The following is a 113,827-nucleotide window of genomic DNA, read 5'->3' as shown; positions in this document are numbered from 1 at the left end:
TTCTCCTGCAGTACGGCCGCCATCGACATGATCTTGGCGGTGGAGCCGGGCTCGTAGGCGTCCTCGACGGCCCAGTTGTGCAGGGCGTTCGGGTTCGCCTTGGAGAGGTCGTTGGGGTCGAAGCCGGGCGCGTTGGCCATGGCCAGGATCTCGCCGGTGCGGGTGTCCTGCACTATCACGTACCCGCGGTCCGCCCCGGACTTCCTCACCTGCTGGCTGATCGCGTTCTGCGCGGCCCACTGGATGTCGCGGTCGAGGGTGAGCTCGACGTCGCTGCCGGGCACGGCGGGCGTCTCCGTGGAGCCCGCGGTGGGCACCAGACGGCCGCCGGACTGGGCGTAGCGGATCTTGCCGTCCTTGCCGGCCAGCTCCTTGTTGAGCTCCTGCTCGACGCCTCCGCCGCCCTTGCCCTGGTCGTTGACCCAGCCCAGTATCCCGGCGGCGAGATCACCGTTGGGATAGATCCGCTTGCTGCTGGGGTCGGCGAAGATGCCGGCGAGGACGTTGACGGTGGACTTGTCCTTCTCCCCCTTCGCGACGAGCGCGGTCTTCAGGTCCTTGATCTGCTTCCAGACCTGGGGGGTCTGGCGGCGGGCGAGCAGGACGTAGCGCAGCTTCTTGTTCTTGGGGCGGAGCTTGTGGACGAGCTCTTCCTGCTCCATGCCGAGGATCGGCGCGAGGAGCGCGGCCGCCTGCTCTGGGCCGTTGCCGACCTTCAGCTGTTCGCGGGTGAACATCGTGGGGTCGGCCGTGAGGTCGTAGGCGTCCACGCTGGTCGCGAGGGCCACGCCGTTGCGGTCGAGGATGCCGCCGCGCTCGGCGGTCAGGACATGGCCCACGTAGCGGTTCTGGTCGGCCTTGGCGGCGTATGCGCTCGCGTCGACGGCCTGCACCTGCAGCAGCCGTACGACGAAGGCGATCAGCACCAGGGTGAGCGCCAGGCTGACCATGCGCAGCCGGGGGCGGGGGCTGCCCAGCCGCAGGGCGCCCGGGGCCGCAGGGCGGCCCGGTGCCGGGCGGCGGGCGGGGCGGGCGCCGGGACCCGGGCGCCGGGCGCCGGCGGCGGGGCGGTCGGGGCGCGCGGGGCCGGGCACCCGGCGGCGCGGCGGTTCCCTGTCGGACACTTCCGTCACCTGCCGGGGGTCGTGGTCGTCTGGGCGGGATCGGCTTCCGGGGTGGGGGGCGTGCCGGGGGCCGCGGCGGGCTCCGGCGGGAGCAGGACGAGCGGCATCTGCACCGCGGACTGCTCGACGGCCCGGCTGACGGCCTGCTCGCCGGCGACCGAGGGGACGCCCTTGACGGTCCCGTCGGGATTCAGGAACGCGGGGTCTCCGCCGGGCATCATGCCGAGCTCGCGAGCGCGCTCCTGGAGGGCCTCCGGGGCGGAGTAGGAGTCGATGTCCCGCTGGAGCCCCTGTTCCTCGTCGGTGAGGCTCTTGGTGTCCTTCTGGAGGTCGTCGAGCTTGAACGAGCCTTCACTGAGCGCGGAGTTCAGCACCAGGAGCGCGATCAGGCCGCCGCCCAGAAGGAGCACGACGAGAAGGACGAACGGAGTACGGGCCGCCTGTGCACGGCTTCCCGCTCCGGGGATGAGGCGTGCGAGACGGGCGGCCCGCCCCCTCAGTTCGGGTTTCCTGCTCACGCGGCCTCCAGTGAGTCCGGTTCCCCAACCCACTCGCTCGCCAACTCGTTCACGCCCCTCATTCGATGGACTCCCTGATGCGCTGGGCCCCGCGCAGTCGCGCCGGTGCCGCCCGCCGGTTCTCGGCGACCTCTTCCTCGGTGGGAAGTTCGGCACCGCGGGTGAGCAGCTTGAGCCGGGGCTGGTACTGCTCGGGCACGACCGGCAGCCCGGGGGGCGCGGTGGTGGCCGCTCCGGCCGCGAACACCTGCTTGACCAGGCGGTCCTCGAGCGAGTGGTACGACAGGACGGCGATGCGTCCGCCCACGTCGAGCGCCTGCACGGCGGCCGGGATGGCCCGCTCCAGGACGGAGAGCTCGCCGTTGACCTCGATGCGCAGGGCCTGGAAGGTGCGCTTGGCCGGGTTGCCGCCGGTGCGCTTGGCGGCCTGCGGCAGCGCGTCCCGGATCAGCTCGACGAGCCGCGCGCTGTTGCTGAACGGCTCCTTCTCGCGCTCGCGCACGACGGCGGCCACGATCCGCTTGGCCTGCTTCTCCTCGCCGTACGCGCGCAGGATCCGCACGAGTTCGCCCGCCGGGTAGGTGTTGAGGACCTCGGCGGCGCTCATGCCGGTCGTCTGGTCCATGCGCATGTCGAGGGGGGCGTCCTGGGCGTAGGCGAAGCCACGGTCGGCCTCGTCGAGCTGCATGGAGGAGACCCCGAGATCGAACAGGACGCCCTGTACGCGCGCGATGCCGAGCCGCTCCAGTACGTCCGGGAGCTCGTCGTAGACGGCGTGCACCAGGGTGGCCCGCTCGCCGAAGGGCGCGAGCCGCTCGCCGGACAGGCGCAGCGCCTCCTTGTCGCGGTCCAGGGCGACCAGCCGGGCCTCGGGGAACTGCGTCAGCAGGGCCTCGCTGTGGCCGCCGAGGCCGAGGGTGCAGTCGACGACCACCGCTCCCGGCCGCTGCAGGGCGGGGGCCAACAGGTCCAGGCACCGCTGGAGCATCACCGGGACGTGTCGACTCTGGCTCAAGGGGCCCTCTCAGATCCGGCGTGGGCCTACGCACCGCCGGGTCCCCGCCCGCTCGTGAAGGGGAGGTCGGCCGGCGCCAGGAGCGTCAGCCGACCGGGAGCGGGAGGAGGCCGAGCCGTACGTACGCGCCGCGCACGTGGGGAGACCGTCCGTGCGTGAGCCGGGGTCTCCTGGGATTTCAGTCCAGCAGGGAGGGCCTCGCCTCCCGCTTCGCGTCACTTTAGTCCACGGTGTCTCGCGGTCAATCAACTGGCCTGCGCGTCGCGCCCCGGCGTGAGTGTGTAGCGGCAAATCCGGGAAAATCACCCGTACGGCTTCACCTCCGCCACCCATGTGGGTTACCTCACAAGAGGACTGTGATGACGCTCTTCTCCCGCTCTCACACCGCGACCGGATCGCCTGTGACCAGTACCGTCATAGGTATGACGACTTCTGCATCTGTTCCCACCGAGCCCGAAGGCGCCATACGCGGCGGCACCGTCACCGACCGCCTGGTCGAGGCGAACGGACGCTATGCCGAGGCATTCACCGACCCCGGGATGGACGCCCGCCCCGTCCTGCACGTGGCGGTCGTGGCCTGCATGGACGCCCGCCTCGACCTGCACGCGGCACTCGGCCTGGAGCTCGGCGACTGCCACACCATCCGCAACGCGGGCGGCGTCGTCACCGACGACGTGATCCGCTCGCTCACCATCAGCCAGCGCAAGCTCGGCACCCGCAGCATCGTCCTCATCCACCACACGGGCTGCGGCCTGGAGGCCATCACCGAGGACTTCCGCACCGAGCTGGAGGACGAGGTCGGCCAGCGTCCCGCCTGGGCGGTGGAGTCGTTCCGGGACGTCGACCAGGACGTACGGCAGTCCATGCAGCGGGTGCGCACCTCGCCGTTCCTGCTGCACGCCGACGACGTGCGGGGCTTCGTCTTCGATGTGAAGACGGGTCTGCTGCGCGAGATCGACCCCGCGTGACGGCGCTCGGCCCTTCTCGTTTTTCGCAAATCCCGCGCATGCTGGAGCCCAAGCGTCATAAAACCTGACATACCGCAGCCAGTTGTCCACAGTCGAGTGACACGAATCGGTAACGGCAGCAAGAATGCGGGGTGTGGCGTCACGCGGAACTATTCACGCGTGGTGTCCGTGTTTCGGGGTGGGCCGGTCCGCATCGCAGAGCGGCCCGGAGAAAGAACGGGCCGAGGAGGGCCGGGTGACGACCTATGACGATCGAGCGAGCCTTACAGATCTGACTGCCACTGTGGAGCGGGTCCGCAGTTCGGTGGAAGGAGTGATCGAGGGCAAGCCCGAGGTCGTACGGCTTTCGCTGACCGTACTGCTCGCCGAGGGACATCTTCTGATCGAAGATGTCCCGGGCGTGGGCAAGACCATGCTGGCCAAGGCGCTGGCCAAGTCCATCGACTGTTCGGTGCGACGCATTCAGTTCACCCCCGACCTGCTGCCCTCGGACATCACGGGTGTGTCCATCTGGGACCAGCAGCGCCGGGACTTCGAGTTCAAGCCGGGCGCGATCTTCGCGCAGATCGTGATCGGCGACGAGATCAACCGCGCCTCGCCGAAGACGCAGTCCGCGCTCCTGGAGTCGATGGAGGAGCGCCAGGTCACCATCGACGGGCAGACCTACGAGCTGCCGAGCCCCTTCATGGTGGTGGCCACGCAGAACCCGGTCGAGATGGAGGGCACCTACCCGCTGCCGGAGGCCCAGCGCGACCGCTTCATGGCCCGGGTCTCCATCGGCTACCCCAGCGCGGACGCCGAGCTGCAGATGCTCGACATCCACGGCGGGGTGAACCCGCTGGACGACCTCCAGCCGGTGGCACACGCGCACGACGTCGTGAAGCTGGTCGAGGCCGTCCGCGGCGTCCACGTCGCCGAAACGGTACGGCGGTACGCGGTGGACCTGGTCTCCGCCACCCGCAACCACCCCGACCTCAGACTCGGCGCCTCCCCGCGCGCGACGCTGCACCTGCTGCGCGCGGCGAAGGCCTCCGCCGCCCTGAGCGGCCGGGAGTACGCGCTGCCGGACGACGTGCAGGCGCTCGCCGTGGCCGTCCTGGCCCACCGGCTGCTGCCCACCGCCCAGGCCCAGCTCAACCGCCGTACCTCGGAGCAGGTCGTGCAGGAGATCCTGCAGCGCACCGCGGTGCCCGCGGCGCCCCAGCAGCAGCCCGGCTTCGACGGCCTCGGCCGCGGTACGCCCGCGTACCCCCAGCAGCCGCCGCGGAGGCTGTGATGACCGCCGGGGGGACGGGCCACCCGGACACCGGCCACAGCGAGAAGGGCGGCGTCCGTACCGCCCTGGCGGGCCTGACCACCCGCGGACGCTCCTTCCTGGCCGCCGGAATCGCGGCTGCCATCTGCGCCTACGTCCTGGGACAGAGCGATCTGCTGCGAGTCGGCCTGCTGCTCGCCGCGCTGCCCCTGATCTGCGCACTGTTCCTCTACCGCACGCGCTATAGGGTGGCCGGCAGTCGCCGCCTCTCCCCCGCGCGCGTGCCCGCCGGCAGCGAGGCCCGCGTCCATCTTCGGATGGACAACGTCTCGCGGCTGCCCACAGGGCTGCTGATGCTCCAGGACCGGGTGCCGTACGTGCTCGGCCCGCGCCCCCGCTTCGTCCTGGACCGGGTGGAGCCGGGCGGCCGCCGCGAGGTGTCCTACCGGGTCCGCTCCGACCTGCGCGGCCGCTATCCGCTGGGCCCGCTGCAGCTGCGCCTGACCGACCCGTTCGGGATGTGCGAGCTGACCCGGTCCTTCTCGACGTACGACACCCTGACGGTGATCCCGCGCGTGGAGGCGCTGCCGCCGGTGCGGCTGAGCGGGGAGTCGAAGGGGTACGGCGACGGGCGGCAGCGCTCGCTCGCGCTGGCCGGCGAGGACGACGTGATCCCGCGCGGCTACCGCTACGGCGACGACCTGCGCCGCGTGCACTGGCGTCTCACCGCCCGGTACGGCGAGTTGATGGTGCGCCGCGAGGAGCAGCCCCAGCGTGCCCGCTGCACGGTGCTGCTCGACACCCGGGGCCTCGCATTCCGGGGCGCGGGCCCCGACTCGGCGTTCGAGTGGGCGGTCTCGGGCGCGGCGTCCGTCCTGGTGCACATGCTCGAACGGGGCTTCTCCGTCCGGCTGTTGACCGACACCGGCAACTCGGTGCCCGGCGAGGGCGCCGACGGGTTCGCCGGCGCCAGCCAGGAGACGGCGGACGCGGCCGGGCTGATGATGGACACCCTCGCGGTGGTCGACCACTCCGACGGCGCGGGCCTGTCGCGGGCGTACGACGTGCTGCGCGGGGGGAACGAGGGACTGCTGGTGGCCTTCCTCGGCGACCTCGACGAGGAGCAGGCGGCGGTGGCCGCCAAGATGCGGCAGCGCAGCGGAGGCGCGGTCGCCTTCCTGCTGGACAGCAACGCCTGGGGGCGGGAACCGAGCGATGTGCCCGGTCCGTTGGACAGGAGCGAGGAACGGCTGCGGATGCTGCGGGAGGCGGGCTGGACGGCCCTGAAGGTGCCGCGGGCCGCGTCGCTCGCCGAGTTGTGGCGTCTGGCGGACCGTGAGCGCACGGGTCTCGCCGCGACGAGCGGGACGAACGGTGGGGGGGCGGGCTCATGAGCGGGCGGGCACGACTGGCGCTGTGCGCCTGGGCGGCCACGCTGATGGCGTCCTGCGCCCTGCTGCCGCTGGTCTCGCCGGCCACCTGGATCCTGCAGGTGGCGGTCATGCTCGCCGTGCAGACGGGGGTGGGCGCGGCGACCCGGCGGGTGCCGCTGGCGCGGCCGCTGACGGTGGCGGCGCAGGCGCTGGTCACGCTGATGATGCTGACCCTGGTCTTCGCCCGGCAGCAGGCCCTCATAGGCATCGTCCCCGGCCCCGACGCGTTCCGTCACTTCGCGGACCTGCTGCAGCAGGGCAGCGACGACATCGCGCGGTATGCGATCCCCGCGCCCCTGGAGTCCCACGGCATCCGGCTGATGATCCTCGGCGGGGTCCTGGTGATCGGCCTCGCGGTGGACACCCTCGCGGTGACCTTCCGCAGCGCGGCCCCGGCCGGACTGCCGCTGCTGGCGCTGTACTCCGTGGCCGCGGGGCTGTCCGACGGCGGCACCGACTGGGTGTGGTTCCTGGTCGCGGCGGGCGGCTATCTGATGCTGCTCCTGGCCGAGGGGCGCGAGCGGCTCTCGCAGTGGGGCCGGGTCTTCGGCGGGGCGGCGCGCAGCCCGGGCGGGGAGCCCGGCGCGGTGGCACCGGTGCGCACCGGGCGCCGTATCGGCGTGGTCGCACTGGGTGTCGCCCTGGTGGTGCCGATCGCCCTGCCCGCGATGAACGGCGGCCTGCTGGACGCGGCCGGGACGGGCGTGGGCGGCGGCAACGGCAGCGGCGGCACGATCTCCGCGGTGAACCCGCTGGTGTCCCTGCGCGACAGTCTGAACGTGGACCAGGACCGCCAGGTCATGTCCCTCAAGACGAACAGCAACGACATCTCGAACCTGTACCTGCGGATCGTGTCCCTGGACGACTTCGACGGCAGCACCTGGAAACCGTCCAAGCGGCACGTCACCGGAGTACCGGACAGCTTCCCGACCCCGTCCGGCCTCGGTGGGGACGTCAAGCGGGCGGAGATACAGACCCGGATCTCGGCCGCAGACTGGTACGCCCAGGACTGGCTGCCGATGCCGTACCCACCCAGCGGCGTGGACGTCGGCGGGAAATGGCGTTACGAACCGGTGGGCATGACGCTGGTCGGCGACCACGGCGAGACCACCCGCGGGAAGACCTATCTGGTCAAGAGCCTCGATGTGCAGCCGACCGCGGAGCAGCTCGCCGACGCTCCGGAGCCGCCCGCGTCCCTGAAGCGCGACTACACCAAACTGCCGGACTCGCTGCCCGCGGTGGTGGCCAGGACTGCCCGCAAGGTCACCGACGGCGCGACCAGCCACTATGAGCAGGCGGTCAAGCTCCAGGACTACTTCGCCCTGACCGGCGGCTTCCAGTACAGCACCCAGGTGCAGGTCGGCAGCGGCTCGCAGGCGATCGCCAAGTTCCTGAAGGACAAGGAGGGCTTCTGCGTCCACTTCTCCTTCGCGATGGCGGCGATGGCCCGCAGCCTGGGCATACCCGCCCGGGTCGCGGTGGGCTTCGCCCCGGGCACGCCACAGGCGGACGGCTCGGTGTCGGTGGGGCTGAAGGACGCACACGCCTGGCCAGAGCTGTACTTCGAGGGCGTGGGCTGGACCCGCTTCGAGCCGACCCCGAACCGGGGCGTGACCCCCTCGTACACGCAGTCGGACACGCCGGACAACAATCTCCCGCCGGTGCCGCGGTCCTCGCAGTCGGCGGGTGCGTCCGCGTCGGCGGCTCCGTCGGCGAGCACGAGCTGCTCGGCGCAGCAGAAGAAGCTGGAGGCCTGCGCCGCCGCGCTCCCGCTGGAGACGGCCAAGCCAGGCGACGACGGTCTCCCCTGGTACAAGATCGCCGGATGGTCCCTGCTGGGGCTCCTTGCGGTCGCCGTGCCGCTGCTGCCGATGCTGTGGCGGCTGCGGCGGCGCTCGGTGCGGCTGGCCTCGGCCCAGCACACCGTCTCCGGCCCGACGCTGACCCGGGAGGGCCGCAAGGCACGCGGCACGGACGCGGGGAGCACGGACGACGTCGACGTGACGGCCCTGCCGGTGGAGGCGGATGCGCGGTACGCCGCGGAGGTGGCCGCGGGCCATGTCCTGGCCGTCTGGCGCGAACTCACCGACACGGCCTGGGACTACGGCATCGTGCCGGACGATGCGCTGACCCCGCGCAAGGCGGCCGCACGCATCGTGCGGCTGGGGCAGCTGGACGCGGCGACCGCCGAGTCGGTGCACCGGGTGGCGAGTGCGGTGGAGCAGGTGCTGTTCGCACCTCAGCCGCGGGACGTGCCGGGACTGGCCGACCATGTGCGCAGGCTGCGGGCGGCGCTGCGGTCCAAGGTCAGCTGGACCACCCGGGTACGGGCGGTCGTGGCACCCCGGTCGGCCGTCCGCGCGGTGTGGGACCTCACGGACCGCTGGACCGCCTTCAAGGCCCGCTGTGCCGACCGCTGGTCGACGCCGGCGCGGCGCCCGTCGGGGCAGCAGAGCGGCTGAGAGCGCCGTTGCGGCCGGGCCGCACCGCGCCGTTGGATGGTCTCTGCTGGGGCTCCTTGCGGTCGCCGTGCCGCTGCTGCCGATGCTGCGGCGGCGCTCGGTGCGGCCGGCCGCGGCCCAGTACACCGTCTCCGGTCGGCGCGGCGCGGTGCGGCCGGCCGCACCGCGCCAGTCATCCGGGCATACGTGAGGGGGTGACCACCCGCCGGGTGGTCACCCCCTCACCTGTGTCTGCGAGGACCGTCCGGGACGGACGGTGGAAGAGGAGCTAGTGGCCCTGCTCGTCGCGGCGGCGCTGCCAGCGCTGCTCGATGCGGTCCATCATGGAGCGCTTCTGCCGTCCCTGACGGCGCGCGTGCGGGGCAGCACCGGCCGCGGGCTGTTCGCCCGGCTTGGGGGCCTTGCGCCAGCCGGTGACGGCGAGCACGGCACACCCCAGCATGACCAGGAAGCCCACCACGCTGAGCCAGACCTGCTTGGCGACCATTCCAGCCATGAGGAGCGCGATACCCACGAGGAAGCCCGCGACCGCCTGGTAGACCCGCCGCCGGGTGTACGTACGCAGCCCGCTTCCCTCAAGCGCCGACGCGAACTTGGGATCTTCGGCGTACAGCGCTCGCTCCATCTGCTCGAGCATGCGCTGCTCGTGCTCCGAGAGCGGCACGGAGTCCTCCTCATCGTGCAGTCGCCGGGGCGACCCGGGGGGTCCCTTCAGGATAGGCAGGGAATCGCCCCCGTGAAACCCGCCCCTCTGCGCCAATTGGCCAACCGGAATCCGCCATGGACGTCCCGGCTCACTGAAGCTTGCATTCCCCAGCGGCCGACCCGTCATGCCGGGCGGTCTCCCTCGATCATACGGCGCTGAACGCCCGATCGGGGGGCCTGTGGCGTACTCCATGTGCGGCCAAGTCCCTGATCAGCGGCGCACCACAGGAGCCCGCTCAGACCTCGGTGGCCCCCTGCGTCTCGCCGAGCACATGGAGCTGGGTGGCCACGGAGTGGAAGGCGGGGAGTTCGGCCGCCGCCTCCTCCAGCTTGAGCAGCGCCTCCAGGGCGCCGGGCTCGGTGTCCACCAGGACCCCCGGGACGAGGTCGGCGAAGACCCGTACGCCGTGCACGGCGCCGACCCTGAGGCCCGCGCCCTCGACCAGCCCGGTGAGCTGTTCGGCGGTGAAGCGGCGCGGCACCGGGTCGCCCGCGCCCCAGCGGCCGTTCGGGTCGGCGAGGGCCTGCCTCGCCTCCTTGAAGTGGCCGGCGAGGGCGCGCGCGAGCACGGCGCCGCCCAGACCCGCGGCGAGCAGGCTCAGCACGCCCTCGGAGCGCAGGGCGGCCACGGCGTTGCGCACGCCCTCGGCCGGGTCGTCGACGTACTCCAGGACGCCGTGGCACAACACCACGTCGTAGCCGCCGCGCTCGACCACGTCGAAAAGGCCGTGGGCGTCGCCCTGGACGCCCTGCACACGGTCGGCGACGCCGGCCTCGGCGGTGCGGCGCTCCAGCGCGAACAGCGCGTTGGGGCTGGGGTCGACGACGGTGACCTTGTGGCCGAGGCTGGCGACGGGCACCGCGAACTTGCCGCTGCCGCCCCCGGTGTCGAGAACGTCCAGCGACTCCCGCCCGGTGGCCTTCACCCGGCGTTCGAGGGCGTCCTGGAGGACCTCCCAGACCACGGCGGTACGGAGGGAGGCGCGGGGGCGGCTCGGGTCCGACACGGCAGTTGACTCCTCGGCGCGGCACCGCCCATTGCACGGCGGAGCGAACGGGGTGCCTCCCCGGCCGGGGTACGGAGGGAAGGCTTCAGGCGCCTTCCACCCTATTGCCTCCACCGCCCCACCTGGTCACCGCGCAGGCGTGCCCGCCGATCGTCTCGTACGGCGGACTCGCTCACCCCGTGTCCGGGAAGCTCCGGTCGCTCTCCGCGTCGGCCTGTGGATGGTCGGCGTCCTGGCGTGGTTGCGGCAGGACCGGCTGGAGTACGAGCATCCGCTCGACGAGGCGCAGGAACATCGCCACGTCACGTATCAGGTCGTCGGCGTCCCGGCGGCTGGCCGCGCCCTGTATGCCCGCCTCGGCCAGGGCACGGCGGCGGGCCCCGGAGGCGAACAGCGCGCTCCACTCGGTCAGTTCGGGCGCGATTTCGGGGAGCACTTCCCAGGCGCTCCTGATGCGGGCGCGGCGTCGGGAGGTGGGTTCGGGGCGGCCCCGCGCGGCGAGCACTGCGGCGGCAGTGCGCAGCGCGGCGAGGTGGGCGGTGGCATAGCGCTCGTTGGGCGTTTCGAGGACGGCTGCCTCGTCCAGTCCGGCGCGGGCCTGGGCGAGCAGGTCGAGGGCGGCGGGCGGGGCCGTGGTCCGGCGGAGCACCGGGTGGACGTCGCTCGCCGGGCCGGTCAGTGAGGGGGCAGGGCCGGTGGCGCGGCGCCGACGGGCGGCTGCTGCGTGATAGCTGGCCATGACGAACCTCCTGTCGTCTGCGTGACGGCATGCCCTGATACGGGGCGCCGTATGTGCCCATCGTGCGGTATGCCACTGACAATCCGTTCTGACCTGCGCTTTTGCTTCGATCGAAGGTTCGGAGTAGTTTTTGCACTGACCAGTCAGTTCAATTTCAGGGGATGGGGGGAACCGTGCCCGGAATCGGTGTCACGGCCCGCGGCCTCGGAGTCAGGGGCCCTCGCGGCTGGGCCTTCCGCGACGTCACGTTCGACGCGGAGCCCGGCTCGCTGATCGCGATTGAGGGACCGTCCGGGTCCGGCCGTACCTGCCTGCTGCTCGCGCTGTCGGGACGGATGAAACCCACCGCGGGAGCGGCCGAGGTGGGCGAGTGGAAGCTGCCCAAGCAGATGGCGGCCGTGCGCCGGGTCAGCGGGCTCGCGCATGTGGCCGGGGTCACCGACCTCGAGCCGGCCCTGACCGTGGGCGAGCATCTGCTCGAACGGGCGCTGCTGCAGCGGCGGTTCGGCGACTCGCTGCGCGCGCTGCTGCGGCCGCGCAAGGAGCGCACGGCCGAGGCCAGGCTGCGCATCGACACCGCTCTGGCCGCCGCCGGGCTGGACCGCGAGGCCCTGCCCAAGGGCTCCCGGACGGCCGTACGCGATCTGGAGCGGCTGGAGGCGCTGCGGCTGTCCATCGCGCTCGCGCTGCTCGGACGGCCCCGGCTGCTCGCCGTCGACGACACCGACCTGAAGCTCTCGGATGCCGAACGGGCCGAGGTCTGGGCGCTGTTGAGGTCGATCGCCGCGGCCGGGACGACCGTCGTGGCGGTGTGCAGCGGGGCACCGGAGGACACCGTCGTCGTAGCCACCACGGAGAAGGCCACCACGGAGAAGGAGAAGGCCGATGCGCTCGCCGAAACTGGCCGCTCTTGAGCTCAGGCGGTTCCGCCGGGGCAGGCTGCCACGCGCCGCCCTGGTGGCGCTGCTGGTGCTGCCGCTGCTGTACGGCGCCCTGTACCTGTGGTCGTTCTGGGACCCGTACGGCCGTCTGGACCGCATCCCCGTGGCGCTCGTCAACGACGACAAGGGGGCGACGGCCGACGGGAAGAAGATCGCTGCGGGCGAGGCCATCACCGAAGGGCTGCGCGACAGCGACACCTTCGAATGGCACGAGGTGAGTGCCGAGGACGCACGCGCGGGTGTCGAGGACGGCAGGTACTACCTGTCGCTGACCATGCCGTCGGACTTCAGCAGGCGGATCGCGTCCAGCGCGGGCGCCTCGCCGGAGACGGGCGCGCTCCAGGTGCGTACGAACGACGCGAACAACTACATCGTCGGGCAGATCTCCCGGACGGTGTTCAGCGAGGTGCGCCAAGCCGCGTCCGCGAAGGCGTCGCGGTCGTTCCTGGACAAGATCTTCATCTCGTTCTCCGACATCCACGGGGCGACGGTGAAGGCCGCGAACGGCGCCGACCAGCTCAACGGCGGCATCGGGAAGGCGGAGAAGGGCTCCAAGGATCTCGCCGACGGCCTGAGCGACGCCAAGGACGGCAGCGGCAGGCTGTCCACGGGCCTGACGAAGCTCGACACGGGCGCGGGCGACCTGGCGGACGGCTCGAAGCAGGTCGCGGCGGGCACGCAGACCCTTGCAGACAAGGTCAACGGGATCGACAAGAAGGTGGGCCCGTTTCTCAAGGGGAACGAGAAGACCATCGGGGACACCGCCCGGCTCGTCGCCGACTCCTCCAAGGCGATCCGCGACAACCTCGACACCCTGGTGAAGACGGCTCCGGCCGCCGCCAAGGGCGCCCACGCGGCCTCCGACGCGCTGAACGACGTCTACCGGGCGCGCTGCCAGGACGCCGTACTGCCGGATCCGGCCTGCTCCGACCTGAAGAAGGCGAAGGACGCGGCCGCCGACGTGGCGACGATCGCCGACGACCTCAACACGCTGATCGGCGACCAGCACGGAGACCTGAAGAAGCTCGACGGCAACCTGGCCACTCTCCAGAGGCAGGCCCAGGCGCTCGCCGACCGGGCACCGCACCTGTCCGAGGATCTCGACGACGCCGTATCCAAGATCAACAAGCTGAATGAAGGCGCTGGGAAGGTCGCTGCCGGCGCGCAGAAACTGCACCAGGGGCTCGGTACGGCCAAGAGCGGCGCCGGAGACCTGGACGAGGGCGTAGGCAAGCTGAAGACCGGCGCCGAGGACCTCAACGGCGGCATGTTCAGGCTCGTCGACGGCTCCGGGAAGCTCGCGGGCGGACTGCACGACGGCGCCGGGAAGATCCCCGACTACGACAAGCAGGATCGCAACCAGCGCACCGAGGTGATGGCCGACCCCGTCAAGCTCGTCTCCAAGGACCTCCACAAGGCGCCCAACTACGGCACCGGGTTCGCCCCGTACTTCATTCCGCTGTCCCTGTGGGTGGGCGCGATGGTGGCGTACATGCTGATCCCCCCGATGAACCGGCGCGCACTCTCCACGGGCGCCCCCGCGTGGCGGATCGCGCTGGCCGGCTGGCTGCCGGTGGTGGCGATCGGCGTTTTGCAGACGGTGTCCTTGATGGCGGTCCTGCACTGGGCGATCGGCCTCCAGATGACCCGGGCGGCCGGAACGATCGGCTTCCTGTTCCTGGTGACGGCGTGCTTCGGGGCGATCGTGCAGTGGCTGAACGCGCGCTTCGGAGCGGCGGGCCGGATCCTCGTTCTCGCCCTGCTGATGCTCCAGCTGACCTCCGCGGGCGGCACGTACCCGGTGCAGACCAGCCCCGGCTTCTTCAACGCGATCCACCCCTTCCTCCCGATGAGTTACATCGTGGAGGCCCTCAGGAGGCTCATCACGGGCGGCGGCCTGGGACCGGTGTGGCACGCGTGCGTGGTGCTCGTCGCGTTCACCGCGGGGGCGCTCGCGCTGACCGCCGTGTCGGCCCGCCGCCGGCAGGTGTGGACGCTGGACCGGCTGCACCCGGAGCTGAGCCTGTGAGCGCGGAGGTGACATCCCGGGGCGCGGCTCCTGTGACAATCAGGCCCATGGAAAGCAGCAGCGCCACGTCGGGCGGCAGTACCCGCCGCGAGGCCACCCGGCAGAAGCTCTACGAGGCCGCCGTCACGCTCATCGCCGAGCAGGGATTCTCCGCCACCACCGTGGACGAGATCGCCGAGCGGGCCGGGGTCGCGAAGGGCACGGTCTACTACAACTTCGCGAGCAAGTCGGTCCTCTTCGAGGAGCTGCTGCGGCACGGGGTCGGCCTCCTCACCGCCTCCCTCCGGGAGGCGGCCGAGCGCACGGCCAGGGACGGCGGCACCAAGGTGGACGCCCTGGACGCGATGATCCGGGCCGGTCTCGTCTTCATCGAACGCTATCCGGCCTTCACGCAGCTGTACGTGGCCGAGCTGTGGCGCACCAACCGGGCCTGGCAGTCCACCCTGATGGTGGTCAGGCAGCAGGCTGTCGCGGTCGTCGAGGACGTCCTGCGCGCGGGCGTGGCGGCCGGCGAGTTCAGCGCCGAGATCGATGTGCCGCTGACCGCGTCCGCACTGGTCGGGATGGTCCTGGTGGCCGCACTGGACTGGCAGTCCTTCCAGCCGGAGCGCTCCCTGGACGACGTCCATGCGGCGCTGTCCCGGCTGCTCCAGGGACGTGTCAGCGGTCGCAGCGGGAGCTGATCGCATACGAAAGCGCCGGTCCGGTGTGGCCGCGTCCCCCGCGGGCCACCTCGAACCGGCGCTTTCTCGTGCTCCCCCGTTGTGCTCCCCCGTTGTGCTTCCCCCGGGTTTTCCCCCGTTGGGCCCCCGTTTCGGTCGTTCCCCCGGGTTCCCCCCGTGCCTCGCTCCCGCCGGCCTCGGCCGACGGAAGGAGCGGATCCGGGGCGGCTCCGTTCCGGCGCCCCGTGTCGCCGGTGCCGGAGCCGTGCCCCTTTCCGTGTCTCCACTCTCTCGTTCGCGCAGGTCGGGCCCCATCCGCGCGCGTACTCATCTCACCCCCTAGGTACGGATACTCAGACCTGCGCACTCATGCGCAGAACGCTCCGTTGCCGACTGGTGACGTTCGCGTCCGCATCCGTACTCCCCTCGGGCCGGGGGTCAGGGGCTTTGCCCGGCGGACCACCCCTGCCGTGACTGTCAGTGGCGGTCGATAAAGTCGCAGGCATGGGACGGATTGCGGTGATCGGCGCCGGGATGGGCGCGATGGCGGCCGCCGCCCGGCTGGCCGTCGCGGGCCACCGGGTGGCGGTGTACGAGCGTGGGGAGACGTACGGCGGAGCGGTGCGCCGATTCGAGCGGGACGGCTTCGGCTTCGACACCGGTCCTGGGCTGCTGACCCTGCCCGCGGTCTGGCGCGATCTGTTCATCAAGACCGGCAAGCAGCCGCTGGAGGAGTGCGTCGAGCTGGTCCAGGTCGACCCGTCCTCGCGGCACGTCTTCGCGGACGGCACCGCCGTCGCGCTGCCGAACGCCTCGCGCGCAGGAGTGGTCGCCGCTCTGGACGAGGCGCTCGGGGCGGGCGCGGGCGGCCGCTGGGGCGACTTCCTGGTGCGGGCCCGCGAGGCCTGGGACCGCACCCGCCGGCCGCTGCTGGAGGAGCCCCTGTGGCCCAACTGGGCGGTGCTGGCCGACCGCGAGCCGTACCCGGCGGTCCCGCACAAACGGCTGCTGCGCACCCGGCGCGCCGCCACCCTCGCCGAGGTCGGCGCCTGGGAGTTGCGCGATCCCCGGCTCACGGCGCTCCTGGAGAATTACGCCCTCGCGTACGGCCTCGACCCGCGCGTCACCCCGGCGAGCGCGGCCGTGCTGCCGTACATGGAGCACGCCTTCGGCAGCTGGTATGTCCGCGGCGGCGTAAGGGAGTTGGCGCGCGCGGTGTACGAGCGGTGTGTGGCCCGCAGGGTCGAGTTCCACTTCGGCGCCGAGGTGACGGGGGTGCTGGAGAAGGACGGCCGGGCGGCCGGGGTGGAGCTGGCTGACGGGACGGTTGCGGAGGCGGACCATGTGGTCGCCGGTGTGCATCCCGTACGTCTGCAGGGGCTGACGGAGCGCCGGCTCGACGACGAGGGTGATGTGCGCCCCGACACGGCAGCCCGCCCCGGGCGGTTCACCGTGCTGCTGGCGCTGCGCGGCCCGCGGGAGACCGGTGCGCTTCATCACACGGTCGTGCACGCACCCGACCGCACGGCCGAGTTGGAGTCTCTGCGCTCCGGTACGGATGAGCCCGTGCGGCCCACCGTGACCGTGCTGCGGCCGGACGACCCGGCGCTGCGACCGGACGAGGAGCACGAGTCCGTGGTCCTGTCCGCAGCGGTCCCGGCGGAGGGCGACTGGCACCGGTCGGAGCGGGGCGAACGTTTCGCGGACCTGCTCCTCGCCGCGGCCGAGGTCGCGATACCCGGACTGCGCGAGCGGCTGCTGTGGCGCGAGGTCCGGTCGCCGGGTCTCGGCGAGGACGAGACGGGCGCCGCCTTCGGGGGCGTGTCCGCTCCCTCGCTGGCCGCCGGGGAAGGACGCTTCCTGCACCCGGCCAACACCACCAGGTTCCCTGGGCTGTACCGGGTCGGCGGCTGGTCGCACCCGGGCGGGGGGCTGCCGCACGCGGGCATGTCGGGCGCGCTGGTGGCCGGTCTGATCGTGGAGGGGCCGGAGTTCCGGGGTTCTCAGTGAGCACCCCGGCCTGACGGGCCCTCAGAAGCAGCCCTGGCCCTCAGAAACGGTACTGCGCATTTCAGAAGCGGTACTGCTCGTCGTATCCGTTCCCCTGAGCCTGCCCCTGCCCCTGCCCCTGGCCGTTGTCCTGGTAGGGGTAGGGCTGCTCCTGCGGGAGCTCGCCGCCGTAGGCCTCGTCGGTGCGCTGCTGCGGGACCCACACCCCGCCGGACGGGGTCTGGCCGTCGTAGGTGCCGGTGGCGTACTGGTCCTGGCCGTAGCCCTGCTGACCGTACTGGCCGTAGGCGTCGTAGCCGCCGCCGTAGGTCTGGGTGCCGATGTACGGGTCGGAGTAGGCGGCGTACTGCTGCTGCCCGGTGGTGTCGTAGCCGTACTGCTGCTGGTTGTAGCCGGAGTAGTCGTACCCGTAGGACTGGTCGGCTCCCTGGGCGGCCGTCGCGTACTGGTCCTGGGACTGCCCCGTGTTCGCGTAGGACGTGTCGGCGGCGGCGTACGCGGGGTCGCTGTATATGCCGTAAGAGCCGGTGTCCTCGGGCAGGGGCTGCGGCTCGTAGACCGCGGTGGACTCGGCGGGGGTGGGCTGGGAGGAGCGGGCGGGCGTGAAGACGTCGTCGCGGTCGTAGTCGTCCTCGTTGCCGTAGGACACGCTCTCGCGGTTGTAGACGCCCTGGTCGTCGTGGCCGCCGTCGTCCGGCTCGAGGTCGGAGACCTCCAGGGTCGGGTCCTGGTGGTCCGGTTCGCCGCGGCGGCGCTTGCTGACGCCCCCGATGCCCGTCCGGCTGACCGCCCAGCCGGACGCGAAGCCGCGGCGGAACGACAGCGTGACGTAGGTCTGGCCGACCGCGAACGCGGCAGCGCCGAGACCGATGACGACCACCGAGGGGATCAGCACCCCGAGTACGACGCCGAGGAAGCCGGCGAAGGCGAGCAGCCGCCAGCGCAGGCGCGCCTTGTACTGCAGCAGCACCTCGCCCAGCAGCCACAGCGCCACAATTCCGAACGCGATGTAGAGGACCGTCCAGCCCATGTACGCCCCTCTCCGAGTCGCCGCTACGCAGTGTGTCGTATACCCGTGCGGCCGGTCTAGGCCTGCGGGGGGTGGTGCAGGCCCAGGTTTTCGTAGATTTCCAGCGTCGCCGTGGAGTTGTTGAGCGTGATGAAGTGCAGTCCGGGCACTCCCTCGGCCAGCAGCCGCGCGCAGAACTCCGTGGCGAATTCGATGCCAATGGAGCGTACAGCGGTCGGATCGTCTTTTGCTGTGAGGATCCGCTCTTTCACGGCGGAGGGGATGACGGCGTTGCTGAGCTGCGGCAGCCGCTCCAGCATCTTCACGCTGGTCACCGGCATCACCTCGGGGATGACGGGGGTGTCGCAGCCGGCCGCGACGACTCGGTCACGCAGCCGCAGATAGGACTCCGGCTGGAAGAACATCTGGGTGATGGCGTAGTCGGCGCCGGCCCGGCACTTGTCCACGAAGTGGGCGACGTCCGTGTCCCAGTCCTCGGAACGCGGATGCATCTCCGGGAAGGCCGCGACGCCGACACAGAAGTCGCCCGACTCCTTGATGAGCTGGACGAGCTCGGCGGCGTAGGTCAGTCCCGTCGGGTGCGGCACCCAGTCGCCCATGGGGTCGCCGGGCGGGTCACCGCGCACGGCGAGCATGTTGCGGATCCCGGCGTCGGCGTACTGGCCGATGATGTTGCGCAGCTCGGCGATGGAGTGGTTGACCGCGGTGAGGTGGGCGACCGGGGTGAGCGTGGTGTCGGCGGCGATCTGCTCGGTCGCCTTCACCGTGCCCGCGCGGGTGGAGCCACCCGCCCCGTACGTCACGGAGACGAAGCTCGGGGCCACGGCCTCGACCCTGCGGAGCGCGTTCCAGAGGTTGCGTTCGCCCTTCTCCGTCTTCGGAGCCCAGAACTCGAACGAGAACGTCGTCTTGCCGGTCGCGAGCATGTCACGCACCGTGCGCGCGTGGTCAGTCCTGGTGGATGCGGTTCCGAGGGCCATACCCGCAGGTTAGTCAGGGGGCGACGGCTCCCCAACCGGATGCGGGATATTTGCCCGATTTGTCTATTTGTTGTCCACCTATCGGACAACCCGGCGGACATTCTTCGGACAAGCAGCCGGGCATTCCGTGCGACAAGCTGCCACGCATTCCGTCGGACAATCCGTCTGGCGCCCATCGGACAAATACGCCGGACGACAGACCCCGATCGGGCCTGCGCTACGCGCTCCGCAGCCGCTTCGCGAACTCCTGCGCCGCCGCGCCCGGATCGTCGGCCTCCGTGATCGCACGGACGACCACGACGCGGCGGGCACCGGCCTCGAGCACCTCGTCCAGGTTGCCGAGGTCGATGCCGCCGATGGCGAACCAGGGGCGCTCGGTGCCCAGAGAGGAGGTGTACCTGACCAGGTCGAGGCCGGGGGCGTGGCGGCCGGGCTTGGTGGGGGTCGGCCAGCAGGGGCCGGTGCAGAAGTAGTCGACGCCCTCCTGGACGGCGGCCGCGGCGGCCTCGGACTCGGCATGGGTGGAGCGGCCCACGAGGACGTCCTCGCCGAGGATCGCGCGGGCCGCGGGGACCGGGATGTCGCCCTGGCCGAGGTGGAGCACGTCGGCCCCGGCGGCGTGCGCGACATCCGCGCGGTCGTTGACGGCGAGGAGCCTGCCGTGCCGGGCGCAGGCGTCGGCGAAGACCTTCAGGTGCTCCAGCTCCTCGGCCGCCTCCATGCCCTTGTCGCGCAACTGCACGATGTCGACCCCGCCCGCCAGGACGGAGTCCAGGAACTCCGGCAGGTCGCCCTGGCGCCTGCGGGCGTCCGTGCAGAGGTAGACGCGGGCGTCGGCGAGCTCGGCGCGTGCGGTGGTGGCGGTGTCGGGCATACGAGGGTCCCCCGTGGTGTCGTTCCTGTTCGGCGGTATACGGGCCGCGGGCCGGCCGTGGCCGTGGGTTTCTGCGGGCCGCAGTGAGCCACGGCCGCGGCCCTGCCTGCGCGGACCTCGGCCCTTACGCCGGACGGTGTTCGGTTCAGCCTGTTCGGATCAGACGGCGAGCGCCTGGGCCCGGCGCTTCACCTCCGTACCGCGATTCTCGCTCAGAGCCTGCGCGGGGGTGCCGGGCAGGCTGTCGTCGGGGGTGAAGAGCCACTCGATCATCTCTTCGTCGGTGAAGCCGTCGTCCCTCAGGAGCGTCAGGGTCCCGGTCAGGCCCTTGACGACCTTCTGCTCGGCCTCGTCGATGAATGCGGCGGGGACGTGCAGCGCGCGGTTCTCACCTCGGCGTACGGCGATGAGCTGGCCCTCCTTGACCAGCTGCCGCACACGCGTCACCTCGACATCGAGCATCTCTGCGATGTCGGGGAGGGTGAGCCAGGCGGGGACGAGAGCTTCGATCTTTGCGTCAATCTCGGTCACGGAATCAAGCCTGCCATCCCGCACTGACAGTCGGAAGCCAGAATCGTCCGACCTGGGGTTTCGCCGCCCGTCGTGGCCGCCGTCCTGCGTACTACGCCGTGGCCGTCTTCATGGGCCGCGCCGGGTCCGCCAGCAGCTGCGGGTCCATCGGGGTGCCCGCCTCGATCAGCCGTCTGCCCTGTGCGAGGTCCCTCGGCCTGCCCACCGCCAGCAGGGCGACCAGGCGGCTCTCGCGCAGCCAGCAGACGGACCAGGCGGGGCCCGCGGGGTCGCCGCGCCACAGGGTCGTGTCGGCGGCGGTGTGGTGGCCGGCGTACTGGACGAAGCGGCCGAACTGCTCGGACCAGAAGTACGGGACCGGGTCGTAGGCCGCGGGGGGCTCGCCGGTGGTCTCGCCGATGATGTTCGCGGCGACTGTGCGCGGGCCCTGGAGGGCGTTGTCCCAGTGGTGGACCAGCAGGCGCTCGCCGTACCGTCCGGAAGGGAAAGAGGCGCAGTCGCCGACCGCGTAGACATCCGGTGCCGAGGTGCGCAGGTAGGCGTCGGCGACGACTTCGTGGTGCGCGCCGAGCTCGATGCCGGCACCGGCCAGCCAGGCCGTGGCGGGGCGTGCACCGATGCCGACCACGACCGCACCGGCGGACAGCCGGGAGCCGTCGTCGAGGACGACCGCGCCCGGCTCAATGTGCTCCACGCGCGCGTGCGTACGCAGCTCGGTGCCTGCGTCGGCGTACCAGGCGGCCATCGGCGCCGCCACCTCGGCGGGCAGCGCGCCCGCGAGCGGCCGGTCCGCGGCCTCGACGACGGTCACCGCACAGCCCGCCTCGCGCGCGGCCGTGGCGAACTCCGCGCCGATCCAGCCCGCGCCGACCACCACGATGTCGTGCTGCCGCGCCAGCACGGGCCGCAGCCGTTCGGCGTCGTCCAGGGTGCGCAGCAGATGCACGCCGGGCACGCCCTCGGTGCCCGGCAGCGTGATCGGTTCGGCGCCGGTCGCGAGGACCAGGACGTCGTACGGCACGAGCCCGGTCTCGGTGTCCAGCTCGTGCTCGCCGGGGCGCACGCCGAGCACCTCGCACCCCAGTCGCAGTTCGATGCCGAGCGCCTCGAAGTCGACGTCGAAGGCGGAGCCCTCGGACTTGCCGAGCAGGACGGCCTTGGACAGCGGCGGCCGGTCGTACGGCTGGTGGGGCTCGGCGCCGATCACCGTCACGGTGCCGGTGAAGCCCTGTTCGCGCAGGGCGACCGCGGTCTGTACACCGGCCATGCCCGCGCCGACGACGACCACGCGCCGCCCCGGTGACGTGCTCACTTCCCGCGTCTGCTCGCTCACCTGATCACCATAGACAACTGACTGTTTGTCAGTCAGGAGTCGGGCTCAGTGACCTGCTCCACAACACTGGTGCCGCTGCCCGGCTGCGACTCCCATTCCCAGGTCTCCTCAAGCCGCACGCGCCCGTCCGGCAGCTCCACGACAGTCGAGACGCAGTGCCCCGAGGACGTCGTCCCGTCGTGCCCCAGCTGGACGTACCGGAAGTCCAATCGGTCACCTGACCGAGTACCCACCAGATGCCCGCGCACGACCTCGCCGCCCGCGTACTCGGCCCAGATCTCGCCGCCCTGCTCGTGATAAGTGAACCGGGTCCGCGTACCCACCTGACCTGGGGCCTGGTCGGCGACGGGGGCGAGGACGAGGCCGTCCAGCGAGCGGGGCATGACGGAAGGCTCCCTTACAGAGGCGAGGAGTGTCGGGCTAGGGTGGCCAACGTACAAGCACTCGCGGGAGCCCGGACGCACCGGGCTGAGAGGGAGGCTGGCGGCCTCCGACCGTACGAACCTGATCCGGGTCATGCCGGCGAAGGGAGGGGCTGGACGCCCATGTCGTCACGTACGTCAGACGTCCTCGTCATCGGGGGCGGAATCATCGGCCTGGTCACGGCCTGGCGGGCTGCGCAGCGCGGCTTCGCCACGGCCGTCGTGGACCCCGAACCGGGCGGCGGGGCCGCCCAGGTGGCCGCCGGGATGCTGGCCGCGGTCACGGAGCTGCACTACGGCGAGCAGACCCTGCTCGGCCTCAACCTGGCCTCGGCCCGCCGCTACCCGGACTTCGCGGCCGAGCTCACCGACCTCACCGGCCACGACCTCGGCTACCGCCAGTGCGGCACGCTCGCCGTCGCCCTGGACTCCGACGACCGTGCCCATCTGCGCGAACTGCACGCCCTGCAGCGGGAGTCGGGCCTGGAGTCGGAGTGGCTCTCGGGGCGCGACTGCCGGCGTCTGGAGCCGATGCTCGCACCGGGTGTGCGCGGGGGGCTGAGGGTCGACGGCGACCACCAGATCGACCCGCGGCGGCTGGCACGCGCGCTGGTGGCCGCGTGCGAGCGGGCCGGAGTCGTGTTCCACCGGACGTGGGCCGAGCGGTTGCATGTCGTACGGGACCGGGCCTGCGGCGTCACCACGACCGACGGCGCCGAGCTGGGCGCGGGTCAGCTGGTCCTGGCCGCCGGCAGCCTCAGCGGACGGCTGCCGGGCGTCCCGGACGAGGTGCTGCCGCCCGTACGCCCCGTGAAGGGGCAGGTGCTGCGGCTGACCGTGCCGAAGCGGTACGCGCCGTTCCTGAGCCGCACGGTGCGCGCCGTCGTGCGCGGCAGCCATGTCTACCTGGTGCCGCGCGAGAGCGGCGAGCTGGTGATCGGCGCGACCAGCGAGGAGCTGGGCTGGGACACGACGGTCACCGCGGGCGGTGTGTACGAGCTGCTGCGCGACGCGCACGAGCTCGTCCCCGGGATCACCGAGCTGCCGCTGACGGAGACACGGGCCGGTCTGCGCCCCGGCTCCCCGGACAACGCGCCGCTGCTCGGCCCGACGGAACTGCCCGGTCTGCTGCTGGCCACCGGCCACTACCGCAACGGCGTGCTGCTCACCCCGGTCACCGGCGACGTCATGGCGCACGCCCTGGCCACCGGTGAACTCCCGGACGAGGCCCGCCCGTTCACCCCGAAGCGTTTCGCGCTCCTGGAGCAGCCCGCATGAACATCTCCGTCAACGGAGAGCCCCGCCAGTTCGCTTCCGGCACGGCTCTCGACACCGTCGTACGCGCGCTGACCCCGGCCCCCTCCGGAGTGGCAGCCGCCCTGAACGAAACCGTCGTCCCGCGCGCGCAGTGGCCGTCGACCTCCCTCTGTGAGGGGGACCGCGTCGAGGTCCTCACCGCCGTCCAAGGAGGCTGACCCATGGCCGACGACCCCTTTGTCCTCGGCGGTACGTCCTTCGCGTCCCGCCTGATCATGGGCACCGGCGGTGCCCCCAGCCTTGATGTCCTGGAGCGGGCGCTGGTGGCGTCCGGCACGGAGCTGACGACGGTCGCGATGCGGCGCGTGGACCCCTCGGTGCACGGCTCGGTGCTTTCCGTCCTGGAGAAGCTCGGCATCCAGGTGCTGCCGAACACGGCGGGCTGCTTCACCGCCGGGGAGGCAGTGCTGACCGCCCGCCTCGCGCGCGAGGCGCTCGGCACCGAACTGATCAAACTTGAAGTGATCGCCGACGAGCGCACCCTGCTGCCCGACCCGATCGAGCTGCTGGACGCCGCCGAGACCCTGGTCGACGACGGTTTCACCGTGCTGCCGTACACCAACGACGACCCGGTCCTCGCCCGGAAGCTGGAGGAGGTCGGCTGTGCGGCGATCATGCCGCTCGGGTCGCCCATCGGCTCGGGGCTCGGCATCCGCAACCCGCACAACTTCCAGCTGATCACCGAGCACGCGCGCGTGCCGGTGATCCTGGACGCGGGCGCCGGCACGGCCTCGGACGCGGCGCTCGCGATGGAGCTGGGGTGTGCGGGTGTGATGCTCGCCTCAGCGGTGACGCGGGCACAGGAGCCGCAGCTGATGGCCGAGGCCATGAAGCACGCGGTGGAGGCGGGCAGGCTGGCGTACCGGGCCGGCCGCATCCCGCGCCGCCACTTCGCGGAGGCGTCCTCGCCGCACGAGGGGCGCGCGCACCTGGATCCCGAACGCCCCGCATTCTGAACGCACGTTCGACAAGATCCGGAAGTCGGTGCGACGTCCGTCACAGCTCGGCTGCAGTCCCGCTCCGATCTCACCCGAACCGGCAGCCCTGTCAGTCGCGGCTCGTACACTCACCTGCGTGGATACGACCCTTCAGGACCCTCTGGTCGGGCAGGTGCTCGACGGGCGCTATCGCGTGGACGCGCGGATCGCGGTCGGCGGGATGGCCACGGTCTACAGGGCCCTGGACACCCGCCTCGACCGCGTGCTCGCGCTCAAGGTGATGCACCCGACGCTCGCGGCCGACGGCACCTTCGTCGACCGGTTCATCCGCGAGGCGAAGTCGGTCGCGCGGCTGGCCCATCCGAACGTGGTGCAGGTCTTCGACCAGGGCACCGACGGGTCGTACGTCTACCTCGCCATGGAGTACGTCGCCGGGTGCACCCTGCGTGACGTGCTGCGCGAGCGCGGGGCGCTGCAGCCGCGCGCCGCCCTGGACATCCTGGAGCCGGTGCTCGCCGCGCTCGGCGCCGCGCACCGCGCCGGGTTCGTACACCGGGACATGAAGCCGGAGAACGTGCTGATAGGGGACGACGGCCGGGTCAAGGTCGCCGACTTCGGGCTGGTGCGGTCCGTGGACACGGTCACCCACACCACCGGCACCGTCCTCGGCACCGTCTCCTACCTCGCTCCCGAGCAGATAGAACACGGCACGGCCGACCCCCGGGTCGACGTGTACGCGTGCGGTGTCGTCCTGTACGAGATGCTGACCGGCGACCGTCCGCACGGCGGGGACTCCCCGGCCACGGTCCTCTACAAGCACATCCACGAGGACGTCCCGCCGCCGTCGGCCGCCGTGCCGGGGCTGGCGTACCGGCTGGACGAGCTGGTCGCGTCGGCGACCGCGCGCACCCCCGGCCTCCGCCCGCAGGACGCGGTGGCGCTGCTCGCGCAGGCCCGCGAGGTGCGCGCCGCGCTCAGCGCGGACCAGCTGGACGCGGTGCCGCCGCAGGCCTTCGCCGCGGACCACCGGAGCATCTCCGAGGACCGTACGAGTGTGATCCCGCGCGCGCTGACTGTGCAGCGCCCGCTGCCGGTGAACGAGGACGAGGGCCGGTTCCTCCGCACCAGCCGGCTGGAGACACCCCCGCCGCTGCCGCCGCGGCGCCGTGGCGCGCGCTCCCGGCGCGGTCCGCTCGCAGTTCTCGTCGCCGTGCTCCTGATACTCGGGGTCGGCACGGGCGTGTGGTACATCAACTCCGGCCAGTTCACCAAGGTCCCGCCGGTGCTGGCGAAGACCCAGACGCAGGCCACCCAGCAGCTGCAGAAGGCAGGCCTCGACCTCGGCGCGGTCAGGCACGCGTACAGCGACACGGTGCAGCGGGGCACGGTCATCAGCTCGGACCCCGCGCCCGGCACCCGCATCCGCGACAACAGGTCCGTGGCGCTGACCATCTCCGACGGCCCGGAGACCGTGCAGGTGCCCGACGTGTCGGCGCGGCCGCTGGCCGAGGCGAGGGCCCGGCTGAAGAAGAGCGGGCTCGAACCGGGCATGATCACCCGGGAGTTCAGCGACGACGTCCCGAAGGGCTCCGTGATCTCCACGACCCCCGAGGCGGGCACCAAGCGGCACGCGGGTTCGGCGATCACCCTGGTCGTCAGCAAGGGCAGCCCGGTGGACGTGCCGGACGTCACGGGTGAGGACCTGGCGGACGCGAAGGCCGACCTGGAGGACGCCGGCCTGACGGTGAAGGTCGCCTCCGCGCAGATCAACTCCGAGTACGACAAGGGCCAGGTCGCGGCGCAGACGCCCGCGGGCGACAGCCAGGCAGCCGACGGCGACACGGTGACTCTGACGCTGTCCAAGGGCCCGGAGATGGTCGAGGTCCCGGACGTCACCGGCGACAGCGTGGACGACGCGCACAAGGCCCTGGAGGGCGCCGGCTTCAAGGTCGACGAGGACCGCGGTCTGCTCGGCCTGTTCGGCGACACCGTCAAGAACCAGTCCGTGAAGGGCGGGGAGACGGCCCCCAAGGGGTCGACGATCACCATCAAGATCCGGTGACGGAGCAGGTCGCAGCGCATGACACCCTGAACGGGTGAAGAGTCAGCAGTCCCGCAACCCCGTCGGCGGCCACGTCCCCGTGGCCGGTGGTCTCCACTCCGTCGGTCTGTCCTACGCCCACGACCTGAAGGCCGAGACCGTGCAGGTCTTCGTCGCCAACCCGCGCGGCTGGGCCACGCCCGCCGGCAATCCGCGGCAGGACGAGGAGTTCCGCGAGGTGTGCGCGGCCGAGTCGATCCCGGCGTACGTCCACGCCCCCTACCTGATCAACTTCGGCTCGCACACCGAGGCGACCGTGGAGAAGTCGGTGGAGTCGCTGCGGCACTCGCTGCGGCGCGGGCGGGAGATCGGGGCGCTCGGCGTGGTGGTGCACACGGGCAGCGCGACGGGCGGCCGGGACCGGTCCGTGGCGCTGAAGCAGGTACGGGAGCACCTGCTGCCGCTGCTGGACGAGCTCACCCACGACGACGACCCGTTCCTACTGCTGGAGTCGACGGCCGGACAGGGTGCCTCGCTCTGCTCGCGGACCTGGGACTTCGGGCCGTACTTCGAGGCGCTGGACGCCCATCCGAAGCTGGGCGTCTGCCTGGACACCTGCCACATCTTCGCGGCCGGCCACGACCTGACCGGGCCCAGCGGCATGCACCAGACCCTGGACCTGCTGGTGGACACGGTCGGCGAGGGCCGGCTGAAGCTGATCCACGCCAACGACTCCAAGGACGTGGTCGGCGCGCACAAGGACCGCCACGAGAACATCGGCGCAGGTCACATCGGCGAGGACCCGTTCCGGGCGCTGATGACCCACCCCGCCACCGAGGGCGTACCGCTGATCATCGAGACGCCCGGCGGCAAGGAGGGGCATGCGGCCGATGTGGAGCGGCTGAAGAAACTGCGCGATTCCTGACCCGTTCCGGAATACCCCTGGGGGGTATACGGTTCCTGCTCGGTACAGGAGCCGTTACCTGACATTGGGGGCAGTCATGCAGCACGAGGCACACGCGCATACGGACGCAGATGCGCACGCACACGCACACACGGGCGCGGACGCACACCATCACCCGGGGGCCGCCACCTGGAGCATGGCCGCGCAGGCCACCCTCCACTGCCTCACCGGCTGCGCCATCGGCGAGGTGCTGGGCATGGTGATCGGCACGGCCCTCGGCTGGGGCAACGTCCCGACGACGATCCTCGCCATCGTCCTGGCGTTCTTCTTCGGCTACTCGCTCACGCTGCGCGGGGTGCTGCGCGCCGGCGTCGACTTCCGTACGGCCTTCCGGGTGGCGCTGGCCGCGGACACCCTGTCCATCGCCGTGATGGAGCTGATCGACAACGGCGTGATCGTGCTGTGGCCGGACGCGATGGACGCGGAACTTTCCGACCTGCTGTTCTGGGGGTCGCTCGCGATCTCGCTGGCGCTCGCCTTCTTCGTGACGACACCCGTCAACAAGTGGATGATCGGCCGCGGCAAGGGCCATGCGGTGGTGCACGGATACCACCACTGACCAGCGAAGACCGGGATCAGAGCTCGGGGCCCTCCCCGGGCTCCTCCTGGTAGGAGTAGCGCTGTTCCTTCCAGGGGTCGCCGATGTTGTGGTAGCCGCGCTCCTCCCAGAAGCCACGGCGGTCGGCGGTCATGTACTCCACACCGCGCACCCACTTGGGGCCCTTCCAGGCATACAGATGGGGTACGACGAGACGCAGCGGGAAGCCGTGTTCCGCGGTCAGCAGTTCGCCGTCCTTGTGGGTGGCGAAGATGGTCCGCTCGGAGGCGAAATCCGCCAGGCGCAGGTTCGAACTGAATCCGTATTCGGCCCACACCATCACATGGGTGACCGTGGGCGCGGGCGGTGCGAACTCAAGGATCGTACGAGCCGGAATGCCGCCCCATTCGGCGCCGAGCATGCTGAACTTCGTGACGCAGTGCAGGTCGGCCACGACGGTGGTGTACGGCAGAGCCGTGAACTCCTCGTGGGTCCAGCAGCGCTTCTCGCCGTCCGCCGTGGCACCGAAGACCCTGAACTCCCAGCGCTCCGGGCGGAACTTGGGAACGGGCCCGTAATGCGTGACCGGCCAGCCGCGCTGCAGACGCTGCCCCGGGGGAAGCTCGGACTGTGCTGCTCCTCCTGAATCGCGTTCTCCCGATTCACGCTCCACCGGCTGACCCATGACTCCATCCTGACAGACCTCGGGCGGTGCCCTTGACCGCCCCCGCCAAACCGGGGCAATTAGCACTAAGCATGCACTTACTTACTAAGCGAAGACTTACTGGACGATCTTCGTCGCCGGTGCAATCATGCGGCGCAACCCGCCAGTTCCCCCGCCTGGAAGGAGCCTCTGCGATGCAGGGCGACCCCGAGGTCATCGAATTCCTCAATGAACAGCTCACCGGCGAGCTGACCGCGATCAACCAGTACTTTCTGCACGCGAAGATGCAGGAGAACTTCGGCTGGACGAAACTCGCCAAGTACACGCGGCACGAGTCGTTCGACGAGATGAAGCACGCGGAGGTGCTCACCGACCGGATCCTCTTCCTGGAGGGGCTGCCGAACTACCAGCGGCTCTTCCATGTGCGGGTGGGACAGACCGTCAAGGAGATGTTCGAGGCGGACCGGCAGATCGAGGTCGAGGCGATCGACCGGCTCAAGCGCGGCATCGAGGTCATGCGCGCAAAGGGCGACATCACGTCCGCGAACATCTTCGAGTCGATCCTCGAGGACGAGGAGCACCACATCGACTACCTCGACACGCAGCTGGAACTGGTCGAGAAGCTCGGCGAGGCGCTCTACATCGCGCAGCTGATCGAGCAGCCGGAGAGCTGAGCCCGGCAGCCGGCGGAGGGCTAGGCCGCTTCCTCGAGGTCAGCGATCTCGGACAGCACCGGCTTGCCCCGGTCGGCGAGGTCCCGCCGCGGGCATGCGTCCCTTCCCAGCAGCGCCTGGATACGGCGTACGCACGAACCGCAGTCCGTGCCCGCCTTGCAGGCCGACGCTATCTGGCGGGGGGTGCAGGCACCGTCCTCCGCGTGCTTCTTGACCTGCTGCTCTGTGATGCCGAAGCAACTGCAGACGAACACGCGGTTCACCTCCCGGCGGGATCGAAGTGCCATCCCCGTTGATCGGTGAGGCTAACCTAACCTTACCCGGCACGCTGGAGCCGCAAAAGTGGAGTGGGGCGCGGATCGTATGTGATCCGCGCCCCATTCACGCCCCTGTAACAGGCACCCCTGTCACTGGTCCCTGTACATCTCCGCGACCAGGAACGCCAGGTCAAGCGACTGGCTGCGGTTCAGGCGCGGGTCGCAGGCCGTCTCGTAGCGCTGGTGCAGGTCGTCGACGAAGATCTCGTCGCCGCCGCCCACGCACTCGGTGACGTCGTCACCGGTGAGCTCCACATGGATGCCACCCGGGTGGGTGCCCAGGCCCTTGTGGACCTCGAAGAACCCCTTGACCTCGTCCAGCACATCGTCGAAACGGCGGGTCTTGTGACCGGAGGCCGCCTCGAAGGTGTTGCCGTGCATCGGGTCGGTCACCCACGCCACGGTCGCGCCGGAAGCGGTGACCTTCTCGACCAGCTCGGGCAGCTTGTCGCGGACCTTGTCCGCGCCCATACGGACGATGAAGGTCAGCCGGCCCGGCTCGCGGTCCGGGTCGAGGCGCTCGATGTACTGCAGCGCGTCCTCGGCCGTCGTGGTCGGGCCGAGCTTGATGCCGATCGGGTTGCGGATCTTCGAGGCGAACTCGATGTGCGCGCCGTCCAGCTGCCGGGTGCGCTCACCGATCCACACCATGTGCGCGGAGACGTCGTACAGCTGACCCGTGCGCGAGTCCACGCGGGTGAGCGCCGACTCGTAGTCCAGCAGCAGCGCCTCGTGCGAGGAGTAGAACTCGACGGTCTTGAACTCCTCCGGGTCGGTGCCGCAGGCGCGCATGAAGTTCAGCGCGTTGTCGATCTCCCGGGCGAGCTGCTCGTAGCGCTGGCCGGAGGGGGACGACTTCACGAAGTCCTGGTTCCAGGCGTGCACCTGACGCAGGTCGGCGTAGCCGCCGGTGGTGAAGGCGCGCACCAGGTTCAGCGTCGAGGCCGACGCGTGGTACATCCGCTTCAGCCGCTCCGGGTCCGGGATCCGGGCGGCCTCGGTGAAGTCGAAGCCGTTGACCGAGTCACCGCGGTAGGTCGGCAGGGTCACGCCGTCGCGGGTCTCGGTGGGCTTGGAGCGCGGCTTGGAGTACTGGCCGGCGATACGGCCGACCTTCACGACCGGCACCGAGGCGGCGTACGTCAGCACGGCGCCCATCTGCAGCAGCGTCTTGAGCTTGTTGCGGATGTGGTCGGCGGACACCGCGTCGAAGGCCTCGGCGCAGTCGCCGCCCTGGAGGAGGAACGCCTCTCCCTTGGCGACGGCCGCCATCCGGGCGCGCAGCTGATCGCACTCGCCCGCAAAGACGAGCGGCGGATACGACTCGAGGTCCGCAACAACTGCGCGCAGAGCCTCGGTGTCGGGGTACTCGGGCTGCTGCGCCGCGGGCAGATCTCGCCAGGTGTTGCCAGCGCTCGCGCTGGTCTTAGCGTTCACGGTCACCCCGTAAACATTACGGGGTCGTGTCGACTGCTTTTCCCTCCGCTCGACTGGTGAGACGGAGGGATCACGCTCCGGACGGCGCGGTGGTGCGGTAGGGTGCACCGCATGTTCGCGCTTTCGACCCAGAACTGGTGGTGGACCGCTCATCCGGCGGCCCACTGACTGCGCGTACGCAAGACTTCGCGAAGGCCGCCCGAGGGGCGGCCTTCGGCGTTTCCGGGGTCGTTCCTCACCGACATCGCATCGACTCGACATCGCTCGACATCGACGGAAGAGGAACCATGGATCTCGTACGGCTCCTGCACGACCCCCGCCCCTTCGCCCTGCTCCGCCGCCGCACCCCCGGCCACGACGAGCAGACGGTCGAGCTGCTCCTCGGCCCGGTCACCACGTACGACCGCCTGGCCGACCTCCCCGACGAGGGCCTCGCGCTGATCCCCTTCCGCCAGATCCGCGAACGCGGCTTCGACGTCCGCGACGACGGGACGCCACTGACCTTCCTCACCCCCGAGGAGTCGTACGAGATCCCGCTCACCGATGCCCTCGCCCAGCTCCCGGCGCACGACGTGCGCGTGGCGGGCGGTGGCTTCGACGTCGACGACGAGGAGTACGGCGAGATCGTCGGGCGGGTGCTGCGGGAGGAGATCGGGCAGGGCGAGGGCGCCAACTTCGTCATCCGGCGGACGTACGAGGGTGAGATCCCCGGCTTCTCCCGCACGGACGCGCTCGCGCTCTTCCGGCGGCTGCTGGAGGGCGAGCGGGGCGCGTACTGGACGTTCGTCGTGCACACCGGGGAGCGGACGCTGGTCGGGGCCAGTCCCGAGGTGCATGTGCGGATGTCCGGCGGCACGGTCGTGATGAACCCGATCAGCGGGACCTACCGCTATCCCGCCGAGGGCCCGACGCCGGAGCACCTGCTCGACTTCCTCGCCGACGGCAAGGAGATCGAGGAGCTCTCGATGGTCGTCGACGAGGAGCTCAAGATGATGTGCACCGTCGGCGACATGGGCGGGGTCGTCGTGGGCCCGCGGCTGAAGGAGATGGCCCATCTCGCGCACACCGAGTACGAGTTGCGCGGGAAGTCCTCGCTGGACGTGCGCGAGGTGCTGAAGGAGACCATGTTCGCAGCCACCGTGACCGGCTCGCCGGTGCAGAACGCCTGCCGGGTCATCGAGCGGCACGAGGTCGGCGGGCGCGGCTACTACGCCGGTGCCCTCGCGCTGCTCGGCCGGGACTCCGGGGGCGCCCAGACCCTCGACTCCCCCATCCTCATCCGCACCGCCGACGTCGACGCGGACGGGCGGCTGCGGGTGCCGGTCGGCGCCACCCTCGTCCGCGGTTCGGACCCGGCGAGCGAGGTCGCCGAGACGCATGCGAAGGCGGCGGGTGTGCTGGCGGCCCTGGGCGTACGTCCGTCGCGGCCGCGGGAGGAGCACGCGCGCGTGCATCTCGCCGACGACCCACGCGTGCGTGCCGCGCTCGACGGGCGCCGGGCCTCGCTGGCGCCGTTCTGGCTGCGGATGCAGGAGCGGTCCGCGGAGCTCACCGGACACGCCCTGGTCGTCGACGGGGAGGACACCTTCACCGCGATGCTCGCGCACGTCCTGCGGTCGAGCGGCCTGGAGGTGACCGTCCGGCGCTACGACGAACCCGGGCTGCGGGAGGCGGTGCTCGCGCACGAGGGGCCGCTCGTCCTGGGCCCCGGCCCCGGCGACCCGTCCGACCTGGACGACCCCAAGATGCGGTTCCTGCGCGACCTCACAGCGCGGGTCGTCCGTGGGCACGGGCACGGCGTGCTGGGCGTCTGCCTCGGGCATGAGCTGATCGCGGCCGAGTTGGGCCTGGAGATCGTACGGAAGGAAGTGCCGTACCAGGGTGCGCAGACGACGATCGAGCTGTTCGGGCGGACGGAGACCGTCGGCTTCTACAACAGCTTCGTGGCGCGCTGCGACGACGAGGTGGCGGAGGAGTTGGCCGCGCACGGGGTCGAGGTGAGCCGGGCGGACAACGGGGAAGTGCACGCCGTACGGGGCCCTGGGTTCGCCGGCGTGCAGTTCCACCCGGAGTCGATTCTGACGCTGAACGGTGCCGCTGTCGTACGGGAGTTGGTGGGTCAGCTGCGCAACACGACCGTGTAGCCGTCTGGGGGCTCGCAGCCCCCAGACTTCCGTTCCCTCGTCGGCCGAAGGATCAGCCGAAGAAGACCCCGACTTCCTCGTACAGCTTCGGGTCCACCGTCTTGAGCTTCGCCGTCGCCTCCGCGATCGGGACGCGGACGATGTCGGTGCCGCGCAGGGCGACCATCTTGCCGAAGTCGCCGTCGTGGACGGCGTCGATGGCGTGCAGGCCGAAGCGGGTGGCGAGCCAGCGGTCGAAGGCGCTCGGGGTGCCGCCGCGCTGGATGTGACCGAGGACGGTCGTGCGGGCTTCCTTGCCGGTGCGCTTCTCGATCTCCTTGGCGAGCCATTCGCCGACCCCGGAGAGGCGGACGTGCCCGAAGGAGTCCAGCGACTCGTCCTTGAGGACCACGTCGCCGTCCTTGGGCATGGCGCCCTCGGCGACGACCACGATGGGGGCGTACGAGGCCTTGAAGCGGGAGGTGATCCAGGCGCAGACCTGTTCGAGGTCGAAGCGCTGCTCGGGGATGAGGATGACGTTGGCGCCGCCCGCGAGGCCGGAGTGGAGGGCGATCCAGCCGGCGTGCCGGCCCATCACCTCGCAGACCAGGACGCGCATGTGGGACTCGGCGGTGGTGTGCAGACGGTCGATGGCCTCGGTGGCGATGCCGACCGCGGTGTCGAAGCCGAAGGTGTAGTCGGTCGCGGACAGGTCGTTGTCGATCGTCTTCGGTACACCGACGACGGGCACGCCGTACTCGTCGGTGAGGCGCGCCGCCACGCCCAGGGTGTCCTCGCCGCCGATCGCGATGAGCGCCTCGACCTCCTGCTTGGCGAGGTTCTCCTTGATCCGGCGGATGCCGTTCTCCTGCTTCAGGGGATTGGTGCGCGAGGAGCCGAGGATGGTGCCGCCGCGGGGCAGGATGCCGCGCACTGCGGGGATGTCGAGGCGGACGGTGTCGCCTTCGAGTGGTCCGCGCCAGCCGTCCCGGTAGCCGACGAAGTCGTAGCCGTACTCCTGCACGCCCTTGCGGACGATGCCCCGGATGACGGCGTTGAGTCCGGGGCAGTCGCCGCCTCCGGTCAGTACTCCGACCCGCATGGAAATGTCCCTTCGCCGCAGTTGCCTGGTGACAGCCACGCTAATGGTGATCCAGGTCACAGAGGGATGGGCGGGAAGGGCAATTCCGGTGAATCAGCGGGCGGTTGGTTTACCCGCCGTCAAGCCTTCGCGGCGGTTAGCTCTTACCGGTCCAGCTCTTACTCGTCGTCGAGTCCGCGCTCTATGGCGTACCGGACGAGCTCCACCCTGTTGTGCAGCTGGAGCTTGCCGAGGGTGTTCTGGACGTGGTTCTGGACCGTGCGGTGGGAGATGACCAGGCGTTCGGCGATCTGCTTGTAGCTCAGGCCCTTGGCGACCAGGCGCAGCACCTCGGTCTCGCGGTCGGTGAGCTGCGGGGCGCCCGGCTGGTCGGTGTCCGGGGCGGGCGCGGGCTCGGAGGCGAGGCGGCGGTACTCGCCGAGGACCAGTCCGGCCAGACCCGGTGTGAACACCGGGTCGCCGACGGCCGTGCGGCGCACCGCGTCCAGCAGTTCGTCCGTGGACGCCGACTTCAGCAGATAGCCGGTCGCACCCGACTTCACCGCCTCCAGGACGTCGGCGTGCTCTCCGCTCGCCGACAGCACCAGGACGCGCAGCGCAGGGTTGTGGCCGACGAGCTCCTTGCAGACCTGGACGCCGGGCTTGGCGGGCAGGTTCAGGTCGAGCACGAGCACATCGGGGCCGGCGGCCTTGGCGCGGCGCACGGCCTGGTCGCCGTCGCCCGCGGTGGCGACCACGTCGAAGCCGGACTCGGTCAGGTCACGGGCGACGGCGTCGCGCCACATGGGGTGGTCGTCGACCACCATGACCTTGATCGCGCCCTGCTGCTCACTCATCGATGCCCCGCCTTCGCGTCCTTCGGTACTTTCAGTTCGACCTCCGTGCCCTGGCCGGGCACCGAGATCAGTTCGGCGCTGCCGCCGAGGTCGCGCAGCCGGCCGCGGATCGACAGGGCGACCCCGAGCCGCCCCTCCCCCTCGGCCTGCGCGAGCCGGCCCTCGGGGATGCCGGGGCCGTCGTCCCGTACGGTCACCACGACCTCGTCGGGCTCGTCCTCGACAAGGATCCACGCGCGCGCGTCCTCGCCGGCGTGCCTGCGCACGTTGTCCAGGGCGGCGCCGACGGCCGCGGCCAGCTCCCTCGCGGCGGGTCTGGGCAGCAGAACGGCCGCTCCCGGTTCGGCGAAGCTGACCTTCGCGGCGGCGTACGGGGCGAGCAGCACCCGCAGGTCCACCGGACCGTCCTCGTCGTACGACGGCTCCTCCACGGCCCGTACGACCGCGCCCTCGGCGGCGTCCTCCGACACCCGGGAGATGGGGACCAGCCCGCCGGAGACCAGGGTGCGCAGCGCGACCTCCTGCTCGCCGGCCATCCGGCCCAGCTCTGCCGCCTCGCCGCCGATCACCGCGCCCCGGCGCTGCACCATGGCCAGCACCTGGAGCACGCCGTCGTGGATGTCGCGGGCGAGCCGCTCCCGCTCCCGGGTTGCGGCCTCGATCTCCAGGGCGCGGGCGAGGGTGCGCTCGGAGGCACGGGCGACCTCGACGACGTAGCCGATGGCGATCGAGGCGACCCAGACCAGGATCACGTTGTGGACGGTGTCGCGGGCGGGGGCGCCGCGCTCGATCAGGTTGGCGGCGGCGACCGGCGTCGACGCGAACGCGGCCCAGCGCCAGCCGCCCTTGATGGCGTACGCGAGGACCGAGCCGGCGGTCCATATCGACGGCAGGGTGGGGCCGCCGTTGTGGATGTGCTGGTCGTTGGCGGCCAGCGGGGTCAGCAGGATGCCGGTGAGCGCGATGGCGAGGTCGACCGCGAGGAAGCGCTTGGTGCAGGCGGCCGCGCTCTGGACGCGGGGCAGGGTGGCGAGCGTCCACACGAACAGGACGACGTAGTAGACGATGGCGACGCCCGCGTGGTCGTACTCGTCGTAGGCGGTGGCGAACAGGCCGACCGCGTACAGCATCGTGAGCAACCGGTACGCGGTCAGCGCACGCCACAGCGGCTGCTCGACCGACATCCTCATGACACGCTCGCGCTTGGGCATGTCCCCCCACCCCCCTCGACCGAGAGCCTAGGCCCCGGGCTTCTCCTTCTTGGCCTGTTCCTTCTCGGCCTTCGCCGCGTCCGCGATCTGCCGCTTGGCCGCGGTCGCGTACATGTCGACGTACTCCTGGCCGGAGAGCTTCATGATCTCGTACATGACCTCGTCGGTGACCGCGCGCAGCACGAAGCGGTCGTGCTCCATGCCCTGGTAGCGGCTGAAGTCGAGGGGCTTGCCGATGCGGATGCCGGGGCGCATCAGCTTGGGCATGACCTTCCCCGGCGGCTGGATCTTCTCGGTGTCGATCATCGCGACCGGGATGACCGGCGCGCCGGTGGCCAGCGCCACGCGCGCGAGACCACCGGGCTTGCCGCGGTAGAGGCGCCCGTCCGGCGAGCGCGTGCCCTCCGGGTAGATGCCGAAGAGCTCACCTCGCTCCAGGACCTCCATACCGCTCTTGATCGCGGCCTCGCCCGCGCCGCGTGCGCCGGAGCGGTCCACCGGGAGCTGGCCGACGCCCTTGAAGAAGGCGGCCGTCAGACGGCCCTTCACGCCGGGCGTCGTGAAGTACTCGGCCTTGGCGATGAAAGTGACCTTGCGGTCGAGGACCGCGGGCAGGAAGAACGAGTCGGAAAAGGAGAGGTGATTGCTCGCCAGGATGGCGGCGCCCTCCGCCGGAATGTTCTCCAGGCCTTCCACCCAGGGCCTGAAGGCGACCTTCAGCGGCCCCCCGATGGCAACCTTCATCGTGCCGTACAACACCCGTGTGCCTCCCGTTTCCGTCGGTCAGACCTTAACCCGGAGCACTGTCGAAGGAGCCGACGACCCTGGTCGGTGTCAGTGCGGTCGCGTACGGTGAAGCACCTGGACTTCACGTCACTCTCAACTCTCATGAACAGGAGACCGAAGGTGCCGGTCCTTCCTGGAGCCGAGCCGTACCGCCACGAGGGCGGGGAGGTCGGCGTCCTGCTCTGCCACGGCTTCACCGGTTCCCCCCAGTCGCTGCGCCCCTGGGCCGAGTATCTCGCCGAGCGCGGCCTCACGGTCTCACTGCCGCTGCTGCCCGGGCACGGCACCCGCTGGGAGGACATGCAGCTCACCGGCTGGCAGGACTGGTACGCCGAGGTGGACCGTGAGCTGCGGTCCCTGCGCGAGCGCTGCAGCGACGTGTTCGTGGCCGGCCTGTCCATGGGCGCCACCCTGGCTCTGCGCCTGGCGGCGAAGCACGGGGAGGCGGTCCGCGGCGTGGTGGTCGTCAACCCGGCGAACCGCATGCACGGCTTTTCCCCGTACGCGCTTCCCGTGGCCCGCCATCTCGTGCGTACGTCGAAGGGGATCGCCAGCGACATCGCGAAGGAGGGCAGCGCCGAGCTGGGCTACGACCGGGTGCCGCTGCACGCGGCGCACTCCCTGCGGAACTTCTTCCGGCTGGTCGACGGCGAGCTGCCGCAGGTCACGCAGCCGCTGCTGGTGCTGCGCAGCCCGCAGGACCACGTCGTGCCGCCGGCCGACTCGGCGCGGATCCTCGGCCGGGTCTCGTCGAGGGATGTGACGGAGATACTGCTGGAACAGAGCTACCACGTGGCGACGTTGGACCACGATGCGGACCGGATTTTCGAAGAGAGCCTCGCGTTCATCGGCCGGCTCGCACCCAGTGTCGGCAAGGAAGGGACGGCCGCAGGTGGCTGAGCACGACTCGGACCGCGAGGACCGCGAGCCGGAGGAGCAGGGCGTCCCCTTCGACGAGGACGCCGCGTGGGCCGCGATCGTCGCCGGTTACGGCGAGGAGCCGAAGGACCCGCCGGGCAGCAAGCCGTTCAAGTCGGTCGAGGACCTGGCGCTGCTCGAGCCGGAGACCAACGACGACTCCGAGGGTGAGGCACCGAAGCAGGAGAAGCCGAAGAAGCCCCTGGGCGGCTCCGTCTCCTTCGCGCCCGGCGTCGGCCCGCGTGACTACACGGCCGCCGCGCCGTCCGAGGACGACTTCGACGAGGACGACGAGGGCCACTTCGTACCGCCGGAACCGCCGCCGCTGCCCACCGCCGACACGACCGCGAAGTTCGCCTGGCTGGGGGTGATCGGCGGTCCGATCCTGCTCCTGCTGGCGGTGCTGCTCAGCTGGGACATGACCTGGTGGCTGGCCACGCTCGGCATCGGCGGCTTCCTGGGCGGTTTCGCCACGCTGGTGATGCGGATGAAGACGGACGACGAGGACGACGACGACCCGGGGCGCGGAGCCGTCGTCTAGGCAGCTGGGATTCTGAGGGCGGCCAGCACCGGAAGATGGTCCGTGGCCGCCCTCAGGTCTTCCTCCGTGACTCCGGGGAGGCCGAGGGGGACCCCGCAGCCGAGTACCTCGATGCCCTTGGTGGCGAAGATCGCGTCGATGCGCTGGAAGGGCGCGACCGGCGTGAAGGTGAACTCGCTGCCCCAGGGGGCGATCACCCGGCAGTCCTGGAGGTCCTCGGCGAGCCGGCGGAAGGTACGGCCGGTGGGGCGGTCGTTGAGATCGCCGCCGGCGATCGCGTGATCGACGCCCAGGCCGGCGAGGCGGTCCAGGAGCATGCCGCCCTGGTCGTACCGCTCGTCCGCCTGCAGGGAGAGGTGGTAGCTGACCACGCCCAGACGGGTGCCGCCGAAGCGGATCACTGCCGTGGCGAAGCCGCGGCGGTGCAGGCCGGGGGTGAGCGGGAGGAGGACGTCTTCCGTGCGCTCGACCGTGGCCCTCAGACTGCACAGGATCGCCGGTCCGGAGGCTGTCGCACCGCCCGTGAGGATCACCTGGCCGGAGGCCGCGGCCAGGCGGGCGAGTTTCTTGCGCCAGCGGAAGAAGCGGGGGGCTTCCTGGATGAGGACCAGGTCGGGGGCGCAGGTGGTGATCACCCTGGCCAGGGCGTCCGTGTCATCGCGCATGGAGCGGATGTTGTAGCTGAGGACTCGGATGACGGCTGAACCGTCCGGTTCCGTGTGGGAGTTGGGCAGCAGCTCCATGTGGATCAATGTACGCCCAAAGGCTCGGGGCGCGAGGTTTGTGGGCGACTGCCGGTTCGTCGTGGCTTGTCGCGCCGTTCCCCGCGCCCCTTACGGAAGCGCAGTGGCCGTCTCGCAGGAAATCGGCGTCACATGATGGGGTCGGGCTCCCGAGCCAGGTCCGCTGCTCCGACCAGGCCCGCCTTGTTGCCCAGTTGGGCGGCGATGACCTCGGCCACCGGCCGCCAGTTGCCGCCGACCAGCCAGCGCTTGTAGGACTTGCGGATCGGGTCGAGGACCAGTTCGCCCTCGTCCGAGAGGCCTCCGCCGACGATGAAGGCGGAGGGGTCGAAGAGGGAGGCCAGGTCGGCGAGGCCCGCGCCGGCCCAGCGGGCGAGCTCGCGGTAGGAGTCGACGGCGACGGGGTCGCCCTGGCGGGCGGCCATGGAGATGTGCTTGCCCTCGATGCCGTCGGGGCTGCCGTCACCGAGGCCGAGCAGGATCTCGGCGTTCTCGGGGGTGGCGTTGGCGCGCTGCTTGGCGTATCTGACGAGGGCGCGCCCGGAGGCGTACTGCTCCCAGCAGCCCTGGCTGCCGCAGCCGCACAGCAGGCCGTCCGGCACCATGCGGATGTGGCCGAACTCGGCGGCCACGCCGTAGTGCCCGCGGCGCAGCTTGTTGCCGATGATGATGCCGCCGCCGAGGCCGGTGCCGAGGGTGATGCAGATGACGTTGCGGTGGCCCTTGCCCGCGCCGAACTTGTACTCGCCCCATGCGGCCGCGTTGGCGTCGTTCTCCACGACGACCGGCAGGCCCACGCGGGCCTCGACCTTGGCCTTCAGCGGCTCGTTGCGCCAGTCGATGTTGGGCGCGAAGTAGACCTCCGAGCGCTGGCGGTTGACGTACCCGGCCGCACCGATGCCCACGCCCACGATCTCGTGCCCGGCGCGTGCGCCCTCCACGGCGGAGGCGATGGCGTCCACGATCGCCTCGGGCGTGCCCGGGGTCGGCACCTTGTACGTCGAGAGGATGTTGCCTTCCTCATCGACCACGCCGGCCGCGATCTTGGTGCCGCCGATGTCGACGCCGATGGTGAGTCCCATGAATCCCTCAGTTTCGGTCGAGCCCCGCTACGGCCAACCGTACCCGAGGCCCTGCCGCCAAGGCCTCGACGTCCAATCGCTGGGCAGGCGGGAACAGGGCGGCGAGGCCTGAGGGAGGGGTGTGGGGAGGTGTCAGTCCAGGTCGATGCGTTGCCCGGGACCGGTGCCGCCCTCGTCGCCGTCCCGGCGCTCGTCCAGATCCTTGTGCAGGTCCGTCGTACGGCTCGTCCAGCGCTGTTCCTGGGCCTGGACCGCGGAACGGTAGGCGGCGAGCAGTTCGTTGCCCGCGGCGGCGAGGTGGTCGAAGACGTCCGGATTGCGTTCGATGACGGGCTCGACCGCGGCCTTCGCCTGCTGGACGACCTGCTTCACCACCTGCTGGGCGGCCGGTCCGGCGACGGAGCCGAGCAGCGGCGACTGGATCGACGACAGCTTCTCCGATACGGCGTCGACGAGCTTGCGCAGTTCCTCGCCGGCCGAGATCGGCGGCTGGCCGTGCTCGGCACGGCGGCGGGCCTTCTCCGCCGCGAGGTCCTCGGCACACGCCTTCTCCCAGGCGTCGGCGTCGGTCGCCCGCACCTCGTCGATCACCTCGTGATTGCCGGCGTCGGACGGCGGGCGCTCTTCGCTCATGACGACCTCCTGACTACGGTTCGTCTCTACGACGTTACCCGAATGGGCGTACGTGGTTCACGGCCTCTGAGGCCACAGATCCGGGTCGGGTACGAACCGGATGCGCAGTTCTCCCTCGCGCAGCGCGGCCCCCTCGACGGTGCAGCGGCGCAGGACGGACGGCAGCGGCACGATACGGCGGAACTGGCTTGCCGCGACGACGAGTTCGTCGCCCCGCCGGATGAGGTCGAGGTCGTCGCGTATGGCGCCGGGCAGCGGGATGTGCCAGACGAGCACGCCGTCGTCGGCGAGCCGGTCGGCGACTGGCCACTCGACGGTGGAGGTCGTGTCGTTGACGTCCAGGGCGCCGGGGACGGCGAGTGCGGCGAGGTCGTCCATGCCCCGGGGGTCGCGGCCGAGGTGGGCGACCGTCCGGACGTCGTACGGCTCCTGCCACTCCTCCAGGGCCTTGCGCTGCTGGGCGACGAGCCCGGCGAGCCAGCCGCTCGCGCCCTCCGGCAGCACCCGGTTGGCCACCACGCTGTCGGGGCGCAGGCCGTGCAGGGCCAGGGCGAGCCCGGCGGAGTGCACGGCGTCGGCACCGGCCGGTCCTGGTTCGGCGACCAGCCGTACGACGGTGTCCCGGTCGGCGAGGACCGCCTCGACGGCGCCGAGTTCGCTGTCCCAGCGGGCGGCCGTCTCGTACAGCCATTCCGAGGGCATGGGGATCCCGGCCAGCCGCCCGAGAACGGGCCGCAGGGCCCGGGCCGCCTGCCGCTCGGGCGGCAGCAGCCGGCGCAGATAGCGGCGCAGCTCTTCGGGCAGGGCCAGCAGGGCGAGCGCCTGCGGGGTCGGCGGCAGATCGACGACCAGCAGGTCGTGAGCCTCCGCGAGGGCCGCGTCCCGCAGGGCACGCAGGAGCGTCAGCTCCTCGGCACCGGGCAGGGGGGTGACCTCCTCGGCATCCAGCCGGGAGGCCCCGAGGAGATCGAGGACGTTGGCAGCGCGTTCCTGGAAGGCGGCAAGGTCGTCCCGGAACCCGGCGACGGCATCGGGACGCCAGGCGGTGAGGTTGGGGGCGACGCGGGCGGGCGCCGGGCCGGTCGTCACGCCGAGGACAGCACCGAGGGTGTCGGTGCGGTCAGCGCTCAGGACGAGGGTGCGGGTTCCCTCGCGAGCGGCAGCCAAGGCAGTGGCGGCCGCGACTGTCGTACGACCGCTACCGCCGGGCCCGGTGATCAGGATGGTGCGCATGAGGCTGAACGGTAACTCAGACGCCCCTAGGGGCGCGGAGCTGTGTCAATGTGCGGCTCCGCCGCGTGGGCGCGACCAGCCACAACGAACCCGCGCCCGGACTCCCACAAGCACCCCCATGGCAAGACCCGTTACTTCTCCCCCGACTCCACCCGCTTCTTCAACCCCGCCAAAGCCCGGTCAATAATGACCTTCTCAGCCTTCCGCTTGATCATCCCGAGCATCGGGATCTTGACGTCCACGGTCAGCTGATAGGTGACCTCGGTCGCCCCCGCCCCCGCCGGCTTCAAGATGTACGAGCCGTCCAGCGCCCGCAGCATCTGCGACTTGACCAAGGTCCAGGAGACCGAGTTCTCACCGGTCCAGGTGTACGCCAGCACCTGGTCGTCCTTGATCGCGCCCGCGTCCATGACGAGGCGGACCTGCTCGGCGCGGCCCTGGGCGTCCGTCTCGAGGACCTCCGCCTCCTTCACCTCACCGGTCCAGTCCGGGTAGCGCGCGAAGTCTGCGATCACCCCCATGACGTCGGCCGGTGCCGCCTCGATCGTGATGCTCGAGCTGGTGTGTTCCGCCATCGCCGTGGCTCCTCCAGATGCGGGCCGGTAAAGAAGTCGTCGTGCGCATCGTGCGCGCAGCGTGAAGGCTACCGCGCACGTCGGCACCCGCCTTCACCCCCACCTGCGTTCATTCACCATTCAAGCGCCCAGGGCTTCCCGGTCCCCGCGAAGTGCCCCACGTTCACGCACTCCGTGGCCCCGATCCGCATGCGCCGTACCAGGGGCTGGTGGACGTGACCGAACAGCGCGTACCGGGGGCGGGTGCGGCGGATCGCGTCCAGCAGCGCCCGGCTGCCCCGCTCGAAGCGGCGTGCCACCGTGTCGTAGACCAGTTCGGGCACCTCCGGCGGGATGTGGGTGCACAGCACGTCCACCTCGCCGACGGCCTCGATCTTCGCCGCGTACTCCTCGTCGCTGATCTCGTACGGGGTGCGCATGGGGGACTTGAGGCCGCCGCCGACGAAGCCGAAGGTGCGGCCGTCGATCTCCACGCGCTCGCCGTCGAGCACGGTCGTACCCGGGCCCGCGTACTCCGGCCACAGGGGTGGCATGTCGACATTGCCGTAGGTGGCGTACGTCGGTGTCGGGAACGCCGCGAACATCTCGGCGTACTGCTTGCGCACCGCCTGCTCGATCGCGGCGGCCCGGTCCGTGCCGATGCCGCCCCACAGCCGGGCCCCGAACTCCCGCGCCTCCTGGAAGCGGCGGGCGGTGCGCAGCTCGACGATGCGGTCGGCGTTCTCCTCGCCGAACAGGTCGGGGAAGATCCCGCGCGAGTGGTCGGCGTAGTCGAGGAAGAGGACCAGGTCGCCCAGACAGATCAGGGCATCGGCACCCTCGCCGGCCCTGGCCAGGTCACGGGCGTTGCCGTGCACGTCGCTGACCACATGGACCCGTGTCCTGCGGTTGCCGGGTGGTGTGGATGCCATGGCGATCAAGGGTAAGCGTGTGGGGTGTACGTGAACAGTGGCGGCCGGTCCTGCCGTTACTGGCCAGTCAGTTAGCGGGTGGACTACCGTACGCAAAGGAACACCAACCTGTGTGACGCAGCGAACATCTCGCCGGGACCCCCTGTCGAAGAAGCCATACCGGCGGGTAACGTCCGGGCAGTCCAGTCGTGCTCGGGATTTCAACCACTGAATCTCTGAGCACCTGCCCGAGCCTTGGACCCACCGTCGCATCACACAACGTCGTGGCGCCGGCGCCTTATTAGGAGCAGCAGTCTTGCGCGAGTTCAGCCTTCCGGCTTTGTACGAGGTCCCTGCGGACGGCAACCTCACCGACATCGTCCGCAGAAACGCCGCGCAGCATCCCGATGTGGCCGTGATCGCCCGCAAGGTGGGCGGCCAGTGGCAGGACGTGACGGCTACGACCTTCCTGGCCGAGGTGCACGCGGCCGCCAAGGGGCTCATCGCCTCCGGCGTCCAGCCCGGCGACCGGGTCGGCCTGATGTCCCGCACCCGCTACGAGTGGACGCTGCTGGACTTCGCGATCTGGAGCGCCGGCGCGGTCACCGTGCCGGTGTACGAGACCAGCTCGCCGGAGCAGGTGCAGTGGATCCTGTCCGACTCGGGCGCCACCGCCATGATCGTCGAGCTGGACAACCATGCGGCCGCCGTCGAGTCGGTGCGCGAGTCGCTGCCCGCCCTCAAGCACGTCTGGCAGATCGAGGCCGGTGCGCTGGAGGAGCTGGGCAACACCGGCAAGGACGTCACCGACGCAATGGTCGAGGACCGCAGCTCGCTGGCGCGGGCCGACGACCCGGCGACGATCGTCTACACCTCCGGCACCACCGGCCGCCCCAAGGGCTGTGTGCTCACCCACCGCAGCTTCTTCGCCGAGTGCGGCAACATCGTGGAGCGGCTGCGCCCGCTGTTCCGCACGGGCGACTGCTCGGTGCTGCTGTTCCTGCCGCTCGCGCACGTCTTCGGCCGGCTGGTGCAGATCGCGCCGATGATGGCGCCGATCAAGCTGGGCCTGGTCCCGGACATCAAGAACCTCACCGACGAGCTGGCCTCGTTCCGGCCGACGCTGATCCTCGGCGTCCCGCGCGTCTTCGAGAAGGTCTACAACTCGGCGCGCGCCAAGGCGCAGGCGGACGGCAAGGGCAAGATCTTCGACAAGGCGGCGGACACCGCGATCGCGTACAGCCGCGCGCTGGACACCCCGTCCGGCCCGTCGCTCAGCCTGAAGATCAAGTACAAGACGTTCGACAAGCTCGTCTACAGCAAGCTGCGCGCGGTGCTCGGCGGCCGCGGCGAGTACGCCATCTCCGGCGGCGCCCCCCTGGGCGAGCGCCTCGGGCACTTCTTCCGCGGCATCGGCTTCTCGGTCCTGGAGGGCTACGGCCTGACCGAGTCCTGTGCCGCCACCGCCTTCAACCCCTGGGACCGCCAGAAGATCGGCACGGTCGGCCAGCCGCTGCCCGGCTCGGTGATCCGTATCGCGGACGACGGCGAGGTGCTGCTGCACGGCGAGCACCTGTTCAAGGGGTACTGGAACAACGAGGCGGCGACCGCGGAGGCGCTGGCCGACGGCTGGTTCCACACCGGTGACATCGGCACCCTCGACGAGGACGGCTATCTCAGGATCACCGGCCGCAAGAAGGAGATCATCGTCACCGCGGGCGGCAAGAACGTCGCCCCGGCCGTGATCGAGGACCGCATCCGGGCGCACGCCCTGGTCGCGGAGTGCATGGTGGTGGGCGACGGGCGGCCGTTCGTGGGCGCGCTGGTCACCATCGACGACGAGTTCCTGGGCCGCTGGGCCGCCGAGCACGGCAAGCCGGCGGGTTCCACCGCGGCGTCGCTGCGCGAGGACGCGGACCTGCAGGCCGCGATCCAGTCGGCAATCGACGACGGCAACGCCGCGGTGTCGAAGGCGGAATCGGTGCGGAAGTTCCGCATTCTGTCCTCCCAGTTCACCGAGGAGTCCGGCCACCTGACGCCGTCCCTGAAGCTCAAGCGCAATGTGGTGGCGAAGGACTACGCGGACGAGATCGAGGCGATCTACGCGAAGTAGCACGCCCCGGTCCTACGACGGCTCATGGCGCGGTGTCCTCCACGAGGACCCGCGCCATCGTCCGTTCTGCGAGCGCGGTGATCGTCACGAACGGGTTCACGCCGATCGAGCCCGGCACGAGCGAGCCGTCGGTGACGTACAGCTTCGAATACCCCTTCACCCGGCCGTAGTTGTCGGTCGCCTTGCCGAGGACGCAGCCGCCCAGCGGGTGGTAGCAGAAGTCGTCGGCGAAGACCTTGCTCGACGAGCCGAACAGGTCGTAGCGGTAGATCGTGGCGTTGGCCGAGTTGATCCGGTCGAACAGTTTCTTGGCCATGGCGACCGAGACGGCGCTCTGTGCGGCACTCCAGCCGAGCTTGACCCCACCGGTCGAGGAGTCGTAAGTGAAGCTCGCCCGCTCCGGGTTCTTGGTGATCGCCAGATAGAGGCTGACCCAGGTCTCGAACCCGATGGGCAGCGGGGCGATCTCCGCGAAGACCGGGTTGTCGGTGTTGGCCCAGTCGTCGATGCCCATGACCGGCATGGTCGACTGGTTGGCGCCGGTGGTGTCCCAGATGTGGTTGGCGCGGCCGAGCATGGTGTTGCCGTTGGTGCCCCAGCCGGCGCCGACGCTGGAGTTCAGCGCGGGCAGGGCGCCCGTGTCCCGTGCCCGGACGAGGAGTTCGGTGGTGCCGAGGCTGCCGCCGCCGAGGAAGAGGTACGTGCAGCTGTACTGCTTGGTCTCGACGACCGCGCCGGTGTTGTCGATCCGGTCCGCGGTCAGGGTCCAGCTCCCGTCGCTCGCCCGGCCGATGGCCTTCACCTTCTCCAGGGTGTTGATGGTGACCTTCCCGGTGCCGAGCGCCGAGGCCAGATACGTCTTGTCGAGGCTCCGCTTGCCGTAGTTGTTGCCGTAGATGACCTCCTGCCCGAGCGCGGACCTGGTCGCCGTTCCGGCTGCCTCGCGCTGCATGTAGCCGAAGTCGTAGACGTTCGGCACGAAGGTGGTCTTCAGGCCGGTGTTCGCCGCGGCCTTACGGGAGGTCCGGGTGAACTGGTACCACTCGGTGGACTCGAACCATGTGGGGTCGACGGTGTTGACGCCGAGCATGGAACGGGCGCGCGGGAAGTACGTGTTGTACATCTCGCTCGCGTCCACGGTCGGGAACTGCTCGGTGAAGTACGACTGGAGCGGGGTCACCGCCATGCCGCCGTTGACCAGGGAACCGCCACCGACGCCCCGCCCGACGTACACGGACATGTTGTCGTAGTGCACGCGGTCCAGGGCGCCGGGATACGGGGTGATGTCCTTGTTGACGACGTCCAGCCACAGGAAGGTGGCCAGGGGGGCCTCGGTGCGGTTGCGGAACCACATGGAGCGCTGGTCCGGGTTGGCGGTGTTGCAGAAGACCTTGCCGTCGGAGCCGGGGGCGTTCCAGAGGCGGCCCATCTCGAGGACGAGGGTGCGGATGCCGGCCTGGCCGAGGCGGAGGGCGGCGACCGCGCCGCCGTAGCCGGAGCCGATCACGATCGCCGGGGCGGAGTCGACTGCGTCGGGCTCGGCTGCGTGGGCGGACTGGAGGCCTATGCGGGTGAGGCCCGCTGCGGCGGCCGTCTGCAGGGCTACCATGCCGATGATTTGACGTCTCGTCAGCTGACGTTGCATCAGGTTTGCTGTCATGCGCGCAGCATGTGCGGATTTTCCTGTTCCGCCTAGGGGTTGTGCGGGTTTTGGGACGCCATCCGGGGTGCCTCGTGCTCAGTCTGGCGACTGCGGGCTGTGTGTGGTTGATCGCGCAGTTCCCCGCGCCCCTAAAAAAGCCGCTTCAGCTGCTCGGCGAGCAAATCCCACCGCCACCTTTCCTCGACCCACTCCCTGCCCCGCTCCCCCATCCGGCGGCGGAGTTCCGCATCGCCGAGGAGCACCGTGATGCGGTCGGCGGTCTCCTCGGCGGAGCCGCCTCGTACGACCCAGCCGGTCTCGCCGTCGAGTACGGCGTCGGGGGCGCCGCCCGAGTCCCCCGCCACGACCGGCAGGCCGGTGGCCGACGCCTCCAGGTACACGATCCCCAGCCCCTCCACATCCAGCCCGCCCCGCCGTGTCCGGCACGGCATCGCGAAGACGTCCCCGGCGCCGTAGTGGGCGGGCAGCTCGGACCAGGGCACGGCGCCCGTGAAGCGCACGGAGTCGGCGACGCCGGTCTCGTCGGCCAGTCGCCGCAGGTCCTTCTCGTAAGGGCCGCCGCCGACGATCAGCAGCACCGTCTCCGGCTCGGCGGCCAGGATGCGGGGCATGGCGAGGATGAGGGTGTCCTGGCCCTTGCGCGGCACCAGCCGGGACACGCACACGACCACCGGCCGGTCGGTGAGGCCGAGCCGCGCCCGGACCGCGTCGCCGCCCGACTCCGGGTGGAAGGTCTTCTCGTCGACGCCCGGCGGCAGCTGCACCATCCGTCCGGCCGCCTCAGGGGTCAGGGCAGTGGCGATCCGCGAGCGCGTGTACTCGCCGAGGTAGGTGATCGTGTCCGTCGACTCCCCGATCCTGCGCAGCAGCTGCCGCGCGGCCGGCAGCTGCGCCCACCCGGCCTCGTGGCCGTGGGTCGTGGCCACCAGCCGCTCGGCGCCCGCCTTGCGCAGGGCCGGTGCCATCAGGCCGAGCGGTGCCGCCGCCCCGAACCACACCGACGTACAGCCGTGCTCGCGCAGCAGCCCGACCGCCCGCCGGGTCGCGCCCGGCGTGGGCAGCAGCATCGTCGTGGCGTCGCGTACGACGGTGAAGGGCTGCTCGGCGTCGAAGGCGGCCGTGGCCGCGATCCCCTCCCGGCTGCGCTTCCAGGTGGAGGCGTAGACGACGAGGCGGTCGGGGTCGAGCCGCAGTGCCATGTTGTGCAGAAACGCCTGGATACCGCCCGGGCGGGGCGGGAAGTCGTTCGTCACGATCAGGGTCTTGTGCATCGCCGCCGACCTTATCCAACGGGTCGCAGACAGCTCGGCACGGCCACGTTTATGGCAAGCACACAGCTGCACAGGACATCATGTTCCCCTCAAGACCGGAACGGGAAGCGGACTGAAACGGGGCTCCGGTGGACATTGCGGGCGGAAGGCGGCCCCTTGCGGGACTGCTGGTGACCTGGGGCCTGACCAGGCTGGTGCTGCTGCTGTTCGTCCTCAAGGTGTTCGTCTTTCCCGGCCCGGACGTCACGAGCGACGTGTCCGTGATCTACCAGGGCTGGTACGAGACCCTGCGCCACGGCACCTTCCCGCTGGACGACGTCACCTGGCAGTACCCGCCCGCCGCCGCCCTCCCGATCCTCTCCCCCGCGCTGCTGGGCTTCCTCGACTATGCGACGGCCTTCTTCGTCCTCGCCTTCCTGGCGGACCTGGTCGTCCTGTCCCTGCTGCTGTACGCGGGCCTGCGCCCCGGCAAGACCGTGCGCGGCGCCTGGGTGTGGGTGCTGGGCGTACCGCTGCTCGGTCCGACCGTGTACGCACGCTACGACGTGATGGTCACCGCGGTGGCCGTGGCCGGGCTGCTCGCGGGCGCCCGGCATCCGCGCGTGATGGGCGTCCTGGTGGGCTTCGGGGCGATGCTGAAGGTGTGGCCGGCGCTGCTGCTGGTCGGCGTCCGCAAGCGCGCCACCTGGGCCTGGGCGGTGGCGACGGTGGCCGCGCTGGCCGCGCTGTTCTCGGTGACCATGCCCGGCGCGTTCGCCTTTCTGACCTTCCAGCGCAACCGGGGCACCGAGGTGGAGTCGCTGGGCTCCCTCGTCTTCCACATCGCCCGGCAGTTCGGCTGGAACGGCCAGGTGCTGCTGAACTACGGCTCGATCGAATTCCTCGGCCCGTATGTCGGTCTGGTCAGCTCCGCCGCCCTGTTCCTGACCGGCGTCGTCTTCGGCTGGCTGCTGCTGTGGCGGCTGATGGCCACGCGGTTCCTGCCGAACACGCTCGCGGATGCGGCCTTCGTGGGGGTGCTGATGTTCACGGTCACCAGCCGGGTGATCAGTCCGCAGTACATGGTGTGGCTGGTCGGTCTGGCGGCCGTCTGCCTGTGCTTCCGGAGCAGCCGGATGGGGGTGCCCGTGGCGCTGGTCCTCGCGGCCGCCTTCGTGACGGTGCTGGAGTTCCCCCTCTGGTTCCAGCACGTCGTCGCGAGCGACACCCTCGGCGTCACCCTCCTCGTCGCCCGCAACGGCCTGCTGGTCGTCGCCTCCGTGCTCGGGGCCGTGGAACTGTGGCAGTCGACGGTCTCCCGCGAGCCCGTACCGCCCCTGCCCACGCAGGCCACCCGCACCAGGGAGACCTCGACCTCCCCCTGACGCCGCCCGCTCCCGTCCGGCTCGGGGAGGCCATCGCCCGGCCGGATCAGCCGAGTTGAGCCCGGAGGTAGTCCCGCCACTGCCCGGTGAACTTCTCCGGCGTCGTCCCCAGCACCTTCCTCATCGCATCCTCCACCGAGCCCGCCCGCCGCTGGTGGTCGCCGACTGAGCGGTAGAACTGCCCGAGCCGCTCGAGACCCCACTGCTGGGCGATCAGCCGGCAGGCCATCCAACCGCCCTCGTAGGCCTGCGCCAGCTTGGTCGCGTCGCCGCTGAAGCCGAAGTCCTTGTCGGTGGGCAGGTGTTCCGGCACCCGCCCCTCGCTCACCGCGCGCGACAGTTCGGGCGCGGCCTCGGCCGCGGTGCGGCCGGTGCCGAGGTAGCCGATCCAGTCCGCGTACCCCTCGGACAGCCACAGCGGGGTGGCCGCGTTGGTGTGGGCACGGGTCGCGACATGAGTGGTCTCGTGGGTGAGCACGACCTGCTTGCCCAGCGGGCCGAGGAGGGCGTACGCGTCCGGGTTGACGATGATGCGGTCCGCGGGCGCGGTCGGCGGGCCGCCCACCTCACCCGTGGTGACCGCCGCGATCCCGCGGTACTGGGAGGCGGGCGAGCCGAGCAGCCCCGCCATGCCCTCCACCGACCCCGGCACGAGCACCACCACATGCCCCGCCCAGTCGCTGCCCCAGGCCCCGGACACGGCAGGCACCGCGCGGTCCGCGAGGTCCGCGTACGAGTGCAGCGCCTCGCTGGACTGCCCGGTGCCGAGAACGATGCTGTGGCTGCCGCGTACGACGGTCACCGCGCCCTGGTCCCACAATTGCTGGGAGGACTTCCTGGCGGGCCTGTCCGCGTCCACGTACCACTGCCCCTCTCCCTTCCGGGAGAGGCTCAGGGTGCGGCCGACGGTGACGGGGGCGTTGTCGTATCCCTCGATGCGGTAGCGCAGTTCGGCGTCGGCGGTCGCCTCGTCGCCGGAACGGTGCAGGGCGGTCACACGGTACGACCAGGCCGCCAGCGGCACCCCGCGCAGGTTCTCGAACCAGCTCGGTGTGCCCGTCTTCAGGAAGGCCGCCCGGTCGCGGTCGAGGACGGCGGTGGACCGCCGGTCGAGGAGCCGCTGCAGATCGGCCTCGGCGCTGCCGCCGGCGGGCCGCCCGCCGCATGCCACCAGTGAGACGAGCAGCAGCACGAGCGCCACCACTGAGAACCTCGACGCCCGCCCACGACCAGCCACTTTCCGATCGTAAGGCCGACAGGGGCGGTTGGTCAGACCCTCGTGACCGAGGACACCGGCAGCATGTCCACCGGGTCGTAGCGCACGGGCGCGCCCGGGTAGGGCGCGTGGATCACCTGGCCGTTGCCCATGTACATCCCGACATGGCTGGCGTCGGACCGGTAGACGACCAGGTCGCCGGGGCGCGCCTCGGAGAGCGGGATCTGCCGGCCCGCGTACGCCTGCTCCTGCGAGGTGCGCGGCAGCTGGACCCCGGCCTGCGCGTACGACCACTGCATCAGCCCCGAACAGTCGAAGCCGTAGGGGCCGGTGGCGCCCCAGACATACGGCATGCCGAGCGCGGAGCGGGCGGCGGCCATCGCGGCGGCCGCCCGGGCCGAGGCCGGGAGGGCGCTGCCGAAGTCGGGGAAGAGCTCGCCGCGGCCGTCCCGGGAGGCGCGGCCGTAGGCGGCACGTTCCCCGTACGGCAGGGAGTTGAGCAGCCGGCGGGCCTCGGCGAGTTTCCGCTCGACGATCTTCTTGTGGGTGGCGACGGCCTTGCGGCTCCTGTCCAGCTCGGCGAGCTTGCCGACCGCCTCGGCGCGCTCCTGGGCGACGCCCCGCATCGCGGACTGCAGGTCCCTGAGTTCGCCGGTCTGCTCGGCGGTGATCCGGTCGAGCACGGAGGCCTTGTCGAGGTAGTCGGCCGGGTTGTCGGAGAAGAGCAGGGCGAGGGTCGGATCGAGGCCGCCGGAGCGGTACTGGGCGCCGGCCAGCGAACCGAGCGACTCCCGCATGGTGTTGATGCGGTCCTGCTGCCGGGCGATCAGGTCCTGCGCGTCGCTCACCTGCCTGCGCAGTGCGTCGGCGTGCTCGTCGGCCTTGTTGTAGGCCTCGGTCGCCTTCTCGGCCTCCGCGTAGAGACGGTCCACCTCGGCCCGGGTGTGGTCGTACGGAGCGGCGTCGGCCGGGACGGCGCCGAGGGCGGAAGCCGCGGCGGACAGCACACACAAGGCGGTGCCGGCGCCCCGGTTGAACCCGGACGTCGGTGCAAGGCGACGATGAGACCCCACGGGAAGCCGCGCTCCTTCCGCTGGCGACAAGGACTGCCTCCCCGCCGCAGCAGGGAAACGCGGCAGACAGTAGCCCCGCGGTGGGGCAGCGGCCAAAGACCTCCGTGGCAACACAACGTGACGCCCCGCCTCTGACGCAGGTCATGGGCGGGGCGTGGGGTCAGTGCGGGTTCACGTAATTCGCCCGTTCGGGCGGACCCGTGTCCTGATCTTGAAACGGATCCTCAGGGGCGCGTGTCAGATCCGGACGCCGAACTGGAACGGCATGTTGCCGATCGACTCGTAGCGCACGGTCGTTCCGGTGCGCGGGGCGTGCAGCACCATGCCGTTGCCCGCGTAGAGGGCGACGTGGTGCAGGTCGCCGTAGAAGAGCACGAGGTCGCCGACCTGGAGCTGGCTCTCGGAGTAGATCCGCGTGCCGGCGTTGGCCTGCGCCTGCGAGGTGCGCGGTATCGAGACGCCGGCCTGGGCGTAGGCCCAGGAGGTCAGGCCCGAGCAGTCGTAGGAGGCGGTGCCGGTGGCGCCGTAGACGTACGGCTTGCCGATCTGGGTCTTGGCGGCGTCGAAGGCCGCCTGCGCCCGGCCGGAGGCGGCGGTCGCGCCGCCGAGGTCCACCCGCTCGCTGGCCGAGCGGCTGGCGCGGGCGTCGGCGGCGGCGAGCGCCGCCCGCTCCGCGGCCGTCAGCGAGTTGAGCAGCTTCTGCGCCTCGGCGAGCTTGCCCTGGATGTCCTTCTTCTTCTTGCCCAGTTCGGTGCGGGTGGAGGCGAGGTCCTTGAGCTTGTCGGAGGCCTCGGCCCGCTCCTGGGCGAGTTCGCGCTGCTTCTCCTGGATCTTCTTCAGCGCCTCGACCTGCTGGGCGCTGAGCTGGTCGGCGGTGGACGCCTTGTCCAGGTAGTCGTTCGGGTTCGACGACAGGAAGAGCTGGAGGGACGAGTCGATGCTGCCGGTGCGGTACTGCGCGGCAGCCGCCAGGCCGATGGAGTCACGCAGCTGGTTCAGATCCTCCTGGCCCCGGGCGACGTTGTCCTGGATGGTGGAGATCTCCTTCTGGAGCTTCTCCTGCTTCTCCTTGGCGCCGTTGAACTTCTCGGTGGCCTGCTCGGCCTCCTCGTAGAGCTTGTCGACCTTGGCCTTGACCTCGTCCTTGGAGGGCTTCTCGCTCGGCGCGGCATTCGCGGCCTGGGCGCTGATAGCAACAGCGGCAGCAGCTGCGGTGGTGAGCACGGTCACACGAGCCCGGCTCGGCTGCTTCGGTCGACGATGGGACGCCACGGAGGCGGGCTCCTTCTTGTGAGTGATCACCCGTTCGGAGGTTCGAGGCCAGACCTTAGTGACCTTCCTGTGATCACTTCAAATCCTCGCGTGAAAAATCTTAGTGACGCAATGCATTCTTTGCACATAACCCACGTGCGGTGACGCGAGGTTGACGCTACGTTGCGTGACGATTGCGCCAATTCGGGCACTAAACCCAGAAGTTCGACCTTCGGGACAGCGGCCAGGGAAACGGCTCAGGACAGCCGCTTCAGGAGCATCGCCGAGGCGATGGGGCGCGCCCCCGCGCGGGCCACTCCGTCGGCCACCTCGCGGTCCGTGGAAGCGACGATGACGGGCCGCCCGGGCGGCTCAGCGCGCACCAGCTGGCGGATCAACTCGTCCGCGGTGACGCCCGCTTTGGAGAACAGCACCCGCACTCCGCGCGGCGGCGCGAGCAGCACCGGAGCGGCCAGTTCCGCCCCGTCGAAGACGCAGGTGACCTCGGCGCCGGTCTGTGCAGCGAGTTGCGAAAGCTGGCCGAGGAGCCTCAACCGCTGCTTCTCCAGAGGCATTTGGGGATAACCCGTTTTGGTGACGTTGTAGCCGTCGACGACCAGGTGTGCCTGCGGCAGCGCGAGCAGCTGGTCCAGGATCGCGGGGTCATTTTCGGACAAAGCGCGGGCAGCGATGTCTTTCGGGGTCATCCGTCCCGGTTCGACCGCATCGACGGTCTCCGCCGGCCGTACGGACACGGGCGGCAACGCCAGCTCCCGGCGCAGCCCTTGGGCCGCGTCCAGGACGGTGTCCAGAAGCAGGCGCACGCGCATGTCCTCGACACTGCGCCCCTCGCGCGCTGCTTTGCGCGTGGCCTCCAGGGCGGCCTCCGCCTCCCCGAGCCGCGACTTCAGCCGCCGGGACTCACTCTCGGCGGCGGACACCTGCGCCTGCCCCTCGGTGCGTACGGTCTCGATCTCGCCCTGGATCTTGCGCAGGGCGGCCTCGCCCCTTTTGACGTCGCTGAGGGCCGCTCGCAGCTTGCGGTGCAGCGAGTCGGCCTCCTTCTTGGCTGCGTCCAGCTCGGCACGGAGCCGCTCGGTGTCGACCCGGGTCTGCTCCCGGGCCCGGTCGACCTCCGCGCGCAGCCGCTCCAGCTCGGCGCGGCTCTCCTCGTCGGCGCGCTCGGCATCGGCCCGCTGGGCCTCCTCGCCGGCCGCGGTCACGAGCTTCACCCAGCCGGTGGGCCGCAGAACATAGGCCGCGGCCGCCACGTCGAGCGGATCCGCGGCCGGGGGCGGCGAGCCGGAGTCGAGAGCGCCGGTGAGTTCCGGCTGGGCCTCTCTGAGCTTCTCCCCGATGCGCTGCCGGAACAGCGGATCGGTCTCCAGTGCGGCCGCCATCGCGTTGCCGGCGAACTTGGCCCGCCGGTTCGGTGCGAACCGGGCGTACTGCCTGAGCTGTGCGGGCAGTTCGCCGACGGTCAGCCCGCCGAAGCCGTCCGAGACGATCTGGACGACCCTGCGGCGCACTCCGTCGGGCAGCGGACGGTCAAGCACCTCGGCGGTGCCGTCGCCCGGCCCCCCGCCTGTGGTCTCCACCATCCGTCACACCCCATTACCTGTGGGGCCGCTCCCTCAGGAGTCGGCGCCCGGCCTGTCCACGAGTTCCACCTGATCCACCGCGTTGCACCAGCGACAGCGCACCGACTCGATGGTCTCACTGACCACCTCGCGCTCCTCGACCTTGGGCTCACCGGCCAGATCGAGGTGGACGTACTCGACGACCTTCGACGAGCGGGTCACGTCGAAACGCGTGAGGTTGCCGCAGAGGGTGCAGCGCCACCGCGTCGTGGCGGTCGGGAGGGGAACCGTCATCGTGCCTGTGCTCTTTCCTTCTAGGCCTTCTATTGTCAGTGACGCCCCAGCTTCCCCGGGCGTGTGGCTCGTAACCCTACGGCCTGGCGCGGACTCGCCGCCTGCCCGTCCACGGCGGCGAGGCGGTCTGTGCGACTGCGTCCCGTTACGTCATGCTCTGTGTTCATGATCGGCAAGTGGAGCGCGACCGTCGGCAGAGCGATCCGGCGCCCCTCGGCGCCCATGACGTACACGCTGATCACTCTGTGCTGTCTGCTCTTCGTGACCGGCCCGGCCGCCGGCCTCAATCCGGTCCACGGCTCCGGCGACGCGCTGCTCGCCGCCCAGCGCGCCTATTTCCACCGCTGGGGCGTGGTCCCGGCCGAGCTGTTCCAGGGCTCCCCCAGAGCCGCCCTGACCCCCGCCACGGCCCTGTTCGTCCACGGCAGCTGGGTGCACCTGCTCGGCAACATGCTCTTTCTCTATGTCTTCGGGGCGATGACCGAGGAACGGATGGGCCGCGTCCAGTTCACCCTCTTCTACGTCGGCTGCGGCTACCTCGCCCTGCTGGGGTACGCGGCGGCCAATTCCACGTCACAGCAGTCCCTGGTCGGCGCGTCCGGGGCGATCTCCGCGGTCCTGGGCGCTTTCCTCTACCTGTTCCCCGGCGCCCGGGTGACCAGTCTTCTGCCGTTCCTCTTCTTCCTCCCCCTGCGCTTCCCCGCCTGGATCGTGCTGCCCTTCTGGGTGGCCCTGCAGTGGCTGGCGGCCAGGCATGCGGCGACGGGGCCGGGGGTGGCCTATCTGGCCCACCTGGTGGGCTTCGGCCTGGGCTTCGTCTACGCCTGGGTCCGATTCGGCCGTACGACTAGAGTGAGGTCCGCCCCAGCAACGGCCCCCGAGGGAGAGAACCAGCCGTGATCACCGCGATCGTCCTCATCAAGACCAGCGTGGACCGGATCCCCGAGATCGCGGAGCGGATCGCTTCGCTGGAGAGCGTGAGTGAAGTCTTTTCCGTGACCGGGACGTATGACCTGATCGCGATGGTGCGGGTGAGTCAGCACGAGGATCTTGCTGACGTGATCCCCGGGAGCATCAGCAAGATCCCCGGCGTGGAGGCGACGGATACGCACGTCGCGTTTCGTACCTACTCGCAGCATGACCTGGAAGCCGCGTTCGCCATCGGGCTGGACTCGTGATCGACGCCTGAGCGTCTGCGGGGCACGGTTCGTCTGCGACAGCCGGTTCGTCGTGGCTGGTCGCGCCCACGCGGCGGAGCCGCAAATTGATACAGCCCCGCGCCCCTGAAAGCTGAAAAGCCGCTGCCCCTGACGGGCTGGATCAGACTGCCGGGACGCAGCGGCCGTCCTCTGTGCGGTACTGCCACTTCGCGCCGTCGGCCACCAGTTCCTTCACGGCGGTGACGAAGCGCTCGACGTGTTCGTCGGGGGTGCCGGCGCCGAAGCTGACGCGGATCGCGTTGAGGGACTTCTCGCCGGGGGCGGCCTCGGGGGCGCCGCACTCGCCCTGGGTCTGGGGGTCGCTGCCGAGCAGGGTCCTGACCAGCGGGTGCGCGCAGAAGAGGCCGTCGCGGACGCCGATGCCGTACTCGGCGGAGAGCGCGGCGGCGAAGTGCGAGCTGTTCCAGCCCTCGACGACGAAGGAGATCACGCCGACGCGGGGGGCGTCGTCGCCGAAGAGGGAGAGGATCCGCACGTCGGGCACCTCGGCGAGGCCCGCCCGGACGGTGTCGATCAGGTGCTGCTCGCGGGCGACCAGGGTGTCGAAGCCGGCCTCGGTGAGGGCCTTGCAGGCGGAGGCGATGGAGTAGGCGCCGATCACGTTCGGGGAGCCGGCCTCGTGGCGGGCGGCGCTGTCGTGCCACTCCACGTCCACGCCGCCGTCCGCGCGCCGGGTGACCTTGCGGCTGGCGCCGCCGCCCGCGAGGTAGGGGTCGGCGGCCTGCAGCCAGTCGGCGCGGCCGGCCAGCACGCCGGAGCCGAAGGGCGCGTACAGCTTGTGGCCGGAGAAGGCGACCCAGTCGACGTCGAGGTCCTGCACGGAGACCGGGTGGTGCGGGGCGAGCTGGGCGGCGTCCAGGACGATACGGGCGCCGTGCGCATGGGCGGCAGCGGCGAGCTCGCGCACCGGCCACAGCTCGCCGGTGACGTTCGAGGCGCCGGTGACGCAGACCAGGGCGGGACCGTACGGGTCGCGGTCGGCGAGGGCGCGCTCCAGGGTCTCGACGGCCTGCTGCGGGGTGCGCGGGGCGTCGAGGCAGGTGACCCTGGCATCCCTCCAGGGCAGCAGGCTGGCGTGGTGCTCGGTCTCGAACACGAAGACCTGGCAGCCGGCCGGGAGCGCCTGCGCCAGCAGGTTGAGGGAGTCCGTCGTGGAGCGGGTGAAGATCAGCTGGTCGTCGGCCCGGCAGTCCAGGAACTCGGCAACGGTCCGGCGGGCGTTCTCGAAGAGGTCGGTCGACAGCTGGGAGAGGTAGCCGGCGCCGCGGTGGACGCTGCCGTAGTAGGGCGCGTAGGCGGCCACGTCGTCCCAGACGCGCTGCAGGGCGGGGGCGCTGGCCGCATAGTCGAGCGCGGCGTAGGTGACTTCGCCGCCCGTGACGAGCGGGACGGTGACATCCCGTCCCAGAACGGGCAGCGGGGCGCAAATGGAGGTGACGGCGGCAGCGGTAGAGACAGACATGACGGAACTCCCGTGGGTGCAGGCTGAGTTCACCCCGCGAGCGCATGACTCAAGCGTGGGTGTGAAGGTGAAAGGGGATGCGGAGGCGGGGCTCTGCGGCCCTATCGCATTCGCTTGCTCACGGAAGGCTCCTCGACGACCAGGACCCCTGGTTGTTCGAGGGGCCCGCGCTTGCCGTAGACCTCGCTGCCTACGGCCTGGTCTTCACCCGGGGCACCCCGCCACGGACGGAGGGTTGCCGGACAGTCGGCCGGGGCCTCATGACTGTCACTCATGACCTGGACAGGAACGTACGTGAAGTGATCGCGGTCCCGCAACTCGTGTCCGAATTACGGGACCGCACTCCCCTGCTATGCGTTGCTGGCCGCCACCCAGCGCTCCAGGGCCCGCTTGGCCGCGCCGGAGTCGATCGACTGCGCCGCCTTGTCCATGCCGGCCCGGATCTGCTCGGCGAGAGTCCCGTTGCCCGGGTCGAGGGCCACGAGCGCGGCCGCCGAGTTCAGCAGTACGGCGTCCCGTACGGGGCCCTGCTCGCCGTCGAGGAGGCGGCGGGCGACCTCCGCGTTGTACGACGGGTCGGCGCCCCGCAGGGCCTCCACGGGGACCAGCTCGATGCCGACGTCCCGCGGGTCGAAGGTCTCCTCGGTGACCTTGCCGTCGCGGACGATCCAGACCCGCGAGGTTGCCGTCGTGGTCAGTTCGTCGAAGCCGTCGTCGCCGCGGAAGACGAGGGAGGAGTTGCCGCGCTCGGCCAGGACGCCCGCGATGAGGGGAGCCAGGCGCGGGTCGGCGACGCCCACCGCCTGAGCCTTCACCTTCGCCGGGTTGGTCAGCGGCCCCAGGGCGTTGAAGGTCGTACGGATGCCCAACTGGCCGCGTGCGGCGGCCACATGACGCAGTGCCGGGTGGAACTTGATGGCGAAGCAGAACGTGATGCCGGCTTCCTCGGCGACCTCCGCGACCCGCTTCGGCGTCAGTTCCAGATTGACGCCCAGTTTCTCCAGGACGTCCGAGGCGCCGGACGCGGAGGAGGCGGCCCGGTTGCCGTGCTTGACGACCTTGGCGCCCGTACCGGCGATGACGATCGACGACATCGTGGAGATGTTCACCGTCTTCGCGCCGTCACCGCCCGTACCGACGATGTCGACGGTCCGGCCCGGCACCTCGATCACGTTCGCGTGCTCGTACATCGTCCGGACCAGTCCGGTGATCTCCTCGACCGTCTCGCCCTTGGCGCGCAGCGCCACCGCGAACCCGGCGATCTGGGCGTCGGTCGCCTCGCCGCGCATGATCAGGTCCATCGCCCAGGCGGTGTCGTCGGCGGTGAGGTCGTGGCCGTCCAGCAGGCCGTTCAGCAGCAGGGGCCAGGAACGGCCCGCCGCGGTGTCGCCTCCAGCGGGGGTCACAGCGCTCATAAGGCCGCTCCTGGTCGTCGTAGAAGAAGAAACGAGTGTGAGGCCACCCTATCCAGCTCAGGACACGGAAAAGGGCCCCCGTCCGAAGACCGGACGGGGGCCCTTCTGCCGTGGCGTGGCGAGCCGCAGCGATCAGTGGTGGCCGTGGCCGCTCGTGATCTCCCTGTACTCCTCGACGGTCGGCTTCGGAATCTGGGACTCCTCGCCGTAGTACGCCTCGCTGAGCTTGGCGCGCAGCCGCTCGGAGCCCTTGACCTTGCGCTCGACGCCGTTCTCGTCGACCGTCGGGCCGATCTCGGCCGGCTTGTACTGCTCGTGCGCCGTGAGGGTGTGCAGGGCGTCCTGGCTGAGGGGCTCGTGCACCTCGATGAACTCACCGTGCGGCAGGCGCTTGATGATGCCGGACTCGCGGCCGTGCAGCACCTTGTCCTTGTCGCGGCGCTGGAGGCCGAGACAGATCCGCTTGGTGGCGATGAAGGTGAGCACCGGCACGACGAAGAACGCGACTCGGACGAACCAGGTGATCGCGTTGATCGACAGGTGGAAGTGCGTGGCCCACAGGTCGTTGCCGCCGGCGACCATCAGCACGAAGTACCAGGAGATCCACGCGGCGCCGAACGCGGTACGCGTCGGGGCGTTGCGCGGGCGGTCCAGGATGTGGTGCTCGCGCTTGTCGCCGGTGACCCAGGACTCGATGAACGGGTAGACCGCGATCGAGACCAGGACCAGCGGGAAGATCACCAGCGGGATGAACACGCCCAGGACGAGCGTGTGGCCCCACAGGTTGATCTCCCAGCCCGGCATGGCACGGATCAGGCCCTCGGAGAAGCCCATGTACCAGTCGGGCTGGGCGCCGGTCGACACCTGGTCCGGACGGTACGGGCCCATGGCCCAGATCGGGTTGATCGAGGCGATCGCCGCGATGGCCGTGATGACGCCGAAGACCAGGAAGAAGAAGCCGCCGGCCTTCGCCATGTACACCGGCAGCAGCGGCATGCCGACGACGTTGTTGTTCGTCTTTCCGGGACCCGCGAACTGCGTGTGCTTGTGGTAGAAGACCAGGATCAGGTGGCCCACCATCAGGCCGAGCATGATGCCCGGCAGCAGCAGGATGTGGACCGAGTAGAACCGGGCCACGAAGTCGCCGCCCGGGAACTCGCCGCCGAAGAGGAACATCGACAGGTACGTGCCGACGATCGGCACGGACAGGACCGCGCCCTCCATGAAGCGGACACCGGTGCCGGAGAGCAGGTCGTCCGGCAGCGAGTAACCGGTGAAGCCGGTGAACATGCCCAGGACGAACAGCAGGAAGCCGAAGATCCAGTTGACCTCACGCGGCTTGCGGAACGCGCCGGTGAAGAACACACGCATCATGTGCACGAACATGCCCGCGAGGAAGATCAGCGCGGCCCAGTGGTGGATCTGCCGGATGAGCAGACCACCGCGCACATCGAAGGAGATGTGCAGGGTCGAGTTGAACGCCTCGGACATCATCTGGCCCTGCAGCGGGATGTAGCTGCCGTGGTACTCCACCTCGTTCATCGACGGGTGGAAGAACAGCGTCAGATACACACCCGTGAGGATGAGGATGATGAAGCTGTACATGCACACTTCGCCCAACATGAACGACCAGTGGTCGGGGAAGATCTTGCGCATGTTGGTCTTGGCCAGGGAGTAGATCCCCAGCCGGCCGTCGGCCCAGTCGGCGACGCGCTCGCCGGCCGGCGCTTTGCCGCGCCGGGACTCGGTGTTCTCGTTGGTGCTCATCCGCGCTCCCAGAATGCAGGACCGACGGGCTCTTCGAAGTCGCCGAGCGCCTCGAGGTAGCCCTGGTCGTTCACGCCGATGCGCAGCTGCGGCAGGGCGTGACCGGCGGGGCCGAAGATCACCCGGGCACCGTCGGACAGGTCGAAGGTGGACTGGTGGCAGGGGCACAGCACGTGGTGCGTCTGCTGCTCGTACAGGGAGATCGGGCAACCGACGTGGGTGCAGATCTTCGAGTACGCCACGATGCCCTCGTGCGACCACTCGAGCTCGCGCTTGTCCTTGATGTTGTCCGGCTGGATCCGGACGATCATCAGGGCCGCCTTGGCGATCTCGGTCTGGAAGTTCTCGTCGTGCTCCTCCAGGCCCTCGGGCTTGGCGAAGGTGAGCGAGCCGACCGCGACGTCGGAGGCACGCAGCGGCTCGTTGGTGTTCATGTTGACGAGCAGCTTGCCCTTGGACCACAGCGTGTGGCGGAGCTTGGTCCCCGGCAGCGGTCCGAGGTCGCGCAGCAGCATGACGCCGGAGAGCGGGAACAGGGCCAGCGCACCGAACATCGTGTTGCGGATGAGCTTGCGGCGGCCGAGCGCGGACTCCTTGGCGCCCTGCTTGAAGTCGGCCATGACCTTGGCCTTGACCTCGGGGGACGCCTCGATCGGGTGCCGCTCGTCGGCGATCTCCTCGTCGGACATCAGGGTGCGGGCCCAGTGGACCGCGCCCGCGCCGATGGCGAACAGCGCGAGGCCCAGGGTCAGGCCGAGCGCGAAGTTCAGCGCGTTGATGTGGCCGATCGGGAACACGTAGATCGACTTGTCGTGCGGGATCGCCACGTACGAGGCGATGAACCCGACCGTTGCCAGCATCGAGACCGTGAACAGCATGGCCACCACACGCTCGGACCGCTTGGCGGCCCGCTCGTCGATGTCCTGCACCCGGTGCTCGTGGGGCGGCAGACCGGGGTCCGCGAACGGGTTCTTCTCGTCCGCGACGGTCACCGCACCGTGCTCGTTGTGTCCTGCGGAGTGCTCGGCAGGCAGGTTCTCTTCTGGAATGTCTTGGCTACTCATGACTTCTTGGCCTTTGCGGTCCGAGCGGCGACCCAGACGGCGACCGCGATCAGCGCGCCGAGTCCGAAGATCCAGGCGAACAGGCCCTCGGAGACCGGGCCGAGTCCGCCCAGCTCAAGGCCGCCGGGGCTCTCGGTGTCGTCACCGTTGACCGCGTTCAGGTACGCGATGATGTCCTTCTTGTTCTGCTCCGACATCGTGGTGTCGGGGAACGACGGCATGTTCTGGGGGCCGGTCTGCATGGCCTCGTAGATGTGCTTCGGGTCGACGCCCTCGAGGCTCGGCGCGAACTTGCCGTGCGTCAGCGCACCGCCCTTGCCGGTGAAGTTGTGGCACTGCGCGCAGTTGGTGCGGAACAGCTCGCCACCCTTGGCGATGTCGGCACCGTCCGGGCCGTACTGCGCCTTCGTCGGGATGGACGGGCCGGCGCCGAGGGAGGAGATGTACGCGGCAAGCTGGTCGATCTCGGCCTGCGTGTAGATGACCTTCTTCTTCGGGACCTGAGCGCCCGGCTGCTGGGCCGGCATACGGCCGGTGCCGACCTGGAAGTCGACGGCCGCGGCGCCCACGCCGACGAGGCTCGGACCGTCGGTGGTGCCCTGACCGCCGGTGCCGTGGCAGCTGGCGCAGCCCACGGAGTAGAGCTTCTTGCCCTCGTCGATGGCAAGGGACTGGGCGGTGTCATCGGCCTGCGCCTTGCTCGCGGGTGCGAACGCGGCGTACAGCCCCCCGGTGCATGCCAGCGCGAGGAGTAGGACGACGAGAGCCGCCATGGGATGGCGTCGTCGTGCGGAGAGCTTTTTCACGGATTACCCCGGTGTCAGGATCTTCTGCGTCGATGCTTGTGGGTTGTGCGCCTCGCGGGCGCACGCGGGAACGGGCCCGGCTACTTGATCAGGTAGATCGTGGCGAAGAGGCCGATCCACACGACATCGACGAAGTGCCAGTAGTAGGACACGACGATGGCCGCGGTCGCCTGCTCGTGGGTGAACCTCTTGGCCGCGTAGGTGCGGCCGAGAACGAACAGGAAGGCGATGAGGCCGCCCGTCACGTGCATGCCGTGGAACCCGGTGGTCAGGTAGAACACCGAGCCGTACGGGTCCGAGGACAGGGAGAGCCCGTCCTCCTTCACCAGCTCCGTGTACTCGAAGATCTGACCGCCGATGAAGATCGCACCCATCACGAACGTGATGATGAACCAGCCCCGGAGCTTCTTCACGTCCCCGCGCTCGGCGGCGAACACGCCGAGCTGGCAGGTGAGGGAGGAGAGCACCAGGATCGTGGTGTTGGACGCGGAGAACGGAAGGTTGAGATGGCTCGCCATCTCCTTCCAGTGATCCGGACCGGTCACCGATCGCAGGGTGAAGTACATCGCGAAGAGGGCCGCGAAGAACATCAGCTCGGAACTCAGCCAGATGATGGTTCCGACGCTGGTGAGGTTCGGCCGGTTGACCGACGGGTGCGCGTGCCCGGTTTCTACTGTCGTTGCTGTCGCCACGACCGACATTATGTCGGTCGCTTATCCCGCCCTCACTCCGGGGGGTGCCGTTCGGAGTGTTGCTGCCGTCCATACCGGTGTTGACGTGGTGTTGAACGGAGTAACATCCGCCCCATCGGGCCTTTCCGTACGACGCTGACGTCTCGGAGGAACTATGCAGCCGACCGCCACGGTGCTGGTCTACAGCGACGACTCCAACACCCGCGAACAGGTGCGGCTCGCGACCGGGCGCAGGCCCGCTCCCGACGTTCCCGTCGTCGAGTTCCTGGAGTGTGCGACGCCGGCCGCCGTCATCAAGGAGCTGGACCGGGGCGGGATCGACGTCTGCGTCCTGGACGGCGAGGCGGTGCCCTTGGGGGGCATGGGGGTGTGCCGGCAGATCAAGGACGAGGTGTTCAACTGCCCGCCGGTGCTTTTGCTCATTGGGCGGCCCCAGGATGCGTGGCTGGCCACGTGGAGTCGGGCGGATGCGGCGGTCACCTTGCCGGTGGAGCCTGTGGAGTTCGCCGCCGCGTTGGCTTCTTTGTTGCGGCGTAAGAGTCTCCAGCAGAGCGCCTAGTAGCTCGGGGCAGCTGGTTTCGAGGCGGCTGCGGGTTCGTTGTGGCTTGTCGCGCCCACGCGGCGGAGCCGCACATCGAATACAGCCCCGCGCCCCTTGAGGCCCACTGCCCCTGAGGCCCGCTCACACGCTCTGTGGGCGCAGTCGTGCCACGTCGTCCGGGCTCGGGCCGTCGGGTTTGCCGGCCACCAGGGCGCTGCCCTGGCGCCACTGTTTCCAGGCCAGGTTCCAGTCGCCGAAGCCGTTGCCGAAGGGCTCCATGGTGTCGCCGTTGGAGTTGACGACCTTCACCACGTCGCCCTCGTGGATGGTGTTGAAGAACCATTCGGCGTTGCCGGTGCTCATGCCGGTGCAGCCGTGGCTGACGTTGGCGTAGCCCTGGGAGCCCACGGACCAGGGGGCGGCGTGCACGTACTCGCCGCTCCAGGTGAGGCGGGTGGCCCAGTAGACGGGCAGGTCGTAGGAGTCGGCGCTGCCTTCGGCGATGCCCACGGTGGCGCTGCGCATGCGTACGAAGGACTGCTTGCCCAGCACGACCTTGACGCCGTTGCGGGTCTCGAAGCCGGGCTTGCCGGTGGTGACGGGGAGTTCCCTGATGTCGTCGCCGTTCTTGTACACGGTCATGGAGTGCGCCGAGGCGTCGGTGACGGCGATGATGCTGTCGCCGATGGTGAGCTTCAGCGGCTTGCTCTTGGCTCCCCACAGGCGGTCGCCGACCTTGATGCCGTCCAGGTTGCTGTGCACCTGGACGGTGGTGTGGGCGGGCCAGTAGTCCTTGGGGCGGTAGTGGAGTTCCTTGTCGTCCACCCAGTGCCAGGCGCCCTGCACGGCGGGGACCGAGTCCACCCGCAGTGCCCGTTCGACGATGGCGCGCTGTGTCCTGTCCTTGACGGGCCGGTTCAGTTGGGCGGTGACGGGCTGTCCGACGCCGTAGTCGCCGGAGTCGGGCCCGAACTTCACGTCCAGGCGCTTCTTGGTGGTGGGGATGCTGGTGTCGAAGGTGAGGACCTTGCGGCCCGGCGCCCCGTCCCCGTCCTCCGTGCTCACCCGCACCGTGTAGTGGGCGTTGGCGGCGAGCGGAGAGGTGCTGTGCCAGCGGGTGCCGTCGGCGGAGAGTTCGCCCGCCACGAAGCGGCCTGCGGCGTCCGTGGCCGTGACGTCCGTGATGCGGCCGTCGTCCTCGGCGGTGACCTCGAGGGCCTTGTCCGGGTCGGCTTTCTTCGCGCCGCCCTTGAGGCCTTTGAAGGAGAGCTGGTCCGTCGCGTCGTACGGCTTGGCGGCCAGCGGGTTGCCCCCGCTGCTGCAAGCGGTGCCGCCCGCGCCGAGGGCGATCACCAGCAGAGTGCAGCTGACGACGGTGCGGGTGCGCGGAGAGTGGTTCATGTCCCTCACGCTATGGACGTTCGTCAAGGACGGCGCGCGGTGTAATCCGTACGAGGTAACGGTATTGGGGCAAAAGTGGGAGCCCGGACGCTCCTTACGGAGTGTCCGGGCTCCCGATGTGCTCTTCGCGTGCTACTGGGTGCGGTTCTCACCGCGGTAGTACTCGAAGACCCAGCCGTACAGGCCGACCATGATGATCGGCGCCGAGAAGTACAGCAGCCACCAGCCGATCGCGATCGACAGGAAGGCGAGCGCACCACCGAGCCCGAGGGCCAGCGGCTGCCAGCTGTGCGGGCTGAAGAACCCGACCTCGCCGGCGTCGTCCGCGACGTCCGCCTCCTTGTTGTCCATCGCACCCGCGTCGACCCGCTTGGCCGTGAAGCCGAGGTAGAAGCCGACCATGATGCACAGACCGAAGGCCAGGAAGAGCGCCGTCGTACCGGCCGGCTCCTTCGACCACACGCCATAGACCACCGCCATGGCGAGGACGAAGACGCTCAGCCACATGAACATCTTGCCCTGAACCTTCACTTGCCGGCCTCCTTGCCACCAGCCAGAGCCTTCTCACCGTGAGGCGCGTTCTCGAGCTGGTCGAGAGCGGCGATCTCAGGGTGGTGCAGGTCGAACGCCGGGGATTCGCTTCGGATCCGCGGCAGGGTGAGGAAGTTGTGCCGCGGCGGCGGGCAGGACGTCGCCCACTCGAGCGAGCGGCCGTAGCCCCACGGGTCGTCGACGCCGACCGGCTTGCCGTACTTGGCCGTCTTCCACACGTTGTAGAGGAACGGCAGGATCGACATGCCGAGCAGGAACGAGCTGATCGTCGAGATCGTGTTCAGGGCGGTGAAGCCGTCGGCCGCGAGGTAGTCCGCGTAACGACGCGGCATGCCCTCGGCACCCAGCCAGTGCTGGACCAGGAACGTGCCGTGGAAGCCGATGAACAGCGTCCAGAAGCAGGGACCCCTTCCACATCGTTCCGATCCAGTTGAAGAACTTCACGCCGGTCGGTACGGCGATGAGGAACGTCATGAAGGAGAAGAACGGGAGCAGTACGCCGCCGGTGACGTACATGTGGTGGGCCCACACGGTCACGGACAGACCCGCGATGGCGATGGTCGCGCCGATCAGGCCCATGTAGCCGAACATCGGCTTACGGGAGAAGACCGGGATGACCTCGGAGATGATGCCGAAGAACGGCAGCGCGATGATGTACACCTCTGGATGGCCGAAGAACCAGAAGAGGTGTTGCCACAGCAACGCGCCGCCATTGGCCGCGTCGAAGACATGTGCCCCGAATTTCCGATCCGCCTCCAGCGCGAACAGCGCGGCGGCGAGGACGGGGAAGGCGAGCAGGACCAGCACCGCGGTCAGCAGCACGTTCCACACAAAGATCGGCATGCGGAACATGGTCATGCCCGGGGCGCGCATGCAGATGATGGTGGTGATGAAGTTGACCGCACCGAGGATCGTGCCGAAGCCGGAGAAGGCCAGACCCATGATCCACAGGTCGGCGCCGATGCCCGGCGAGCGGACCGCGTCCGACAGCGGGGAGTAGGCGAACCAGCCGAAGTCGGCCGCACCGGACGGGGTGAGGAAGCCGCCCACCGCGATCGTCGAGCCGAACAGATCGTGCCGTGCATCGTGAACGCCTGGTTGAACTGCTCGTTCGACATGATCTGCAGGCCCGGACGGGCCAGCTCGGCGCGCATGAGCAGCGCCATCACGCCGCCGATCAGGAAGAACGCGAACGACGTGACGAGGTAGAGCGTCCCGATCGTCTTGTGGTCAGTGGTGGTGAGCCACTTGATGACCACGTTGCCGGGCTGCTTGCGCCGGACCGGCAGCTCGTCCGCGTAGTGGGACTCCGCCGCGGCGCCCTGGGGTTCGTTGACGATGCTCACAGGTTGTTCGTCTCCCGGTTCTTCTCGTGGCTCGTCTGCGCGATGCCGGCGGGAACGTAACCGGTCTGCCCCTTCTTGGCGAGGTCCTTGAGGTGCTGCTCGTAGCGCTCCGGGGAGACGACCTTCACGTTGAACAGCATCCGGGAGTGGTCGACGCCGCAGAGCTCGGCGCACTTGCCCAGGAAGGTGCCCTCCTTGTTGGGGGTCACCTGGAAGGAGTTGGTGTGGCCCGGGATGACGTCCATCTTCATCAGGAACGGCACCACCCAGAAGGAGTGGATGACGTCACGCGAGGTCAGGACGAAGCGGACCGTCTTGCCCTTGGGCAGCCACAGCGTCGGACCCGGGTTGCCGGTCTGCGGGTTCCTGGTGGCCGGCGTACCGACGTCGTAAACACCGCCGGCGCTCGCCGGGAAGTCGTTCTTGAACCGGTCCGGAATGGCGGCCAGGTTCTTGTCGGTCTTCGCGTCACCGGTGGAACCGGCGACGGGCTCGATGTAGTTGAAGCCCCAGCTCCACTGGAAGCCGACGACGTTCACAGTGACGTCGGGCTTCTTGTCGGAGAGGCTGAGCAGCTTCGACTCGTCGCGGGCCGTGAAGTAGAACAGCACCGAGACGATGACGAGCGGAACCACCGTGTACAGCGCCTCGATCGGCATGTTGTACCGGGTCTGCGGAGGAACTTCGACCTTCGTGCGGCTGCGCCGGTGGAAGAAAGCACTCCACAGGATCAGGCCCCACACCAGCACGCCGGTGGCGAGCGCGGCGGCCCAGGAGCCCTGCCACAGGGAGAGGATCCGCGGAGCCTCTTCCGTGGTGGGGGTGGGCATACCAAGGCGGGGGAAGTCCTTGTATGTGCAACCGGTGGCGGTCGCCAGGACCAGGCCCGCGGTCATTGCCTGCAGCAGCTTCCGCCGCATCGGGCGCCGCGGCGAGCGGTCGGAGCCGTTGGGACTCACGTAGCGCCTTCCCGAGAGTCTCGCCCGCGCGGTTGGCTGCGGCCTGCCTTCTTCGGTGGTCGGTCGCCGCCCTGCGTCGGGCAGGGGTTTGGATGTTTATGCGGACCAAACCCTAGCCGACGCCCTCCGGGGGTTCGCGGGGAGGGGTGCCTACTCACCCCGCGGGTTAGCTGGATTGGCGGCTGCGGGTTTGTGGGGGCCGGTCGCGCCCCGCGGCGGAGCCGCTGGTGTCATTGCCCCGCGCCCCTTTAGGGCGTTGCAGTGAACGGCGGTTTAGCGTTGCCGTGTGGGCTACTTCGATGCTGCTTCCAGTGCTCCTCTTCATCCCGTTGCCCGGCAGGCGCTGCTGGCCTCGCTGGATGAGGGGTGGGCCGACCCTGCACGGCTGTATCGCGAAGGGCGGCGGGCGCGGATGTTGCTGGACGCCGCTCGGGAGGCCGCTGCCGAGGCCGTGGGCTGCCGTGCCGACGAGCTGGTCTTCACTTCTTCCGGCACCCGGGCCGTGCATGCCGGAATCGCGGGGGCGTTGGCCGGGCGTCACCGGGTTGGGCGTCACCTGATCGTGTCGGCGGTCGAACACTCCTCGGTGCTCCATGCGGCTGACGCGCACGAGGCCGGCGGTGGGAGCGTCACGCAGATCGAGGTGGACCGGCGGGGCAGGGTGACTCCGGCGTCGTACGCGGACGCCCTCCGCCCGGACACCGCGCTGGCCTGTCTTCAGTCGGCCAACCACGAGGTGGGGACCGAGCAGCCGGTGGCCGAAGTGGCTGCCGTGTGCCGGGAGTCCGGCGTGCCGTTGCTGGTGGATGCGGCGCAGTCGCTGGGGTGGGGGCCGGTCGAGGGTGACTGGTCCCTGCTTACGGCCAGTGCGCACAAGTGGGGCGGGCCCTCGGGTGTCGGGCTGCTCGTCGTACGAAAAGGCGTGCGGTTCGTGTCCCAAGGGCCTGCGGACGAGCGGGAGTCGGGGCGGGCCGCCGGGTTCGAGAATCTGCCGGGGATCGTGGCCGCAGCCGCCTCGTTGCGGGCGGTGCGGGCGGAGGCTGGACAAGAGGCGGTACGGCTGCGGGAGCTGACGGAGCGGATCCGGGTGCGGGTGCCGCGGTCGGTTCCGGACGTGGAGGTGGTCGGGGATCCGGAGCGGCGGCTGCCGGGGATCGTCACCTTCTCCTGTCTCTATGTCGATGGGGAGACATTGCTGCATGAGCTGGATCGGGAGGGTTTCTCCGTTTCCTCCGGGTCGTCCTGCACCAGCAGCACGCTGACGCCCAGCCATGTGCTGAAGGCGATGGGGGTGCTCAGTGAGGGGAATGTGCGGGTTTCGCTGCCGATGGGGACGCCCGAGGAGGACGTCGAGCGGTTCCTGGCGGTGCTGCCGGGCGCGGTGGCGGGGGTGCGGGAGAAGCTGGGGGCGCCGGTTCCGGCGGCGACCGTGCAGCAGGACGACGCCCTGGTCGTCGACGCGCTCGGCAAGCGCTGCCCGATTCCCGTCATCGAGCTCGCCAAGGTCATCGGGGATGTGCCGGTGGGCGGCACGGTGCGTGTCCTGTCCGACGACGAGGCGGCGCGGCTGGACATCCCGGCGTGGTGCGAGATGCGGGGCCAGGAGTACGTGGGTGAGGAGCCGGCGGACCACGGTGCTGCATACGTGGTCCGCCGGGTGTCGTAGCTCAGGCCAGGTGCTTCTGGACCTCGGCTGCGGCCTCGTCGCCGTAGGCCTTGGCGAACCGGTCCATGAAGTGGGCGCGGCGCAGCTGGTACTCCTGGGTGCCGACCGTCTCGATGACGAGCGTGGCGAGCATGCAGCCGACCTGGGCTGCGCGCTCCAGGGAGACGCCCCAGGCGAGGCCCGAGAGGAAGCCGGCACGGAAGGCGTCGCCGACGCCCGTGGGGTCGGCCTTGCGCTCCTCCTCCGCGCAGCCGACCTCGATCGGGTCCTCGCCGGTCCGCTCGACGCGGACGCCGCGCGAGCCGAGGGTGGTGACGCGGTGGCCGACCTTGGCGAGGATCTCGGCGTCCGTCCAGCCGGTCTTGGACTCGATCAGACCCTTCTCGTACTCGTTCGAGAAGAGGTATGTGGCGCCCTCCAGCAGTATCCGGATCTCGTCGCCGTTCATCCGGGCGATCTGCTGGGAGAAGTCGGCGGCGAAGGGGATGGACCGGGAGCGGCACTCCTCGGTGTGGCGGAGCATCGCCTCCGGGTCGTCGGCGCCGATCAGGACCAGGTCGAGGCCGCCCACGCGGTCGGCGACGGTCTTCAGCTCGATCTGCCGGGCCTCGCTCATGGCGCCCGTGTAGAAGGAGCCGATCTGGTTGTGGTCGGCGTCCGTCGTGCACACGAAGCGGGCGGTGTGCAGGGTCTCGGAGATGCGGACCGACTCGGTGTCGACGCCGTGCCGGTCCAGCCAGGCGCGGTACTCGTCGAAGTCGAAGCCGGCGGCGCCGACCAGGACCGGGGTCGTGCCGAGCTGACCCATGCCGAAGGCGATGTTCGCTCCGACGCCGCCCCGGCGTACGTCGAGGTTGTCGACCAGGAAGGAGAGCGAGACCGTGTGCAACTGGTCCGCGACGAGCTGGTCGGCGAAGCGGCCGGGGAAGGTCATGAGGTGGTCGGTGGCGATGGAGCCGGTGACTGCGATGCGCACGGCGGGGACTCTCCTGTGGGAGACGGGTTGACACTTCACGCTACCGGGTCGTAGCCGGGCTCTGAAGTGGCCAAAACTACCCGATAGTAGATCTTTCTTCGCCGGCTTCGGCGTGCATACGGTTCCGCTATGACGAACCTGAAGGTCCATGCCCCGGTCCCGGTCGACCTGGAAGGCGACCTCGCGTCGCTGCGCGGCGACTGCGCCCGGATGGTCCCCCACTGGGCCGCCCCCGACCGCATCACTTCCCGCCCGGTCTCCCCGTCACTCATCCACGGCGTGATCGTGCCGCCGAAGTCGGCCCGGCTGCTGGACTCGATGTCGGACTACGGCGACTGAGTACGGGTCTGTAGTCCACTACGGCCCGGTAGCCGGGCCGGCGCATGTGAAGGGAACCGCGCGCTCCTCCCTTGCGTCCCATCGCCGTCCCCCGTGAAGGGGATGTGCGATACGACCCTCCAGCAGGCCGTTTTGACAGGGCCGGGTCAGGGTCACAGGACAGCTGTGCAGGCGAAGGAGCGATGCGGTGAACACCGAGCGACCCGACAACGACGCCCCGGACGAGAACGGCGCCGCCGACTCCCCCGAGGAGCAGGGTGCCGTGGAGGAGCAGGGCGCCGTGGGCGCCGAGGCTCCGGGCGTCACGGAGGGCGATGCGGACGCTCCTGAAGAGGAAGCCGGCGCGGAGAAGAGCGGAGCCGAGGGGGAGGACGCCGAGGTCGAGGCGACCGGCGCGGGCGAGGAGACCGCCGTGGTCGGGGCGCCCGAGGTCGCCGAAGAGACCGAGGTTGCCAAGGCTCCGACGTTCGACGAGGGCGACTCCGAGATTCCCGACGCCACCCCCGGTCCGGACGCGGAGGAACTCCACCCGTCCCGCCGCCGCTCCCCCGTGCTCATCGCCTCCGTCGCCGCTGCCGTGCTGCTGGTGGGAGGCGGCGGGGCGTACCTCACTGCATCGGCCTCCGGCGGGTCCGGCGGCCGTACGGGCTCCGGGGCCTCCGGCGACGGCACCACTCCCCCGCCGCTCGCACTCGACGGTTACTCCGAGGGGGGTACGAACGGGATCGCGCCCGGGGAGCCCAACCCGTACGGCGTGCAGTACAAGGCCGCCGGCGCGCTGCCCGACGGGCCGGACTCGGCGCCCGTGTACCGGGCGGCCGGCGAGGTCACCAAGGACGAGGTGGCGCGGCTGGCCGAGGCCCTCGGGCTGGACGGGACGCCGGTGGCGCAGGGGCAGGCCTGGCAGGTCGGGCCGGACAAGGACGGATCCGGGCCGAGTCTGGTGGTGGACAGGCAGGCGCCGGGGACGTGGACGTTCCACCGGTACGCGGCCGGCACCGACGCCTGTCAGAAGGTCATCGCGTGCACGAAGGATCCCGCGAACCCGGCCGGCGACACGGTGAGTGAGGCCGCCGCAAAGAAGGCCGCGGCGCCGGTGCTGAAGGCGGTCGGCCAGGACGACGCGAAGGTGGACGCGAGCCAGGTCATGGGCGCCCAGCGGGTGGTGAACGCGAACCCCTTGGTCGGCGGGCTGCCCACGTACGGCTGGACGACCGGGCTGACCGTCGGCTCCCACGGCGAAGTGGTGGGCGGCAGTGGTCAGTTGAAGGCTCCGGTGAAGGGCGACACGTACCCCGTGCTGGGTGCGCGGAAGACGCTGGACCTGATGAACTCGGCGCCCACGACCGACCACCGCATGGGCATCGGCGGCTGCGCCAGCCCCGTACCGCTGAAGGACCGGCTGGAGGCGCCGTGCGGGCAGTCGACGTCCGGGGCGGGCGCGACGCCGGCGAAGCAGACCGTCACCGTCGGCGGTGCGGTCTTCGGGCTGGCCGTGCATGCGGTGGACGGGCGGCAGGCTCTGGTGCCGTCCTGGCTGTTCCAGGTGAAGGGCGCCGGCGCGCAGAACGGCTTCACGGTGACGTATCCGGCCGTCGACCCGAGGTACCTGGCCTCGAACTCGACGACGCCGTCCGGGGAGCCCACTCCGCCGGCGACACCGTCGAGTGGCGGGCCGTCCTCGGCGCCGGCCACCCGTGACGTCAAGGTGGACTACTACACCACCGACGGCAAGGAGCTGAGCCTGGGCTTCACCGGCGGGGTGTGCGCCGACTACAAGGCGACGGCGAACGAGAGCTCCGACAAGGTGACCGTGAAAGTGACCGAGACGCCCTGGAAGGGCAAGATCTGCATCATGATCGCCAAGGCGATCGACAAGACGGTGCAACTGGACCGGCCGCTGGGCGACCGGAAGGTCGTCGGCACCGACGGCAAGGAGATCCTGCTGCCGAACCCGGGGCAGCGGCTGCCGGGTAATACGGCCGGGGTGCAGTAGCCCTCCGGGTACACGAAGGCGGCGGCCCCGTCGGAGGGGGCCGCCGCCTTCGGCTTGTTCAGTTGTTCAGCAGCTCAGCAAGGCTTAGCTGAAGGAGTCGCCGCAGGCGCAGGAGCCCGTCGCGTTCGGGTTGTCGATCGTGAAGCCCTGCTTCTCGATGGTGTCGACGAAGTCGATGGACGCGCCACCCAGGTACGGGGCGCTCATACGGTCGGTGACGACCTTGACGCCGCCGAAGTCCTTCACCACGTCGCCGTCGAGCGAACGCTCGTCGAAGAAGAGCTGGTAGCGCAGGCCGGAGCAGCCGCCGGGCTGAACGGCGACGCGCAGGGCCAGGTCGTCACGGCCTTCCTGGTCGAGCAGGGCCTTGACCTTCGCCGCAGCGGCGTCGGACAGGATGATGCCGTCGGTGACGGTGCTGGTCTCGTCCGATACGGACATCTACATCTCTCCCGGGTTGTACGGAGACTGCTTGCCGACTGGTGCAACCGGCAAGGCCGCGGATTCATTCCGGGCCGGGCGCCTGTTTTCGGTGCCTCCTTCATGCTCGCACATGCGATGGCGAGCGGAAAACGGCTCATCGGGATTCATGTCACATCGACGTTATGACCATCGTCAAACTGACGTGAAGCGGGTTATGATAGATAGCGTCAGTTCGACGAGAAGCACGTCCGCAGAACTTCCAGCAGAACCTCCCGCAGAACAGAAAGGGTGCGTGTCGTGACCACCGCCCAGACCCCGGAGCTCGACGTACAGCCGACTCCTCTCGCCCTGCTGCTGCTCGGCCGCGAGGCCGACCCGAAGAGCGAGCGGGGCGTCGAGTGCCCCGGCGACCTGCCGTCCCCGTCCGACCCGGACCTGGTGGCCCGTGCCCGCGCGGCCAAGGAGAAGCTGGGCGACAAGGTCTTCGTGCTCGGCCACCACTACCAGCGCGACGAGGTCATCCAGTTCGCCGACGTCACGGGTGACTCGTTCAAGCTGGCCCGGGACGCGGCGGCGCGTCCGGAGGCCGAGTACATCGTGTTCTGCGGTGTGCACTTCATGGCGGAGTCCGCGGACATCCTGACCTCCGACGACCAGAAGGTCGTCCTGCCGGACCTCGCGGCCGGGTGCTCGATGGCGGACATGGCCACGGCCGAGCAGGTCGCCGAGTGCTGGGACGTGCTGACGGAGGCCGGCGTGGCCGAGCAGGTCGTGCCGGTCTCGTACATGAACTCGTCCGCGGACATCAAGGCGTTCACGGGCAAGCACGGCGGCACGATCTGCACCTCGTCCAACGCCAAGAAGGCCCTGGAGTGGGCCTTCCAGCAGGGTGAGAAGGTGCTGTTCCTGCCCGACCAGCACCTCGGGCGCAACACCGCCGTCCGCGACATGGGCATGTCCCTGGAGGACTGCGTCCTCTACAACCCGCACAAGCCGAACGGCGGGCTGACGGCGGACGAGCTGCGCGCCGCGAAGATGATCCTGTGGCGCGGCCACTGCTCGGTGCACGGCCGGTTCTCGCTGGACTCGGTGAACGACGTGCGCGAGCGCATCCCGGGCGTGAACGTGCTGGTCCACCCGGAGTGCAGGCACGAGGTCGTGGCCGCGGCGGACTTCGTCGGCTCGACGGAGTACATCATCAAGGCCCTGGAGGCCGCGCCCGCCGGGTCCAAGTGGGCCATCGGCACGGAGCTGAACCTGGTCCGCCGCCTCGCGAACCGTTTCGCGCCCGAGGGCAAGGAGATCGTCTTCCTCGACAAGACGGTCTGCTTCTGCTCGACCATGAACCGTATCGACCTGCCCCATCTGGTCTGGGCGCTGGAGTCCCTGGCCGAGGGCAACCTGGTCAACCGGATCGAGGTCGACAAGGAGACCGAGGCGTTCGCGAAGCTGGCCCTGGAGCGGATGCTGGCGCTGCCGTAGCCCTGTGCCCCGCTGTCACCCCGAGACGGGTTTCCGCTCGGGGTGCGCGGGGTCCAGGCTGAAGACGGTGCCGTCCGGGGTGGTCGCGACCAGCGCGCCGCCGTACAGCAGCACCTTGGACTTGGTCACGTCGCCGCTCGCGAGCTGGTCGGCGCGGGCGCCCGTCTCCCACAGCAGCGTGCCCCTGCGGCTGTCGAGCGCGGCGACACGGCCGCTGGTGCTGGCCAGGTAGAGGGTGCGGGTGCGGGCGTCGTAGGTGGGCTGTCCCGAGCCCTCGACGTCGGTCCTGGTCTGCCACCGCTGTTTGCCGGTCAGCGGGGACACGGCGGTCACCTGGCCGTTGGCCTGGGTGATCCACAGAGTGTCGGCGGCCAGCCGCACCGAGCCGTCGTAGATCTTCGTCAGCTTTGTCGTGGTGGCGGCGCCGGTGTCCGGGTCGAGCAGCCAGATCTCGCCGAATTTCAGGTCCTCCGGGCGCGCCGGGGCGGTGTCGCCGCCGACCACGAAGGCCAGCCGGCCGCCGACGGTGCCGAGCAGGCTGCTCGTGTACGGGGTCTTCAGCCGCCGGAGCACCGATCCGTCGGCCTTGTTCAGCTCCAGGAGTACGGCGTCCTTGGTCGCGTCGTCCGAGAAGCACTGCGCATACAGGCGGGAGCCGGCCGTCGTGAACTGGCAGTAGTCGTCGGAGGGCAGCTGCAGGGTCCAGCGGTCGGCTCCGGTGCGCGGGGAACGGGCCGTCACCAGCCGGCCGGCGAGGTCGGGGGTCAGCACGAGGTCGCCGGACACGATCTGGTCGACGGTGACGTTGTTCCGCCGGCGGGCCCACAGCTGCTCGCCGCTCTCGGTGTCGAGGGCGACGATGCTCGCCTTCGTGCCCCCGTCGGCCCCGTAGACGTAGTGCTGGAGAAGCATCGCGCCGTCCCGCACCCCGAGGAGTTCGAAGTTGTCCCGCGCCCGGTCCGCGCCCTCGGCGGAGGTCGCGAGCGCGGAGCGCCAGACGGTGGCGCCGGTACGGCCGTCCAGACGGACCGGGAGGATGTTGTTGCCCGCGCAGTAGACCGCGTTCTCGTACGTCTGGCAGGTGGCGTCGCCCGCGTCTGCGCTGTCCTTCGCGAGCGCGTGGACCTCGCCCCGCTGTGCCGTCTCGGACATCGTCGTCTGCCAGGGCTGCCACCCGGTGGGGACCGCCGCCCAGCGGGAGTCCGCGGACGAGGCGGAACCGGCCGCCGGGGCGCCGTCGGGGAAGCCCGGCCCGAACCGTATGTACCACCCCGTCCCCAGGACCAGCGCACCCACCGTGCAGGCCGCCACCAGCAGGGGACGGACCCTGCGGCGTCGCGTGCGCCCGGACCGGGTGGCCTTTCCGGGCCCCGCATGGCCGGTCCCGGCGTCGGTCTCCTCCACGGTCCTCAGGTCGGCCAGGCGGAGGGCCGTGGTGTCCGGGTCCCTGGGGTCGGGCTCGGGCAGGGCCTCGGCGAACTCCTTTTCCAGTACGTCCAGTTGGGGCCGGTCAGCGGGGTCCTTGACCAGACAGCGCTCCAGGACTGCGCGGAGCGGCCCCGGTACGCCGTCCAGTCCTGGCTGCTCGTGGACGACCCGGAAGGCGGTCAGGTACGGGCTGTCGGCGTCGAACGGGCTGCGTCCGGTGGCCGCGAAGACCAGGAGCGCGGCGAGCGAGAAGACGTCCGAGGCGGGTCCGACGGTGCGGGCGTCGGTGAACTGTTCCGGTGACATGAAGGGCGGGGTGCCGATCATCTGGCCGGTCTCGGTCAGGGTCTGGTGGTTCTCGGCGGCTCGGGAGATGCCGAAGTCGATGACGCGGGGGCCGTCCTCGGACATCAGGACATTGGCGGGCTTGAGGTCCCGGTGCACCACGCCGGCCCGGTGGATGTCCTGCAGCGCCTCCACCAACCCCAGGGCCAGCCGGCGCAGTTCGGTGCCTCTCAGGGCACCGTGGTCGCGGATCCGTTCGGCGAGGGAGCTGCCCGGGACGTACTGGGTCGCCATCCAGGGCCGTACCGCCTCCGGGTCGGCGTCCACGACCGGTGCGGTGAAGGCGCCGCTGACCTTGCGGACGGCCTCGATCTCCTGGCGGAAGCGGGCGCGGAAGACCTTGTCCTCCGCGTATTGGGCATGCACCACCTTGACGGCGACGTCACGGCCCGAGCGTGATCTGCCCCAGTAGACGACCCCCATGCCGCCGGAGCCGAGCCGGTCGACCAGTTTGTACCCGCCGACCGATTTCGGGTCGTCCTTGCGCAGCGGCACGCCCGAATCCCCTTCCCTGCACGGCAGTTCGAGGCCACAGAATACGTAACGGAGATGGCGGGCGGCCTGGCGGATCCGGAGGTGGGGGTGACTTCCTCCGACTTCGTCGCAGGGGTCGGGCTCGCACGACCGTGCGAGCCCGACCCCATGTGCCGACTACACGCCTGCGGCTTCCAGCGCCTCCGCCGCCTCGGGCTCCGGGGACTTCCTCTTCGCCGCCCGCTTCTTGGCCCGCCGCTCCTTGCGGAGCTCCAACATCGCGTACAGCGTCGGGACCAGGAGGAGGGTCAGCACGGTCGATGTGATCAGACCGCCGATCACGACCACCGCCAGGGGCTGGGCGATGAAGCCGCCCTCCCCTGTGACGCCCAGGGCCATGGGGAGAAGGGCGAAGATCGTCGCCAGCGCCGTCATCAGGATCGGGCGGAGGCGGTGGCGGCCGCCTTCCACCACGGCCTCCACGACGCCGTAACCCTGCTTGCGGTACTGGTTGATCAGATCGATCAGCACGATCGCGTTCGTCACCACGATGCCGATCAGCATCAGCATGCCGATCATCGCGGGGACGCCCATTGGGGTGCCCGTCACCACCAGGAGGCCGATCGCGCCCGTCGCCGCGAAGGGGATGGAGACCAGGAGGATCAAAGGCTGGGCCAGTGAGCGGAACGTTGCCACCAGCAGCATGAAGACGATCGCGATCGCCGCCAGCATCGCCAGGCCCAGGTTCTTGAACGCGCTGTCCTGGTCGGACGTGACGCCGCCGATCTCGGCCGTGGCGCCCGCCGGGAGCTTCAGGGCCTTGATCCTGGACTGCAGCTTGGTGCTCACCGCGCCCGTGTTGTCGCCCGTCGGCTTCGCGGTGATGGTGGCGGCTCGTTGACCGTCGATCCGGGTCATGGACACCGGACCGTCGACCAGCTGCACCGTGGCGATGTCACCCAGCTTCACCGGGCCCAGCTGCAGGTTCTTCAGTTGGGTCAGCGTCGTCGCCGGGGTCGACGACTTGATGACCACGTCGCGCTCGGTGTCGTCCAGGATCGCCTTGGCTGCCGTGGTGCCCTTTACTGCTTCGGCCACCGCCGCGCCCAGCGTCTGGTCGTTGAAACCGGCCGCCGCCGCACGGGAGTCGGCCTTGACCGAGATGCGCGGCACGCTCTGCGAGAGGTCGCTGGTGACGTCCGTGACGTGGTCGAGGCCGGCCACCGCCGTGCGCACCTGCTCCGAGGCCTTGCGCAGGACGTCCCCGTCGGCCGCCTTCACGACCACGCTCAGGTCCTGGTTGCCGAAGCCGTCACCGGCCGAGACCGTCGTCGTACCGATGCCGGAGAGCGTCTTCAGACCCGACTCGATGTCGTCCTGGACCTGCGTGGCCGACGCGTCGTCCTTCAGCATCACCTGGTACGACGCATGGTTGGTGTCCGTGCTGCCGCCGAAGGCCGCCATGAAGCCGGACGAGCCGACCGTCACCTGGTAGTCCTTGACGCCCTTCACGGAGGCGAGCAGCCGCTCGACCTTCTTCGCCTGCTCGTCGGTCGCCGCCAGACTGGTGCCCGGCTTCAACTCCTGCTTGACGGTGAGGACTTCCTGCTCGCCCTGGTCGAAGAAGTTCGTCTTCAACAGCGGCGCCATGCCGAAGGTGCCCACCAGGATCACCACCGCCAGCAGCACGCTGGTGAGGCGGCGGCGGGTCGCGAAGCGCAGGACGGGGACGTAGAAGCGCTGGAGTCGGCTTCTCGTCTCCTTCTCCTCCGCCTTGCGGCGGGCCTCCTCCGCGTCCTTGGGCGTGTCCTTCGGGGCGCGCAGGAACCAGTACGACAGGACCGGTACGACCGTCAGGGACACCACGAGCGATGCCAGCAGGGCCGCCGTCACGGTCAGGCTGAACGGACCGAACAGCTGCCCCACCATGCCGCCGACCAGGCCGATCGGCAGGAAGACGGCGACCGTGGTGAGAGTGGAGGAGGTCACCGCGCCGGCCACCTCACGGACGGCGTTCAGGATCGCCGCCTGGCGCTCCTCGCCATAGCCGAGGTGCCGTTTGACGTTCTCCAGGACCACGATCGAGTCGTCGACGACCCGGCCGACGGCGATCGTCAGCGCGCCCAGCGTCAGCATGTTCAAGGACAGGTCGCGCGTCCACAGGACGATCAGGGCCAGGACGACCGAGAGCGGGATGCTCACCGCCGTGACCAGCGTCGAGCGGACCGAGGCCAGGAAGACCAGGATGACGAGGACCGCGAAGAGCAGGCCGAGCCCGCCCTCGGTGGTCAGGCCGCTGATGGCCTTCGAGACCGCCGGGCCCTGGTCGCTGACGACCGTGATCTTCGTGCCGGAGCCCAGGTCCTTGCGGAGGCCCGGGAGTTTGTCCTTGACCGCGTTCGAGATGGCGACCGCGCTGCCGTCGTGGTCCATGGTGACCGTGACGGCGAGGGAGGGCTTGCCGTCGGTGCGGGTGATGGAGTCGGCGGTGGCCTGCTGCTGCGTGACGGTGGCCACGTCACCCAGGCGGACCGGCTGAACCGGTTTCTCGGCCGCGGCCGAAGTGGCCCCGCCCGTGACCATCAGATCCTTGATCTGGGCGAGCGAGGTGTAGCCACCGCCCACCTGGACGGTGCGGTTGTGGCCGCCCTCGTCGAAGGAGCCCGCCGGGACGGTCGCGCCGCCCGCCTGCAGTGCCTGCGACAGCGCCTGGGCGGTCAGGCCGGCCTTCGCCAGCTTCTTGTCGTCCGGTGTGACGGTGACCTGCAGGTCCCGTACGCCGTCGACTGTGACCTGGCCGACGCCGTCGATGTCCTTCAGGTCCGGTACGACGGTCTTGTCGAGCTGGTCGGCGAGGGCCTGCTGGTCCTTGCCGGAGGTGACGGCGAGGACGACGGTCGGCATGTCGTCGGTGGAACCGGCGACGACCTGCGGGTCGACGTCGTCCGGGAGCTGGGCGCGGGACCGGTTGACGGCCTGCTGGACGTCGGCGACGAGCTGCTTGGTGTCGTTGCCGTAGTCGAAGGACGCCATGATCACGGCGTTGCCCTCACTGGCCGTCGAGGTGACGCCCGAAATGCCGTCCACGGCTTCGAGGTTGTTCTCGATGGGTTCCACGACCTGCTTCTCGACGACGTCCGGGGACGCGCCCTGGTACGGCGCGAGGACGGACACCACGGGCAGTTCGATGGAAGGCAGCAGCTGCTGCTTGAGCTGAGGTATCGCGATCGCCCCGAAGGCGAGCGCGATGACGGACATCAGCCCGATCAGGGCACGTTGGGCGAGGCTGAATCTCGACAGCCAGGACATGGGTCAGGGGTCTCTCTTCAGTGAGCGGCAGATGAGCGGCAGAAAGGCAGGCGATGCGAAACGTGGGCGCACATGTGAGCGCCCGCCCCTACACCCTGAGCCATCGGCGCACGGTGATCCGTAGACCCCAGGTCCATTTCCTTATACGGCGCATACTCCGGCCGCAGTACGGCCGGGTCGAGCTCACTCCACCCTTGGACGTACCAGCCCGGACTCGTACGCGATCACGACCAGCTGGGCCCGGTCGCGGGCGCCCAGCTTGGCCATGGCACGGTTGACGTGGGTCTTCACGGTGAGCGGGCTGACCTCGAGGCGTTCTGCTATCTCGTCGTTGGAATGGCCGCCGGCGACCTGGACCAGGACCTCGCGCTCGCGGACGGTGAGCGCCTCCAGGCGCTCGGTGCGGGCGGGGTCGCGGCCGTCGTCCGCGTCGCCCTGGGCGAGGAAGCGGGCGATCAGGCCCTTGGTGGCGACCGGGGAGAGCAGAGCCTCGCCGCCGGCCGCGATCCGGATCGCGTTCAGCAACTCCTCCGGCTCGCTGCCCTTGCCGAGGAAGCCGGAGGCGCCGGCCCGCAGGGACTGTACGACGTAGTCGTCGACCTCGAAGGTGGTGAGGATGACGATGCGGACGTGGGCGAGGGTGGGGTCGGTGCTGATCATGCGGGTGGCGGCGAGGCCGTCGGTGCCGGGCATCCGGATGTCCATCAGCACGACGTCGGCCCGCTCCTCCTTGGCCAGCCGTACCGCCTCCGCGCCGTCGGAGGCCTCGCCGACGACCTCCATGTCGGGCTCGGAGTCGACGAGTACGCGGAAGGCGCTGCGCAGCAGCGCCTGGTCGTCGGCGAGCAGGACGCGGATGGTCATGCGGTTCCCCCCGGGGTGGCCGTGCGGGTCTTGACCGGCAGGATCGCATGGACGCGGAAGCCGCCGCCGTAGCGGGGGCCGGTGGTCAGCGTGCCGCGCAGGGCGGTGACGCGCTCGCGCATGCCGAGCAGACCGTGACCGCCGCCGCTCTCGGGGGCGTCGTCCTCGCCGGAGCCGTTGTCGAGGACGGTGATCTCCACGTTCGGGCCCACCCTTACGACGCTGACCTCGGCCTTCGCCTCCGTACCGGCGTGCTTCTGGACGTTGGTGAGGGCTTCCTGGATGACGCGGTACGCGGCCAGGCCGACGGCGGCGGGGAGGGTGGTGCCGTTGTCGGCGCGGGCTACCTCGACATGCAGGCCGGCGCTGCGGAAGGTTCCGACGAGTTCGTCGAGGCGGTCCAGGCCGGGGGCGGGTTCGGTGGGGGCCTCGGGGTCGCCGGACTGGCGCAAGAGGCCGACGGTGGCGCGGAGTTCGTTCAGCGCGGAGCGGCTGGCCTCGCGGACGTGGGCGAGGGCTTCCTTGGCCTGGTCGGGGCGCTTGTCCATGACGTGCGCGGCGACGCCCGCCTGGACGTTGACCAGGGCGATGTGGTGGGCGACGACGTCGTGCAGATCGCGGGCAATCCTCAGGCGTTCCTCGGCGACCCGGCGGCGGGCCTCCTCCTCCCGGGTGCGTTCGGCTCGCTCGGCGCGTTCGCGGATGGCCTGGACGAAGGCGCGGCGGCTGCGGACGGCGTCGCCGGCGGTGGCGCCGATACCGGTCCAGGCGAAGATGGCGAGGTTCTCCTGGGCGTACCACGGGAGGGGGCCGAACAGCATGGAGGCGCCGGTGAGGACCGTCATCGTCAGCAGGCCGAGGCGCAAGGTGGTGGAGCGGTCGGTGCCGGCGGCGACGGTGAAGAGGGCGATGACCGCGGACATCGCGACGGGGGCGCGGGGGTCGCCGACGACGCACTCGACGAGGGAGACAGTGCCGGTGAGGGCGAGGACCGTTCTGGGGGCGCGGCGGCGGAAGACCAGGGCCAGGGCGCCGAGGACCATGAGGACGAGGGCAAGGGCGTCGGGGGTGCGGACGCCCCAGGTGACGCCGTTCCTGCCGTGCGGGTCGACGAAGGAACCGGCCACCATGCAGGCGAGCACACCGGCCGCCAGGGTCGCGTCCAGCGCGAGGGGGTGCGCCGTCAGGCGACATCTCGTTCTTTCCAGGGTGCCGCTCACGTTTGAACAGTACGGCGTCCCTGCGGAGCTAGGAACAGGGGCCGACGGCAGCCTCCCCTGTCCTGCACCCGGCGTTGACGTGCACGTACTGGGGGCTGCCGACCGGCACCTCGGACGTGCACGTCCTACCCCGGGATCAAGCCGTCGTCCCGCAGCAGATCCCGGACCTCCTCCAAGGTCGCGTCCTGGGCCGGCAGGATCAGTTCCGACGGTTCCAGGGAGTCGTCGGGCAGAGGTTCGCCCAGTTCGCGGACCTTGGCGAGAAGGGCCTCGAGGGTGCGACGGAAGCCGGGGCCGTCGCCCTTCTCGATTTCCTGCAGGAGTACGTCGTCGAGCTTGTTGAGTTCGGTGAGGTGGCTGTCGGCCAGCCTCACCTGCCCCTCCCCCATGATCCTTACGATCATGTCGCCCATGTCGGCCTCCTAGGCGTGGGCCCTACTGCTTGTCGAAGCGCGGGGTGTCCTTCGGCTGCTGCTGGGACTGAGCCTGCCCTGTGCCGCCCTCGATCGCCTGCTGGGACGAACCTCCGGCCAGCTCCGCCTTCATGCGCTGCAGTTCCAGCTCCACGTCCGAGCCACCGGAGATCCGGTCCAGCTCGGCCTGGATCTCGTCCTTGTGCATGCCGGACTGGTCGTCCAGCGCGCCCGAGGCGAGGAGCTCGTCGATGGCGCCGGCACGCGCCTGGAGCTGTGCCGTCTTGTCCTCGGCGCGCTGGATCGCCAGGCCCACGTCGCCCATTTCCTCCGAGATGCCGGAGAAGGACTCGGCGATGCGGGTCTGGGCCTGGGCGGCCGTGTAGGTCGCCTTGATCGTCTCCTTCTTCGTACGGAAGGCGTCGACCTTGGCCTGGAGCCGCTGGGCCGCCAGGGTGAGCTTCTCCTCCTCGCCCTGGAGCGTCGCGTGCTGCGTCTCGAGGTCGGTGACCTGCTGCTGGAGCGCGGCACGGCGGGACAGGGCCTCGCGGGCCAGGTCCTCACGGCCCAGCGCGAGCGCCTTGCGGCCCTGGTCCTCCAACTTGGTGGACTGGCCCTGCAGCTGGTTCAGCTGGAGTTCCAGGCGCTTGCGGGACGTCGCGACGTCGGCGACGCCTCGGCGCACCTTCTGAAGCAGCTCAAGCTGCTTCTGGTACGAGTAATCGAGGGTTTCGCGCGGGTCCTCGGCCCGGTCAAGGGCCTTGTTCGCCTTCGCGCGGAAGATCATCCCCATACGCTTCATGACACCGCTCATGGGCTTCGCGCGCCCCCTTCTGACGGACTTCCAGCTCCAGCTCTGCGACAGAACCCACAGTACGGGCCCTGCATCCATTGACGCACTGTTCGGGGACGGATGCGCTCATCCCCAAGGACGACTGCAACTGTTCCCGCTCCGGCGTAGGGAGTAGGTGTCCCCCCAGGGAAACCGTCCCCTCTGTCCCTTACATGACGACTGGTGTTGCCGGATCGTTCCCCGCCGGGCTGGGGTCCAACCCCGGCCACCCCGTACCCTTGGGTTTTGTGTTCCGTAGCCGTGCCAAGGAAGAGAAGGCAGCCGTCGCCGACAAGGCGTCGCTGACCGACTCCAAGCAGCCCCGTGACCCGCAGGCCAAGAAGGGTCGGCCCACGCCCAAGCGCAGTGAGGCCCAGTCCCAGCGCCGCAGTGTCGCCAACACCTCGATGACGCGCAAGGACGCCTCCAAGCGTCAGCGCGAGGAGCGCCGTGCCGCGCTGGAGCGGCAGCGCCAGGCGCTGGCCGGCGGTGACGAGCGGTATCTGCCCGCCCGCGACAAGGGCCCGGTGCGGAAGTTCGCCCGCGACTGGATCGACTCTCGGTTCAACGTGGCGGAGTTCTTCCTGCCCATGGCCGTGGTCATCCTGGTGCTGAGCATGGTGAGGGTGGGCGCGCTGCAGAGCATCGCGCTGCTGCTGTGGCTCGTCGTGATCGTGCTGATCGTGCTGGACGCGATCTTCAGCGCCTTCCGGCTGAAGAAGCAGCTCGCCGAGCGCTTCCCGGACCAGAACACGAAGGGCGCCACCCGGTACGCCCTGATGCGCTCCCTCCAGATGCGTCGGCTCCGGCTGCCGAAGCCGCAGGTCAAGCGCGGAGAGCGGCCCTGAGCACTACGTCGTTCTCCGGGGGCGCGGCGGATGCCTGGCTGGGCAGACTGGGCGGGCTGCGTGATGTCGTACGACAGGAGCTGGTGGCCCGGCAGCTCGACGAGCAGATAGCGGGGCGGTTCCCGGTCGGGCAGCGGCTTCGGGTGCTCGATGTGGGCATGGGCCAGGGCACGCAGGCGCTGCGGCTGGCGCGGGCCGGGCATCAGGTGACCGGGCTCGAGCAGGACGCCACGATGGTCGCGGCCGCGCGGGAGGCCCTTTCCGTCGAACCCGAGGGCATCCGGGAGCGGGTGCGGATCCTCGAGGGCGACGGCCGGGACACCGGGGTGCACTTCCTGCCGGGCAGCTTCGACGTGGTGCTGTGCCACGGGGTGCTGATGTACGTCGAGGAGCCGGATCCGCTGCTGGCCGGCCTGGCCCGGATGCTCGCCCACGGCGGGCTGCTGTCGCTGCTCGTGCGCAACGGCGACGCGCTGGCGATGCGGCCGGGGCTGTCCGGGGACTGGGCCGGGGCGCTGGGCGCCTTCGACACCCTGTCGTACACGAACCGGCTGGGCCTCGACGTGCGGGCCGACCGGCTGGAGGCGCTGACCGCGACGCTCGCCGGGATCGCCGCGCCGCTGCACGCCTGGTACGGGGTGCGGGTGTTCACGGACACCGCGGAGGACGGGGCGGAGATCCCGGGCGACGTGGAGAGCCTGCTTGCGGTCGAGGAGCGGGCCGGGCGGTCGGATCCGTATCGGGGGGTGGCAGCGTTGCTGCACCTGTGCGGGGTGCGCGGGTAGCTCCGCTGGTGGGCGGGATGGGTTGTCGGTTGTCTGCGGCGCCGTCGTGGCTGGTCGCGCCCGCGCGGCGGAGCCGCATATCGGTACAGCCCCGCGCCCCTTGAAGGGCGGTGCCGAACCGGCGCGGATTTCGCCCGGCCTGCGGACGGTCGGCCCGAGCCCGTTCGGGTGTATATCGGAAGCCGGTCATTCATCCCGAAGTCAGACTCGGGGCATGGACAGTGCCCGCACCCGTGTCTTCCGTCTGCTGGTTCCCGTCACCGTGCTCTGCTGTGCGCTCGCGCTCGTCCCGGGGTGCTCCGGCTCCGGTTCCTCCGGCGAGCAGGAGAAGACGACCGCACAGGCCGCGCAGGCCGTCGCGCCCATGGCGGGCAGCGATCTGCAGAGCGCCTACCAGAAGGTGATCAAGGACGTTCTGCCGTCGGTGGTGCAGATCCAGGCCGGGGTGATCTGGGGTCGGGGATCGTGTACGACGACAAGGGGCACGTCGTCACCAACGCGCATGTCGTCGGGGACTCGAAGACCTTCAAGGTGACGACCGCCAACAGCGAGGACGTGCTGACCGCCAGGCTCGTGTACTCGTACCCGGACCAGGACCTCGCGGTCATCAAGCTGGACAAGGTGCCGAGCGGACTGAAGGCGGCCGCCTTCGCGGACTCCTCGAAGGTGCAGGTCGGGCAGATCGTGCTGGCGATGGGTTCGCCGCTCGGGCTGTCGTCCAGCGTGACGCAGGGCATCGTCTCGGCGACCGGGCGGACCGTGAGCGAGGGCAGTGGGGGCGGGGGCACGGGCGCGACCATCGCCAACATGGTGCAGACGTCGGCGGCCATCAACCCGGGCAACAGCGGCGGCGCCCTCGTCAACCTCGACGGGCAGGTCATCGGGATTCCGACGCTGGCCGCCATCGACCCCGCGCTCGGGAACAGTGCGGCGCCGGGCATCGGGTTCGCGATCCCCTCGTCGATGGTGAAGACGATCGCCGACCAGATCGTCAAGAGCGGCAAGGTCACCGACTCGGGGCGGGCCGCGCTCGGCATCACCGGCCGTACCGTCGTCGATGACAGCTACCAGCCCGCCGGGGTCGCCGTGGTCACCGTGAAGAGCGGCGGGGCGGCCGACAAGGCGGGCATCGAGGCCGGGGACGTCATCATCAGGCTGGGTGACACGGACATCACCACCATCACGTCCCTGTCGGAGGCGCTGGCGGCGCAGAAGCCGGGTGACAGGACGACGGTGACCCTCACCCGGAACGGGAGTCAGAAGAAGGTCGATGTGACGCTGGGCGAGCAGTGAGACGAGGCAGGGGCGGCCGGATCACGGCCGCCCCCCCCCCTTCCGTACGGCCTACGCCTCTTCGGCGTGCAGGCTCATCGGCCCGTAGATCTCCGCCGAGTCCTCGAACAGCCGCACCTGGTCGGCGCCGCCGTCCTGCAGGGCCTTCCAGTGCTCCCCGATCCAGGACTCGGCGTCCCCCTGCGTGGTGAACTCCTCGGGCTGGACCGCGGGCTGGACCTCCGCCCCGTCGGCCTTCTCGAACCGCCACGTCCATGACGCCATCTACGCCTCCCGTGTCTGAGCACCTGCAGAGCAGAAGGCGGATCTTGGTCCGCCTCCTGCCAGAAGCCTAGTCGGATGGGCAGCACCTGCGCAGACACGCGAAAATCACTTCCGTGGAACTGACTCTGCTCGGCACCGGTGCCCCTGCGGGCCTGCCCCGCCCCGACTGTCCCTGTGCCGCCTGTGCGACCGCGCTCGGCGCGGATGCCCGTGCGGCGACCGCGGTGCTCGTGGACGGGACCCTGCTGCTCGATCTGACGCCGGGCGCGGCGTTCGCGGCGGCGCGGGCCGGGCATTCGCTCGGCGGCGTACGGCAGGTGCTGTTGTCGCATCCGCACCGCGGGCCCGTGGTCGAGGTGCCGGCGGGGCTGCCGCAGCCCGGGCGGGTGCCGGACGGGCGGGAGTTGGCGCTGCTGACGGGGCATCGGGTGCGGGCGGTGGCGATGGACGGGCCGGGTACGGGGTACGCGGTGACCGGGCCGAACGGGCAGCGGCTGCTGTATCTGCCGCCGGGGGGTGCGCCGGCCGGGCTGGAGCACAACGGGGCTGTGGTATGTGACATGGTACTGGCCGATGTGGTGGAGCGCCCCGACGCGCTGGCCAAGCTGCGGGCGGTGGGCGCCGTCGGCCCGACCACGGATGTCGTCGCGGTCCATCTCGACCACGACGTGCCGCCGGGGCCCGAGTTGCGGCGGCGGCTCGCCGCCGCGGGGGCGCGGGCCGTGCCGGACGGGGCGACGCTGACGGTGGGGGTGTACGAGGACGTGCCCGATGTGCCGCGGCGGACGCTGGTCCTTGGCGGGGCGCGGTCCGGGAAGTCGGTGGAGGCCGAGCGGCGCCTGGAGGCCTTTCCGGAGGTGCTGTACGTGGCGACGGGCGGCTCGCGCAACGGGGACACGGAATGGGCGTCCCGGGTCGCCGTTCACCGGGAGCGCCGGCCGGGGTCCTGGCGGACCGCCGAGACCTGCGATCTGGTCCCGCTGCTGGCGGCCGACGGCCCGCCGCTGCTCATCGACTGTCTGTCGCTGTGGCTGACGGACGCGATGGACTCCGTCGGGGCGTGGGACGACGCGGAGTGGGCCGACGGCGGGGAGCGGGCCCTGCGCGAGCGGGTGCGGGAGCTGACGGACGCGGTGCGGGCGACCCGGCGGACCGTGGTCGCCGTATCCAATGAGGTCGGCTCGGGGATCGTGCCGGCCACCGCCTCGGGGCGCCGGTACCGCGACGAACTCGGGCGGCTGAACGCGTCGTTCGCCGGGGAGTGCGAGCAGGTGGTGCTGGTGGTGGCGGGGCAGGCGATGGTGCTACGGGGCTGAACGTCTGCGGCGCGCGATGATCCGGTGCGTGTAGGGGAACTGGCCGAGGACGTGGCGGCTCGTCGCGACGATCGTGCAGCCGTGGAAGTCGAGTTGGGTGCGCAGGGCGGGCGACTGCGCCGGCGGAGTCTCCAGGAGGAGGAGGCCGCCGCGGCGGACGAGCGTGAGGGCCGCGCGGAGTTCGGCGCGCAGGTCCGGGACGGGTGAACGGTGCTGGAGGAGCGTGACGACGTCGTAGCGGGAGCGCAGGATCGTGGTGATGTGAGGGTCCGTCACCTGCCCCACGAAGGCCTCCTCGACGCGCTCGGCGTGGCAGGCGTACGACACTCGCGGGGTGGGGTCGAGGCCGTCGAAGGAGGTGTAGGGGAAGAGTTCGCGTGCCGTCCCGGGGAAGTGGGCGTCGCCCGTGCCCACGTCCAGCCAGCTCTCCGGTTCGGGCAGGAGCCGCAGGATTGCGCGGGCCCTCGCGAGGTGGCGGCGCCGGTCACGGGCACTGACTTGGGTGCTCGGGCGGGTCATGGCGGCTCCCGAAGGCATAGGACAATCCGCTGCAAAACGGAACGTATGGGATCCATGTCCCGGGGGCAAAGACGTCACGCGCGCGTGGTGACCATGTGGCGCTGTCCCGTTCGACCGGTGCCGGTACTGTTCGGCGAATGAGCTCGCTTAATCTCGACGACTTCACCGATCTGATCGAGCGCCCCGACGGCGGGGTGCGGCGCGACGCCGAGGCGCGCAGGGAGCGTCAGGTCGTGCCGCCCGGGTCACTGGGCCGCCTCGACGACCTGGGTGAGTGGCTGTCGGCGGCACAGTCCGCCGTGCCGGTGCGGCCGATCGAAAGGCCCCGGGTGGTTCTCTTCGCCGGTGACCACGGAGTCGCCGAACTGGGTGTCTCGGCCGGGCCCGCGGGCGGCGCCCACCAGTTGGTGCGGGAGGTCCTGGAGGGCGGCCGTCCGGTGTCGGTGCTCGCCCGGCGGCTAGGCGTGCCGGTGCGGGTCGTCGACATGGCACTGGACTGCGACTCCGACACGCTGCCCGACGAGGTCGTACGGCACCGGGTGCGGCGCGGCAGCGGACGTATCGACCGCGAGGACGCGCTGACGGCCGAGGAGGCGGAGGCCGCCTTCCGTGCCGGCGTCGCGGTGGCCGACGAGGAGGCCGACTCCGGTACGGATCTGGTGGTGCTCGGCGATGTGAGCGTGGGCGGGACGACCGCGGCCGGGGTGCTGATCGCCGCGCTGTGCGGGACCGACGCCTCCGTCGTCACCGGGCGGGGCGGGCTCGCCATCGACGACCTGGCATGGATGCGCAAGTGCGCGGCGATCCGGGACGCACTGCGCCGGGCCCGGCCGGTGCTCGGCGACCAGCTGCAGCTGCTGGCCACCGTGGGCGGGGCCGACCTCGCCGCGATCACGGGCTTCCTGCTGCAGAGCGCGGTGCGCAAGATGCCGGTGATCCTGGACGGGGTCGTGACGGCTGCCTGCGCCCTGGTGGGGCAGCGGATCGCGTTCCGGGCGCCGGACTGGTGGCTGGCCGCGCACGACAGCGGGGAGCCGGGACAGGCGAAGGCGCTGGACCGGATGGCACTGGAGCCGCTGCTCTCGCACGGCGTGACCGTGGGCGAGGGCGCGGGGGCGCTGCTGGCGCTGCCGCTGGTGCAGGCCGCGGCGGCGCTGGCCGCCGAGCTGCCGGAGAAGCCGCAGCTCTCCGGGGTACCTGAGAAGGATGAACCCAAGGATGAATCCGCGGTTGAGGTCGACGTGAAGGAGGAGACCGAGTAGGCCGCAGGAGGGCCGAAAGTCGACAGAACCGCAGACAAAAGATGGATGGGTTCACCGAGGCATCGCCCATATGATCCTCACTCATGAGAGATGCCCGAATTGCCTCGCGGCGAGCTGCCGCATTCGCCGTCTGGTATTTGCGGGTCGTCGCGTTCGTCAATTTCCTCAGTGCCGTCTGGGTCTCTCTGGGGCAGGACGTGCGGCGGCACAACCAGGAGAACTTCTTCACCCCTTATCTGCTGACAGCCGGCTTCGCCTCCGGGGTGTTCACGGCTTTCCTCGCCATCACCATGCGGCGCCGCAAGCGCGCCGCATGGATCCTCAACCTCGCCCTGGCCGGGTCGTTCCTCGCACTGTTCGCCTTCGCAATGGCGTTCCCGGAGATCCGGCAGTACACCCAGAACTGGATCTCGCTGGGCCTCACCGCCCTCTTCGTGGTCGCCCTGCTGGCCGGTCGGCGGGAGTTCTATGCCAAGGGCGACCGCTCGAACCCGAAGCTCGCCGCCGCCGTCGCAGTGGGCGGCACGCTGGTCGCCTCGCTGCTCGCCGCGCTGCTGGTGACGGTCACCAACACGGCGCCGGACAGGGCGGTTTCGACGTTCCTGGAGCGCTGGCGCTACGGCACCTTCCGCCTGATCTCCGTCGCCGTCGACGAGTCCCGCTTCCCCGGCATCGACGCGCCGAACTGGGTCAACGTCGCCATCAACGTGCTCAGCACGATCCTCGTCCTCGCCGTCTTCTACGCCGCCTTCCGCTCCCGGCGGGCCGTCGACCCGCTCACCGAGGACGACGAGAAGCGGCTGCGGGAGCTGCTGGAGCGGCAGGGCGAGCGGGACTCGCTCGGGTACTTCGCGCTGCGGCGGGAGAAGAGCGTGGTGTGGTCGCCCACCGGCAAGGCGGCCGTCGCGTACCGGGTCGTGGGGGGCGTCTCGCTGGCGTCCGGTGATCCGATCGGCGACCCGGAGGCCTGGCCGGGCGCCATCGAGCCCTGGCTCGCCGAGGCACGGGCCCACGGGTGGATCCCGGCCGTCATGGGGGCGAGCGAGGAGGCCGGCACGGTGTACGCGCGGCACGGCCTGGACGCCCTGGAGCTCGGCGACGAGGCCCTGGTGGAGGTCGCCGACTTCACCCTCGACGGACGGGCCATGCGCACCGTGCGGCAGGCCTACAACCGGGTGAAGCGGGCCGGGTACACGGTGCGTATCCGGCGGCACGAGGACATTCCGGCGGACGAGATGACGTATCTGCTGAAGCGGGCGGACGACTGGCGCGACGGGGCCACCGAGCGCGGGTTCAGCATGGCGCTGGGGCGGCTCGGGGACCCGGAGGACGGGCAGTGCGTGATGCTCGAATGCACCGACGGCGAGGGCGAGTTGAGGGCGCTTCTCTCCTTCGTGCCGTGGGGGCCGCGCGGGCTCTCACTCGACCTGATGCGGCGGGACCGCGACTCCGACAACGGCCTGATGGAGTTCATGGTCATCGAGCTGCTGCGGCGCGCCCGAGAGATCGAGATCACGCAGGTCTCGCTCAACTTCGCCATGTTCCGTTCGGTCTTCGAACGTGGTGCACGCCTCGGTGCCGGGCCGGTGCTGAGGCTGTGGCGCTCGCTGCTCAGCTTCTTCTCGCGCTGGTGGCAGATCGAGTCGCTGTACCGCGCCAACGCCAAGTACCGGCCCATCTGGGAGCCGCGGTTCCTGCTCTTCGAGAAGAGCGCGGACCTGCCGCGCATCGGCATCGCCTCGGCGCGAGCGGAAGGGTTCCTGGAGGCGCCGGGACTGCCGAAGTGGCTGCACCGCAAGCACCTGGAGACGCACAGATGAGGATCGCCGGATGAACAGGCTCGCCCGCTGGGCCCGTGCCGAATGGGGATTCCTGTACGTCACGGTGCGTGAGCCGCTGGTGAAGCGGCGCTGGCGGGCGATCCCGATGACTCTCGGGGCGGTGGTGCTGACGACGGCCATACAGATCGTGCAGAACCAGTCATGGGGCTTTCAGTTCGTGCAGAACACCGGGGGCGTACGCGCCGAGGACCCGCTGTGGCTGTCGCTGCTGCGCACTCCCCTGTCGCTGTTCGTCCCGGCCCTCGACCTCCCCGTGTGGGGTGCACTGGCGCAGATCCTGTTCGTCTTCGGCGTCGCGGAGATCTGCCTCGGCCGCTGGCGCACGCTCGTCATCGCCTACGCCGCCACGCTCGCCGGCACGCTGTACGCACGTCTGGGCATCTGGCTGGGCTTCGACAACGCCTTCGGGCTGCCCTCCTCGGACGCCCAGGTCGTGGACACCGGCCCGTCGGCGGCGGTGGTGGGCCTCGCCGTGTTCCTCGGCTGGCGCTACGGCGCGTATGTCACGGCGTGCGCGGTGACGGCGGCGATGGCGGTCGAGGTACTGCTGAAGGGAAATCTCGCCGGCAAGGAACACATGGCGGCGATCGCGGCGGTCGGGGTGCTGTGCTTCATCTCGGCGCTGCGGCACCGCCACGGGCCGATCGCACGGATCGGCTCGGGGGCGGGCTTTCCGCGGGCGAGATCTTGAAGGGTGCGGTTCGGCAGCGCCCTGGTCCTCAGGGGCGCGGGGCTGTCCCGATGTGCGGCTCCGCCGCGCGGCGCGACCAGCCACGACGAAGCCGTAGACAGCCGGCGGCCCCGCCCGCACTTGCGCACACTCACCGCCCCAGGGAGCGATCCGGCACGGGGTCGGGCCTGCCGCCCAGGAGGTCCTGGAGTCTGCGCTGAGGGCCGGACCACCGGCGGTCGTGGCGATAGGCCCGCAACGTGGACTTGGCCCGGGCGCGCGGCCGCCGGCGGTAGAAGCGCCTGGCCCAGGGCGAGCCGGGGCGGGCAAGACGGACCAGCCCGATCAGCCCGATGAGCGGGACGATCACGCTGAAGATCGCCATCCGGGTCTTGCCCTTGCTCAGGACGGCCAGGGAGAACAGGAAGTTGATCACGACGGTCGAGATCACGCTGCCCCGGTCCTGCAGCTCGTTCTGGCTCATGTCGTTGACCCCGAACGGCGAGAACCCCACGAGCATCAGCCCCACCAGGGCCGCGGTCAGGACGACGACCTCGACGCTCTTGCGGCCCTCCTCGCTCCAGTAGACGTCGTCGAGGTGCAGGATCAGCGCGAACTCGTCGAGGACCAGCCCGGCCCCCATGCCGAAGACGACCGCGAAGACCGCCGAGCCGAAGCCGTGCCGACCGCTGGCGACCGCCCCGAAGCCGCCGAGGATCGTCAGGATGACGCCGGGCACGACATGGTGGATGTGCAGCCCGCCCGCTGCCTCGACGTTGCCGAAGGGCCCCTTGCCCGCCCGGATGAGACGAGTGATGACCCGGGTGACGAGGAACGTCAGCACGAAGGCGGTGAGGGCGAGCAGCAGCGGCAGCTTGCCGGGCTCGATGATGTTGCGCTGCAACCAATGTCCCATATGCGCACTTTAGCGAGGGTCCCTATATCCGCCCTCCCGACCGCCGAGTAACCTGCGCCGGTGCCCGAACCCTCCAAGACCCCCTGGCCGGACGGCCTCCGTTTCGCCTTCGGCACCCTCACCGTGCTCCCGGTGAAGGTGACCCGCTGGGACCGGGACGCCGCGCGCGGCGGCATGCTCTGCGCACCGGTCGCCGGGCTGGTGGTCGGCGGGTGCGCGGCCCTGGCCGGCGTGGTGCTGCTGGCGCTGGGCGCGGGGGCGCTGCTCGCCGCCGTCGCCTCCGCCGCCGTGCCCGCCGTCCTCACCCGCGGTCTGCATCTCGACGGGCTCGCGGACACCGCGGACGGGCTCGGCAGCGGGAAGCCCGCCGAGGACGCGCTGCGGATCATGAAGCAGTCGGACATCGGGCCGTTCGGAGTGATCACGCTCGTCCTTGTGCTGCTGGCGCAGGTGGCGGCGCTGGCTCAGGCGTACGGCGACTCGTGGGCCCGGGGTGCGCTCGCCGCCGTCGTCTCGGCGACGGCCGCCCGGCTGGCGCTCACCCTGGCCGCTCGGACGGGGGTGCCGGCCGCCCGGCCCGAGGGGCTGGGGGCGGCGGTCGCGGGCGTGGTGCCGGTACCGGCGGCGGTGGTCGCGGCTGTCGTGGTCACCGGGGCTGCCGCCGCCGGGGGTGCGCTCGTCGGGACGTACGACCTGATCCGTACGGCGGCCGCGGTCGTTGCCGCCCTCGCCGGCGCCGAACTCCTGCTGCGCCACTGCACGCGCCGCTTCGGCGGGGTCACCGGCGATGTGTTCGGGGGGCTTGCCGAGACGGCTGCGACGGTTTCGCTCCTGGTGCTTTCGCTGGGGCAGTAGTCTCTTCCGCCGTACACGGACAAGTGATCGTGATCGGGGGATGTTCGTGCCGAAGCTTCGTCGTGCCGTGGCGTGGTTCATCGACTTCGTGCTGGTGCTCACCCTGGCGTATCTGCTCGCCGTCCTGACCTTCCACCGGATATCCGCGCTGGTCACCGACGTGCCCGACCTCGCCACCCATGGCGGCTTCGACCTGCTGACCTCGCAGGGCGACGTCGTCGGCGCCTCGGAGAGCCTCGGACTGTCGCTGTGGCACAAGGCGGTGCTCGACGTGGAGGAGGCCTTCGGGATGCTGATCGTGGCGACGTTCCTCTACCAGTGGGGCTGCCTCGCCCTCGCCGGACGGACCCTCGGCAAGGGGCTGCTCGGGCTGCGGGTCACCCCGAGCGCCCCCACCCGGGCCGCGGTGCGCGCCGCGGTCACCACGGCCGCCGACATCGCCGTCTACGCCGTCGCCTGCATCCTGCTGGTCGAGGGGCAGTTCGTGCTGTCAGTGCTGGTGTGGGCGCTGGCCGTGGTCGTCTTCCTGCTCAACGCGCTGCCGGTCTTCTCCCCCACCCGCCGCTCCCTCGCCGACCGGCTGGCGGGCACGGCGGTCACCGGGCTGGGGGTCAGCACGCCCGGCGCCACACCCCCAGTTCGTACTTTTTGAGCATCGAGCTGAGCTTCAGCCGACGGGCCTCGGCACAGAAGCGGCTGGTCGGCAGCTCGTACTCGACGTGGAAGACGGCCTTGCCCGCCTTGATGAAGGGCTTCATGGCGGCGCACTCGCCGTACTGGGCGCACTGTTCGTTGACCGCGAAGTCGAAGTCCCCCACCAGCTGCGGGATCTGGTCGAGGTCGTTCTTCAGGCCGACCGCCATGCCGCGGTCGTGGGCCAGCTTCGCGATCAGGCGGTTGTAGCGGAGCTGGTCGGCGGCCTTGAGCGGGAAGCCGGTGGTGTTCTTGTAGCCGTCCATGTTGTCGGGCTCCACCGCGTCGAAGCCCTTCTTGCGGCACATGTCGAAGCGGGCCGCCATCAGCGGCTCCAGTACGTCGGTGCGGCGGATGTCGAGCCAGCGCTCGCCCTTCCAGCCGTTGCCCTTGCCGAGCACCGACCTGGGGAACCTCTTCGCGTCGGGGCGCCAGTCCTCCCAGGCGCCCGTCGAGAGGTAGCAGATGACCTTGCGGCCCTTGCCGTGCAGCGCGGAGACCGTCGCCTTCGGCTGGTCGAAGCCGTCGATGTCGTAGACCGGCACGTCGACGGAGGTGTCGACGCGGCCGCTGAGCTGCCACTGCCAGGCCACGCCGGGGCGCGGCTGCCAACGGCCGCCGGACGTCCGGGAGTCGGGCGCTCCGGCGCAGCCCGCCGTCAGCACGAACAGGGCGAGCAGGGCAAGCAGGCGTATCGGACGTTTCAACGAACGGGCTCCAGGGTGCGGGAAAGTGTTCCTCACGGATGATCTCCGATGCCGGGCACTGTGCACACGCCCGGAAGAATGAGTGAACGCGCACACACGCGTAGGCTCATCCCGAGTGTTCGCCGTACCGGGGAAGGCCCCGCTGAGACCGCACCCTGAGGCCGGTTCTAGGGTCGGCTGTCGGGCCCGGTCGACCCACACAGATCGACCACAGAAACTTCACATTGGAAGCGAGAATTCACCACCGTGACTGCTCTCACTCTCAGCACCGCCGCGGCGCCCGGTCTTCGGGCCGACGCGATCGTGATCGGTGTGGCCAAGGGCGCGAAGGGCCCGGTCGTCGCACCGGGCGCCGAGGCCGTGGACAAGGCCTACGACGGCAGGCTGGCCGGCGTCCTGGAAACCCTCGGTGCCTCCGGCGCCGAGGGCGAGGTGACGAAGCTGCCGGCGCCGTCCGGCTTCAAGGCCCCGCTCGTGGTGGCGGTGGGCCTGGGCGCGGAGCCCGAGAAGGACTCCGGCTATGACGGCGAGGCGCTGCGCAAGGCCGCCGGTGCCGCGGCCCGCACCCTCACCGGCGCCAAGAAGGCCGCCTTCGCCCTGCCCGTCGAGGACGCCGCCGACGTCGGCGCGATCAGCGAGGGCGTGCTGCTCGGCGCGTACTCCTTCGACGCCTACAAGAACAACGCGGGCGGCAAGGACACCAAGGACAAGAACGGCAAGGCGCCGCTCGCCGAGGCCTCCCTGCTGGGCGCCAAGCCCCGCGACAAGGAGCACAAGGCGGCCGTCGAGCGCGCCACCGCCGTCGCCGAGGAGCTCAACCGCGCCCGCGACCTGATCAACACCCCGCCGAACGACCTCAACCCGGAGGCGTTCGCCGCCGTCGCGCAGACCGCGGCCAAGGAGCACGGCATCAAGGTGCAGGTGCTCGACGTGAAGGCCCTGGAGAAGGGCGGCTACGGCGGCATCCTCGGCGTCGGCGTCGGCTCGGCGGCGGGCCCGCGGCTGGTGAAGCTGTCGTACACCTCCGCGAAGGCGAAGAAGCACCTCGCGTTCGTCGGCAAGGGCATCACCTACGACTCGGGCGGCATCTCGCTGAAGCCGGCCGGCCACAACGAGACGATGAAGTGCGACATGAGCGGTGCGGCGGCCGTCTTCGCCGCCGTGGTCGCCGTCGCACGCCTGGGTCTCGAGGTCAATGTCACCGGCTGGCTGGCACTGGCGGAGAACATGCCGTCGGGTTCCGCGACCCGTCCCGGCGACGTGCTGCGCATGTACAGCGGCAAGACGGTCGAGGTCCTCAACACCGACGCCGAGGGCCGGCTGGTCCTCGCGGACGCGCTGTGGGCCGCATCCGAGGAGAAGCCGGACGCGATCGTGGACGTCGCGACCCTGACCGGCGCGATGGTGCTGGCGCTGGGCAGCCGGACCTTCGGGGTCATGGCGAACGACGACGCGTTCCGCTCCGCGGTGCACGAGGCGGCCGAGGAGGTCGGCGAGCCGGCCTGGCCGATGCCGCTGCCGGAGCACCTGCGCAAGGGCATGGACTCCCCCACCGCCGACATCGCGAACATGGGCGAGCGGATGGGCGGCGGCCTGGTCGCCGGTCTCTTCCTGCGCGAGTTCGTGGGCGAGGGGATCACCTGGGCGCACCTGGACATCGCGGGGCCGGCCTTCAACGAGGGCGGACCGTTCGGTTACACGCCGAAGGGCGGTACGGGTACGGCGGTGCGGACGCTGGTCAGGCTGGCGGAGCTCACCGCGGCCGGCGACCTGGGGTGAGGTCGCTCTGAACAGAAGGGGGCTCCGCGCGCGGGTAGGGCGGAGCCCCCTCGTTCATGCGCCCCACCCATCCGCTCAACTGAACGTGGGACGTCTCACACACCGGCCCGGCGTCTCGTTGGCCCTCGACAAGTGCGAAGATGGGGCACGGCAGGACAGGGCCCCCACCACAGGGCCGAAGAAAGAGCGGCCGGACACCAGCCGCCGACCGGTCACGGACGACCGGTGTGGCGCACATGCATGGAGGACGTGACGTGGCGAACGACGCCAGCACCGTTTTCGACCTAGTGATCCTCGGCGGTGGTAGCGGTGGTTACGCCGCGGCGCTGCGCGGGGCCCAGCTGGGCCTGGACGTCGCCCTGATCGAGAAGGACAAGGTCGGCGGTACCTGCCTGCACCGGGGGTGCATCCCCACCAAGGCCCTGCTGCACGCGGGCGAGATCGCCGACCAGGCCCGCGAGAGCGAGCAGTTCGGCGTCAGGGCCACCTTCGAGGGCATCGACGTAGCGGCTGTCCACAAGTACAAGGACGGCGTGATCTCCGGCCTGTACAAGGGTCTGCAGGGTCTCATCGCGTCCCGCAAGGTGACGTACATCGAGGGTGAGGGCCGGCTCTCCTCCCCCACCTCCGTCGACGTGAACGGCCGGCGCGTCCAGGGCCGCCACGTGCTTCTCGCGACCGGCTCCGTGCCGAAGTCGCTGCCGGGCCTGGAGATCGACGGCAACCGCATCATCTCCTCGGACCACGCCCTCGTCCTGGACCGCGTGCCGAAGTCGGCGATCGTCCTCGGCGGCGGCGTCATCGGTGTCGAGTTCGCCTCCGCCTGGAAGTCCTTCGGCTCGGACATCACCGTCATCGAGGGCCTCAAGCACCTCGTCCCGGTCGAGGACGAGAACTCCTCCAAGCTTCTTGAGCGCGCGTTCCGCAAGCGCGGCATCAAGTTCAACCTGGGCACCTTCTTCTCGAAGGCCGAGTACACCGCCGACGGCGTCAAGGTCACCCTGGCCGACGGCAAGGAGTTCGAGGCCGAGATCCTGCTGGTCGCGGTGGGCCGCGGCCCGGTCTCCGCCGGTCTCGGTTACGAGGAGCAGGGCGTCGCGATGGACCGCGGCTACGTCCTGGTCGACGAGTACATGCGGACGAACGTCCCGACCATCTCCGCCGTCGGTGACCTGGTCCCGACGCTCCAGCTCGCGCACGTCGGCTTCGCCGAGGGCATCCTGGTGGCGGAGCGTCTGGCCGGTCTCAAGACCGTCCCGATCGACTACGACGGTGTGCCGCGGGTGACGTACTGCCACCCCGAGGTCGCCTCCGTGGGCATCACCGAGGCCAAGGCCAAGGAGATCTACGGTGCGGACAAGGTCGTCGCTCTGAAGTACAACCTCGCGGGCAACGGCAAGAGCAAGATCCTGAACACCTCGGGCGAGATCAAGCTCGTCCAGGTGAAGGACGGTGCCGTGGTCGGCGTCCACATGGTCGGCGACCGCATGGGCGAGCAGGTCGGCGAGGCCCAGCTGATCTACAACTGGGAAGCGCTGCCCGCCGAGGTCGCCCAGCTCATCCACGCCCACCCGACCCAGAACGAGGCGATGGGCGAGGCCCACCTGGCCCTGGCCGGCAAGCCCCTTCACTCGCACGACTGATCCCTCGGTCGACGAAGCGACGACACAGACTTCCGCACTTTCCGTAAGGAGCAACCGAAACCATGGCGGTTTCCGTAACCCTTCCGGCGCTCGGCGAGAGCGTCACCGAGGGCACTGTCACTCGCTGGCTGAAGGCCGAGGGCGAGCGCGTCGAGGCCGACGAGCCGTTGCTCGAGGTCTCGACCGACAAGGTCGACACCGAGATCCCCTCCCCTGCTGCCGGTGTCCTGGCGTCCATCAAGGTCGCCGAGGACGAGACCGTTGAGGTCGGCGCCGAGCTGGCCGTCATCGACGACGGCACGGGCGCCCCCGCTGCCGCCCCGGCCCCCGCCGCTGCCGAGGCCCCGGCCCCGGCCGCCGAGCCCGCCCCGGCGCCGGTCGCCGAGGCCCCGGCCGCCCCTGCCCCTGCCCCTGCCCCCGCCGCCGAGGCGCCCGCCGCTCCGGCCGGTGGCGCCTCCGGTACCGACGTGGTCCTGCCCGCCCTGGGCGAGTCCGTCACCGAGGGCACCGTCACCCGCTGGCTGAAGTCGGTCGGCGACTCCGTCGAGGCCGACGAGCCGCTGCTCGAGGTCTCCACGGACAAGGTCGACACCGAGATCCCGGCGCCCACCTCCGGTGTGCTGCTCGAGATCACGGTCGGCGAGGACGAGACCGCCGAGGTCGGCGCCAAGCTCGCCGTCATCGGCGCCCCGGGTGCCGCTCCGGCGGCTGCCCCGGCTCCGGCCGCTCCGGCTCCGGCGCCCGCCGCCGCTGCCCCGGCTCCGGCCCCTGCCGCCCCGGTGGCTCCGCCGGCCCCGGCCCCGGCTCCGGCCGCTCCGGCGCCCGCGCCCGCCCCGGTCGCCGCTGCTCCGGCCCCGGCCGCTCCGGCGCCCGCGCCGGCCGCTCCGGCTCCGGTGACCCCGGCTGCGCCCGCGCCCGCCGCGGCTGCCACCGACGAGGGCGCCTACGTCACCCCGCTGGTGCGCAAGCTCGCCGCCGAGAACGGCGTCGACCTGGCCGGCGTCAAGGGCACCGGCGTCGGCGGCCGTATCCGCAAGCAGGACGTCATCGCCGCCGCCGAGGCCGCGAAGGCCGCCGCCGCTGCCCCGGCTCCGGCCGCCGCCGCTGCTCCGGCCGCCAAGAAGGCGCCGTCGCTGGAGGCCTCCCCCCTCCGTGGCCAGACCGTCAAGATGCCGCGCATCCGCAAGGTCATCGGCGACAACATGGTCAAGGCGCTGCACGAGCAGGCGCAGCTGTCCTCGGTCGTCGAGGTCGACGTCACGCGTCTGATGAAGCTGCGCGCCCGGGCCAAGGACGCGTTCGCGGCCCGCGAGGGCGTCAAGCTCTCCCCGATGCCGTTCTTCGTGAAGGCGGCGGCGCAGGCGCTGAAGGCGCACGCGCCCATCAACGCCAAGATCAACGAGGGCGAAGGCACGATCACCTACTTCGACACCGAGAACATCGGTATCGCGGTGGACTCCGAGAAGGGCCTGATGACCCCGGTCATCAAGCACGCGGGCGACCTCAACCTCGCCGGCATCGCGAAGGCCACGGCGGAGCTGGCCGGCAAGGTCCGCGCCAACAAGATCACCCCGGACGAGCTGTCCGGCGCGACCTTCACCATCTCCAACACCGGTTCGCGCGGCGCCCTGTTCGACACGATCATCGTGCCGCCGGGCCAGGTCGCGATCCTCGGCATCGGTGCCACGGTCAAGCGCCCGGCGGTCATCGAGACCGAGGAGGGCACGGTCATCGGCGTCCGCGACATGACGTACCTGACCCTCTCCTACGACCACCGTCTGGTGGACGGCGCCGACGCGGCCCGTTACCTGACCGCGGTCAAGGCGATCCTGGAGGCGGGCGAGTTCGAGGTCGAGCTCGGGCTGTAGGCCTCAGCAGCCGTACGTCGGTGCCCCCGTCCGGAGTTCTCCGGCGGGGGCACCGACGTTTCACGCTTCTGACGCGGCGTCGGCGCGGGGTCGCTGCAGTCCTACAGGGTCTCCACCCCCACATTGGGGATGCCCAGGCCGGGCGCCCGAGTCGGCTCTGTGCCCGGGCAGGGTGGTGACCCCCTCGACCGCCTCCGTCTCGGCCGCGACGACCGCGCACGCGCCCCTCCCGTTCGCCCGCGATGGTCATTGCGTCCCCCAGTCGTGCGTCAGGGCGTCCGGGCGGAAACAGCTCTGCCGACCGCGACACCGAACGGGCTCGCGGAGTTCAGCCGGTGACGCGGCGGTGATGGCTCCGGGCCGTATCGCGTACGGGTCTTTACAGGAGGCCCGGGTCTGCCGGGCGTGTAAGTCTCGTCTCACCTGCATGAAAGCGCCCCCGTGCGCCCCTCTCGAAGGCGCCCGCGGCCTTATTGTCTAAACGTCAAACGCCCCAGGGGCCGATGGGCGGCCCCTCCCTAAGGAGCCCTCATGACCGCGCCCGTCGTCCACTCGCTGCGCGAACAGATCCGCGAGCACATCGTGGAGGGGATCGTCAGCGGGCGCTGGAAGCCGGGCGAGCGGATCGTGGAGCGACGGATCGCGACCGAGCTGGAGGTCAGCCAGACGCCGGTGCGGGAGGCGCTGCGCGAGCTGGAGTCGCTGCGGCTGATCGAGTCGGCGCCCAACAAGGGCGTGCGGGTGCGGAATCTGACGGCGGCCGACCTGGAGGAGAGCTACCCGGTGCGGGCCGGCCTGGAGGCGATCGCGGCGGAGCTGGCCGCGGAGAAGCTGGCGGAGGACTGCTCGGCCCTGGAACCGCACGTCGTCGCCCTCTATGACGCAGACCGCAACGCCGACGGCACGGGCCAGGTGCGGCACACGGTCGCCTTCCACCGCGAACTGGTGCGCGCCGCGGGCAACTCCGTGCTGCTGCACACCTGGGAGGGCCTGGGCATCGAGGTGTTCACGGCACTGTCGATCCGCTGGCTGGGGACCGTGCAGCAGTCGTACGCGGAGGAGCACGAGGAGCTCGTCCAGGCCTTCCGGAGGCATGACCCGAGGATCGCGGATCTGGTGAAGGCGCATGTGCTGGGGTGCGCGCCGCGGGCGTGACACAGCCGAGCATCACTGCGCTCACCTGCGGAAATCCCCGAAATTCGCGGCACCGGGTGCCCGCCCGAAAGGCACCGCGTGCCTACTTTCTCGTAATCGAGAAGTTTTGCCTGCAACCCTTTGATCGATCATCGATCAGGGAGTTAGAGTCACCGGCGGGCCCGCGGCGGTAGCCGCAAAGTGTCACAGCACGAGGGCCCTAGCCCTGTCCTGCCAAAGACCAAGGGCAACCCCGAACCCTTAACCGATGAGGGAACCCCCTTCGACTGAGGAAGGCGGCGACATGACCGACCCCAACGCCATCCAGCCGAGCGAGCTCGACCAGCTCCCCGACCGGGACCCCGAGGAGACCGCCGAATGGCAGGCCTCCCTGGACGCGGTCGCCAAGGCGGCGGGCCCGCACCGTGCCGCGTATCTGATGCGCCGCACGCTGGAGCGCGCGGAGGGCAACGGCATCGCGCTGCCCAAGCTCCTCGAGACGGACTATGTCAACACCATCCCCACCGCCGCCGAGCCGGGTGTGCCCGGTGACGAGGAGATGGAGTCCCGGATCACCGCATGGAACCGCTGGAACGCGGCCGCGATGGTGTCCCGGGGCAGCAAGCACGGCGTCGGCGGCCACATCGCCACCTTCGCCTCCGCGGCCTGGCTCTACGAGACCGGCTTCAACCACTTCTTCAAGGGCAAGGAGGCCGACGGCTCGGGCGACCAGCTCTACATCCAGGGCCACGCCTCCCCCGGCATCTACGCCCGCGCCTTCCTCGACGGCCGTCTGACCGAGGCGCACCTCGACAACTTCCGCCAGGAGGCCGGTGGCAACGGCCTGCCGTCGTACCCGCACCCGCGGCGACTGCCCTGGCTCTGGGAGTTCCCGACCGTCTCCATGGGCCTCGGCCCGCTGTCGGCGATCTACCAGGCCCGCTTCAACCGCTATCTGACGGCGCGCGGCATCAAGGACGTCTCCTCGTCCCATGTGTGGGCGTTCCTCGGCGACGGTGAGATGGACGAGCCCGAGTCGACGGCTGCACTCGCACTCGCGAGCCGCGAGGGCCTGGACAACCTCACCTTCGTCATCAACTGCAACCTGCAGCGCCTCGACGGCCCGGTCCGCGCGAACTTCAAGATCGTGCAGGAGCTGGAGGCCCAGTTCCGCGGTGCGGGCTGGAACGTCGTGAAGACCCTCTGGGGTACGGCGTGGGACGAGCTGTTCCAGCTCGACACCACGGGCGCGCTCGTACGCCGGCTCCGCGAGGTACCGGATGCCCAGGTGCAGACGTACCAGACGCGCGACGCGGCCTACATCCGCGAGGACTTCTTCGGCAAGGACCCGGCGCTCGTCGAGATGGCGAAGCTGCTGAGCGACGACAAGATCCTCGAGTGCTTCCACCTCTCGCGCGGTGGCCACGAGGCCCGCAAGGTCTACGCCGCCTACAAGGCCGCGCTCGGCCACAAGGGCGCCCCGACCGTCATCCTGGCCCAGACCGTCAAGGGCTTCACCCTCGGTGAGGGCTTCGCGTCGAAGAACGCCAATCACCAGATGAAGAAGCTGACGGTGGACGAGTTCAAGAAGATGCGTGACCTTCTCGAACTCCCCATCTCGGACAGCCAGTTCGTCGACGGCCAGGTGCCCTACGGCCACCCGGGCGCCGACTCCCCCGAGGTCCGTTACCTCCAGGAGCGCCGCGCCGCGCTCGGCGGCCCGGCCCCGGCCCGCCGTACGCACGCGCTCGCGCCGCTGCCCGCCCCCGCCGAGAAGGCCTTCGCCTCCTTCGACAAGGGCTCCGGCACGCAGAACGTGGCCACCACCATGGCCTTCGTCCGCCTGATCAAGGACCTGGTCCGCGACAAGGAGACCGGCAAGCGCTGGGTGCCGATCGTCCCCGACGAGGCGCGCACCTTCGGCATGGAGTCGCTCTTCCCGTCCCTCGGGATCTACTCCCCCAAGGGTCAGACGTACGAGCCGGTCGACCGCGACCAGCTGATGTACTACAAGGAGGCCAAGAACGGCCAGATCCTCAACGAGGGGATCACCGAGGCCGGTTCGATGGCCGACTTCATCGCCGCTTCCACCGCGTACTCCACGCACGGCGAAGCGATGATCCCGTTCTACATCTTCTACTCGATGTTCGGCTGGCAGCGTACGGCCGACCAGATGTGGCAGCTCGGGGACCAGCTCGGCCGCGGCTTCCTGGTCGGCGCGACGGCGGGCCGTACGACGCTGACGGGCGAGGGCCTGCAGCACGCGGACGGCCACTCGCCGGTGATCGCCGCGACCAACCCGGCGGCGCTGACGTACGACCCGGCGTTCGCGTACGAGGTGGCGACGATCGTCAAGGACGGTCTGCGCCGGATGTACGGCGAGGCGGCGCCGGGCGAGGACCCGAACGTCTTCTACTACCTCACCGTCTACAACGAGCCGCTGCCGCAGCCCGCGAAGCCGGCCGGACTCGGTATCGACGAGGGCATCGTCAAGGGTCTGTACCGCTTCAACACGGCGGAATCGGCGGGGCTTTCGCCGGTGGCCAACGCGCCGCGCATCCAGCTGCTGGGTTCCGGTACGGCGATCCACTGGGTGATCGAGGCGCAGAAGCTGCTCGCGGAGGAGTGGGGCATCGCGGCCGACGTCTGGTCCGCGACCTCCTGGACGGAGCTGCGGCGCGACGCGCTGGAGGCCGACGCGGCCCTCCTGCGCGGCGAGGAGCGCGTCCCGTACGTCCGCCAGGCGCTGCACGGCGCCGAGGGCCCGGTGCTGGCCGTCTCCGACTACATGCGGCAGGTCCCGGACCAGATCGCGCAGTGGGTGGACCAGGACTACTCCTCGCTCGGTGCCGACGGCTTCGGCCTCTCGGACACCCGCGAGGCGGCCCGCCGCCACTTCGGCGTCGACGCGCAGTCGATCGTCGTGGCGGCCCTGGCCCAGCTGGCCCGCCGCGGCGAGGTCAAGGCGACGGCCGTGAAGGAAGCGCGCGAGAAGTACGGGCTGTAGGCCCTGCGGTGGTGAAGGGGCCCCGGCGGCCGGCCGCGGGCCCCTTCACGGCTTTCCGGTCGTTTGTCGGCTGCGGGCCGGTGGGGGCTTGTCGCGCCCACGCGGCGGAGCCGCATATCGATACAGCCCCGCGCCCCTCAAAAACGGGACAGCTGAGCCGACCTGTCTTTGAGGGGCGCGGGGAACTGCGCGACAAGCCCCCACTCACCCGCAGACAAACACGTACCGACCCGCGGAGCGCAACGCATCATGGTGGGCATGCGTGCCGCCCGCCTCATCAAAATGGTGCTGCTCCTGCAGTCCCGGCCCTCCATGACCGCCGCCGAGCTGGCGCGGGAGCTTGAGGTGTCCGAGCGGACCGTCACCCGGGATGCGCAGGCGCTGTCGGAGGCCGGGGTTCCGGTGTACGCGGACCGGGGCCGGGCCGGCGGGTACCGGCTCATCGGCGGCTATCGCACCCGGCTGACCGGGCTCGCGCGCGGTGAGGCCGAGGCGCTGTTCCTGTCCGGTGTGCCGGGGGCGCTGCGGGAGATGGGGCTGGAGGACGCGGCCTCGGCGGCCCGGCTGAAGGTGTCGGCGGCCCTGCTCCCCTCCCTCCGCGACGCCTCCAGGACCGCCGCACAGCGCTTCCACCTGGACGCGCCGAACTGGTTCACGGAGCCGAAAGCGCCCGAACTGCTGCCCGCCGTGGCCGACGCGGTGTGGGACGACCGCCGGATCACCGCGCGCTACCGGAGCCGGGAGGCCGAGGTGGAGCGGGAGCTGGAGCCGTACGGGCTCGTGCTCAAGGCGGGCGTCTGGTACGTGTGTGCGCGGGTGGCGGAGGGCCACGGGCCGTACCGCGTCTACCGGATCGACCGGTTCACGGCGGTGGCTGCCTCCGAGGAGCGGTTCGTACGCGACGAGGAGTTCGACCTTCACGGGTTCTGGGAGGAACAGGCCGAGCAGTTCGCGCGGTCGATCCTGCGGGCCGAGGTCGTCGTGCGGCTGTCGGCAGCCGGGGCGCGGAGACTGCCGTACGCCGTCGATCCCGCCTCCGCCCGGGAGGCGCTGGCGGCCGCGGACGCCCCGGACGAGGGCGGTTGGCTGACGGTGACGCTCCCCGTGGAGTCCGAGGAGGTCGCCCATGGGCAGCTCGCGGGGCTCGGTCCGGAGGTGGAGGTACTCGCGCCGGACAGCCTGCGGGCCCGTTTCGCCGACGATGCCGTCCGGCTGGGCCTGCTGTACGGGACATAACAATCAGTCGCACTCCACGTGCGCCCCACCCGCCCAGGGCCGATGCTGGACCCGTGATGGAAGAGTCGGAGTTCTGGGAGCTGGTGGACGCCGCCCGCGAGGCCGCCGAGGGCGACCCCGAGGAGCAGGCGGACCTGCTGGTGGAGCGGCTTCTGGAGCTCGATCCGGAGACGGTCCTGGACTTCGCCCGTCACTTCGAGTCCCGCTACAACCGGGCCTACAGCTGGGATCTGTGGGGTGCCGCCTGGGTGCTGCTCGACGGGGCGAGCGACGACGCGTTCGACTTCTTCCGGTGCTGGCTGATCGGGCAGGGGCGCGAGGTGTACGAGGGGGCCGTGCACCACCCCGACTCGCTGGCCGACCTCCTGGACGACTTCGACGAGGAGATCGACGGGGACGGGGAGGAACTGGGTTACACGGCGGACGAGGCCTACGAGCAGCTCACCGGGACCGTCGCCCCCGACCTGGGCATCCCGGCCGCGCCCTCCGAGCCGGAGGGCACACCGCTGGACTTCGAGAACGAGCGGGTGCTGGCGGAGCGCTACCCCAAGCTGTGGGAGCGATTCCGGGAGTGACGTTTCACCGGTTCAGCAGGACCACCGGTTCGATGAGGGGGACCATGGCTCGAATCCCGTACCCGGAGCGGCCGTCCGACGCCGTCGCCCGGCTGCCCGTGCCGCTCAACGCCTTCCGCATGCTCTCGCACTCCCCGCCGCTGACGGGCCCGACGATCGAACTGGGCATGGCCGTGCTGCGCGAGTCGTCGCTTTCGGTCCGCTTGCGCGAGCTGGTCGTGATGACGGTCGCGACCGCCACGCAGTGCGCCTACGAGTCCGCCCAGCACCACCCGATCGCGCTGAACGCGGGGGTGACGCCCGAGCAGCTGAGGGCGATCGCCGAACGACGGGCCGACGGGCGGGAGTTCGACGAGCCGGAGTCGGCGGCGGTGGCTGCGGCCTTCGAGTTGGTGTCCCGGCACACCCTGTCCGAGACCACGCTGGAGGCTCTCCGCGCCTGCTTCACGAACCGGCAGGTGGTCGAGATCGTCACCACGACCGGTTACTACGTCATGCTGGCGGGCCTCATGAACGGGCTCGGGGTGGATGTCGACCCGTCCGGGGAGCAGTTCCTGGGGCTGGTGGGCGGTGACCCGGGCTGAGGGTCAGGCCGTCCGGCGCCGGGTCTGGTCCGAGGGGATGTACGCCTGTGTCCGGTCGGCCTTCACCGCGTGGTGCAGCGGGGCGGCGTTGGCCTGGTCGAGCGCGGACGCGGTGACGGCGGCCGGGCCCAGGACGACGGCCACGGCCGCGCAGAGCGCCGCCCAGGGGCCATGGGCGGTCCGGGTCCGGCCCTCGGTCTTGTGCGTGGTGTTGTTGTGACTGTTCACTTCTTCCCCACCTCCAGTCAGTGCGTGTGCATGACGATAGGGAGAGCGCCTCGGGAGGATCCGTGAGGCGGCTGAGAGAAACCTGTGAGGCCATGACCAGCCCGTACGTAAGGGAGATCACGCGCGAGGAACACCTTGCCCATCTGCGGCAGAACCCCGACGCGAGCCACCTCCAGATCCCCGAATGGGGCGATGTGAAGCCCGACTGGCAGGCGGAGAGCGTCGGTTGGTTCGAGGGCAGGACGATGGTCGCGGCGGCCCTCGTGCTGTACCGGCCGCTGCCGGGCACCCGGCGCTGCCTCGCCTATCTCCCCGACGGGCCCGCGATCGACTGGCACAACCCGCGTCTGGAACGCCTGCTGGACCCGCTCGTCGCCCATGTCGAGGAGCGCGGGGCGTTCTCGCTCCGGATCGGACCGCCGCTTGTCGTACGCCACTGGGAGGCGGCCGGTGTGGCGGCGGGCATCGCCGACCCCGACGTACGCCATCTGCACGATCTGCCGGCGGACGGCCTCGACGGGTACGCGCTGGATGTGGCAGAGCGGCTGGGGCGGCTCGGGTGGCGGCGGTGCGAGGACGACGAGGGCAGCGGCTTCGGGCTGGGCCAGCCGCGCTACGGCTGCCACATACCGCTCGCGGGACGCTCGGTGGACGAGCTGCGCGGGGCGCTGGCACCGCACTGGGAGCGGGGCCTGCGAACGTCCGAGTTGGCGGGCGTACGCGTCGGCTGGGGTGGAGCCGCCGATCTGCCCGAGTTCTACCGTCTGTACACCGCGACCGCCGCTCGCGACGGCTTCAAGGCCCGCCCACTGGACTACTTCCGCGGCATGTGGAAGGCGCTGAACGCCGAGGACGACGACCGGCTGCGGCTGTATCTCGCCGAGTACGACGGCCAGGTGCTCTCCGCGGCGCTCATGATCAACGTCGGCTCGCGCGCCTGGCACTGCTACGCCGCGTCCGGCCGCCGGGGGCGTGAACTGCGGCCCAGCAGCGCGCTGTTGTGGCGGATGCTGTGCGACGCGCGGGCGGCGGGGGCCGAGACGTACGACCTGCGCTCCGTCACCCCTGTCCTGGCCGAGGACCGCCTGCTGAACCGGCTCCGTTTCAAGACGGGCGCGGGCGGCCGGTCGGTGGAGTACCTCGGGGAGTGGAAGCTGCCGGTGGGCAGCCAGGGCAAGGTGCTGCAGCGGGCGCTGGGGGCGTATCTCGGGCGCAGGGCGCTCCGCTAGGAGTGCGGCGATGGGCGGTCGGTCGTCTGCGGCACCGTCGTGGCCGGTCGCGCCCCGCGGCGGAGCCGCATATCGATCCAGCCCCGCGCCCCTTCAGGGCGCTGCCGTACCGCCGCGGACTTCGCCCGACCTGCTTAGCGGGTCCGGCCCTGCAGCCGTGCCGCCAGTTGTCTGATTTCGGGGAGGCGGGCGGTGAGGGCCAGGCCGGGGCAGCTTGTCATGTAGGCGTCCTTGTGGGCGGCGAGGGCGGGGAGGGTGGCGGTGGTGCCGGACCGGTAGCGGCTGAGGCTGTTGCTGGAGACCAGGCGCACCTCGGCGCGCGGGTCGATGTCGGCGGGCCCCAGTTTCCAGGCGGCGAGCCTGGCGATCGCATCCGTCATGGCCTGGGGCACGGTGACGCCCGCGGTGAAGGTGCCGAGAGCGGCGATGCCGGTCGTGCGGTGGTTGAAGCCCTGGGTGTGGGCGCCGGTGACGGGGCGGTCGACGCCGCCCGCGCGGCCCTCGTAGATGGTGCCGCAGCGGTCGACGAGGAAGTTGTAGCCGATGTCGTCCCACTGGCGGGCGCCGGTCTGGCCCGCGTACAGGTAACGGATGATGCGGGGCGCCTCGGCGCAGTCGTAGCCGTTGGGCGAGTCGGTGTGGTGGACGAAGACCGCGACAACCTTGTCGTCGTAGCGCGGGGGCGGCTGGGCGTGCCGGGCGAGGGAGTCGAGCCAGGCCGACCGGGGCACGATGTTCGGTCTGGCCGCGGTGTGCGGCGCGGCGGGGCGAGCCGCGACGGGCGGCCTGGGCTTCGCGCCCCGGTGTCCGATGCCGTCCGCGCACAGGACCAGTCCGAGGGCCGCGGCCAGTCCGGGCAGGCAGGCGAGCAGCACGCGCGGGGCACGGGGCCCCACCGCGGCAGCGGCCGATGTCACGGCCGATGTGCGGCTCCGCCGCGCGGGCGCGGCGCGGGCGTGCCGTGGTCCTCGCGATCTTCGGACGCGCATGTGCCCACTCTCGGCCGGATCCGCTCCGTCCGCGATGTGTGCTGTGCCACCCGGTGGAACCATCGTCCTGGTCCGGGGCGTTTCTCCTCATGCACGCACGCGTGGCCGGATCGGGGCTCCACGCGCGCTCGGCTGATCACTGGGCCCGTCCCGCGCGTACTAAGAGGTCTGAGAGAAAGGCGGCTCTGTGGACCTGCTCGACATCCTGCTGTTGCTGGTGGTCGTGGCCTACGCGGCATCGGGCTACCGGCGCGGACTGGTGGCCGGCTGTGTCTCGCTCGCCGGGTTCGTCGGCGGCGCGGTGCTCGGCGTGTGGATCCTGCCGTGGATGATGGACCTGGTGACAGCGGGCACGACCCGGGCGACCGTGACCGCGGTGCTGACCGTGCTGCTCCCGGCCGTGGTGGGGCACGAGCTGGCGGGGCGGCTTGCGCTCAGGCTGCGCCGGGAGCTGGACCGGGGGCCGCTCAGGGTGGCCGACGGGGTCGGCGGGGCCGCGGCCAACTCGGTCGCCGTGCTGATCGTGGCCTGGGTCGCCGCGAGCGTCCTGGGCGCTTCCTCGTCGCCGCTGCTCACGACCGCGATCCGGGACTCGGCGCTGCTCGGTGCGGTGCAGGACGCCATGCCGGACACCACGCCCGCCTGGTTCTCCCGGGCCACCTCGGCGCTCACCCAGGCGGGCTTCCCGCAGGTGTTCAACCCGTTCGAGAACGAGTCGACGGCCGAGGTCGCCAAGCCCACCGGCGACAGCGTCACGGCGAGCGCCACCAACGCGGCCAAGCGCAGCACGGTGAAGATCGAGGGCGTCTCCGGCACCCAGGGGCGCGAGGGCAGCGGGTTCGTGTACGCCCGCGACCATGTGATGACCAACGCGCACGTGGTGGCGGGCATCGACGACCCGAGCGTGCGGATCGGCGGGGTCGGGCGGTCGTACGAGGCACGGGTGGTGCTCTTCGACCCCGACAAGGACGTGGCGGTGCTGTATGTGCCCGGGCTGGACGCGCCGGTCCTGAAGTTCGACGACGGCGCCGCGCGCGGCGACTCCGCGGTCGTGGCCGGCTATCCGCAGGACGGCGACCTCGACCTCCAGGCGGCGACGGTCGCCAACCGGGTGCGGGCGACCGGCCAGAACATCTACAGCGACGCCACGGTGACCCGCGAGATCTACTCGATCCGCTCGACCGTGCGCCCCGGCAACTCCGGCGGCCCGCTACTGACGACCGGCGGCCGCGTCTACGGCGTGGTCTTCGCCCGCTCGACGTCCGACAACGAGACGGGGTACGTCCTGACGGCGGCCGAGGTCGCCCCCGACGCCCGGCGCGCGGCGGGCGCGACGGCTTCCGTGGACACGGGCGACCTGGTCACGTCGTAGTGCGGACGGGTCACAGACTGCACCCCATGAGCACGTCGTCGACGTACTCGCCCTCCAGCAGGAACTCGCCGGGCAGGATCCCCTCGACGACGAACCCCTCGGCCTCGTAGAGCTTGCGGGCCGGGGTGTTGTGGCCGAGGACGCGCAGGGTGAGCCGGCGCGCGCCCTGATTGCGGGCCTCCTCCCGCACCGCCCGCAGCAGCGCCCGTCCGACGCCGGCTCCCCGCGCCTTCTCGGCGACGACGAGACCCTGGATCTGCCGGACATGGGCGTTGCAGACGAGCAGGGTCGGATGGGCCAGGCGGATGTAGCCGACGACCTCCCCGTCGAACTCCGCGACCAGATGGTCCCGGGGCCCGAACCGCTCGTTGTAGAAGGGTTCGTACGGCGGTTGGGGGCGCGGCTGTACGGAGTGCAGCGGGGACCAGGTGACACGGTCGAGGCGCCCCAGCGTCTCCTCGTCGCCGAGGGTTGCGTGGCGTATGAACGGAACCGGCATGACGGCCACCTTATGAGTCCCCCGAGCAGAATGGGCCCATGGAACGTTTCCGAATCGCGGTGGCCGGTGCGTCCGGGCTCATCGGTGGCGCCCTGGTGCGGTCCCTGACCGCCGACGGGCATGAGGTGGTGCGGCTGGTGCGCCGGGCGCCCCGGGCGAAGGACGAGGTCCGCTGGGACCCGGAGGGCAGACGCGTGGATCCGGGCGTTCTCGCCGGATGCGACGTCGTGGTCAACTTCGCGGGCGCCGGCGTGGGCGACCGCCGCTGGACGGACGCGTACAAGACGCAGATCCGGCGCAGCCGGGTGCTCGGCACCGCGGCGCTGGCCGGGGCGATCGCCGAACTGGACGAGAAGCCGCGGGTGTTCGTGAACGGCAGTGCGATGGGCTACTACGGCGAGACCGGCGACCGGGCGGTCGACGAGAGCGCACCGCCCGGGACCGGGTTCCTGCCGGAGCTGTGTGTGGAGTGGGAGGGCGCCGCGGTCCCCGCGCAGGAGGCGGGCGTACGGACCGTGTTCACCCGGACGGGGCTGGTGGTGGCCCGCGGCGGCGGCGCCTGGGGGCGGCTGTTCCCGCTGTTCAGGGCGGGTCTCGGGGGCCGCATGGGCGACGGCCGCCAGTACTGGTCGTACATCGCGCTGCACGACGAGGTGGCCGCGATCCGCCATCTCATCGACACCGACGGCCTGTCCGGACCGTTCAACCTCACCGCCCCGACCCCGCTGACGAACCGGGAGATCACCGCGGCCATGGGGCGCGTGCTGCACCGGCCGACGCTGTTCGCCGTGCCCGCGCCCGTGCTGCGGACCGTGCTCGGCGAGATGGCCGGGGATGTGCTGGGCAGCGCGCGGGTGCTGCCCCGGCGGCTGCTGGAGTCCGGCTTCACGTTCGCGTTCCCGGACATCGAAGGGGCGCTGCAGGCCGCGCTTGCGGAGGCGCAGGGCTGAGGCGCTCCGGAGGCGCAACAACGAAGGCGCGACCGCATGCGACCGCCGTGCGACCGTGCTCTGTTCATGCGCGACTGTTCTTGACCGATCACGGCCCTAACCTCGACCCGAACTCGGGTATCCCTGGAGCCAGTTGGGGGCATGACGTCTCCACCGGCCGCGCAACCTCGAGGAGGGGCACGTGCTTGAGCCCGCTTACCAGGCGGACGTCGTGATCGTGGGAGCCGGGGTTGCCGGACTCTCCGCGGCGCATCGGCTGACCAGCGCAGGAGTGACGACCGCGGTCCTGGAGGCCGCCCCTTGCGTGGGGGGCCGCATGTCGACGGAGAAGGTCGACGGGTTCCGGC

The 113,827-nt window shown here is 70.5% G+C and carries 104 protein-coding genes, 2 pseudogenes and 2 riboswitches (2 of these 108 running past the window's edge); of the genes and pseudogenes, 49 read left to right on the top strand and 57 right to left on the bottom strand.

Annotated features, from left to right (window positions below; translation table 11 throughout):
* The 3 genes in view from IH68_RS0111955 to rsmH are tightly spaced (at most 58 nt apart) and all read right to left on the bottom strand, a layout consistent with a single transcriptional unit that may run on beyond the window.
* On the bottom strand, positions 1-1,124 hold the 5' portion of the coding sequence (locus IH68_RS0111955) for a penicillin-binding transpeptidase domain-containing protein (protein ID WP_030932796.1). 832 nt of this gene lie to the left of the window's left edge; the window shows 1,124 of its 1,956 coding nt (coding positions 1-1,124); the start codon lies at positions 1,122-1,124; the stop codon falls past the left edge of the window.
* Positions 1,125-1,129: 5 nt separating this feature from the next.
* A complete protein-coding gene (locus IH68_RS0111950) occupies positions 1,130-1,642 on the bottom strand; it encodes a membrane protein (protein WP_037884738.1) in 513 nt (170 codons plus the stop codon).
* Between the two features lie 58 nt (positions 1,643-1,700).
* Positions 1,701-2,657 (bottom strand): 16S rRNA (cytosine(1402)-N(4))-methyltransferase RsmH, encoded by a 957-nt coding sequence (gene rsmH / locus IH68_RS0111945; protein ID WP_078912419.1) that lies wholly within the window; start codon positions 2,655-2,657, stop codon positions 1,701-1,703.
* Positions 2,658-3,016: 359 nt separating this feature from the next.
* Between rsmH and IH68_RS0111940 the strand changes: the two genes are divergently transcribed.
* The 4 genes from IH68_RS0111940 to IH68_RS0111925 all read left to right on the top strand — a co-directional run bounded on the left by IH68_RS0111940 (position 3,017) and on the right by IH68_RS0111925 (position 8,775).
* Complete coding sequence (locus tag IH68_RS0111940) at positions 3,017-3,625, top strand: beta-class carbonic anhydrase (protein WP_420718982.1); 609 nt, start codon at positions 3,017-3,019, stop codon at positions 3,623-3,625.
* A 235-nt stretch (positions 3,626-3,860) separates the two neighbouring features.
* Positions 3,861-4,901 carry an AAA family ATPase gene (locus IH68_RS0111935; protein WP_030932785.1) on the top strand — a complete coding sequence of 347 codons (1,041 nt, stop codon included), beginning with the start codon at positions 3,861-3,863 and terminating at the stop codon, positions 4,899-4,901.
* Complete coding sequence (locus IH68_RS0111930) at positions 4,901-6,274, top strand: DUF58 domain-containing protein (protein ID WP_030932782.1); 1,374 nt, start codon at positions 4,901-4,903, stop codon at positions 6,272-6,274. The genes IH68_RS0111935 and IH68_RS0111930 overlap by 1 nt, the downstream gene beginning before the upstream one ends.
* Complete coding sequence (locus IH68_RS0111925; RefSeq protein WP_030932779.1) at positions 6,271-8,775, top strand: transglutaminase TgpA family protein; 2,505 nt, start codon at positions 6,271-6,273, stop codon at positions 8,773-8,775. The genes IH68_RS0111930 and IH68_RS0111925 overlap by 4 nt, the downstream gene beginning before the upstream one ends.
* 268 nt (positions 8,776-9,043) lie before the next feature.
* Here IH68_RS0111925 and IH68_RS0111920 read toward each other — a convergent pair whose 3' ends face one another.
* The 3 genes from IH68_RS0111920 to IH68_RS0111910 form a co-directional block, all read right to left on the bottom strand.
* Positions 9,044-9,439, bottom strand: coding sequence for a DUF3040 domain-containing protein (locus IH68_RS0111920; RefSeq protein WP_030932775.1), 396 nt, complete (start codon positions 9,437-9,439; stop codon positions 9,044-9,046).
* A 277-nt stretch (positions 9,440-9,716) separates the two neighbouring features.
* Entirely contained in the window at positions 9,717-10,487 is a 771-nt protein-coding gene (locus IH68_RS0111915) for a methyltransferase (protein ID WP_030932773.1), read from the bottom strand.
* Between the two features lie 172 nt (positions 10,488-10,659).
* Entirely contained in the window at positions 10,660-11,226 is a 567-nt protein-coding gene (locus IH68_RS0111910) for an SAV_6107 family HEPN domain-containing protein (protein WP_030932771.1), read from the bottom strand.
* Positions 11,227-11,387: 161 nt separating this feature from the next.
* Between IH68_RS0111910 and IH68_RS0111905 the strand changes: the two genes are divergently transcribed.
* The 4 genes from IH68_RS0111905 to IH68_RS0111890 all read left to right on the top strand — a co-directional run bounded on the left by IH68_RS0111905 (position 11,388) and on the right by IH68_RS0111890 (position 16,868).
* On the top strand, positions 11,388-12,140 hold the full coding sequence (locus IH68_RS0111905; protein WP_030932769.1) for an ATP-binding cassette domain-containing protein: 753 nt from the start codon (positions 11,388-11,390) through the stop codon (positions 12,138-12,140).
* Positions 12,112-14,196: a YhgE/Pip domain-containing protein gene (locus IH68_RS0111900; protein ID WP_030932767.1), complete on the top strand. Its 2,085-nt coding sequence runs from the start codon at positions 12,112-12,114 to the stop codon at positions 14,194-14,196. The genes IH68_RS0111905 and IH68_RS0111900 overlap by 29 nt, the downstream gene beginning before the upstream one ends.
* Before the next feature lie 47 nt (positions 14,197-14,243).
* On the top strand, positions 14,244-14,879 hold the full coding sequence (locus IH68_RS0111895; RefSeq protein WP_030932765.1) for a TetR/AcrR family transcriptional regulator: 636 nt from the start codon (positions 14,244-14,246) through the stop codon (positions 14,877-14,879).
* 483 nt (positions 14,880-15,362) lie between these two features.
* The gene (locus tag IH68_RS0111890) at positions 15,363-16,868 is read left to right on the top strand and encodes a phytoene desaturase family protein (RefSeq protein ID WP_030932763.1); all 1,506 of its coding nucleotides are present in this window, start codon (positions 15,363-15,365) and stop codon (positions 16,866-16,868) included.
* Between the two features lie 61 nt (positions 16,869-16,929).
* Here the strand turns inward: IH68_RS0111890 and IH68_RS0111885 are convergent, their stop codons facing one another.
* From IH68_RS0111885 to IH68_RS0111860, 6 genes are all read right to left on the bottom strand, one after another.
* Positions 16,930-17,898 (bottom strand): hypothetical protein, encoded by a 969-nt coding sequence (locus IH68_RS0111885; protein ID WP_030932761.1) that lies wholly within the window; start codon positions 17,896-17,898, stop codon positions 16,930-16,932.
* Between the two features lie 56 nt (positions 17,899-17,954).
* Positions 17,955-18,878: a methylenetetrahydrofolate reductase [NAD(P)H] gene (gene metF, locus IH68_RS0111880; RefSeq protein WP_030932758.1), complete on the bottom strand. Its 924-nt coding sequence runs from the start codon at positions 18,876-18,878 to the stop codon at positions 17,955-17,957.
* A 217-nt stretch (positions 18,879-19,095) separates the two neighbouring features.
* A complete protein-coding gene (gene thiE / locus IH68_RS0111875; protein ID WP_030932755.1) occupies positions 19,096-19,752 on the bottom strand; it encodes a thiamine phosphate synthase in 657 nt (218 codons plus the stop codon).
* A 159-nt stretch (positions 19,753-19,911) separates the two neighbouring features.
* Positions 19,912-20,283: an Rv2175c family DNA-binding protein gene (locus IH68_RS0111870; protein ID WP_030932752.1), complete on the bottom strand. Its 372-nt coding sequence runs from the start codon at positions 20,281-20,283 to the stop codon at positions 19,912-19,914.
* Positions 20,284-20,374: 91 nt separating this feature from the next.
* The gene (locus tag IH68_RS0111865) at positions 20,375-21,616 is read right to left on the bottom strand and encodes an NAD(P)/FAD-dependent oxidoreductase (RefSeq protein WP_078912418.1); all 1,242 of its coding nucleotides are present in this window, start codon (positions 21,614-21,616) and stop codon (positions 20,375-20,377) included.
* A gap of 32 nt (positions 21,617-21,648) precedes the next feature.
* On the bottom strand, positions 21,649-21,999 hold the full coding sequence (locus IH68_RS0111860) for a hypothetical protein (RefSeq protein ID WP_030932733.1): 351 nt from the start codon (positions 21,997-21,999) through the stop codon (positions 21,649-21,651).
* Between the two features lie 53 nt (positions 22,000-22,052).
* A riboswitch (TPP riboswitch) is annotated at positions 22,053-22,164 on the top strand.
* Between IH68_RS0111860 and thiO the strand changes: the two genes are divergently transcribed.
* The 6 genes from thiO (at position 22,162) to IH68_RS0111830 (ending at position 27,857) form a co-directional block, all read left to right on the top strand.
* A complete protein-coding gene (thiO, locus tag IH68_RS0111855; RefSeq protein ID WP_030932730.1) occupies positions 22,162-23,316 on the top strand; it encodes a glycine oxidase ThiO in 1,155 nt (384 codons plus the stop codon). It overlaps the preceding riboswitch by 3 nt.
* Complete coding sequence (gene thiS, locus IH68_RS0111850; protein WP_030932727.1) at positions 23,313-23,513, top strand: sulfur carrier protein ThiS; 201 nt, start codon at positions 23,313-23,315, stop codon at positions 23,511-23,513. Before thiO ends, thiS begins: the two co-directional genes overlap by 4 nt.
* 3 nt (positions 23,514-23,516) lie before the next feature.
* Positions 23,517-24,311 (top strand): thiazole synthase, encoded by a 795-nt coding sequence (locus IH68_RS0111845; RefSeq protein WP_030932724.1) that lies wholly within the window; start codon positions 23,517-23,519, stop codon positions 24,309-24,311.
* A 118-nt stretch (positions 24,312-24,429) separates the two neighbouring features.
* On the top strand, positions 24,430-26,355 hold the full coding sequence (pknB, locus tag IH68_RS0111840) for a Stk1 family PASTA domain-containing Ser/Thr kinase (RefSeq protein WP_030932721.1): 1,926 nt from the start codon (positions 24,430-24,432) through the stop codon (positions 26,353-26,355).
* 34 nt (positions 26,356-26,389) lie between these two features.
* On the top strand, positions 26,390-27,259 hold the full coding sequence (locus IH68_RS0111835) for a deoxyribonuclease IV (protein ID WP_030932718.1): 870 nt from the start codon (positions 26,390-26,392) through the stop codon (positions 27,257-27,259).
* Positions 27,260-27,335: 76 nt separating this feature from the next.
* Complete coding sequence (locus IH68_RS0111830) at positions 27,336-27,857, top strand: DUF4396 domain-containing protein (RefSeq protein WP_030932714.1); 522 nt, start codon at positions 27,336-27,338, stop codon at positions 27,855-27,857.
* Positions 27,858-27,873: 16 nt separating this feature from the next.
* On the opposite strand, the gene IH68_RS0111825 is transcribed toward IH68_RS0111830, so the two are convergent.
* Positions 27,874-28,521 (bottom strand): sulfite oxidase-like oxidoreductase, encoded by a 648-nt coding sequence (locus IH68_RS0111825; RefSeq protein WP_030932711.1) that lies wholly within the window; start codon positions 28,519-28,521, stop codon positions 27,874-27,876.
* 173 nt (positions 28,522-28,694) lie between these two features.
* On the opposite strand from IH68_RS0111825, the gene bfr reads away from it, so the two are divergent.
* Positions 28,695-29,174, top strand: a complete 480-nt coding sequence (bfr, locus tag IH68_RS0111820) for a bacterioferritin (RefSeq protein ID WP_030932708.1) — start codon at positions 28,695-28,697, stop codon at positions 29,172-29,174.
* Positions 29,175-29,194: 20 nt separating this feature from the next.
* Here bfr and IH68_RS0111815 read toward each other — a convergent pair whose 3' ends face one another.
* Entirely contained in the window at positions 29,195-29,428 is a 234-nt protein-coding gene (locus IH68_RS0111815; RefSeq protein ID WP_030932705.1) for a (2Fe-2S)-binding protein, read from the bottom strand.
* Positions 29,429-29,581: 153 nt separating this feature from the next.
* Positions 29,582-30,934: a class II 3-deoxy-7-phosphoheptulonate synthase gene (locus tag IH68_RS0111810; RefSeq protein WP_030932702.1), complete on the bottom strand. Its 1,353-nt coding sequence runs from the start codon at positions 30,932-30,934 to the stop codon at positions 29,582-29,584.
* A gap of 105 nt (positions 30,935-31,039) precedes the next feature.
* Between IH68_RS0111810 and IH68_RS59745 the strand changes: the two genes are divergently transcribed.
* Both IH68_RS59745 and IH68_RS0111805 read left to right on the top strand, forming a co-directional pair.
* The gene (locus tag IH68_RS59745) at positions 31,040-31,096 is read left to right on the top strand and encodes a trp operon leader peptide (protein ID WP_078912442.1); all 57 of its coding nucleotides are present in this window, start codon (positions 31,040-31,042) and stop codon (positions 31,094-31,096) included.
* 119 nt (positions 31,097-31,215) lie between these two features.
* Positions 31,216-33,072, top strand: a complete 1,857-nt coding sequence (locus tag IH68_RS0111805; RefSeq protein WP_030932699.1) for an anthranilate synthase family protein — start codon at positions 31,216-31,218, stop codon at positions 33,070-33,072.
* Between the two features lie 52 nt (positions 33,073-33,124).
* On the opposite strand, the gene IH68_RS0111800 is transcribed toward IH68_RS0111805, so the two are convergent.
* The 4 genes from IH68_RS0111800 to IH68_RS0111785 form a co-directional block, all read right to left on the bottom strand.
* Complete coding sequence (locus tag IH68_RS0111800; RefSeq protein WP_030932697.1) at positions 33,125-34,153, bottom strand: 6-phosphofructokinase; 1,029 nt, start codon at positions 34,151-34,153, stop codon at positions 33,125-33,127.
* Between the two features lie 158 nt (positions 34,154-34,311).
* A complete protein-coding gene (locus tag IH68_RS0111795; protein ID WP_030932695.1) occupies positions 34,312-34,989 on the bottom strand; it encodes a response regulator in 678 nt (225 codons plus the stop codon).
* The gene (gene macS / locus IH68_RS0111790; RefSeq protein ID WP_030932693.1) at positions 34,986-36,200 is read right to left on the bottom strand and encodes a MacS family sensor histidine kinase; all 1,215 of its coding nucleotides are present in this window, start codon (positions 36,198-36,200) and stop codon (positions 34,986-34,988) included. Before macS ends, IH68_RS0111795 begins: the two co-directional genes overlap by 4 nt.
* Before the next feature lie 27 nt (positions 36,201-36,227).
* A complete protein-coding gene (locus IH68_RS0111785) occupies positions 36,228-36,956 on the bottom strand; it encodes a lysophospholipid acyltransferase family protein (protein ID WP_037884780.1) in 729 nt (242 codons plus the stop codon).
* A 150-nt stretch (positions 36,957-37,106) separates the two neighbouring features.
* Between IH68_RS0111785 and IH68_RS0111780 the strand changes: the two genes are divergently transcribed.
* Positions 37,107-37,886, top strand: coding sequence for an alpha/beta hydrolase (locus IH68_RS0111780; protein ID WP_030932687.1), 780 nt, complete (start codon positions 37,107-37,109; stop codon positions 37,884-37,886).
* Positions 37,879-38,445, top strand: coding sequence for a hypothetical protein (locus IH68_RS0111775; protein WP_030932684.1), 567 nt, complete (start codon positions 37,879-37,881; stop codon positions 38,443-38,445). The genes IH68_RS0111780 and IH68_RS0111775 overlap by 8 nt, the downstream gene beginning before the upstream one ends.
* Here the strand turns inward: IH68_RS0111775 and IH68_RS0111770 are convergent.
* The 6 genes from IH68_RS0111770 to IH68_RS0111745 all read right to left on the bottom strand — a co-directional run bounded on the left by IH68_RS0111770 (position 38,442) and on the right by IH68_RS0111745 (position 43,580).
* Entirely contained in the window at positions 38,442-39,188 is a 747-nt protein-coding gene (locus tag IH68_RS0111770) for an endonuclease/exonuclease/phosphatase family protein (protein WP_030932681.1), read from the bottom strand. The two genes, IH68_RS0111775 and IH68_RS0111770, sit on opposite strands and share 4 nt — an antisense overlap.
* A 128-nt stretch (positions 39,189-39,316) precedes the next feature.
* A complete protein-coding gene (locus tag IH68_RS0111765) occupies positions 39,317-40,270 on the bottom strand; it encodes an ROK family glucokinase (protein ID WP_030932678.1) in 954 nt (317 codons plus the stop codon).
* Between the two features lie 132 nt (positions 40,271-40,402).
* Complete coding sequence (locus IH68_RS0111760; protein ID WP_030932675.1) at positions 40,403-40,903, bottom strand: DUF5304 domain-containing protein; 501 nt, start codon at positions 40,901-40,903, stop codon at positions 40,403-40,405.
* Between the two features lie 57 nt (positions 40,904-40,960).
* Positions 40,961-42,136, bottom strand: coding sequence for an ArsA family ATPase (locus IH68_RS0111755; RefSeq protein WP_030932672.1), 1,176 nt, complete (start codon positions 42,134-42,136; stop codon positions 40,961-40,963).
* Between the two features lie 131 nt (positions 42,137-42,267).
* Positions 42,268-42,711: an SRPBCC family protein gene (locus IH68_RS0111750; protein ID WP_030932669.1), complete on the bottom strand. Its 444-nt coding sequence runs from the start codon at positions 42,709-42,711 to the stop codon at positions 42,268-42,270.
* 113 nt (positions 42,712-42,824) lie between these two features.
* Positions 42,825-43,580 (bottom strand): metallophosphoesterase family protein, encoded by a 756-nt coding sequence (locus tag IH68_RS0111745; RefSeq protein WP_030932666.1) that lies wholly within the window; start codon positions 43,578-43,580, stop codon positions 42,825-42,827.
* Between the two features lie 337 nt (positions 43,581-43,917).
* Here IH68_RS0111745 and IH68_RS0111740 point away from each other — a divergent pair, with 337 nt between their 5' ends.
* Positions 43,918-45,714, top strand: coding sequence for an AMP-dependent synthetase/ligase (locus IH68_RS0111740; RefSeq protein WP_030932663.1), 1,797 nt, complete (start codon positions 43,918-43,920; stop codon positions 45,712-45,714).
* Positions 45,715-45,736: 22 nt separating this feature from the next.
* Here IH68_RS0111740 and IH68_RS0111735 read toward each other — a convergent pair whose 3' ends face one another.
* Positions 45,737-47,323 (bottom strand): GMC oxidoreductase, encoded by a 1,587-nt coding sequence (locus IH68_RS0111735; RefSeq protein ID WP_030932660.1) that lies wholly within the window; start codon positions 47,321-47,323, stop codon positions 45,737-45,739.
* Positions 47,324-47,505: 182 nt separating this feature from the next.
* The gene (locus IH68_RS0111730) at positions 47,506-48,648 is read right to left on the bottom strand and encodes a glycosyltransferase family 4 protein (RefSeq protein ID WP_030932658.1); all 1,143 of its coding nucleotides are present in this window, start codon (positions 48,646-48,648) and stop codon (positions 47,506-47,508) included.
* A 128-nt stretch (positions 48,649-48,776) separates the two neighbouring features.
* On the opposite strand from IH68_RS0111730, the gene IH68_RS0111725 reads away from it, so the two are divergent.
* Entirely contained in the window at positions 48,777-50,012 is a 1,236-nt protein-coding gene (locus IH68_RS0111725; protein WP_030932655.1) for a glycosyltransferase family 87 protein, read from the top strand.
* Between the two features lie 46 nt (positions 50,013-50,058).
* Here the strand turns inward: IH68_RS0111725 and IH68_RS0111720 are convergent, their stop codons facing one another.
* From IH68_RS0111720 to IH68_RS0111700, 5 genes are all read right to left on the bottom strand, one after another.
* Complete coding sequence (locus tag IH68_RS0111720; RefSeq protein ID WP_051833379.1) at positions 50,059-51,249, bottom strand: hypothetical protein; 1,191 nt, start codon at positions 51,247-51,249, stop codon at positions 50,059-50,061.
* 32 nt (positions 51,250-51,281) lie between these two features.
* Entirely contained in the window at positions 51,282-52,301 is a 1,020-nt protein-coding gene (locus IH68_RS0111715; RefSeq protein WP_030932648.1) for a C40 family peptidase, read from the bottom strand.
* 237 nt (positions 52,302-52,538) lie between these two features.
* A complete protein-coding gene (locus tag IH68_RS0111710; RefSeq protein ID WP_030932645.1) occupies positions 52,539-53,573 on the bottom strand; it encodes a C40 family peptidase in 1,035 nt (344 codons plus the stop codon).
* A gap of 236 nt (positions 53,574-53,809) precedes the next feature.
* Complete coding sequence (locus tag IH68_RS0111705; RefSeq protein WP_030932642.1) at positions 53,810-55,153, bottom strand: NYN domain-containing protein; 1,344 nt, start codon at positions 55,151-55,153, stop codon at positions 53,810-53,812.
* Positions 55,154-55,186: 33 nt separating this feature from the next.
* Entirely contained in the window at positions 55,187-55,426 is a 240-nt protein-coding gene (locus IH68_RS0111700) for a hypothetical protein (protein ID WP_009309707.1), read from the bottom strand.
* A 165-nt stretch (positions 55,427-55,591) separates the two neighbouring features.
* Between IH68_RS0111700 and IH68_RS0111695 the strand changes: the two genes are divergently transcribed.
* Positions 55,592-56,326 carry a rhomboid family intramembrane serine protease gene (locus IH68_RS0111695; RefSeq protein ID WP_030932638.1) on the top strand — a complete coding sequence of 245 codons (735 nt, stop codon included), beginning with the start codon at positions 55,592-55,594 and terminating at the stop codon, positions 56,324-56,326.
* Positions 56,323-56,604 carry an Lrp/AsnC family transcriptional regulator gene (locus IH68_RS0111690; protein ID WP_030932635.1) on the top strand — a complete coding sequence of 94 codons (282 nt, stop codon included), beginning with the start codon at positions 56,323-56,325 and terminating at the stop codon, positions 56,602-56,604. Before IH68_RS0111695 ends, IH68_RS0111690 begins: the two co-directional genes overlap by 4 nt.
* 142 nt (positions 56,605-56,746) lie before the next feature.
* Here the strand turns inward: IH68_RS0111690 and IH68_RS0111685 are convergent, their stop codons facing one another.
* The 6 genes from IH68_RS0111685 to IH68_RS0111660 form a co-directional block, all read right to left on the bottom strand.
* Positions 56,747-58,108 carry an aminotransferase class V-fold PLP-dependent enzyme gene (locus IH68_RS0111685; protein WP_030932632.1) on the bottom strand — a complete coding sequence of 454 codons (1,362 nt, stop codon included), beginning with the start codon at positions 58,106-58,108 and terminating at the stop codon, positions 56,747-56,749.
* Positions 58,109-58,270: 162 nt separating this feature from the next.
* Positions 58,271-58,387: riboswitch (SAM riboswitch) on the bottom strand.
* Between the two features lie 71 nt (positions 58,388-58,458).
* Positions 58,459-59,523 carry an anthranilate phosphoribosyltransferase gene (gene trpD, locus IH68_RS0111680; RefSeq protein ID WP_030932629.1) on the bottom strand — a complete coding sequence of 355 codons (1,065 nt, stop codon included), beginning with the start codon at positions 59,521-59,523 and terminating at the stop codon, positions 58,459-58,461.
* Positions 59,524-59,655: 132 nt separating this feature from the next.
* Positions 59,656-61,290 carry a cytochrome b gene (locus IH68_RS0111675; RefSeq protein WP_030932627.1) on the bottom strand — a complete coding sequence of 545 codons (1,635 nt, stop codon included), beginning with the start codon at positions 61,288-61,290 and terminating at the stop codon, positions 59,656-59,658.
* Positions 61,287-62,354, bottom strand: a complete 1,068-nt coding sequence (locus tag IH68_RS0111670) for a ubiquinol-cytochrome c reductase iron-sulfur subunit (protein WP_030932624.1) — start codon at positions 62,352-62,354, stop codon at positions 61,287-61,289. Before IH68_RS0111670 ends, IH68_RS0111675 begins: the two co-directional genes overlap by 4 nt.
* Positions 62,351-63,160 carry a c-type cytochrome gene (locus IH68_RS0111665; protein WP_030932622.1) on the bottom strand — a complete coding sequence of 270 codons (810 nt, stop codon included), beginning with the start codon at positions 63,158-63,160 and terminating at the stop codon, positions 62,351-62,353. The genes IH68_RS0111670 and IH68_RS0111665 overlap by 4 nt, the downstream gene beginning before the upstream one ends.
* An 80-nt stretch (positions 63,161-63,240) precedes the next feature.
* On the bottom strand, positions 63,241-63,861 hold the full coding sequence (locus IH68_RS0111660; RefSeq protein ID WP_030932618.1) for a cytochrome c oxidase subunit 3: 621 nt from the start codon (positions 63,859-63,861) through the stop codon (positions 63,241-63,243).
* Between the two features lie 145 nt (positions 63,862-64,006).
* Between IH68_RS0111660 and IH68_RS0111655 the strand changes: the two genes are divergently transcribed.
* The gene (locus IH68_RS0111655) at positions 64,007-64,411 is read left to right on the top strand and encodes a response regulator transcription factor (RefSeq protein ID WP_030932615.1); all 405 of its coding nucleotides are present in this window, start codon (positions 64,007-64,009) and stop codon (positions 64,409-64,411) included.
* Between the two features lie 123 nt (positions 64,412-64,534).
* On the opposite strand, the gene IH68_RS0111650 is transcribed toward IH68_RS0111655, so the two are convergent.
* The 4 genes and pseudogenes from IH68_RS0111650 to coxB all read right to left on the bottom strand — a co-directional run bounded on the left by IH68_RS0111650 (position 64,535) and on the right by coxB (position 68,651).
* Positions 64,535-65,794, bottom strand: coding sequence for a L,D-transpeptidase (locus IH68_RS0111650; protein ID WP_030932612.1), 1,260 nt, complete (start codon positions 65,792-65,794; stop codon positions 64,535-64,537).
* Between the two features lie 132 nt (positions 65,795-65,926).
* Positions 65,927-66,325 carry a cytochrome c oxidase subunit 4 gene (locus IH68_RS0111645; protein WP_030932609.1) on the bottom strand — a complete coding sequence of 133 codons (399 nt, stop codon included), beginning with the start codon at positions 66,323-66,325 and terminating at the stop codon, positions 65,927-65,929.
* Positions 66,322-67,692, bottom strand: a pseudogene (locus tag IH68_RS49750) (cytochrome c oxidase subunit I). The gene IH68_RS0111645 and the pseudogene IH68_RS49750 overlap by 4 nt, the downstream one beginning before the upstream one ends.
* Entirely contained in the window at positions 67,689-68,651 is a 963-nt protein-coding gene (gene coxB, locus IH68_RS0111635; RefSeq protein ID WP_030932607.1) for a cytochrome c oxidase subunit II, read from the bottom strand. The pseudogene IH68_RS49750 and the gene coxB overlap by 4 nt, the downstream one beginning before the upstream one ends.
* 286 nt (positions 68,652-68,937) lie before the next feature.
* Between coxB and IH68_RS0111630 the strand changes: the two genes are divergently transcribed.
* Positions 68,938-70,317: a cysteine desulfurase/sulfurtransferase TusA family protein gene (locus IH68_RS0111630; protein WP_030932605.1), complete on the top strand. Its 1,380-nt coding sequence runs from the start codon at positions 68,938-68,940 to the stop codon at positions 70,315-70,317.
* 1 nt (position 70,318) lies between these two features.
* On the opposite strand, the gene IH68_RS0111625 is transcribed toward IH68_RS0111630, so the two are convergent.
* Entirely contained in the window at positions 70,319-71,293 is a 975-nt protein-coding gene (locus IH68_RS0111625; RefSeq protein ID WP_030932602.1) for a carbohydrate kinase family protein, read from the bottom strand.
* A gap of 129 nt (positions 71,294-71,422) precedes the next feature.
* Here IH68_RS0111625 and IH68_RS0111620 point away from each other — a divergent pair, with 129 nt between their 5' ends.
* Together IH68_RS0111620 and IH68_RS0111615 are read left to right on the top strand one after the other, a co-directional pair.
* Positions 71,423-71,632 carry a hypothetical protein gene (locus tag IH68_RS0111620; protein WP_030932599.1) on the top strand — a complete coding sequence of 70 codons (210 nt, stop codon included), beginning with the start codon at positions 71,423-71,425 and terminating at the stop codon, positions 71,630-71,632.
* 187 nt (positions 71,633-71,819) lie between these two features.
* Positions 71,820-73,628 carry a hypothetical protein gene (locus tag IH68_RS0111615; RefSeq protein WP_030932596.1) on the top strand — a complete coding sequence of 603 codons (1,809 nt, stop codon included), beginning with the start codon at positions 71,820-71,822 and terminating at the stop codon, positions 73,626-73,628.
* 84 nt (positions 73,629-73,712) lie between these two features.
* On the opposite strand, the gene IH68_RS0111610 is transcribed toward IH68_RS0111615, so the two are convergent.
* Positions 73,713-74,069 carry an iron-sulfur cluster assembly accessory protein gene (locus IH68_RS0111610; RefSeq protein WP_030582488.1) on the bottom strand — a complete coding sequence of 119 codons (357 nt, stop codon included), beginning with the start codon at positions 74,067-74,069 and terminating at the stop codon, positions 73,713-73,715.
* A 279-nt stretch (positions 74,070-74,348) separates the two neighbouring features.
* Here IH68_RS0111610 and nadA point away from each other — a divergent pair, with 279 nt between their 5' ends.
* Positions 74,349-75,533 carry a quinolinate synthase NadA gene (gene nadA, locus IH68_RS0111605; protein WP_030932593.1) on the top strand — a complete coding sequence of 395 codons (1,185 nt, stop codon included), beginning with the start codon at positions 74,349-74,351 and terminating at the stop codon, positions 75,531-75,533.
* Between the two features lie 15 nt (positions 75,534-75,548).
* On the opposite strand, the gene IH68_RS0111600 is transcribed toward nadA, so the two are convergent.
* From IH68_RS0111600 to IH68_RS0111575, 6 genes are all read right to left on the bottom strand, one after another.
* A complete protein-coding gene (locus IH68_RS0111600) occupies positions 75,549-77,801 on the bottom strand; it encodes a protein kinase domain-containing protein (RefSeq protein ID WP_030932591.1) in 2,253 nt (750 codons plus the stop codon).
* A gap of 156 nt (positions 77,802-77,957) precedes the next feature.
* On the bottom strand, positions 77,958-81,089 hold the full coding sequence (locus tag IH68_RS0111595) for an efflux RND transporter permease subunit (protein ID WP_030932588.1): 3,132 nt from the start codon (positions 81,087-81,089) through the stop codon (positions 77,958-77,960).
* A 183-nt stretch (positions 81,090-81,272) separates the two neighbouring features.
* Positions 81,273-81,953: a response regulator gene (locus IH68_RS0111590; RefSeq protein ID WP_030932585.1), complete on the bottom strand. Its 681-nt coding sequence runs from the start codon at positions 81,951-81,953 to the stop codon at positions 81,273-81,275.
* Entirely contained in the window at positions 81,950-83,173 is a 1,224-nt protein-coding gene (locus IH68_RS0111585) for a sensor histidine kinase (RefSeq protein ID WP_030932583.1), read from the bottom strand. Before IH68_RS0111585 ends, IH68_RS0111590 begins: the two co-directional genes overlap by 4 nt.
* A gap of 125 nt (positions 83,174-83,298) precedes the next feature.
* A complete protein-coding gene (gene pspAA / locus IH68_RS0111580) occupies positions 83,299-83,577 on the bottom strand; it encodes a PspA-associated protein PspAA (RefSeq protein WP_030932581.1) in 279 nt (92 codons plus the stop codon).
* Positions 83,578-83,608: 31 nt separating this feature from the next.
* Positions 83,609-84,373 carry a PspA/IM30 family protein gene (locus tag IH68_RS0111575; RefSeq protein ID WP_030932579.1) on the bottom strand — a complete coding sequence of 255 codons (765 nt, stop codon included), beginning with the start codon at positions 84,371-84,373 and terminating at the stop codon, positions 83,609-83,611.
* Between the two features lie 218 nt (positions 84,374-84,591).
* Between IH68_RS0111575 and IH68_RS0111570 the strand changes: the two genes are divergently transcribed.
* From IH68_RS0111570 to IH68_RS49745, 3 genes and pseudogenes are all read left to right on the top strand, one after another.
* Positions 84,592-85,266: a DUF3043 domain-containing protein gene (locus tag IH68_RS0111570; RefSeq protein ID WP_078912415.1), complete on the top strand. Its 675-nt coding sequence runs from the start codon at positions 84,592-84,594 to the stop codon at positions 85,264-85,266.
* Positions 85,267-85,349: 83 nt separating this feature from the next.
* On the top strand, positions 85,350-86,051 hold the full coding sequence (locus IH68_RS0111565) for a class I SAM-dependent methyltransferase (RefSeq protein ID WP_030932576.1): 702 nt from the start codon (positions 85,350-85,352) through the stop codon (positions 86,049-86,051).
* A gap of 214 nt (positions 86,052-86,265) precedes the next feature.
* A pseudogene (locus IH68_RS49745) lies at positions 86,266-87,344 on the top strand (S1C family serine protease).
* Between the two features lie 51 nt (positions 87,345-87,395).
* Here IH68_RS49745 and IH68_RS0111555 read toward each other — a convergent pair.
* The gene (locus IH68_RS0111555; RefSeq protein WP_030932574.1) at positions 87,396-87,608 is read right to left on the bottom strand and encodes a hypothetical protein; all 213 of its coding nucleotides are present in this window, start codon (positions 87,606-87,608) and stop codon (positions 87,396-87,398) included.
* Positions 87,609-87,721: 113 nt separating this feature from the next.
* Here IH68_RS0111555 and IH68_RS0111550 point away from each other — a divergent pair, with 113 nt between their 5' ends.
* Entirely contained in the window at positions 87,722-88,924 is a 1,203-nt protein-coding gene (locus tag IH68_RS0111550) for a bifunctional adenosylcobinamide kinase/adenosylcobinamide-phosphate guanylyltransferase (protein WP_030932572.1), read from the top strand.
* Here the strand turns inward: IH68_RS0111550 and IH68_RS0111545 are convergent.
* Complete coding sequence (locus IH68_RS0111545; protein ID WP_030932570.1) at positions 88,913-89,443, bottom strand: methyltransferase domain-containing protein; 531 nt, start codon at positions 89,441-89,443, stop codon at positions 88,913-88,915. The genes IH68_RS0111550 and IH68_RS0111545 overlap by 12 nt on opposite strands.
* A gap of 137 nt (positions 89,444-89,580) precedes the next feature.
* Here IH68_RS0111545 and cobT point away from each other — a divergent pair, with 137 nt between their 5' ends.
* The 3 genes from cobT (at position 89,581) to IH68_RS56345 (ending at position 93,237) form a co-directional block, all read left to right on the top strand.
* Positions 89,581-90,705 carry a nicotinate-nucleotide--dimethylbenzimidazole phosphoribosyltransferase gene (cobT, locus tag IH68_RS0111540; RefSeq protein WP_030932568.1) on the top strand — a complete coding sequence of 375 codons (1,125 nt, stop codon included), beginning with the start codon at positions 89,581-89,583 and terminating at the stop codon, positions 90,703-90,705.
* An 83-nt stretch (positions 90,706-90,788) separates the two neighbouring features.
* The gene (locus IH68_RS0111535) at positions 90,789-92,525 is read left to right on the top strand and encodes a phosphatidylglycerol lysyltransferase domain-containing protein (RefSeq protein ID WP_030932565.1); all 1,737 of its coding nucleotides are present in this window, start codon (positions 90,789-90,791) and stop codon (positions 92,523-92,525) included.
* Between the two features lie 10 nt (positions 92,526-92,535).
* On the top strand, positions 92,536-93,237 hold the full coding sequence (locus tag IH68_RS56345; RefSeq protein ID WP_030932561.1) for a hypothetical protein: 702 nt from the start codon (positions 92,536-92,538) through the stop codon (positions 93,235-93,237).
* 130 nt (positions 93,238-93,367) lie between these two features.
* On the opposite strand, the gene IH68_RS0111525 is transcribed toward IH68_RS56345, so the two are convergent.
* Positions 93,368-94,132, bottom strand: coding sequence for a hypothetical protein (locus IH68_RS0111525; RefSeq protein WP_030932558.1), 765 nt, complete (start codon positions 94,130-94,132; stop codon positions 93,368-93,370).
* A gap of 60 nt (positions 94,133-94,192) precedes the next feature.
* On the opposite strand from IH68_RS0111525, the gene IH68_RS0111520 reads away from it, so the two are divergent.
* Together IH68_RS0111520 and IH68_RS0111515 are read left to right on the top strand one after the other, a co-directional pair.
* On the top strand, positions 94,193-94,987 hold the full coding sequence (locus tag IH68_RS0111520; RefSeq protein ID WP_030932555.1) for an adenosylcobinamide-GDP ribazoletransferase: 795 nt from the start codon (positions 94,193-94,195) through the stop codon (positions 94,985-94,987).
* A 46-nt stretch (positions 94,988-95,033) separates the two neighbouring features.
* A complete protein-coding gene (locus tag IH68_RS0111515; RefSeq protein WP_234341315.1) occupies positions 95,034-95,639 on the top strand; it encodes an RDD family protein in 606 nt (201 codons plus the stop codon).
* Here IH68_RS0111515 and IH68_RS0111510 read toward each other — a convergent pair.
* Positions 95,599-96,387, bottom strand: coding sequence for an endo alpha-1,4 polygalactosaminidase (locus IH68_RS0111510; RefSeq protein WP_030932550.1), 789 nt, complete (start codon positions 96,385-96,387; stop codon positions 95,599-95,601). The two genes, IH68_RS0111515 and IH68_RS0111510, sit on opposite strands and share 41 nt — an antisense overlap.
* A 246-nt stretch (positions 96,388-96,633) precedes the next feature.
* Here IH68_RS0111510 and IH68_RS0111505 point away from each other — a divergent pair, with 246 nt between their 5' ends.
* The 8 genes from IH68_RS0111505 to IH68_RS0111470 all read left to right on the top strand — a co-directional run bounded on the left by IH68_RS0111505 (position 96,634) and on the right by IH68_RS0111470 (position 108,213).
* The gene (locus tag IH68_RS0111505) at positions 96,634-98,166 is read left to right on the top strand and encodes a leucyl aminopeptidase (protein WP_030932547.1); all 1,533 of its coding nucleotides are present in this window, start codon (positions 96,634-96,636) and stop codon (positions 98,164-98,166) included.
* Positions 98,167-98,420: 254 nt separating this feature from the next.
* Complete coding sequence (gene lpdA, locus IH68_RS0111500; RefSeq protein ID WP_030932544.1) at positions 98,421-99,809, top strand: dihydrolipoyl dehydrogenase; 1,389 nt, start codon at positions 98,421-98,423, stop codon at positions 99,807-99,809.
* 62 nt (positions 99,810-99,871) lie between these two features.
* Positions 99,872-101,677, top strand: a complete 1,806-nt coding sequence (gene sucB / locus IH68_RS0111495) for a 2-oxoglutarate dehydrogenase, E2 component, dihydrolipoamide succinyltransferase (RefSeq protein WP_030932541.1) — start codon at positions 99,872-99,874, stop codon at positions 101,675-101,677.
* Between the two features lie 531 nt (positions 101,678-102,208).
* Positions 102,209-102,832 carry a GntR family transcriptional regulator gene (locus tag IH68_RS0111490; RefSeq protein ID WP_030932538.1) on the top strand — a complete coding sequence of 208 codons (624 nt, stop codon included), beginning with the start codon at positions 102,209-102,211 and terminating at the stop codon, positions 102,830-102,832.
* Between the two features lie 283 nt (positions 102,833-103,115).
* Complete coding sequence (gene aceE / locus IH68_RS0111485) at positions 103,116-105,818, top strand: pyruvate dehydrogenase (acetyl-transferring), homodimeric type (RefSeq protein WP_030932535.1); 2,703 nt, start codon at positions 103,116-103,118, stop codon at positions 105,816-105,818.
* A gap of 258 nt (positions 105,819-106,076) precedes the next feature.
* Positions 106,077-107,054 (top strand): helix-turn-helix transcriptional regulator, encoded by a 978-nt coding sequence (locus tag IH68_RS0111480; protein WP_030932532.1) that lies wholly within the window; start codon positions 106,077-106,079, stop codon positions 107,052-107,054.
* 56 nt (positions 107,055-107,110) lie between these two features.
* Positions 107,111-107,629, top strand: a complete 519-nt coding sequence (locus IH68_RS0111475; protein WP_030932530.1) for a DUF4240 domain-containing protein — start codon at positions 107,111-107,113, stop codon at positions 107,627-107,629.
* A 44-nt stretch (positions 107,630-107,673) separates the two neighbouring features.
* The gene (locus tag IH68_RS0111470; protein WP_030932527.1) at positions 107,674-108,213 is read left to right on the top strand and encodes a carboxymuconolactone decarboxylase family protein; all 540 of its coding nucleotides are present in this window, start codon (positions 107,674-107,676) and stop codon (positions 108,211-108,213) included.
* 3 nt (positions 108,214-108,216) lie between these two features.
* On the opposite strand, the gene IH68_RS0111465 is transcribed toward IH68_RS0111470, so the two are convergent.
* The gene (locus tag IH68_RS0111465; protein ID WP_030932524.1) at positions 108,217-108,441 is read right to left on the bottom strand and encodes a hypothetical protein; all 225 of its coding nucleotides are present in this window, start codon (positions 108,439-108,441) and stop codon (positions 108,217-108,219) included.
* Positions 108,442-108,533: 92 nt separating this feature from the next.
* Between IH68_RS0111465 and IH68_RS0111460 the strand changes: the two genes are divergently transcribed.
* Positions 108,534-109,670, top strand: coding sequence for a lipid II:glycine glycyltransferase FemX (locus tag IH68_RS0111460; protein WP_030932521.1), 1,137 nt, complete (start codon positions 108,534-108,536; stop codon positions 109,668-109,670).
* A 134-nt stretch (positions 109,671-109,804) separates the two neighbouring features.
* On the opposite strand, the gene IH68_RS0111455 is transcribed toward IH68_RS0111460, so the two are convergent.
* A complete protein-coding gene (locus IH68_RS0111455; RefSeq protein ID WP_030932518.1) occupies positions 109,805-110,545 on the bottom strand; it encodes a peptidoglycan recognition protein in 741 nt (246 codons plus the stop codon).
* Between the two features lie 301 nt (positions 110,546-110,846).
* Here IH68_RS0111455 and IH68_RS0111450 point away from each other — a divergent pair, with 301 nt between their 5' ends.
* Complete coding sequence (locus IH68_RS0111450) at positions 110,847-112,031, top strand: MarP family serine protease (protein ID WP_030932516.1); 1,185 nt, start codon at positions 110,847-110,849, stop codon at positions 112,029-112,031.
* A gap of 10 nt (positions 112,032-112,041) precedes the next feature.
* Here the strand turns inward: IH68_RS0111450 and IH68_RS0111445 are convergent, their stop codons facing one another.
* On the bottom strand, positions 112,042-112,530 hold the full coding sequence (locus IH68_RS0111445; protein WP_030932512.1) for a GNAT family N-acetyltransferase: 489 nt from the start codon (positions 112,528-112,530) through the stop codon (positions 112,042-112,044).
* 38 nt (positions 112,531-112,568) lie between these two features.
* Here IH68_RS0111445 and IH68_RS0111440 point away from each other — a divergent pair, with 38 nt between their 5' ends.
* Positions 112,569-113,480 carry a TIGR01777 family oxidoreductase gene (locus IH68_RS0111440; RefSeq protein ID WP_037884730.1) on the top strand — a complete coding sequence of 304 codons (912 nt, stop codon included), beginning with the start codon at positions 112,569-112,571 and terminating at the stop codon, positions 113,478-113,480.
* Between the two features lie 181 nt (positions 113,481-113,661).
* Positions 113,662-113,827, top strand: partial view of an NAD(P)/FAD-dependent oxidoreductase gene (locus IH68_RS0111435; protein ID WP_030932508.1) — the beginning only. The gene runs 1,184 nt beyond the window's last position; 166 of the gene's 1,350 nt are visible here — the first part of the coding sequence; it begins with the start codon at positions 113,662-113,664; the stop codon falls past the right edge of the window.

This window comes from Streptomyces sp. NRRL S-646, assembly GCF_000720765.1.
In the GTDB taxonomy this organism is placed as follows: domain Bacteria; phylum Actinomycetota; class Actinomycetes; order Streptomycetales; family Streptomycetaceae; genus Streptomyces.
The sequence above is the reverse complement of the archived record's forward strand: the minus strand, read 5'-3'. Positions and strand labels throughout refer to the sequence as shown.

Coding starts and splice junctions, on each gene's coding strand:
- IH68_RS0111940 (WP_420718982.1), top strand. CDS start 3,017: ATGACGCTCTTCTCCCGCTCTCACACCGCGACCGGATCGCCTGTGACC.
- IH68_RS0111930 (WP_030932782.1), top strand. CDS start 4,901: ATGACCGCCGGGGGGACGGGCCACCCGGACACCGGCCACAGCGAGAAG.
- IH68_RS0111925 (WP_030932779.1), top strand. CDS start 6,271: ATGAGCGGGCGGGCACGACTGGCGCTGTGCGCCTGGGCGGCCACGCTG.
- IH68_RS0111910 (WP_030932771.1), bottom strand. CDS start 11,226: ATGGCCAGCTATCACGCAGCAGCCGCCCGTCGGCGCCGCGCCACCGGC.
- IH68_RS0111905 (WP_030932769.1), top strand. CDS start 11,388: ATGGGGGGAACCGTGCCCGGAATCGGTGTCACGGCCCGCGGCCTCGGA.
- IH68_RS0111900 (WP_030932767.1), top strand. CDS start 12,112: ATGCGCTCGCCGAAACTGGCCGCTCTTGAGCTCAGGCGGTTCCGCCGG.
- IH68_RS0111895 (WP_030932765.1), top strand. CDS start 14,244: ATGGAAAGCAGCAGCGCCACGTCGGGCGGCAGTACCCGCCGCGAGGCC.
- IH68_RS0111890 (WP_030932763.1), top strand. CDS start 15,363: ATGGGACGGATTGCGGTGATCGGCGCCGGGATGGGCGCGATGGCGGCC.
- IH68_RS0111885 (WP_030932761.1), bottom strand. CDS start 17,898: ATGGGCTGGACGGTCCTCTACATCGCGTTCGGAATTGTGGCGCTGTGG.
- metF (WP_030932758.1), bottom strand. CDS start 18,878: ATGGCCCTCGGAACCGCATCCACCAGGACTGACCACGCGCGCACGGTG.
- thiE (WP_030932755.1), bottom strand. CDS start 19,752: ATGCCCGACACCGCCACCACCGCACGCGCCGAGCTCGCCGACGCCCGC.
- IH68_RS0111860 (WP_030932733.1), bottom strand. CDS start 21,999: ATGCCCCGCTCGCTGGACGGCCTCGTCCTCGCCCCCGTCGCCGACCAG.
- thiO (WP_030932730.1), top strand. CDS start 22,162: ATGTCGTCACGTACGTCAGACGTCCTCGTCATCGGGGGCGGAATCATC.
- thiS (WP_030932727.1), top strand. CDS start 23,313: ATGAACATCTCCGTCAACGGAGAGCCCCGCCAGTTCGCTTCCGGCACG.
- IH68_RS0111845 (WP_030932724.1), top strand. CDS start 23,517: ATGGCCGACGACCCCTTTGTCCTCGGCGGTACGTCCTTCGCGTCCCGC.
- IH68_RS0111830 (WP_030932714.1), top strand. CDS start 27,336: ATGCAGCACGAGGCACACGCGCATACGGACGCAGATGCGCACGCACAC.
- IH68_RS0111825 (WP_030932711.1), bottom strand. CDS start 28,521: ATGGGTCAGCCGGTGGAGCGTGAATCGGGAGAACGCGATTCAGGAGGA.
- bfr (WP_030932708.1), top strand. CDS start 28,695: ATGCAGGGCGACCCCGAGGTCATCGAATTCCTCAATGAACAGCTCACC.
- IH68_RS0111805 (WP_030932699.1), top strand. CDS start 31,216: ATGGATCTCGTACGGCTCCTGCACGACCCCCGCCCCTTCGCCCTGCTC.
- IH68_RS0111800 (WP_030932697.1), bottom strand. CDS start 34,153: ATGCGGGTCGGAGTACTGACCGGAGGCGGCGACTGCCCCGGACTCAAC.
- IH68_RS0111795 (WP_030932695.1), bottom strand. CDS start 34,989: ATGAGTGAGCAGCAGGGCGCGATCAAGGTCATGGTGGTCGACGACCAC.
- macS (WP_030932693.1), bottom strand. CDS start 36,200: ATGCCCAAGCGCGAGCGTGTCATGAGGATGTCGGTCGAGCAGCCGCTG.
- IH68_RS0111770 (WP_030932681.1), bottom strand. CDS start 39,188: ATGGAGCTGCTGCCCAACTCCCACACGGAACCGGACGGTTCAGCCGTC.
- IH68_RS0111765 (WP_030932678.1), bottom strand. CDS start 40,270: ATGGGACTCACCATCGGCGTCGACATCGGCGGCACCAAGATCGCGGCC.
- IH68_RS0111760 (WP_030932675.1), bottom strand. CDS start 40,903: ATGAGCGAAGAGCGCCCGCCGTCCGACGCCGGCAATCACGAGGTGATC.
- IH68_RS0111755 (WP_030932672.1), bottom strand. CDS start 42,136: ATGCGCACCATCCTGATCACCGGGCCCGGCGGTAGCGGTCGTACGACA.
- IH68_RS0111750 (WP_030932669.1), bottom strand. CDS start 42,711: ATGGCGGAACACACCAGCTCGAGCATCACGATCGAGGCGGCACCGGCC.
- IH68_RS0111735 (WP_030932660.1), bottom strand. CDS start 47,323: ATGGTAGCCCTGCAGACGGCCGCCGCAGCGGGCCTCACCCGCATAGGC.
- IH68_RS0111730 (WP_030932658.1), bottom strand. CDS start 48,648: ATGCACAAGACCCTGATCGTGACGAACGACTTCCCGCCCCGCCCGGGC.
- IH68_RS0111705 (WP_030932642.1), bottom strand. CDS start 55,153: ATGGTGGAGACCACAGGCGGGGGGCCGGGCGACGGCACCGCCGAGGTG.
- IH68_RS0111700 (WP_009309707.1), bottom strand. CDS start 55,426: ATGACGGTTCCCCTCCCGACCGCCACGACGCGGTGGCGCTGCACCCTC.
- IH68_RS0111695 (WP_030932638.1), top strand. CDS start 55,592: ATGATCGGCAAGTGGAGCGCGACCGTCGGCAGAGCGATCCGGCGCCCC.
- IH68_RS0111685 (WP_030932632.1), bottom strand. CDS start 58,108: ATGTCTGTCTCTACCGCTGCCGCCGTCACCTCCATTTGCGCCCCGCTG.
- trpD (WP_030932629.1), bottom strand. CDS start 59,523: ATGAGCGCTGTGACCCCCGCTGGAGGCGACACCGCGGCGGGCCGTTCC.
- IH68_RS0111675 (WP_030932627.1), bottom strand. CDS start 61,290: ATGAGCACCAACGAGAACACCGAGTCCCGGCGCGGCAAAGCGCCGGCC.
- IH68_RS0111670 (WP_030932624.1), bottom strand. CDS start 62,354: ATGAGTAGCCAAGACATTCCAGAAGAGAACCTGCCTGCCGAGCACTCC.
- IH68_RS0111660 (WP_030932618.1), bottom strand. CDS start 63,861: ATGTCGGTCGTGGCGACAGCAACGACAGTAGAAACCGGGCACGCGCAC.
- IH68_RS0111655 (WP_030932615.1), top strand. CDS start 64,007: ATGCAGCCGACCGCCACGGTGCTGGTCTACAGCGACGACTCCAACACC.
- IH68_RS0111650 (WP_030932612.1), bottom strand. CDS start 65,794: ATGAACCACTCTCCGCGCACCCGCACCGTCGTCAGCTGCACTCTGCTG.
- IH68_RS0111620 (WP_030932599.1), top strand. CDS start 71,423: ATGACGAACCTGAAGGTCCATGCCCCGGTCCCGGTCGACCTGGAAGGC.
- IH68_RS0111610 (WP_030582488.1), bottom strand. CDS start 74,069: ATGTCCGTATCGGACGAGACCAGCACCGTCACCGACGGCATCATCCTG.
- IH68_RS0111595 (WP_030932588.1), bottom strand. CDS start 81,089: ATGTCCTGGCTGTCGAGATTCAGCCTCGCCCAACGTGCCCTGATCGGG.
- IH68_RS0111590 (WP_030932585.1), bottom strand. CDS start 81,953: ATGACCATCCGCGTCCTGCTCGCCGACGACCAGGCGCTGCTGCGCAGC.
- pspAA (WP_030932581.1), bottom strand. CDS start 83,577: ATGATCGTAAGGATCATGGGGGAGGGGCAGGTGAGGCTGGCCGACAGC.
- IH68_RS0111575 (WP_030932579.1), bottom strand. CDS start 84,373: ATGATCTTCCGCGCGAAGGCGAACAAGGCCCTTGACCGGGCCGAGGAC.
- IH68_RS0111570 (WP_078912415.1), top strand. CDS start 84,592: ATGACGACTGGTGTTGCCGGATCGTTCCCCGCCGGGCTGGGGTCCAAC.
- IH68_RS0111555 (WP_030932574.1), bottom strand. CDS start 87,608: ATGGCGTCATGGACGTGGCGGTTCGAGAAGGCCGACGGGGCGGAGGTC.
- IH68_RS0111545 (WP_030932570.1), bottom strand. CDS start 89,443: ATGACCCGCCCGAGCACCCAAGTCAGTGCCCGTGACCGGCGCCGCCAC.
- cobT (WP_030932568.1), top strand. CDS start 89,581: ATGAGCTCGCTTAATCTCGACGACTTCACCGATCTGATCGAGCGCCCC.
- IH68_RS0111535 (WP_030932565.1), top strand. CDS start 90,789: ATGAGAGATGCCCGAATTGCCTCGCGGCGAGCTGCCGCATTCGCCGTC.
- IH68_RS56345 (WP_030932561.1), top strand. CDS start 92,536: ATGAACAGGCTCGCCCGCTGGGCCCGTGCCGAATGGGGATTCCTGTAC.
- IH68_RS0111525 (WP_030932558.1), bottom strand. CDS start 94,132: ATGGGACATTGGTTGCAGCGCAACATCATCGAGCCCGGCAAGCTGCCG.
- sucB (WP_030932541.1), top strand. CDS start 99,872: ATGGCGGTTTCCGTAACCCTTCCGGCGCTCGGCGAGAGCGTCACCGAG.
- IH68_RS0111490 (WP_030932538.1), top strand. CDS start 102,209: ATGACCGCGCCCGTCGTCCACTCGCTGCGCGAACAGATCCGCGAGCAC.
- aceE (WP_030932535.1), top strand. CDS start 103,116: ATGACCGACCCCAACGCCATCCAGCCGAGCGAGCTCGACCAGCTCCCC.
- IH68_RS0111480 (WP_030932532.1), top strand. CDS start 106,077: ATGCGTGCCGCCCGCCTCATCAAAATGGTGCTGCTCCTGCAGTCCCGG.
- IH68_RS0111475 (WP_030932530.1), top strand. CDS start 107,111: ATGGAAGAGTCGGAGTTCTGGGAGCTGGTGGACGCCGCCCGCGAGGCC.
- IH68_RS0111470 (WP_030932527.1), top strand. CDS start 107,674: ATGGCTCGAATCCCGTACCCGGAGCGGCCGTCCGACGCCGTCGCCCGG.
- IH68_RS0111460 (WP_030932521.1), top strand. CDS start 108,534: ATGACCAGCCCGTACGTAAGGGAGATCACGCGCGAGGAACACCTTGCC.
- IH68_RS0111445 (WP_030932512.1), bottom strand. CDS start 112,530: ATGCCGGTTCCGTTCATACGCCACGCAACCCTCGGCGACGAGGAGACG.
- IH68_RS0111440 (WP_037884730.1), top strand. CDS start 112,569: ATGGAACGTTTCCGAATCGCGGTGGCCGGTGCGTCCGGGCTCATCGGT.